General features: G+C 35.2%; 97 protein-coding genes and 1 pseudogene. 52 read left to right on the top strand and 46 right to left on the bottom strand.

The window, feature by feature from the left end:
- Positions 1–57: 57 nt before the first annotated feature.
- The 7 genes and pseudogenes from G5B32_RS04025 to G5B32_RS03995 form a co-directional block, all read right to left on the bottom strand.
- A pseudogene (locus G5B32_RS04025) lies at positions 58–1,317 on the bottom strand (sulfatase-like hydrolase/transferase); the annotation flags it as partial.
- Positions 1,318–1,356: 39 nt separating this feature from the next.
- Positions 1,357–2,004, bottom strand: a complete 648-nt coding sequence (locus G5B32_RS04020; RefSeq protein WP_165290271.1) for a hypothetical protein — start codon at positions 2,002–2,004, stop codon at positions 1,357–1,359.
- A 1-nt stretch (position 2,005) separates the two neighbouring features.
- Entirely contained in the window at positions 2,006–3,088 is a 1,083-nt protein-coding gene (locus G5B32_RS04015) for an aminotransferase class V-fold PLP-dependent enzyme (RefSeq protein WP_206366784.1), read from the bottom strand.
- On the bottom strand, positions 3,054–3,734 hold the full coding sequence (gene aat / locus G5B32_RS04010) for a leucyl/phenylalanyl-tRNA--protein transferase (RefSeq protein ID WP_165290270.1): 681 nt from the start codon (positions 3,732–3,734) through the stop codon (positions 3,054–3,056). Before aat ends, G5B32_RS04015 begins: the two co-directional genes overlap by 35 nt.
- Before the next feature lie 21 nt (positions 3,735–3,755).
- Positions 3,756–4,127 (bottom strand): 30S ribosome-binding factor RbfA, encoded by a 372-nt coding sequence (gene rbfA / locus G5B32_RS04005; protein WP_165290269.1) that lies wholly within the window; start codon positions 4,125–4,127, stop codon positions 3,756–3,758.
- A gap of 315 nt (positions 4,128–4,442) precedes the next feature.
- Positions 4,443–5,501, bottom strand: coding sequence for an AI-2E family transporter (locus tag G5B32_RS04000; protein ID WP_165290268.1), 1,059 nt, complete (start codon positions 5,499–5,501; stop codon positions 4,443–4,445).
- A 1-nt stretch (position 5,502) separates the two neighbouring features.
- Positions 5,503–5,901, bottom strand: coding sequence for a hypothetical protein (locus G5B32_RS03995; protein ID WP_165290267.1), 399 nt, complete (start codon positions 5,899–5,901; stop codon positions 5,503–5,505).
- Between the two features lie 315 nt (positions 5,902–6,216).
- Here G5B32_RS03995 and hemA point away from each other — a divergent pair, with 315 nt between their 5' ends.
- The 8 genes from hemA (at position 6,217) to G5B32_RS03955 (ending at position 16,249) form a co-directional block, all read left to right on the top strand.
- Positions 6,217–7,458 (top strand): glutamyl-tRNA reductase, encoded by a 1,242-nt coding sequence (gene hemA, locus G5B32_RS03990; protein ID WP_165290266.1) that lies wholly within the window; start codon positions 6,217–6,219, stop codon positions 7,456–7,458.
- Between the two features lie 113 nt (positions 7,459–7,571).
- Positions 7,572–9,161: a hydroxymethylbilane synthase gene (hemC, locus tag G5B32_RS03985; protein WP_165290265.1), complete on the top strand. Its 1,590-nt coding sequence runs from the start codon at positions 7,572–7,574 to the stop codon at positions 9,159–9,161.
- Between the two features lie 50 nt (positions 9,162–9,211).
- The gene (hemB, locus tag G5B32_RS03980; RefSeq protein ID WP_165290264.1) at positions 9,212–10,183 is read left to right on the top strand and encodes a porphobilinogen synthase; all 972 of its coding nucleotides are present in this window, start codon (positions 9,212–9,214) and stop codon (positions 10,181–10,183) included.
- A gap of 270 nt (positions 10,184–10,453) precedes the next feature.
- Positions 10,454–11,761, top strand: a complete 1,308-nt coding sequence (gene hemL / locus G5B32_RS03975; protein ID WP_165290263.1) for a glutamate-1-semialdehyde 2,1-aminomutase — start codon at positions 10,454–10,456, stop codon at positions 11,759–11,761.
- A 58-nt stretch (positions 11,762–11,819) separates the two neighbouring features.
- Complete coding sequence (locus G5B32_RS03970) at positions 11,820–12,638, top strand: hypothetical protein (RefSeq protein WP_206366783.1); 819 nt, start codon at positions 11,820–11,822, stop codon at positions 12,636–12,638.
- Positions 12,639–12,732: 94 nt separating this feature from the next.
- Positions 12,733–13,152, top strand: coding sequence for a hypothetical protein (locus tag G5B32_RS03965; protein ID WP_165290262.1), 420 nt, complete (start codon positions 12,733–12,735; stop codon positions 13,150–13,152).
- A gap of 387 nt (positions 13,153–13,539) precedes the next feature.
- On the top strand, positions 13,540–15,726 hold the full coding sequence (locus tag G5B32_RS03960; RefSeq protein WP_165290261.1) for an ATP-binding protein: 2,187 nt from the start codon (positions 13,540–13,542) through the stop codon (positions 15,724–15,726).
- A complete protein-coding gene (locus G5B32_RS03955; RefSeq protein ID WP_165290260.1) occupies positions 15,719–16,249 on the top strand; it encodes a biliverdin-producing heme oxygenase in 531 nt (176 codons plus the stop codon). The genes G5B32_RS03960 and G5B32_RS03955 overlap by 8 nt, the downstream gene beginning before the upstream one ends.
- A 359-nt stretch (positions 16,250–16,608) precedes the next feature.
- Here the strand turns inward: G5B32_RS03955 and recN are convergent, their stop codons facing one another.
- Complete coding sequence (gene recN, locus G5B32_RS03950) at positions 16,609–18,273, bottom strand: DNA repair protein RecN (protein ID WP_165290259.1); 1,665 nt, start codon at positions 18,271–18,273, stop codon at positions 16,609–16,611.
- 119 nt (positions 18,274–18,392) lie between these two features.
- Between recN and G5B32_RS03945 the strand changes: the two genes are divergently transcribed.
- From G5B32_RS03945 to G5B32_RS03910, 8 genes are all read left to right on the top strand, one after another.
- The gene (locus G5B32_RS03945; RefSeq protein ID WP_165290258.1) at positions 18,393–19,007 is read left to right on the top strand and encodes a sprT domain-containing protein; all 615 of its coding nucleotides are present in this window, start codon (positions 18,393–18,395) and stop codon (positions 19,005–19,007) included.
- A 58-nt stretch (positions 19,008–19,065) separates the two neighbouring features.
- The gene (locus G5B32_RS03940) at positions 19,066–20,718 is read left to right on the top strand and encodes a M28 family metallopeptidase (protein WP_240898988.1); all 1,653 of its coding nucleotides are present in this window, start codon (positions 19,066–19,068) and stop codon (positions 20,716–20,718) included.
- A 48-nt stretch (positions 20,719–20,766) separates the two neighbouring features.
- Entirely contained in the window at positions 20,767–21,183 is a 417-nt protein-coding gene (locus G5B32_RS03935) for a hypothetical protein (RefSeq protein WP_165290257.1), read from the top strand.
- 178 nt (positions 21,184–21,361) lie between these two features.
- A complete protein-coding gene (locus G5B32_RS03930; protein WP_165290256.1) occupies positions 21,362–22,210 on the top strand; it encodes a transketolase in 849 nt (282 codons plus the stop codon).
- Positions 22,211–22,309: 99 nt separating this feature from the next.
- Positions 22,310–23,266: a transketolase family protein gene (locus tag G5B32_RS03925; protein ID WP_165290255.1), complete on the top strand. Its 957-nt coding sequence runs from the start codon at positions 22,310–22,312 to the stop codon at positions 23,264–23,266.
- 3 nt (positions 23,267–23,269) lie between these two features.
- A complete protein-coding gene (locus G5B32_RS03920; RefSeq protein ID WP_165290254.1) occupies positions 23,270–23,815 on the top strand; it encodes an RNA polymerase sigma factor in 546 nt (181 codons plus the stop codon).
- Positions 23,816–23,850: 35 nt separating this feature from the next.
- The gene (locus G5B32_RS03915) at positions 23,851–24,813 is read left to right on the top strand and encodes a DUF3379 domain-containing protein (RefSeq protein WP_165290253.1); all 963 of its coding nucleotides are present in this window, start codon (positions 23,851–23,853) and stop codon (positions 24,811–24,813) included.
- Positions 24,813–25,229, top strand: coding sequence for a hypothetical protein (locus tag G5B32_RS03910; RefSeq protein WP_206366782.1), 417 nt, complete (start codon positions 24,813–24,815; stop codon positions 25,227–25,229). The genes G5B32_RS03915 and G5B32_RS03910 overlap by 1 nt, the downstream gene beginning before the upstream one ends.
- 64 nt (positions 25,230–25,293) lie before the next feature.
- Here G5B32_RS03910 and G5B32_RS03905 read toward each other — a convergent pair whose 3' ends face one another.
- Positions 25,294–26,925, bottom strand: coding sequence for an APC family permease (locus G5B32_RS03905; RefSeq protein WP_165290252.1), 1,632 nt, complete (start codon positions 26,923–26,925; stop codon positions 25,294–25,296).
- A gap of 262 nt (positions 26,926–27,187) precedes the next feature.
- Between G5B32_RS03905 and G5B32_RS03900 the strand changes: the two genes are divergently transcribed.
- Both G5B32_RS03900 and G5B32_RS03895 read left to right on the top strand, forming a co-directional pair.
- Positions 27,188–29,029: a DEAD/DEAH box helicase gene (locus G5B32_RS03900; RefSeq protein WP_165290251.1), complete on the top strand. Its 1,842-nt coding sequence runs from the start codon at positions 27,188–27,190 to the stop codon at positions 29,027–29,029.
- 75 nt (positions 29,030–29,104) lie between these two features.
- A complete protein-coding gene (locus G5B32_RS03895) occupies positions 29,105–30,874 on the top strand; it encodes an AMP-dependent synthetase/ligase (RefSeq protein ID WP_165290250.1) in 1,770 nt (589 codons plus the stop codon).
- A 33-nt stretch (positions 30,875–30,907) separates the two neighbouring features.
- Here G5B32_RS03895 and G5B32_RS03890 read toward each other — a convergent pair whose 3' ends face one another.
- Positions 30,908–32,431 carry a glutamate racemase gene (locus G5B32_RS03890; protein WP_165290249.1) on the bottom strand — a complete coding sequence of 508 codons (1,524 nt, stop codon included), beginning with the start codon at positions 32,429–32,431 and terminating at the stop codon, positions 30,908–30,910.
- A 511-nt stretch (positions 32,432–32,942) separates the two neighbouring features.
- Between G5B32_RS03890 and G5B32_RS03885 the strand changes: the two genes are divergently transcribed.
- Together G5B32_RS03885 and G5B32_RS03880 are read left to right on the top strand one after the other, a co-directional pair.
- A complete protein-coding gene (locus tag G5B32_RS03885) occupies positions 32,943–33,104 on the top strand; it encodes a hypothetical protein (RefSeq protein ID WP_165290248.1) in 162 nt (53 codons plus the stop codon).
- Positions 33,088–34,494, top strand: coding sequence for a hypothetical protein (locus G5B32_RS03880; RefSeq protein WP_165290247.1), 1,407 nt, complete (start codon positions 33,088–33,090; stop codon positions 34,492–34,494). Before G5B32_RS03885 ends, G5B32_RS03880 begins: the two co-directional genes overlap by 17 nt.
- Before the next feature lie 269 nt (positions 34,495–34,763).
- On the opposite strand, the gene G5B32_RS03875 is transcribed toward G5B32_RS03880, so the two are convergent.
- The 5 genes from G5B32_RS03875 to G5B32_RS03855 all read right to left on the bottom strand — a co-directional run bounded on the left by G5B32_RS03875 (position 34,764) and on the right by G5B32_RS03855 (position 39,473).
- Positions 34,764–35,369 carry an HPP family protein gene (locus G5B32_RS03875; protein WP_165290246.1) on the bottom strand — a complete coding sequence of 202 codons (606 nt, stop codon included), beginning with the start codon at positions 35,367–35,369 and terminating at the stop codon, positions 34,764–34,766.
- A 5-nt stretch (positions 35,370–35,374) separates the two neighbouring features.
- Positions 35,375–36,154, bottom strand: coding sequence for a 23S rRNA (guanosine(2251)-2'-O)-methyltransferase RlmB (rlmB, locus tag G5B32_RS03870; RefSeq protein ID WP_165290245.1), 780 nt, complete (start codon positions 36,152–36,154; stop codon positions 35,375–35,377).
- A 75-nt stretch (positions 36,155–36,229) separates the two neighbouring features.
- Positions 36,230–38,014, bottom strand: a complete 1,785-nt coding sequence (locus G5B32_RS03865) for a DNA polymerase III subunit gamma/tau (protein ID WP_165290278.1) — start codon at positions 38,012–38,014, stop codon at positions 36,230–36,232.
- 61 nt (positions 38,015–38,075) lie between these two features.
- Positions 38,076–38,498, bottom strand: a complete 423-nt coding sequence (locus G5B32_RS03860) for a hypothetical protein (RefSeq protein WP_165290244.1) — start codon at positions 38,496–38,498, stop codon at positions 38,076–38,078.
- A 102-nt stretch (positions 38,499–38,600) separates the two neighbouring features.
- Complete coding sequence (locus G5B32_RS03855) at positions 38,601–39,473, bottom strand: AraC family transcriptional regulator (RefSeq protein ID WP_165290243.1); 873 nt, start codon at positions 39,471–39,473, stop codon at positions 38,601–38,603.
- A gap of 171 nt (positions 39,474–39,644) precedes the next feature.
- Here G5B32_RS03855 and G5B32_RS03850 point away from each other — a divergent pair, with 171 nt between their 5' ends.
- On the top strand, positions 39,645–39,998 hold the full coding sequence (locus G5B32_RS03850) for a hypothetical protein (RefSeq protein WP_165290242.1): 354 nt from the start codon (positions 39,645–39,647) through the stop codon (positions 39,996–39,998).
- Positions 39,999–40,634: 636 nt separating this feature from the next.
- On the opposite strand, the gene G5B32_RS03845 is transcribed toward G5B32_RS03850, so the two are convergent.
- On the bottom strand, positions 40,635–41,810 hold the full coding sequence (locus G5B32_RS03845) for a hypothetical protein (protein ID WP_165290241.1): 1,176 nt from the start codon (positions 41,808–41,810) through the stop codon (positions 40,635–40,637).
- Positions 41,811–41,915: 105 nt separating this feature from the next.
- Positions 41,916–44,720 (bottom strand): TonB-dependent receptor, encoded by a 2,805-nt coding sequence (locus G5B32_RS03840; RefSeq protein WP_165290240.1) that lies wholly within the window; start codon positions 44,718–44,720, stop codon positions 41,916–41,918.
- Between the two features lie 200 nt (positions 44,721–44,920).
- Between G5B32_RS03840 and G5B32_RS03835 the strand changes: the two genes are divergently transcribed.
- The 3 genes from G5B32_RS03835 to G5B32_RS03825 are packed head-to-tail and all read left to right on the top strand — an operon-like array spanning position 44,921 to position 47,415.
- On the top strand, positions 44,921–45,550 hold the full coding sequence (locus G5B32_RS03835) for an ATP-binding cassette domain-containing protein (RefSeq protein WP_165290239.1): 630 nt from the start codon (positions 44,921–44,923) through the stop codon (positions 45,548–45,550).
- A 9-nt stretch (positions 45,551–45,559) separates the two neighbouring features.
- Positions 45,560–46,933: an ABC transporter permease gene (locus G5B32_RS03830; RefSeq protein ID WP_165290238.1), complete on the top strand. Its 1,374-nt coding sequence runs from the start codon at positions 45,560–45,562 to the stop codon at positions 46,931–46,933.
- Complete coding sequence (locus G5B32_RS03825; protein ID WP_165290237.1) at positions 46,933–47,415, top strand: hypothetical protein; 483 nt, start codon at positions 46,933–46,935, stop codon at positions 47,413–47,415. The genes G5B32_RS03830 and G5B32_RS03825 overlap by 1 nt, the downstream gene beginning before the upstream one ends.
- On the opposite strand, the gene G5B32_RS03820 is transcribed toward G5B32_RS03825, so the two are convergent.
- The 9 genes from G5B32_RS03820 to G5B32_RS03780 all read right to left on the bottom strand — a co-directional run bounded on the left by G5B32_RS03820 (position 47,412) and on the right by G5B32_RS03780 (position 56,192).
- Positions 47,412–48,128, bottom strand: coding sequence for a 16S rRNA (uracil(1498)-N(3))-methyltransferase (locus tag G5B32_RS03820; RefSeq protein ID WP_165290236.1), 717 nt, complete (start codon positions 48,126–48,128; stop codon positions 47,412–47,414). The two genes, G5B32_RS03825 and G5B32_RS03820, sit on opposite strands and share 4 nt — an antisense overlap.
- A gap of 1 nt (position 48,129) precedes the next feature.
- Positions 48,130–49,446, bottom strand: coding sequence for a hemolysin family protein (locus G5B32_RS03815; protein ID WP_165290235.1), 1,317 nt, complete (start codon positions 49,444–49,446; stop codon positions 48,130–48,132).
- Positions 49,447–49,451: 5 nt separating this feature from the next.
- Positions 49,452–49,994 (bottom strand): inorganic diphosphatase, encoded by a 543-nt coding sequence (locus G5B32_RS03810; RefSeq protein ID WP_165290234.1) that lies wholly within the window; start codon positions 49,992–49,994, stop codon positions 49,452–49,454.
- 27 nt (positions 49,995–50,021) lie between these two features.
- Positions 50,022–50,660, bottom strand: a complete 639-nt coding sequence (locus G5B32_RS03805; protein WP_165290233.1) for a DedA family protein — start codon at positions 50,658–50,660, stop codon at positions 50,022–50,024.
- 33 nt (positions 50,661–50,693) lie between these two features.
- On the bottom strand, positions 50,694–51,107 hold the full coding sequence (locus G5B32_RS03800; RefSeq protein ID WP_165290232.1) for an HIT family protein: 414 nt from the start codon (positions 51,105–51,107) through the stop codon (positions 50,694–50,696).
- 207 nt (positions 51,108–51,314) lie between these two features.
- Entirely contained in the window at positions 51,315–51,788 is a 474-nt protein-coding gene (greA, locus tag G5B32_RS03795; RefSeq protein ID WP_165290231.1) for a transcription elongation factor GreA, read from the bottom strand.
- Between the two features lie 144 nt (positions 51,789–51,932).
- Positions 51,933–52,643 (bottom strand): response regulator transcription factor, encoded by a 711-nt coding sequence (locus G5B32_RS03790; protein WP_410528457.1) that lies wholly within the window; start codon positions 52,641–52,643, stop codon positions 51,933–51,935.
- Complete coding sequence (locus tag G5B32_RS03785) at positions 52,636–54,312, bottom strand: sensor histidine kinase (protein ID WP_165290230.1); 1,677 nt, start codon at positions 54,310–54,312, stop codon at positions 52,636–52,638. Before G5B32_RS03785 ends, G5B32_RS03790 begins: the two co-directional genes overlap by 8 nt.
- On the bottom strand, positions 54,312–56,192 hold the full coding sequence (locus G5B32_RS03780) for a prolyl oligopeptidase family serine peptidase (protein WP_206366781.1): 1,881 nt from the start codon (positions 56,190–56,192) through the stop codon (positions 54,312–54,314). Before G5B32_RS03780 ends, G5B32_RS03785 begins: the two co-directional genes overlap by 1 nt.
- A gap of 102 nt (positions 56,193–56,294) precedes the next feature.
- On the opposite strand from G5B32_RS03780, the gene G5B32_RS03775 reads away from it, so the two are divergent.
- Entirely contained in the window at positions 56,295–56,579 is a 285-nt protein-coding gene (locus G5B32_RS03775; RefSeq protein ID WP_165290228.1) for a DUF4286 family protein, read from the top strand.
- Positions 56,580–56,609: 30 nt separating this feature from the next.
- Here G5B32_RS03775 and G5B32_RS03770 read toward each other — a convergent pair whose 3' ends face one another.
- The 5 genes from G5B32_RS03770 to G5B32_RS03750 are packed head-to-tail and all read right to left on the bottom strand — an operon-like array spanning position 56,610 to position 60,183.
- Entirely contained in the window at positions 56,610–56,870 is a 261-nt protein-coding gene (locus G5B32_RS03770) for a hypothetical protein (protein ID WP_165290227.1), read from the bottom strand.
- A gap of 43 nt (positions 56,871–56,913) precedes the next feature.
- Positions 56,914–57,609 carry an RluA family pseudouridine synthase gene (locus tag G5B32_RS03765; protein WP_165290226.1) on the bottom strand — a complete coding sequence of 232 codons (696 nt, stop codon included), beginning with the start codon at positions 57,607–57,609 and terminating at the stop codon, positions 56,914–56,916.
- Between the two features lie 23 nt (positions 57,610–57,632).
- Positions 57,633–58,622 (bottom strand): MlaD family protein, encoded by a 990-nt coding sequence (locus G5B32_RS03760; protein WP_165290225.1) that lies wholly within the window; start codon positions 58,620–58,622, stop codon positions 57,633–57,635.
- A 13-nt stretch (positions 58,623–58,635) separates the two neighbouring features.
- Positions 58,636–59,409 (bottom strand): ABC transporter ATP-binding protein, encoded by a 774-nt coding sequence (locus G5B32_RS03755; RefSeq protein WP_165290224.1) that lies wholly within the window; start codon positions 59,407–59,409, stop codon positions 58,636–58,638.
- 3 nt (positions 59,410–59,412) lie between these two features.
- Positions 59,413–60,183, bottom strand: a complete 771-nt coding sequence (locus G5B32_RS03750; RefSeq protein WP_165290223.1) for an MlaE family ABC transporter permease — start codon at positions 60,181–60,183, stop codon at positions 59,413–59,415.
- Between the two features lie 331 nt (positions 60,184–60,514).
- On the opposite strand from G5B32_RS03750, the gene G5B32_RS03745 reads away from it, so the two are divergent.
- From G5B32_RS03745 to G5B32_RS03720, 6 genes are all read left to right on the top strand, one after another.
- Complete coding sequence (locus G5B32_RS03745; protein WP_240898986.1) at positions 60,515–61,924, top strand: DUF6600 domain-containing protein; 1,410 nt, start codon at positions 60,515–60,517, stop codon at positions 61,922–61,924.
- A gap of 136 nt (positions 61,925–62,060) precedes the next feature.
- On the top strand, positions 62,061–63,239 hold the full coding sequence (gene pncB, locus G5B32_RS03740) for a nicotinate phosphoribosyltransferase (RefSeq protein WP_165290222.1): 1,179 nt from the start codon (positions 62,061–62,063) through the stop codon (positions 63,237–63,239).
- Complete coding sequence (locus tag G5B32_RS03735) at positions 63,232–63,933, top strand: class I SAM-dependent methyltransferase (RefSeq protein ID WP_165290221.1); 702 nt, start codon at positions 63,232–63,234, stop codon at positions 63,931–63,933. The genes pncB and G5B32_RS03735 overlap by 8 nt, the downstream gene beginning before the upstream one ends.
- Positions 63,934–64,047: 114 nt before the next feature.
- The gene (locus G5B32_RS03730) at positions 64,048–64,902 is read left to right on the top strand and encodes a methylated-DNA--[protein]-cysteine S-methyltransferase (protein ID WP_165290275.1); all 855 of its coding nucleotides are present in this window, start codon (positions 64,048–64,050) and stop codon (positions 64,900–64,902) included.
- Positions 64,889–65,491 carry an alpha-ketoglutarate-dependent dioxygenase AlkB family protein gene (locus G5B32_RS03725; RefSeq protein WP_165290220.1) on the top strand — a complete coding sequence of 201 codons (603 nt, stop codon included), beginning with the start codon at positions 64,889–64,891 and terminating at the stop codon, positions 65,489–65,491. The genes G5B32_RS03730 and G5B32_RS03725 overlap by 14 nt, the downstream gene beginning before the upstream one ends.
- 84 nt (positions 65,492–65,575) lie before the next feature.
- Positions 65,576–68,200: a M14 metallopeptidase family protein gene (locus G5B32_RS03720; protein WP_165290219.1), complete on the top strand. Its 2,625-nt coding sequence runs from the start codon at positions 65,576–65,578 to the stop codon at positions 68,198–68,200.
- Positions 68,201–68,259: 59 nt separating this feature from the next.
- Here the strand turns inward: G5B32_RS03720 and G5B32_RS03715 are convergent, their stop codons facing one another.
- Complete coding sequence (locus G5B32_RS03715; RefSeq protein WP_165290218.1) at positions 68,260–69,264, bottom strand: D-alanine--D-alanine ligase; 1,005 nt, start codon at positions 69,262–69,264, stop codon at positions 68,260–68,262.
- A 129-nt stretch (positions 69,265–69,393) separates the two neighbouring features.
- Here G5B32_RS03715 and G5B32_RS03710 point away from each other — a divergent pair, with 129 nt between their 5' ends.
- From G5B32_RS03710 to G5B32_RS03665, 10 genes are all read left to right on the top strand, one after another.
- The gene (locus G5B32_RS03710; protein WP_165290217.1) at positions 69,394–70,173 is read left to right on the top strand and encodes a PASTA domain-containing protein; all 780 of its coding nucleotides are present in this window, start codon (positions 69,394–69,396) and stop codon (positions 70,171–70,173) included.
- A gap of 4 nt (positions 70,174–70,177) precedes the next feature.
- Positions 70,178–71,218 carry an endolytic transglycosylase MltG gene (gene mltG, locus G5B32_RS03705; protein ID WP_165290216.1) on the top strand — a complete coding sequence of 347 codons (1,041 nt, stop codon included), beginning with the start codon at positions 70,178–70,180 and terminating at the stop codon, positions 71,216–71,218.
- Between the two features lie 15 nt (positions 71,219–71,233).
- A complete protein-coding gene (locus G5B32_RS03700; RefSeq protein WP_165290215.1) occupies positions 71,234–71,641 on the top strand; it encodes an acyl-CoA thioesterase in 408 nt (135 codons plus the stop codon).
- Between the two features lie 6 nt (positions 71,642–71,647).
- Positions 71,648–72,610, top strand: a complete 963-nt coding sequence (locus G5B32_RS03695) for a YihY/virulence factor BrkB family protein (RefSeq protein ID WP_165290214.1) — start codon at positions 71,648–71,650, stop codon at positions 72,608–72,610.
- A 7-nt stretch (positions 72,611–72,617) separates the two neighbouring features.
- Positions 72,618–74,699 carry an ATP-binding protein gene (locus G5B32_RS03690; RefSeq protein ID WP_165290213.1) on the top strand — a complete coding sequence of 694 codons (2,082 nt, stop codon included), beginning with the start codon at positions 72,618–72,620 and terminating at the stop codon, positions 74,697–74,699.
- Positions 74,700–74,797: 98 nt separating this feature from the next.
- The gene (rpsA, locus tag G5B32_RS03685; RefSeq protein WP_165290212.1) at positions 74,798–76,726 is read left to right on the top strand and encodes a 30S ribosomal protein S1; all 1,929 of its coding nucleotides are present in this window, start codon (positions 74,798–74,800) and stop codon (positions 76,724–76,726) included.
- Positions 76,727–76,813: 87 nt separating this feature from the next.
- A complete protein-coding gene (locus G5B32_RS03680; protein WP_165290211.1) occupies positions 76,814–77,650 on the top strand; it encodes a sulfurtransferase in 837 nt (278 codons plus the stop codon).
- Positions 77,651–77,771: 121 nt separating this feature from the next.
- Positions 77,772–81,524 (top strand): ATP-binding protein, encoded by a 3,753-nt coding sequence (locus G5B32_RS03675; RefSeq protein ID WP_165290210.1) that lies wholly within the window; start codon positions 77,772–77,774, stop codon positions 81,522–81,524.
- A 67-nt stretch (positions 81,525–81,591) separates the two neighbouring features.
- The gene (locus G5B32_RS03670; RefSeq protein ID WP_165290209.1) at positions 81,592–82,776 is read left to right on the top strand and encodes an aminopeptidase C; all 1,185 of its coding nucleotides are present in this window, start codon (positions 81,592–81,594) and stop codon (positions 82,774–82,776) included.
- A gap of 116 nt (positions 82,777–82,892) precedes the next feature.
- Positions 82,893–83,681, top strand: a complete 789-nt coding sequence (locus tag G5B32_RS03665) for an META domain-containing protein (protein ID WP_165290208.1) — start codon at positions 82,893–82,895, stop codon at positions 83,679–83,681.
- Between the two features lie 33 nt (positions 83,682–83,714).
- On the opposite strand, the gene cysM is transcribed toward G5B32_RS03665, so the two are convergent.
- The 4 genes from cysM to G5B32_RS03645 are packed head-to-tail and all read right to left on the bottom strand — an operon-like array spanning position 83,715 to position 86,606.
- A complete protein-coding gene (gene cysM / locus G5B32_RS03660) occupies positions 83,715–84,587 on the bottom strand; it encodes a cysteine synthase CysM (RefSeq protein WP_165290207.1) in 873 nt (290 codons plus the stop codon).
- Complete coding sequence (locus G5B32_RS03655; RefSeq protein WP_165290206.1) at positions 84,587–85,396, bottom strand: serine O-acetyltransferase; 810 nt, start codon at positions 85,394–85,396, stop codon at positions 84,587–84,589. The genes cysM and G5B32_RS03655 overlap by 1 nt, the downstream gene beginning before the upstream one ends.
- A 51-nt stretch (positions 85,397–85,447) precedes the next feature.
- Positions 85,448–85,831: a DUF3037 domain-containing protein gene (locus G5B32_RS03650; RefSeq protein ID WP_165290205.1), complete on the bottom strand. Its 384-nt coding sequence runs from the start codon at positions 85,829–85,831 to the stop codon at positions 85,448–85,450.
- On the bottom strand, positions 85,809–86,606 hold the full coding sequence (locus G5B32_RS03645) for a HipA family kinase (protein ID WP_165290204.1): 798 nt from the start codon (positions 86,604–86,606) through the stop codon (positions 85,809–85,811). The genes G5B32_RS03650 and G5B32_RS03645 overlap by 23 nt, the downstream gene beginning before the upstream one ends.
- Before the next feature lie 141 nt (positions 86,607–86,747).
- On the opposite strand from G5B32_RS03645, the gene G5B32_RS03640 reads away from it, so the two are divergent.
- From G5B32_RS03640 to gldG, 6 genes are all read left to right on the top strand, one after another.
- Complete coding sequence (locus tag G5B32_RS03640; RefSeq protein ID WP_165290203.1) at positions 86,748–87,293, top strand: DUF1599 domain-containing protein; 546 nt, start codon at positions 86,748–86,750, stop codon at positions 87,291–87,293.
- Positions 87,294–87,297: 4 nt separating this feature from the next.
- Positions 87,298–88,500: a BT_3928 family protein gene (locus tag G5B32_RS03635; RefSeq protein WP_165290202.1), complete on the top strand. Its 1,203-nt coding sequence runs from the start codon at positions 87,298–87,300 to the stop codon at positions 88,498–88,500.
- A 3-nt stretch (positions 88,501–88,503) separates the two neighbouring features.
- The gene (locus G5B32_RS03630; protein WP_165290201.1) at positions 88,504–89,022 is read left to right on the top strand and encodes a shikimate kinase; all 519 of its coding nucleotides are present in this window, start codon (positions 88,504–88,506) and stop codon (positions 89,020–89,022) included.
- Positions 89,022–89,999, top strand: a complete 978-nt coding sequence (locus tag G5B32_RS03625; RefSeq protein WP_165290200.1) for a glycerophosphodiester phosphodiesterase family protein — start codon at positions 89,022–89,024, stop codon at positions 89,997–89,999. Before G5B32_RS03630 ends, G5B32_RS03625 begins: the two co-directional genes overlap by 1 nt.
- A gap of 3 nt (positions 90,000–90,002) precedes the next feature.
- Positions 90,003–90,710: an ATP-binding cassette domain-containing protein gene (locus tag G5B32_RS03620; protein WP_165290199.1), complete on the top strand. Its 708-nt coding sequence runs from the start codon at positions 90,003–90,005 to the stop codon at positions 90,708–90,710.
- 79 nt (positions 90,711–90,789) lie between these two features.
- The gene (gene gldG / locus G5B32_RS03615; RefSeq protein ID WP_165290198.1) at positions 90,790–93,198 is read left to right on the top strand and encodes a gliding motility-associated ABC transporter substrate-binding protein GldG; all 2,409 of its coding nucleotides are present in this window, start codon (positions 90,790–90,792) and stop codon (positions 93,196–93,198) included.
- Between the two features lie 41 nt (positions 93,199–93,239).
- Here gldG and G5B32_RS03610 read toward each other — a convergent pair whose 3' ends face one another.
- Positions 93,240–94,733, bottom strand: a complete 1,494-nt coding sequence (locus tag G5B32_RS03610) for an acetyl-CoA hydrolase/transferase family protein (protein WP_165290197.1) — start codon at positions 94,731–94,733, stop codon at positions 93,240–93,242.
- Positions 94,734–95,071: 338 nt separating this feature from the next.
- Here G5B32_RS03610 and G5B32_RS03605 point away from each other — a divergent pair, with 338 nt between their 5' ends.
- Together G5B32_RS03605 and G5B32_RS03600 are read left to right on the top strand one after the other, a co-directional pair.
- Positions 95,072–95,884, top strand: coding sequence for a helix-turn-helix transcriptional regulator (locus tag G5B32_RS03605; RefSeq protein WP_165290196.1), 813 nt, complete (start codon positions 95,072–95,074; stop codon positions 95,882–95,884).
- 26 nt (positions 95,885–95,910) lie between these two features.
- Complete coding sequence (locus G5B32_RS03600; protein WP_165290195.1) at positions 95,911–96,786, top strand: DUF1080 domain-containing protein; 876 nt, start codon at positions 95,911–95,913, stop codon at positions 96,784–96,786.
- 25 nt (positions 96,787–96,811) lie between these two features.
- On the opposite strand, the gene G5B32_RS17600 is transcribed toward G5B32_RS03600, so the two are convergent.
- The 4 genes from G5B32_RS17600 to rpsT all read right to left on the bottom strand — a co-directional run bounded on the left by G5B32_RS17600 (position 96,812) and on the right by rpsT (position 98,188).
- Entirely contained in the window at positions 96,812–97,012 is a 201-nt protein-coding gene (locus G5B32_RS17600; RefSeq protein WP_165290194.1) for an IS3 family transposase, read from the bottom strand.
- Positions 96,993–97,208: an IS3 family transposase gene (locus G5B32_RS03590; protein WP_165290193.1), complete on the bottom strand. Its 216-nt coding sequence runs from the start codon at positions 97,206–97,208 to the stop codon at positions 96,993–96,995. The genes G5B32_RS17600 and G5B32_RS03590 overlap by 20 nt, the downstream gene beginning before the upstream one ends.
- 41 nt (positions 97,209–97,249) lie before the next feature.
- Positions 97,250–97,798, bottom strand: coding sequence for a helix-turn-helix domain-containing protein (locus tag G5B32_RS03585; RefSeq protein WP_165290192.1), 549 nt, complete (start codon positions 97,796–97,798; stop codon positions 97,250–97,252).
- Between the two features lie 135 nt (positions 97,799–97,933).
- Positions 97,934–98,188, bottom strand: a complete 255-nt coding sequence (rpsT, locus tag G5B32_RS03580) for a 30S ribosomal protein S20 (protein ID WP_165290191.1) — start codon at positions 98,186–98,188, stop codon at positions 97,934–97,936.
- 193 nt (positions 98,189–98,381) lie between these two features.
- Here rpsT and G5B32_RS03575 point away from each other — a divergent pair, with 193 nt between their 5' ends.
- A complete protein-coding gene (locus G5B32_RS03575; RefSeq protein ID WP_165290190.1) occupies positions 98,382–98,912 on the top strand; it encodes an RNA methyltransferase in 531 nt (176 codons plus the stop codon).
- Between the two features lie 82 nt (positions 98,913–98,994).
- A complete protein-coding gene (gene sucD, locus G5B32_RS03570; RefSeq protein ID WP_165290189.1) occupies positions 98,995–99,867 on the top strand; it encodes a succinate--CoA ligase subunit alpha in 873 nt (290 codons plus the stop codon).
- 76 nt (positions 99,868–99,943) lie between these two features.
- Here the strand turns inward: sucD and G5B32_RS03565 are convergent, their stop codons facing one another.
- The 4 genes from G5B32_RS03565 to G5B32_RS03550 all read right to left on the bottom strand — a co-directional run bounded on the left by G5B32_RS03565 (position 99,944) and on the right by G5B32_RS03550 (position 102,115).
- The gene (locus tag G5B32_RS03565; RefSeq protein ID WP_206366780.1) at positions 99,944–100,426 is read right to left on the bottom strand and encodes a DUF4252 domain-containing protein; all 483 of its coding nucleotides are present in this window, start codon (positions 100,424–100,426) and stop codon (positions 99,944–99,946) included.
- 68 nt (positions 100,427–100,494) lie between these two features.
- On the bottom strand, positions 100,495–100,977 hold the full coding sequence (locus G5B32_RS03560; RefSeq protein ID WP_223815481.1) for a DUF4252 domain-containing protein: 483 nt from the start codon (positions 100,975–100,977) through the stop codon (positions 100,495–100,497).
- Between the two features lie 3 nt (positions 100,978–100,980).
- Positions 100,981–101,631, bottom strand: a complete 651-nt coding sequence (locus G5B32_RS03555; protein ID WP_165290187.1) for a hypothetical protein — start codon at positions 101,629–101,631, stop codon at positions 100,981–100,983.
- Positions 101,609–102,115 carry an RNA polymerase sigma factor gene (locus G5B32_RS03550; RefSeq protein WP_206366779.1) on the bottom strand — a complete coding sequence of 169 codons (507 nt, stop codon included), beginning with the start codon at positions 102,113–102,115 and terminating at the stop codon, positions 101,609–101,611. The genes G5B32_RS03555 and G5B32_RS03550 overlap by 23 nt, the downstream gene beginning before the upstream one ends.
- Before the next feature lie 226 nt (positions 102,116–102,341).
- Between G5B32_RS03550 and G5B32_RS03545 the strand changes: the two genes are divergently transcribed.
- Positions 102,342–104,204: a CocE/NonD family hydrolase gene (locus tag G5B32_RS03545; RefSeq protein WP_165290186.1), complete on the top strand. Its 1,863-nt coding sequence runs from the start codon at positions 102,342–102,344 to the stop codon at positions 104,202–104,204.
- A gap of 31 nt (positions 104,205–104,235) precedes the next feature.
- Here the strand turns inward: G5B32_RS03545 and G5B32_RS03540 are convergent, their stop codons facing one another.
- Positions 104,236–104,727: a DinB family protein gene (locus G5B32_RS03540; protein WP_165290185.1), complete on the bottom strand. Its 492-nt coding sequence runs from the start codon at positions 104,725–104,727 to the stop codon at positions 104,236–104,238.
- Positions 104,728–104,855: the final 128 nt, after the last annotated feature.

Genomic DNA, 104,855 nt, shown 5'->3' with positions numbered 1-104,855 from the left:
AGGAAGATAGCTTCTCAGCTATCTTCCACACACACTACTAAATCGCTCAAATTAATACTACTTAATTGTTGAGCTTTTATTGTTTAAAAATTCCCATTCTGTTATATGTGAATTCTGATGTTCTTTGAGTTGTATAGCATTAAACTTTTCAATTATTTCAGGATATAATTTTGCTAAATCCCTTGTTTCTCCTCTATCATCTTTTAAATTGAATAACATCCAGGGACTATTTTTATCCTTTCGGACATTTACACGTACTCCTTTCCAATCCCCCATCCGAATAGCGACTTGACCTCCCTTTTCTGGATATTCAAAGTATATATATTCCCGCTGCTTTTGATTTTGTAGTTGATTCAATAAAGTGGGCAAAATCGATATACCATCATTCTTTTGGGTTTCAATTCCTAATATGTCAGTAAATGTTTCCATCATATCAAACTGAACGGAAATAAAATCACTGGTAGATCCTGACTTAATCATTTTGGGCCATCTTACAATAAAAGGTACTCGAATTCCTCCTTCAAACACATCCATCTTCAAGCCTCGCAAATCAGCTGCACTATTGAAATATTTGGCTTGCACACCACCATTGAATGTTGCTCCATTATCACTGGAGAATAGAATAATTGTATTCTCGTCCAATCCAAGCTCTTTCACTTTTTGCATGAGGATGCCAACCTGTTCATCAAGAAAACTAATCATCCCTGCGTAAGTAGACAATGGATATTGAGATGTATTATAGCCTGACTGTCCATAATATGGCTTTTCTCCTGGAAATTTCCCAATATACTGTTGGATGTATTTATCTGGAACCTGCAACCCTACATGAGGAATGGTATATGGTAAATAGAGAAAAAAAGGATCAGCTTGATTTTCCTCTAGAAATTTTAACGCTTTATCGGTGAATTTCGTTCCTGCATATTCATTACCTTTGAATTTTTCGAAATCTGCAACTGTTACTGTTGTAGAATCTAACTTTCTATGTACAGCAAAAGATGTATTGTTTAACGTATGCCATTTTCCATTTTCCCAAAGATGGGTCGGGAAATAATTATGTGCCTGCTTTTGATCTAAATAACCATAAGCATAATCGAAGCCTTGCAGATTTGGATTACCAGAAGTAAAATGCATACCCAAGCCCCATTTACCAATTATTCCTGTTTTGTATCCTGCAGATTTCAACATTTTTGGAATAGAATAAATGCCTTCTGGCAAGGGCATTTGTCCGCCTTCAGTTTCATCGGTAAAACCGCCCATCTCATAATTACCACGAATGTACGAATGTCCTCCATGCTTGCCCGTAAGCAACATACATCGCGCAGGAGCACATAATTATTTTGAGACGGCCTCTTGTGTTTATCTTCCCTTTGGTCGATGTGAAATAAAATGAGATTTCAATTTATCCAAACCAATATCTTCTTCTATTTTGTCAATCTCATATAACCATACTTTATCATTCAGCATCTCTACACGCTCTTTGGAGTTAATCAAATCCAAAGGTTTCACACGAAACTCTTTGCTAATCGGCTGTGTTTGTGTTTGCGCTAAACGTGTATGACGAATAATCTGTAAATGAAAGTTGGGCCACTTACCTACTGCCGAAAAATTCGCGGTATAAATTTGTGCGAAATCATGTTTCGGGACAGAATTAGCAAAAATGCCAGTAGTTTTAGAACCAGAAATTTCAGACACCGAAACTAATAATTCATATGAAGTTTCATTAATAATATAAAACTTCGCCAATCCATCCTTTTGTTCGCCAGCAACCCCAATAAAGATTCCTTTATCCACAAAAGGTAAATTTGCTTGAGCTGGCAAATCATCTAATTCATCTTCGATGGTGCGCATATTTCCATGCACCAATGTCACTTTCGTACGCAATACAGGAATTTCAAAACCAGTATCATCGGTTACACCGATTATATCATTCGCTTGCATAGATGTGATATGCCCTTCTATGGGTTCATCTATAAAACGTACTAAATCTCCTATTTTCAAATTCATCTTATTTCTCTATTTTATCAATCACTGCTATCAACTTATCTACATCCTCTTTCGTATTGTACAAATGTAATCCTATTCGAATTCCAGTTCCGCGAGGAAAACATTTAATTCCTTCTGCCATCAACAAATCATAATATTTCGGATTGATCTGCACATTAAATAACGAAGATTTGACCTTTCTGCTTTTTATTTCGGGCAAAAGTAAACTTCTTTCTTCTAATTTTTCGTAAGCGTAAGTACTAAGCTCGTGCAAATATTTTTGAATATTTTCCAACCCCAGATTTTTCAACAAACGAACTGATTGTCCTAAGGTACCATGACTCAAAGTATCTTGATGTCCAGGCTCAAAAAATGTATCCAAAATACTTTTCGAAGACCACATCCCCTCCTTAGGCCGCTCGCCTTGTTGGGATTCAGCATAGATTTTCGATTTCAAATTCTCCGAAATCATCATATAACCATTGCCAAACCCAGCCATCAACCATTTATATCCCGAACCTCCTACAGCATCAAACCCAGAATTCAAAAAATCAAAAGGTTCTGTTCCGAGATATTGAGTAGCATCTGCAATAACTAGCAAATTAGGATTTTCTTTCTTCAATTTTTGGACGAAACTCAAATCAATTTTCACCCCATTTATATATTGCACAATACTCAACAGCAATACATCTACTGCTTTCTCACGAATTGTATGTTCTATATTTTCTTCGAGATTTTCGTCCACCTTTACTTTTACATAATCCAATCCTCTGCTGATAATGGGATAATTCAATGATGGATAATCTTCATCCAAAATAGCATATCGCAAGCCCTCTGGTAAGCCATTCACCAAAGTATGCAATCCAAAGGAAAAGTTAGGTAATGCAAATAAATTAGCTAATGGACAATTGAAAAGAGTTGCAAATTCAGCTTTCGCTTCCGCAATAAATGCACCTTGCTGATCACGTAAATTACCTCGTACATCAAAGAAATCCTTTTCCCTATTTGCTCGCCAGCTATAATGAGTACGCGGCATTAATCCATTTCCTGGTGTATTAAGATAAGTAATATCAGTCGGAATATCGAAGTAGATTTTGTAATCCATGGGTATTATATTGTTGGTTTTGAAGCAAATTATAAAATATTTTGGAATCAATTAGCTTAGCCCCCATAGATTCTAAATGATCCGAATGAATTTGACAATCGACAAGATCCAAATCAAAATTCTTGCACAAATAAATCAGTGCCGCCTTAGATGCATTAGAAACTTTTGAAAACATACTTTCCCCACAAAATACTTTCCCAATTAATACGCCATATAATCCCCCCACCAATTTTCCATCTTGCCAAACTTCTATGCTATGTGCAAAACCTTTTTGATGTAGATTAATATAAGCTTTTTGCATCTCATCGACGATCCATGTCCCATCTTGGTCTTTTCTATCCGCAGAAGCACAATTATGAATAACATGTTCAAAAGCGATATCAAAAGTAATTTCAAAACTGCCTTTGTCCATTATCTTAGACATAGATTTACTTACTTTAATCTCTTGAGGATATAATACAAATCTTTCGTGTGGAGCATACCACAATATGAGCGTTTCTTCTGAATACCATGGAAAAATTCCATTTGCATAAGCATTCCGCAAACGGTCTAAGCTTAAATCACCGCCTACAGCAAGTAAGCCATCTTCTTCGGCCAAAGAGGGATCAGGAAATATTATTTGTTGCTCGTCTAGTCGAAATATCATAAGCCAAAAAAGCCAGATTGATTAATCTGGCTGTCTAGTTTCTTTACTTATCTCTTCGAATATCTTATCCATATGCTCTACATATTCGTTAGTATCATCTAAGAAGAATTCCAATTGCGGAACTATTCTCGCTTGATTCTTAATACGAGCGCCTAATTTATATCGAATTTCATTCGTTTTCGTTTTGATGGATGCTATATCATCCTTTGCAGTTTTTGTATTCAAAAAGCTTAAAAATACACGCGCTATAGCTAAATCTGGAGTCACACGAACTTTTGTTACCGTGATAAAAGCTCCTGGTGCCCAAGCTCCACCTTCACGCTGAAATAGCTCTGCTAAATCTTGCTGAATAACACCTGCAAATCGTTGTTGTCTCTTACTCTCCGTTCCCATATGAATGTCCTCATGGTTTATTTTGACAAATGTCAATACAAATATACGGATTTGTAGCTTTTAATTGCACGACAAAAAAAAAGACTTGTCGCGGGTTTGGACAAGTCTATAATTAGTCTAAAATAGTTTTATAATTGGATAGAAAATTTCTTGGTGAAGTTTTAAGACATTGCGGTCTATCATGAATTGTGTTTTTTTGGTTATTCACTCGTGAGTAAATACTCACAAAGTTTCATTCTTTCATCTCCCTTTGTGGTTACAAACATAATGAGTTAAAACGGATTACAAAAGAAAAATTTAAAAAAAAGTAAGTGCTTACTTATTTGTTTCTGATTCTAGTAAATCGATTGCATTACCTTTTCCGAATTCATTGGAATAAACTTTTATTAAAACACCTACAGAGGATAGGATTAATGGACCAAAAATCAATCCAAGCATACCAAACATATTTAACCCTAATAATACACCGAAAACAGTAATTAAAGGCGGAACATTACCTAAAGTCTTAAGTATCGTAAAACGTAGAATATTATCAATCCCTCCAACCAATAAAAAACAATACAACGTAAGTCCAATACCACTTCCAACTGTCCCCGTAGCAAATACAGTTATACATACTGGAATATAAATAGTCATAGTTCCCAACACTGGAATTATAGAAGAGACTCCTGTTAAAGTTCCCAATAGGATATAATTCTCCACACCAAAAATCCAATACCCAAACATCGCTACCAAGCCTTGGCACAACCCCAAAATTGGAATACCTATCGCATTCGATCGAACCATTAGATCTACTTCTGCCCAAATTTCATTCTTACTCGTATCAGAAAACGGTATAGCTCGTCTTATATAATTTTCCATTTGGCGGCCGTGAACTTGCATAAAATACAGGACAAATAGCGCTACCAAAATATTAACCCCTACTTCCATTACCGAATTAAGAATACTTGGAATATATTTTGTCAATCGTTGCAAAAAATTCATTAAGGACTGATCCGACATATCGATATCTTTCAAGATAGGCTTATCCTCCATAAATACTTTTACTTGATTAAATTTCGCTATGATATCAGCTGGATTGCTTAATATATTACTGACCTGTGGAACTAGGTAATCCACTATAGCCCAAATCGGTAGAACAATAAATACAATAGAAATTAGGATATAGAGAATGCTCGCTAAAGATTTATTCCAACGACGTTTTTCAGTCAATTTGAAATAGGAATTTCGAAACAAAATATACAAAGTAACAGCACCTAAAAAGCCAGGTAAATAATACAGCAAGTTCTTAAATATCAAAATACATATAAGAAGAATAATCAAAATCAGCATAATCTGATTTATAGGTGTATTATTTATCTGTTTGTGTCTCATACTATTTTACTTCTTTTACTTTGCCAACACTCAAAACCATAATCACAGCACTTAGAATCAATACTGCCCATCCCCATTTGATATGCAAGGTCTTAGCCAAAAGACCATCTACTAATTTCATTCCGAAATAATTGTTGATCTTAAAATAAACAGCTACTAGTCCCAAAATAGTCCAAATAAAGAAGGCTATAGAAACAAAACGAAAAGCAGCAATTTTTCGCGACACGAAAAATAAAACAGCTAAGCCTAGAATACCTAAGGTAATTAAAAATAGACTTGTATCTGTCTCATACAGATTCCAATTTCCTTTGATTGGAACTTTCAAAAATGGACAAAAAATAGTCGATAAAGCTGCAGCAGCAACACCTAGTAGTGCGATTGGTTTTCTTAATATATACATAATAGTAAAGGTAAATTTCAAAATTTACTTGCCCAAATAATTAATCCTTATATTTGAACATTGTTTTCCGCTGGAAAATTATGCACCAATCTCAACCCCAAATTATGATTGTAATTACAAAATAGATTTTGATTATATGATATAGATCATTATTCAAAAAAATATATTTGTAAATATTTAATTATCAACAGTTTAAAAATTCAAAACTCATTATTTAGAGTCTTTCTAAATTAAACGGTTTGACAGATTTTTGACAGAATAACCAAGGTTTTAGCATACATTTGCATCAGTTATTTGAGCTAGAAAGTTAAAGCGTTGAAGAATTTAAAAGTAATAGCATTCACCCACAAACACGTTGACCTTAAAGATTTGGGGAATTTGGTTATCTGTAACGAAGAGTTGGATGCCAGATTGATCAATCTTAAAAATGCATTAGATATTCCTGAAATATTCTACATCGCGACGTGTAACCGTGTGGAGTTTGTATTTTATGGTGCGCACGAATTGACAGACGAATTTATCGCTGACTTCATGCAAAAAATGAATTTTTGTGTACCTGCCGAAAGACTTCAATGTTATTTAGGTCAAGTAACTCGCTATGCAGGAATGGACGCGCTTAATCATTTGTTCCGTATGTCTTGCTCTCTGGAGAGTCTAGTTGTCGGAGAAAAAGAAATTTTAGCGCAAGTGCGTCGTGCTTACGAAAAATGTCGTGAAGCTGGATTTACTGGCGACTTCCTTCGTCTGATGATGGATAGACTAGTTAAGACAGCAAAAGAAGTTTACACATACACTAACATTTCTCGCAATCCTATCTCTGTAGTTTCTTTAGCTTACCGCAAACTAAAAGAAATCAAATTAGCAGAAAACCCTAGAATTTTAGTTATCGGTTCGGGCGAAACGAATCAAAACTTTGCTAAATACCTAGAAAAGCATAAACACTCAAATTTCGTAATTTTCAATCGTACCCTTGAAAATGCTAAAAAATTAGCCGAAGAATTAAACTGTGAAGCTTATCCTTTGACTGAGTTAGCAAATTACAAACAAGGTTTCGACGTGATGATTACATGTACTGGTGCTGCTGGTTCTATCATTGATAATGAATTATACCAAAGCTTGTTGAATGGCGAGACAGATAAAAAAGTGATCGTAGACTTAGCAATCCCGAATGATATCGACGCTGAAGTATTAGCAAACAATCCTATTCACTACATTGAAGTAAGTGGTTTGCAAGCTATCGCAGAGAAAAACATCCAAGAAAGATACAACGAATTAGAAAGTGCTGAAACCATCATTGATGCAAATATCAAAGAGTTTCTTCCCATCATCAAACAACGTCGTGTAGAAGTAGCTATGCGTCAGGTTCCGGATAAGATTAAAGAAATTCGTGAGATAGCAATGAATGAAGTTTTTGCGCAAGACCTTAACAATCTTGACCCACAAGCCCGTGAGGTATTAGAGAAAGTTATCAACTATATGGAAAAAAAATACATTAAAGTTCCTATGGTGATGGCTAAAGAAATTCTTGTAAAAAACACGGAATTCGAAAAGAATTAATCTCCTTCTTCTTTCCTAGACAAAAGATACTTTATTCTGACACTAAAACAGTCGGAAAGTGGTTCAATTTGGCTAAATTTGCATCGTTAATTACATAACGTAAATTAGTCTCAGTGAACAGAAAATTAATTATCGGAACTAGAGGTAGCCAACTTGCACTTTGGCAAGCCAACTTCGTAAAAGATAGATTAGCAAAAATCGGCGTAGAAGCTGATTTAAAAATTATCAAAACTCAAGGCGACATTATCCAGCACCTGCGTTTGGATAAATTGGAAGGCAAAGGTTTCTTTACCAAAGAATTGGAAGAAGAATTATTGTCTGCAAAGATTGACCTTGCTGTTCATTCCCACAAAGACTTACCGACGGTAAACCCTCCAGGACTTATCATTGCTGCAGTTTCAGAACGCGAAGATCCTTCGGAAGTAATCATCATTCACAAAGATTGTGTAGATGTAACTAAACCATTCTCTTTGAAGCACAATGCTAGCGTAGGTACATCTTCAAACAGACGTAAAGCGCAATTGCTTTCTGTACGTCCTGATTTAGAATTTTCTGATCTCCGCGGTAATTTGCAAACACGTATTCAAAAATTACGTGATGAGCAATACGACGCCATCGTATTAGCAAAAGCTGGTGTTACGCGTATTGAGATGGATTTATCAGATTTTCATCTTCAAGAAATAGCTCCTGTAGAAATCATTCCTGCTCCTGCCCAAGGTGTATTGGCGATTCAGATCCGTGAAACAGACACAGAATTATTTGATGTGTTACAACAAATAAACTGTGAATCTGTTGCAAAAACTATCGCTGTAGAACGTAAAGTTTTAAATATGTTTGATGCAGGCTGTCATGCACCACTAGGTTCTTATTGCCGAGAGCGCAATGGAAAATACGAAGCTTGGACTTCTATTGCAGAAGATAACGAAGATTTTCCAGATAGATTTTATATCCAATCGGATACGACTGAGAGCATGGCAGAAAAAATATTTGAAAAATATAAGAAAGACCGTAAACTCCCTTCTTCGGTTTTCATCTCAAGAGATTTGGATGATAATTCATACTTAGGAAAATGGTTAGCAAAACATAACATCGCTATAGATGGCCGCTCTTTGATTAAAATCTACCCTACTATCAATAAATTGGATTCTTTTATCCTAAAAAGAGCAGATTGGATTTTCTTCAATAGCAAAAATGCGATTGAACATTTCTTCAAATTGGAACCTTTGATTTTGAAGAAAACTAAAATCGGGGTTTTAGGTAGAGGTTCAGAATCAACTTTACGTAAATTTGGTCGCGTAGCAGATTTTTCGGGTGATGATTTAGGTATCAGCACAGAAGAAATCGCGAAAGAATTTGCAAAAGTGGTGGATGGACAAACTGTATTTATACCACGTGCTAAGGACTCTTTAATGAGCATCCAAAAAGCATTGACTCCAGAAACACAAGTTATCGACATGCCTATTTATGAAACGGTATTGGAAGAAAATGTGGATAAATCAAATGCTGAAGTTTTGATCTTTACTAGCCCAAGCAACGTACAGGCTTATTTTGCTGAAAATCTTGCTGAACCTGATCAACAAATTATCTGTATCGGAACTTCAACAGCTAAAGCGATCGAAGAAATGGGACTAAAATATACTCTTCCATTCTCTCCTGACGAAATGGGCTTAGCAGAAGCTATTTTTGGATTAGATTATAAATAAAAAACATTAAGCCATTTCTTACGAAGTGGCTTTTATATAAAACAAATACCATGTTACAACGTCCTAGAAGAAACAGAAAATCAGCAGTCATTCGTGACATGATTCAAGAGACGCACTTGTCGCCTTCTAACTTAATATTCCCATTATTTATCATCGATGGTGAAAACCAAAAAGAGGAAGTAAAATCAATGCCGGGCATCTTTCGCTATTCTATTGACAACTTGCTACGCGAAGTAGAAAGCTGTATGAATTTAGGATTGAAAGCATTCGATTTGTTCCCTGCTGTGGAAGAATCGTTGAAAGATAAATTCGCGACAGAAAGTTACCGTGAAGAAACTTTGTATTTACGCGCTATCGATGCCGTAAAGAAAAATTTCCCAGAAGCCTGTGTTATTACAGACGTAGCAATGGACCCATACAGTTCGGATGGTCACGATGGAATCGTTGAAAATGGTGAAATCCTAAATGATGAAACCTTAGTCGTATTGGGTAAAATGGCATTAGCACATGCGCAAAATGGTGCTGATATCATTGCTCCTTCGGATATGATGGACGGTCGTATTGGCTATTTACGTCAAGTTTTGGACGAAAACGGCTTTACGAATGTATCCTTGATGTCTTATACGGCTAAATATGCTTCTGCATACTACGGACCTTTCCGTGATGCCTTAGGTTCTGCACCTAAAAAAGGAGATAAAAAGACCTATCAAATGAATCCTGCAAATAGCAGAGAGGCTTTAATTGAAGCGCAATTGGATATGGAAGAAGGTGCAGACTTCTTAATGGTAAAACCAGGTCTTCCTTATTTGGATGTAATCAAATTATTGCACGATAACTTTGATTTGCCAATCGCCGCGTACAATGTTTCGGGAGAATACGCTATGTTAAAAGCTGCTATCGCCAATGGTTGGTTATCAGAAGCAGCTATTATGGAAACATTACTAAGTTTCAAACGTGCAGGTGCTACTTCTATCCTAACCTACCACGCGAAAGAAGTCTTGGAAAAAGGTTGGTTGAAATAAAATATTACGCTTTGTCGTCATATCGACTTTAGGAGATATCTCATCAGATTCCTCATTGCATTCTAAATGACGATTTATAACACAGGCTCAAGAAATTGTTGAGCCTGTGTTTATTTAACTGCTTAATGTCATTTCGACGAAAGGAGAAATCCAAACTAATAGATTACTCACTCCGTTTGCAAAGACAAAATGCTTTATTAAAATCCTGACCTGAGAATGAATATAATTTACGTTTAAATCTCTAACTTCGCAAGACTATTGAATTAGCACATGAAAGCACAAGATATATCTAGAGAAAAGTCAGCTGAACTTTTCGAAAAAGCAAAAAAATATTTTCCAGGAGGTGTAAATTCTCCTGTTCGCGCATTCAAATCGGTTTATGGTACACCATTATTTATCGAAAGAGGTGATAAAGCACATCTTTGGGATGCGGATGGAAATGAGTTTATAGATTTTTGTTGTTCTTGGGGGCCACTTATTTTAGGTCACAACAATCCTGAAATCCGTGAAGCTGTGCAAGCGCAATTGGGCAAGGGATTGAGTTTCGGTGCGCCTACTGCTTTGGAAAACGAATTAGCAGAATTGATTATTTCAAACAATAAATATGTGGAGAAAATCCGTTTTGTAAGTTCAGGTACAGAAGCGGTGATGTCGGCTATTCGTTTGGCTAGAGGTTATACTAAGCGTGATAAAATCGTCAAATTCGAAGGTTGTTACCACGGCCACTCGGATTCTTTATTAGTAAAAGCTGGTTCAGGATTAGTAACATTTGGTGAGACTTCTTCAGCTGGTGTCCCTAAAGCTTTTGCAGATGAAACTATCGTCATTGGTTTAAATGACAAGGCGGCTTTAGAACAAGTTTTTGTTGATTTCAAAGATCAAATTGCGGCAGTCATCATCGAGGGAGTTCCTGCAAATAACGGTTTATTAATTCAAGATAAAGAATACATTCAATTCTTACGTGATATTACCACAGCTAATGGTTCATTGTTGATTTTTGATGAAGTAATCACTGGTTTCCGTTTAGGATTCGAAGGTGCTGCTAAATATTATGATATTCAACCTGATATCTTGACGTATGGAAAAATCATCGGCGGTGGTATGCCGGTAGGTGCATATGGTGCTTCATCTGAAATTATGGGGCATATTTCTCCTGATGGTGGGGTTTATCAAGCAGGTACTCTTTCAGGAAATCCAGTGGCTATGGCTGCGGGTATTGCGGCTTTAAGTATTCTAGCGCAACCAGGATTCTACGAAAAACAAGAGCAAACCACTTTAGCTTTCGTTGAAGAAATTCGTGCTTTCATCACAGAAAAAAATCTAGAAGTAAAGATTTTTACGATTGGCTCTATATTCTGGTTTGCATTCACTTCATTAGAAAAAATTCAATCTGCAGATCAAATCGATCCAGCTTCGATGGAAAAATATAAAATCATGCACCGTGAATTGTTGAATAGAGGCATTTACTTCGGACCTTCAGGTTATGAAGTAGGTTTTATTTCGTCCGCACATACTGATGAAGACTTACAAACAGCTATTGCTGCTATTAAAGAAGCACTTTTAGTTGCTTTCTCATAAAACTTTTTAGTGTAGTGGTTTGTTGTAATGAGTATTGATTACAATAAACCACTTCATTATGAAAAATATCGTACGTAAAAATTTATTTTTAACCGCAGCCTGCGGCTTATTTATTACTTTTTCTTGTAATTCATCCAACAATTCTAATACAACTTCTTCTCAAGACTCTCTAACATCGGTAGATTCTACTGAATCCATAGAAGTTACTCCTTTACCACATGCTAAAGAATTTCCAGGTGCAACGCTTACAATTTCTTCTCTAGCTTCCGAGAAGTTGGGTAATGATTCAGCCAAAGTAACTATTAAATACAGTGTCCAAAATTTCAATTTAACGGATCAAACCGATCACGATCACCATATGGCCAATTCTGCGGATGGCCAACATATACATTTCATTTTAGACAATAAGCCCTATGTAGCTTTATATAAGCCCGAACATATATTTAATGTTTCGATAAATTCAGAACATTATCTATTATCATTTTTGTCTCGCTCATTTCACGAATCTATCAAAACTTCAGATGCCTCAAAATTAGTGAAATTCAAAGTAAACGCAGATGGCAAAGTAGAAGAACAAGGCGTACCTTCTGAACCATCTTTATTTTATAGCAGACCAAAAGGTGAATATAAAGGTGACGATACAAAAACGGTATTGTTAGACTTCTTCTTGGTAAATACCGACCTTGCTCCAGATGCGAACAAGGTAAAAGCTACGATAAATGGTGTCGAATTTATGTTAGATAGATGGGTACCTTACCAAATCACTAATCTACCAAAAGGCGATGCTATCATAAAATTAAGTTTAGTAGATAAGGATGGGAATGCACTAACTGGTGACAATGTAACAGTAGAAAGAACAAGTAGCATATTGGAATAAATCCCGTTATAATAAAATTACAAATGCATTAAACTTTTATTGAATATCATTGTCACAATATATAACTAAGTATTAATATATAACTACTATACACATGAAACGAGTATTACTTGCCTTAGCAATTGCTAGCGCCTCATTAGTGACATTGAGCTCTTGCACAAAAGAGTATATTACCAATTATTTGCCAGGTGTGACTTATACTACTACTGTAAAGCCAAATGATTGGGTACGGGATGGAAATACAAATATTTATTATACAGATTTAGAGTTTCCTGAACTTGATAATGCGTATTATAACTATGGTACTGTGCAGGTTCATCTGGAATTTACAGATAGCAAAGGATATTACAATGCAATTCCTGCTACGATTAAAGGTATTCACTATTCTTATGAATATAAAGTCGGTACAGTTTCTTTGTATGCAGAAGATAGATTAGGTTCAAACCTGAACGCCCTTGATAAAGATATTAAAGTAAAAGTAACACTTACAGACGCCGACAACGGCGGAAACTAAAAAATAAAAAGGGATGTTTGGGACTGCCCCCAAAAAGTTAGACAAATTTATGCAATGTTCTTGATATAATGAGCTCTGTATTCTACAGGGCTCATTCCGTTTAAATTGGGAGTGTAAAATAATAACAACATACGATTAGAATACCTGTTAGCCTCGTTGCTTACAGGTATTCATCTTTTATATCTACCAGTAGCTATCCAATAGAGAATAAAAGAAAATTAAAATACTATTATTATAATTTGTTCTTGTCTATTGATTTCTTTCATTACTCCTAATAAACTATACGTTCATTAAATATATTTTCGTCCAACCCACTATTTTGTCTATGCCTATAGACTATATCCTCCAGAAAAGCTATATTTATAAAACATCTACTACTATTACCGAATGATTAAAGAGCTTAAAACGCTAAACTGTGAGGAAGAGCCAATTCATTTGTGCGGGAAAATTCAAAATTTTGGTTACCTCATTGTTTTTAATTTATCGGGCAAATGTGTGGCCGTTAGTGAGAATTGCTCGGAATGGCTTCCTTTTGATTTATCCAGTGCGTTGCATCTGGAATTGAATGATTTTCTTAAAAACATTCCATCGGATTCTCCTCTTGATTTGAATATCAAGGATTTTCAAATATTAAAACAGCAACCATTATCGACAAAGACCAAATTAAATGGTAGAAATTACCAGCTGACGCTTTACGTTCACAATGAGAAATTGTTTCTGGAGTTCGAAATGAATGAAAACATGATCATTGAACTAAATCAGTTGAATGAATTTCAGCAAAATTTCGAACGTAGCGAAAATGTATGGCAAACCTTGTGCGAAAATATCTTTAAGATTATTGATTTTGATCGCATTATGGTATATCAATTTTTGGAAGACAGCAGTGGTATTGTTATTGCCGAAAACAAAAAACTGAAAGAAGAATCTATTCTAGGCTACAGATATCCAGAGTTTGATATTCCTAAACAAGCAAGACAGTTGTATCTTAAAAATCTTTCGCGTCAAACCCCCGATATTCATGAAAAGACTATAGATATTTATGGTTTATCACCAGAACAAATAGATCTTTCTAAATCTCAAATTCGGGCTTTATCTCCTATACACTTACAATATTTAGATAATTTTGGTGTGCGAGCTAGTGCAAGTTTTTCCATTGTCATTGACAATAAACTTTGGGGATTAGTAGCTTGCCAGAATATTGAACCAAAATATATCCCTTTTGACAAAAGAAGTCTTTGTCTTTTTGTTACTCAATATGCTGCAAATAAATATTTGGTAAAACAACAGCGTATTAAAATTCAGCAAGATCATACTATCAAAGAAATCGAATTGGAACTCAAAGAAAAATTATTCTTTAGCCAATCTTTTGAAAAAACTTTGAGTGAATTTGCGAATCGTTTTATGCAAACTATCTCTGCAACTGGTCTAATCATTAAATCTCCAGATTATACTTTACGATTTGGAGACACACCTAACGAATATTTGCTTCAAGACATACACACTGAAATAAACAAAATAGTGGGTAATGAGAATATCTTTACCAGTCATTCGTTTTCCTTATCGGCAAATAAAAATGTAGATAACAAAAACTGGACAGGCATCGCTCGCTTATGCTTTGATGAAGATAATGAATTTGCTATTTATTGGTTCAGAAAGGAAATTATAGCCGAAGAAAAATGGGCAGGGGTCCCTGAAAAACATCAAATTTTTTCGGAAGAAAAACAAGCTTATATTTACTCTCCTCGTACTTCTTTCCAATTGTGGAAAAAAGAGGTAAGTGGTCAGTCAGAAAAATGGTCAGTATTTGATAATGACTTTTTAGTAAGGATTCAAAAACTTATTCAAGAGTCTATGCTAAGAAAATTGAATGAAGTTCGACGACTAAATCAGAAGTTGATTGAGGCTAATAATGCCTTGGATACATATACACATCAGTTGGCGCACGATCTTAAAAATCCGCTGTCGACAATCAAAACTTCTGCACAATTCATGCAAACCCGACAGGATATCTCTCAAGAATTTGTAGCTAGATTTTCTAAAAATATTGCAGATGCCGCTAGTCTGATTAATGATATTATTGATAAGACCATTGAATCTACAAAAAGCTCTTTCAATATTCTGAAATATGAACTGGTGGCAACTGAAACATTTATTAATCAGCTTATTCAGCAGGCTATTCAGAGGTACAAAGTCCAGAATTTTGAAATCATCCTTGGAGATTTGCATCCAGTTTTTGGTGAAAAAACTTTACTGTATCAGCTGTTTATGAATCTAATTAACAATGCGGTTAAGTTTAGTAGTAAAAACAGCATGACAGTTTTGGAAATATATAGTATAATAGAAGATAATAAGACTGTTTATTTCATAAAAGACAACGGCATAGGCATAGAAGAGACAGAAAAAGAAAAGGTATTTAGTATTTTCAAACGCTTATCCAATGCTACTCAATTCGAAGGAAGTGGAGTGGGTATGTCGATTGTAAAAAGAATTGTCGATCGATTAAATGCCGAAATCAGCTTTGAAAGTATAATTGGATCCGGAACCGTATTTAAAATAAAATTCCCGAATGAATAATAAATTATTAAAAACAGAAACGCAGGATTTACACGATAGAATTGAGCAGGTGATGAATGCACACTTGTTATTTAGTAATCAATTCACTATCGCTCATTATAAAAATTTTATATTAAAATCATATTGCTATATCACGGGCATTATTTCTAAAGTAAGTTTGGAATGGCCTGAATTAAGCGATATTTTGTCTCAAAAGCAAGATTCATTATTGGTTGATCTTAAGCATATGAATATTGATTATACTCAATATTCACCCGTTGTAGTGAATGCTTCTGATAAACATTATAAGCTCGGATTAATTTACATTGTTTTAGGAGCGATGCTAGGTAATAAAATGATTTTGAAGAAACTACAGGAATATCCTTCATTTGATGGATTTCCTTTTGCATACCTCTCCCAACATCAAGATCAATTATCTATTATTTGGAAAAATTTTCAAGTTTTAAATAATCAATTGAGTCCTGCGCAATTACAGCAAGTGATTCAGGGAGCAAGAGATGGCTATTTGCTGTTTGGAGAATGATTAACTAGACGCCTACGTATAAATACGCATGCAACAGTTTAAAATTCCATCTTAAAAAAATTAGTACCTAACTTCTTTGTTTAATTATCACATTGTGCCAATAATTTATTTTTGGCATACCAATTGAATAATACTTGATATAGGATTAAATATTAATATAAATATCAAGATTATGAAAACTATTGAACAAAAAGCAGCAGAATTGGGTTTAGAAAAAGGATATTATTTACTTTTATTAGCTATCATAGGACAAAATGAAGAATAAGTCTATGAAAGTATATATAAAACCAATCAAAACATAAAAGCCTGCAAAACTTATTCGCAGGCTTTCTTATTTTTTCTAGCTTTTAAAAAATTTTCTAGTTATTAACTAATAGATTTTTAGCATGTGCCAATGCTGCTTCTCCTGGATTCGCTCCACTTAACATCTGCGCTATCTCCATTACTCGCTCATCTTCATTCATCAATACAATATTCGATCTCGTCTTATTTTCTTTATCTTCTTTATACACTTTGAAGTGTGAAGTTCCTTTGGAAGCAATCTGAGGTAAGTGCGTTATCGCCAACACTTGCATATTTTTCGCTAAACCTTGCATCACCTCTCCCACTCTTAAAGCAACTTCCCCAGAAATACCCGTATCGATTTCATCGAAAATAATTGTAGGTAAAGCCGATTTACTAGCAACTAAAGACTTAATAGCCAACATCACACGAGATAACTCACCACCTGATGCTACTTTATGAATAGGTTGTAAAGCTTGCCCTTTATTTGCGGAGAATAAAAACTGAACAGTATCCAATCCTTTAGAAGAGACTTTCTCCAACGGTTGAAGAGTTAAGGAAATATCCAATCGCGCATTAACCATTCCAACATGCGCCAAAGTATTTTGAACAGCGTGTTCCACCTCAGATTTTACCTTAGATCTATTCTTGTGGATATTTTTACCCACTTGCAATACTTTAGTTTCTTGCTTTTGCTTCTCAGCTTCTAATTTCGCTAAGATTTCATCATGATTCAATGCGACCTGAAGCTTCTCTTCTAATTGATTTTTAAGTTCAATTAATTCCGATTCAGAATCTACATGATGCTTTTTCAGTAAACTATAGATATCACTCAAGCGTGTATTAACTTCATCTAAACGCTGTTCGTCCAAATGCACTGCACTTTCTTGATTCGCAATTTCAGATGATACATCCTTAATTTCTATGTATGCACTGTTAAGACGATTGGCCAGTTCTTCAGCATCTGAAAAATAGCGAGAAGCTTGCTGAATTTGCTGAATACTTTCTTTTAATAAAGCTAAAGCAGTGTGTTCGCCGTCCGAAAGCAAATAATTTGAAGCCAATAAAGCTCTCTTTATTTCTTCAGCATTTTCCAATTGGCTTTGCTCTTCTTCTAACTCCTTCACTTCACCTTCACGCACATTTACTTTTTCCAATTCATCAAACAAAAACTGGTTATAATCCAATTCAGCATTCGCTGTACGAGATTCTTCTTTTAAGGATTTAAGTTTTTTATCGATTTGCCTTAGTTGCTGTAGTTCCTTACGAAACTCTTCAAGTAAAGATTCGTTTCCTGCAATAGCATCCAACACAAACAATTGAAATTCTTCGGTATTGATTTGCAAGGTTGCATGTTGCGAGTGAATGTCGATTAATCGTTCACCCAAAGTTTTTAATATCGAAAGATTGACAGGTGAATCATTCACAAAAGCTCTAGACTTGCCATCGACTGATATTTCACGGCGGATAATTGTTTCATCATCATATTCCAAATCATTTTCTTCAAAAAATCCTTTCAGATCATACGATGAAATAGAAAAATAACCTTCTATCACACATTTTTTATCTTCATTAAAAAACTGTTTGCCATCCGCTCTATTACCCAAAACCAAACCCAATGCACCCATCAGAATAGATTTACCCGCACCAGTTTCACCCGTGATAATATTCAATCCCTTATCAAAAGCGATATCCAAATTGTCAATTAAAGCGTAGTTTTTTATTAATAATCGTGATAGCATAAAGTATATGTTGATGTTATTTCTACCGAAAAACTAATTTCAAATATAGGGATAAGATTTAGGTTTGAAAACCATAAAAAATTCACTTTCTGCTATTAAAATAATATGTTTGTAACGATATGCCCGATTTCAGCAAACAATTGAGTAAGTATATTCCTGCAGAGGCTGCTCCAATTATTTCGCAATGGATTAATGATACCGCTTGCCGATTTAAAGTCACCAAGAGCCGTGCCTCTAAATTGGGTGATTACCGTGCGCCTTTTCGAGGAAGTCCACACCAAATTACGGTGAATCACGACTTAAATCCGTATGCTTTTTTAATGACTACAGTTCACGAGTTTGCCCATCTTAAAACATATCAGGATTTCAAAAATCTGGTAAAACCGCACGGCGAAGAATGGAAAAACAACTTTAAAAGCTTAATCCAGCCATTTTTGAAATTAAACATCTTCCCTTCCGATATCGTGATTGCTATTAACAATTACATGAATAATCCTGCCGCATCCTCCTGCACGGATTTGAATTTATATCGTGTTTTGAAAAAATACGACACCAAAATCTCGGAAGTAACACATGTAGAAGAATTGCCAGAACAGGCAGTTTTTCAACTAAAAAACGGAAGAACTTTTCAAAAAATGGAAAAACTTCGCAAAAGATATAAGTGTTTGGAGATTTCAACGCAAAAAATCTATTTATTTCATCCTGTAGCAGAAGTTATTCCTGTCAAAGATTAGATACAACATACTTTCTTACACTTTTAATTGTAATTTTATCCGTACAATAATTATTTAGATGATGAATAAATCTTTTGTAGCTGCCTTGCTTATCTGTACAGCTTTGACTTCGTGCAAACAAACTTCCTCGATGTACGATGCGAGCAAATTGGATAGCACCGCACTCGATGCAATTACAGAATCTGCTTATCGTACTTACGTGGAGAAGTTATCTTCTGATGAGTTTTTGGGTAGAAAACCTTTTACTAAAGGCGACACCTTAACGGTAAATTACATTCAAGAGCAGTTTAAGACGCTTGGGCTAGAACCCGGAAATCGAGATTCGTACTTCCAAGAAGTCCCTATGGTAGAAATAGCTTCCAAACCTTCAACTCCTCAACTTACTTTCGAAGGAAAAAACGGCACATTAGCTAAAAAAAATCTAGACGATTTCGTGATTGTTTCACGTAAATCATCTCCCAAAGTTGCTATTCAAAAAACAGATTTAGTATTTGCAGGGTTTGGTATAGTTGCTCCAGAATACAATTGGAATGATTACGAAGGCTTGGATGTCAAAGGGAAAACTGTTGTAGTCATGGTTTCTGATCCAGGGCGTTATGACAAAAATCTTTTCAAAGCCGATACGATGACGTATTATGGTCGTTGGGATTACAAATACGAAGAAGCTGCAAGACAGGGAGCAACTGGTGTGTTGATTATTCATGAAACTGGCGCCGCTAGTTATGGTTGGGATGTGGTTCGTTCAGGTTGGTCTGGCCCTCAACTTTTGTTGGCCGATGATAATATCAAAACAACAGATTTTGAAGGGTGGATTACTACAGAAACGGCTAACGCTTTATTTAAGTTCGCAGGAATTGATCCTATAATAATGGAAGATGCCAAGAAACCAAATTTTAAAGCTGTTCCATTAAATATTTCTACCAAAGTAGAATTAAACAATACTATTCGTAATTCGAAGTCCAGCAATGTCATTGCTAAAATTAAAGGAACGAAACGTCCGGATGAAACTATTATTTACACTGCACATTGGGATCATTTAGGTGTTGGCGAACCAGTAAATGGAGATTCGATTTACAATGGTGCGATTGATAATGCAGCAGGTGTTTCCGCATTATTCGAAATTGCTAATGCTTTCAAAGCAGCCAAACATCAACCAGAAAGAAGCATTGTTTTCATCGCCTTGACAGGTGAAGAAGATGGCTTATTAGGCTCTGGTTATTACACGAACAATCCTATTTATCCATTGAACAAAACCGTTGCTAACTTAAATATGGATGCATTCAGCGCAGCCGGTGCGACTAAAGATGTTTCGATTGTAGGCTATGGACAAACAGAAATTGAAGATTATGTAGCTAAATCTGCAGCTAAATTTGGTAGAACCGTAGCTGGCGAAAAAAATCCAGGTTCTGGTGGCTTTTACCGTTCGGATCATTTCAACTTTGTCAAAAAAGGTGTTCCTGGATTGTTTATGGGCTCTGGTTCGAAATTAATTTCTACAGACTCATTGGCTAATGACACACGTAGAAAAGGATTAGGAAAATACCACTCTCCACAAGATGAAGTGAATGAACATTGGGATTTTAATGGTATAATAGCAGATGTTCGTTTATTTTTCGATATTGGATATATGATGAGCTACGAGACAACATTCCCACAATTCAAGGCAAAATCCGAATTTAGGGAATTAGGTGAAAAACGACTTTCAAAATAGTACTTTTGTAAAAACTGAAATTTAAAAACAAAACATATGTTAACAGGTATGAAACATTTACATTCAACTTTAGCGGTAATCTTATTACTAGCTTTGGTTATTTCTATTGTAATTACTGCAGTAAATTATTTTAAAGCAAATCCATATAACCGCAAAATTGCTTTAATCGGATTTATATCTGCGCACTTACAATTATTGATTGGTTTGATTATTTATTTTATTTCTCCACTAGGATTCAAAAGCTTTTCTGGTGAAAACATGGGAAATAGCTTATCGAGATTATATTTCTTAGAGCACCCACTTACAATGATTATTGCTATTGTATTAATTACTATAGGTTATTCAAAAGCTAAAAAGGCAACAGAAGATTACGCAGCAAACAGAACTGTATTTATCACATACACGATTGCATTGATCTTGATTCTATCCAGAATTCCTTGGTCAACTTGGTCATTGATTAACTAAAGAACATAAAGGGCTCATTCATAATGAGCCTTTTATGTTTTAAAGCCCTCATTGATAAATCCTTTCTAACTCAGAGAAGTAACATTTTTTATCAATATTCTCCCCTTCGCCCTTCCTAAAACATTTAATTTCATTAACTTTACGCACATAAATTTGTATTTTGTATAAAACAATCAAAATGAGTGTAGATATCAACAAACTTGAACAAACTGCAACACAAGTAAGACGTGACATCGTACGTATGGTACATGGATGTCAATCCGGACACCCAGGTGGATCATTGGGCTGTACAGACTATTTCGTAGCTTTATATTTCTATGCTATGAAACACGATCCAGCTTTTAACATGAACGGCGTTGGTGAAGATTTATTCTTTTTATCTAATGGTCACATTTCACCCGTATTTTATAGCACATTAGCTCGTGCTGGATATTTCCCAGTAAGTGAGTTGGCTACCTTTCGTAAATTAGATTCACGTTTACAAGGTCACCCTACTACTCATGAAGGATTACCAGGTATTCGCATCGCTTCAGGTTCTTTGGGTCAAGGTCTTTCAGCAGCTATTGGTGCGGCACAAGCTAAAAAATTAAACAAAGACAACAGCTTAGTGTATGTATTAATGGGTGATGGTGAATTGCAAGAAGGTCAAGTTTGGGAAGCTGCAATGTATGCGCCACACAATAAAGTGGATAACTTAATCGCGGCAGTTGACTACAACGGAGCTCAAATTGATGGTTCTACAGATCAAGTATTATCTTTAGGCAACTTAAGAGCTAAATGGGAAGCTTTTGGTTGGGATGTATTAGAAGTAGAAAAGGGTAATGATATGGCTTCAGTAGTAGCTGGTATTGATGAAGCTAAATCTCGCTCAGGAAAAAGAAAACCTGTAATTATCTTATTGCACACGGCAATGGGTTCAGGTGTTGATTTCATGATGGGTACGCACAAATGGCACGGTGTAGCTCCTAACGACGAGCAACTAGAAAGTGCATTGAATCAATTATCATCAACTCTAGGCGATTATTAATATAGATAATAGAAGATAGATAGTAGACATTAGATAATAGAATTATTCGAGATAAGCTATCTCACATCTAAAGTCTCAAATCCACATCTAAATACAAACATGAAAAAATATACATTCACAGAATCTAAAGATACACGTTCGGGCTTCGGTGCTGGTTTATTAGAAGCAGGTAAGCAGAACGAAAATGTAGTAGCATTATGTGCTGACTTGGTGGGCTCCTTAAAAATGGATGCTTTTATCAAAGAATTTCCAGAACGCTTCTTCCAAATTGGTATTGCTGAAGCAAATATGATGGGTATTGCTGCTGGTTTGACTATCGGTGGTAAAATTCCTTTCACAGGAACTTTCGCTGAATTTTCCACAGCACGCGTTTACGATCAAATCCGTCAATCTATCGCTTATTCACACAAAAACGTAAAAATCGCTGCATCACATGCAGGTCTTACATTGGGTGAAGATGGTGCTACACACCAAACTTTAGAAGATATCGGTTTGATGAAAATGTTACCTGGAATGGTGGTTATCAATCCTTGTGACTTTAACCAAACTAAAGCAGCTACTATTGCGGTAGCAAAATACGAAGGTCCAGTTTACTTACGTTTCGGACGCCCAGTAGTTCCTAACTTCACTCCTGCTGACCAAACTTTTGAGATTGGTAAAGCGGTCATGTTGAACGAAGGTAAAGATGTGACTATTATTGCTACTGGTCACTTGGTATGGGAAGCAATCAAAGCTGGAGAAGAACTTGAAAAATTAGGTATCGATGCAGAAATCATCAATATCCACACCATCAAACCTTTGGACGAAGAAGCAGTCTTAGCATCAGTAGCAAAAACCGGCTGTGTAGTTACAGCGGAAGAACACAACCGTCTTGGTGGTTTAGGAGATAGTGTAGCGCAAGTATTGGCTAAAAACTTACCTTCACCACAAGAGTATGTAGCAGTAGATGATAGCTTCGGTGAATCAGGTACTCCTGCACAATTGATGGAAAAATACGGCTTAAACGCAGCAAGCATTGTAGCAGCTGCACAAAAAGTTATTAGCAGAAAAAAATAATAAATGGAAGACGCGCAAATCATATCCATGTTTGCCGATGAAAGCACACGTGAGGCGGCTTTCAAACAATTGTTGAAGAAATATCAACAAAAAATATATTGGCATGTCAGACGCATGGTCATCGATCATGACGATGCGGATGACGTGACCCAAGATATCTTTGTGAAGGTATGGCGTAATTTAGATAAATTCAGAGAGGATTCGCAATTATACACTTGGCTGTATCGTATTGCTACCAATGAATGTATCACATTTCTGAACAAGAAAAAGCAAAAAAATAATGTTTCGTTAGACGATGACAGTTCATCTTACCTATCTGAAACATTAACAGACGGCTCATATTTTAATGGGGATCAAGCCCAAATGAAATTACAGCAGGCTTTGCTAACCTTGCCAGAAAAACAACGCCTAGTATTCAACATGAAATACTTTGAAGATTTGAAGTATGATGAGATATCCGAAATTTTAGGAACTAGTGTAGGGGCCTTAAAAGCTTCATACCATTTAGCAGTGAAAAAAATAGAGCATTTTTTCAATAGCCACGATTAAACCTTTGGTTATTAAATTCATCTATATATACACTCATGAAGGAACACAACACATATAACGAAGAATTAGGAGGCAAAAATCTACCAGATTCATTGCGTGTAAATCCTTTTTTTATTCCTAAAAATTTCTTTGAGGATCAAGAAGAACATATCCTCGGTCAAATTCATTTCGAACGTACTGTCGGAAATATAAACGAAAGTTTAGATACAAAAGCTACAGCAAATGTTCCTAATGGATATTTTGACACACTCGAAACTTCTATTTTTGCAAAAATCGCAGAACAGGGTTTGAAAGATAAAGTGAGTGAAGATGGATTTACTATTCCTACAAACTATTTTGATGATTTAAGTCAAAGTATAGAGGCTTCTATTGCAGAAGAAAATCTTAAATCTATTGTACCTGCTTTAGACTTCCAAGTCTCAGGGGACTATTTTGAGGCTGCGGAAAATCAAATTTTTGCAAAAATTGCTGAGAGTAACATTCATGATCAAGTAGGCAAAGAATCAGGGTTTAGTGTACCAACTTCTTATTTTGAGGAAGCATCAAATGAAATTGAAGCTAAAATCATTGTAGAGAAATGGTCTGAAGAATTAAACCAAGAACACTTTACTGTTCCTACAGGATATTTTAATCAATTGAATGAAAAAATTTTAGCAAGAACGACTAAACAAGAAACTACTATACTTACTCTTCCAAAGCGTACAAATTGGAGAAAATATTCTGCAGCAGCAGCAATTGCGCTTATTGTAGGTGTAGGCTCCTATTTTGGTTTTCAAAATACGATTTCTAATCAAAATGGAAATCAACTTTCAACTACAGAGGTAAATCTTGATCATGTGAGTGATGAAGAAATATTAAATTATTTAGCTCAAGTTTCTGAAGGTGAAGATTTAATCCATTTAGCAGAATACACGTCTGATACTAAAAATGAAAATGTTCAATTGGATTTGGAAATTGGAAAAGAGGAAATAGAAGAGTATTTAAATTACATGCTATAATGTTACGATTGAGATATATTATATTAACCATCTGCTTTATTTTCACTTTACATCTATCTTCACAGGCACAACAAAACTTTGAGGCAATAGAAAGTGAGAAAATTGCTTATATCACTAAGGAATTGAAATTAAGTCCTAGTGAAGCTGAACGATTTTTCCCTATATACAATCAGTATAATAAGGAAATGTGGGATTTGAAACGTGCTAAAAGAGGCTTCAACGTTCGCGGTAATTCTCTTAATGCGGAAAAACGTGATGTAATTGCTTTTGATGCTAAAGAAGTAGAACTTAAAAAGTCGTATCGTGCAGAATTTGCAAAAATTGTAGGACAAACTCGAGCTTCACAATTTTTTCAAGTCGAAGAAGATTTCTTCAATTTACTCCGAAGTAAGATACAGAATAGTAGAAAGAAATAGATAAAAATAAAGTCCTACAAAGTAAATTTGCAGGACTTTATTTTTAAGACTTTCTTTGGCGCAATTATTTTCCTTCCATTTCTTTTCTAATCTTACTATTCTTTCTTCCGTATCCGAAATAAATAACAAGACCAATCAAAATCCATACTATTAATCGAATCCAGTTTTCTTTACCTAATCCAGCGATCATAATTCCACAGGTCAATATACCTAAAATAGGAATTAAAGGAACTAAAGGTGTTTTAAATTCTCTATGTAAATTAGGCTCTTTTTTGCGTAAAATTATTACAGCTAAACATACCAAACTAAATGCGAATAACGTACCAATACTAGTCATATGCCCCACTACATTTCCTGGAACAAAGGCTGCAAATAAAGCCACCAATAACAAGATTAATAAGTTTCCTTTCCATGGTGTTCCATACTTTGGATGTACATCTGAAAATACTTTTGGCAATAATCCATCTTTACTCATGGAATAGAATACTCGACTTTGTCCCAAAAGCATCACCAAAATAACCGAACTAAAACCAGCTAAAATTGCTATTGTAATGGATTTGCTTAACCAAGAAAAACCAGGCATGGATTCTTGAATTGCCATTACCACCGAAGCTTCACCACCACGCGTAGGATCTCTGAAAAATTCTGTATCCACTAGTCCTGTCAATACATGACCAAATAAAACATATAATAAAGTACAGACAGCCAAAGAACCTAAAATACCAATTGGCATAGTACGCTTAGGATTTTTCGCCTCTTGTGCAGCGGTACTAACCGCATCAAAACCAATAAAAGCAAAAAATACGGTTCCAGCTGCGCCTAATATTCCCCAAATTCCACCAAAACGATGTGAAATACCTTCATGGTCTACATACACAGTGGACTGTGGAATATATGGAGTGTGATTTGCAGGATCAATAAAATGCCAACCTAAGATAATTACCAAAACAACAATTGTTACTTTAACAAACACAATAATATTATTAACAACAACAGATTCACTAGTTCCTCTAACCAATAGTAAACTCATTAGCGTTACAATAAGTAAAGCAGGTAAATTCATAATACCTTTAGAAGTAGTGACAAGGTTTTGATATGGTGTGGGCACTTTACTTAGCAATTCTGGTTCTAAAGCCAATTGAGTTCCAATTTGCATTTTTTGCGCTATTGCTGGTTCAAAAGCACTCTGTAAGGCGGTTAATTGTTCCTGACTATTTATCTGCAAAAGATTTAAGCTTTGAAATGGTGAATGACACCATTCATATGGTATGGGTTTGATACCTATGATATCGACTAGAAAATGATTTAAATATTCACTCCAGGCAATACCCACTGTCGCTGCAGAAACTGAATATTCTAAAACCAGATCCCAGCCAATAATCCATGCCATTAATTCTCCCATAGTCGCATAGGTAAAGGTATAAGCAGAACCAGATACAGGTATAGAAGATGAAAGCTCCGCATAACATAGACCTGCAAATACACAACCTAAAGCCGCCAGGATAAAGCCGATTGTTACGGATGGACCAGCATTTTGTGCAGCTGCTGCTGCTGTACGAACAAAAAGTCCAGCGCCAACAATTGCTCCAATACCCAAAGCAATTAGCGCCCCACTAGTAAGTGTTCTTTTTAATGTTCCCTGGCCCCTTTGCTCAGCCTCGGCTATTAAATTTGCAATCGATTTTTTATACCACATAATTCGGATGTTAATTTTTGTTTATCAAATGTAAAAAAATGAAATTATTATTTTCGAATATTTCAAATTAAATCATGATGCGATGCAAAAGTGACAGGATAACGTTTAAATAATTAACTTAGTTTTAATTACAACTAATTTAAAACAATAAAATTCATAAGTGGCCTACCTCATATCAATCTATTAGAAATTAGGTTTTTAGAATAATTATGCATACCTTTGCAACGCCTTAGGCAATAGTGCCTATTGTATAATTTATTTCATGAACCCATTTTTAGAACTGGGAATCCGTGAGGAAGTTGTTAAAGCCATCTCAGAAATAGGTTTCGAAAAACCTTCTGAAATACAGGAAAAAGCCATTCCTGTTTTATTGACTGGCAGCGACGATTTTGTCGGATTAGCCCAAACCGGCACAGGTAAGACAGCGGCATTTGGTCTACCATTATTAGAGCAGTTAGACTTTTCTCAAAAACACCCACAAGCATTAGTATTATGCCCAACTCGTGAGTTGTGTTTACAAATCGCTAAAGATTTAGAAAAATTTGCTAAGTACATCGACAACGTACACGTTGTAGCTGTATACGGAGGTGCAAACATCAGTGATCAATTACGTCAAATCAGACGTGGTGTACAGATTGTTGTCGCTACTCCAGGACGTATGTTAGATATCATTGGCAGAAATGCTATTGACTTCTCAAATGTAAAATATGTTGTATTAGATGAAGCGGACGAAATGTTGAACATGGGCTTCCAAGAAGACATCAACAACATTTTATCAGAAACTCCAGAAGATAAAAAAACTTGGTTGTTCTCAGCTACTATGCCTAGAGAAGTACGTCGTATCGCTCAAAAGTATATGACTGATCCATTTGAATTAACTGTAGGTACAAAAAATACAGGTAATGCAAATATTGAGCACCAATACTTCTTGGTAAAAGCAAGAGATAAATACGCAGCATTCAAACGTATCGTGGATTCTAATCCAGAAATCTTTGGTATTGTATTCTGTCGTACTAAAATCGAAACTCAAGAAATCGCAGAAGCATTAATCAAAGATGGTTACAATGCAGATGCATTACACGGTGACTTGTCACAACAACAACGTGATAAAGTAATGAAACGTTACCGTGACCGTAGCTTACAAATGTTGATCGCAACAGACGTAGCTGCTCGTGGTATCGACGTAAATGATGTAACACACGTTATCAACTTCTCATTACCTGATGAAATTGAAAACTATACACACCGTTCAGGTCGTACGGCTCGTGCGGGTAAAACTGGTATTTCAATCTCATTAATCAACATTAAAGAGCAAAGCAAAATCCGTCAACTTGAAAAAGTTATCGGTAAACCTTTCGTTAAAATGCAAGTACCTCAAGGGGAAGAAGTTGTTGCAAAACAATTGATGACCATCATTGATAAGGTAAAAAATGTAGAAGTTAACGAAGAGCAAATCAACACTTTCTTACCAGCTATTATGGAAGGTTTCGAAGATTTATCGAAAGAAGAAATTGTAAAAAGATTTGCATCTCTTGAATTCAATCGTTTCTTAGATTACTACAAAAACGCACCTGATTTAAATATCGATGCACGTGAAGTAAGCGGCGATAGACGTGAAAGAGGAGAACGTGGTGAACGCCAAAGTTCAAAAGGATACACTCGTTTATTCATGAACTTAGGTTCTGTAGATGAATTTAGCCGTGGAGATATGTTAGGATTTATTTGTAATACTGCAAATATTTCGGGCAAGTCTATTGGTAAAATTGATTTGAAAGGTGTATTCACATTCTTCGAAGTTCAAGATGAAGAGGTTAATAAAGTATTCGATGGCTTCAAAGGTGTAGACTTCAACGGACGTCAAGTTCGTATCGAAGTATCTGGGGAAGGTCGTTCAGATCGTGGAGACCGTGGTGGTCGCTCTAGAGGCGGTGACCGTGGTGGAAGAGGTCGTGGTGAGCGTAGCGGAGGCTTCGGTGGCGAAAGAAGAGATCGTGGCGGTGACCGTCGTGGTGGATTCTCTGGCGAAAGAAGAGAACGTGGTGGAGATAATGGCGGATTCCGTGATTTCTCTGGCAAACGCCGTGAATCGAAAAGCAAATATTAATCTTAAGAATATTGCGTAAATTTGTTAGGCTACCTATTTGTTTAGGTAGCCTTTATATTTTATGTGATATTGCTTATGAAAAACGAGCCTACACGTATATTTGATCTAGTCAAGTATAGACAGGACACTTACCCTACTTCTTCTATTTTCTCTTATAAAGAAGAAAAAAAATGGAAGAAACTCTCTAATGAAGAATTCCAACAACAAATCGACGAACTTTCTAAAGGACTCATTGCCCTTGGTGTAAAACCACAAGACAAAGTCGGAATAGTAAGTGAAAATAGAATAGAATGGTCCTTACTAGACTTTGCTATTCAACAGATTGGAGCTATCGTCGTGGCATTATATCCCAACATTTCAGACAACGACTATAAATATATTTTAAATCATGCTGAGGTTAATATCATCTTCATTAGCAATAAAGATTTATACCAACGTATCTTTAATCTCAAAGCCGATCTTCTAACACTAAATAATCTTTTTATTTTAGAACAAGGTACAGTCTATCCTCATTGGAGTATTGTTAATCAAACTGGAAAGGTTATTTCCGATTCAGAGTTTCATACGCGAAGAAATGCTGTACAACATGAAGATATTGCCACAATAATTTATACCAGTGGCACCACTGGCAATCCTAAAGGTGTCATGCTTACGCATAAAAATTTGTTAGCAGATATGATGAGCAGTGAATATTCTTTTCCAGTGACTTCATATATGCGTGCTTTGTCTTTTCTTCCTGTCTGTCATGCTTATGAACGCTTGTTTCATTATGTATATATGTACAAAGGCTTAACAATTTATTATGCCAATTCAATGGAAACCATTGGCGCAGATATGAAAGAAGTCAAACCTCATATTTTCTCAGCTGTACCACGTGTCTTAGAAAAAGTGTATGAGAAAATAATGAAAACCGGAGAATCGTTGACTGGCATTAAACGTAAATTATTCTTTTGGGCTATCGCTTTGGGTGAGAAATACGAATTAGAAAAAGACAAACGCAGTGCTTTGTATAATTTTCAATTATCAATAGCCCGAAAATTGATTTTTTCCAAATGGAAAGAAGCTCTAGGTGGAGAAATTGTAGGTATTTCTTCGGGTTCTGCTGCTTTGCAAGAGCGTTTAATTCGATTATATATGGCAGCAGGAATTAATATTTATGAGGGGTATGGCTTGACAGAAGCCGGACCATGCTTAGCTGTTAATGATTTTCAACGCGGAATGAAACTAGGGACTGTTGGTTTGCCATTGATAAATATTGACATCAAATTAGCTGAAGACGGAGAAATATTAGCCAAAGGCGATAATATCATGCTTGGTTATTTTAAAGATCCAAAAGGTACAGAAGAGATTATTAAAGACGGTTGGCTATATACGGGAGATATTGGCCAATGGATTGACGGAAAATATTTGAAAATTATCGATCGTAAAAAAGAAATGTTCAAAACCTCTGGAGGAAAATATATTGTACCACAACCTATTGAATCAAAAATGGTCGAATCACTATTTATCGAACAGTTTATGGTTATAGGGGAAGGCGAAAAATTTCCTGCAGCATTCATAGTCCCATCTTATAATAACCTTTTGGATTGGGCTAAGGAAAGTGCAATGCAACTTACTTCATTATCAAAAGAAGATTTTTTAGCACAAAAGGAGATCAAAGAAAAAATTACCCACGAAATTAATCGAATAAATACATCCTTTGGACAATGGGAACAAATCAAAAAGTTTTCCATTATTCCAGAGGAATTCACTATTGAAGGTGGTGAACTCACTCCTACCCTCAAAATGAAACGTAAAAAGATTATTGAAAAATATAGTAAGAATTACAAAGAAATTTATAATTAACAAGAAAGACCTCTTAATTCGAGGTCTTTCTTGTTATATTTTTTCTTCTGCTTTGAGATATTTTGTCTTTGGATTCTCTTTGGAGAAATTTTGGATCAATTTATAGGTATTTGGAATAAGTGATTCAAAACGTTTCAATGTCTCCTCAGATATATTTTTCCTATCGAAAGGAACGACTTTAACATATTCTTGAATCTCTCCAGCATTACGTCCATACTTATAGTCGTAAGTAAATCTGCCTTCAGCATCCAATTTTACGTTCTTATTCGTAACATTAGGCACCGAAATATAAAATTCTGACTTTGTCATCAATGGATTTTTACTGTCATTGAAAAGACTTTTCGAATTCAAAGCTGTGTATAACTCTTGAGCTACATAAACCGAAGGATCAATGATATGTAGATTTTCGGAAATCAGATTTCTATACACATAATTTCCGTCCTTGCCTTTATAATTTCTCAACTCATCAAAAACCTGTTTAATTTCCTTTATCAAAAAAGGATAATGCGTACATCCCAAAATAATAGCTTTCAAAGGCTGCGCCTTATCTGCCTTACGCATCTGTTCCATTAGTGAAACCAAATGATAACGTACATAATTCTCAGCATCATTTAATTGAATAATCGAACAATCGTCAACATTTTGATTATCACAAAGGAGGCTACTATTATCCTTTTTAAAGTTGTAAACCTCTAATAGGGCTTGATCTATTCTATAATTTGGATTATCTAGCGAAGGGCCGCGATATTCTTTTCTCGGTTCTTTTACATTCTTGCGAATAAAATCAGGTTCTTCGTCTACAGCTTCAGCAAGACCGTATCCACCTTGATTAAATATCTCAATATCACCAGTAAAATTTCCTTCGACTATTTGCTGTCTCAGTGTCCGTTCATAACCTTTTGAAGCAATAGTACCGACTGTCGCAAAAACCGCTATAGAACCATTTTCCTTTTTATCAAAAAACGAAAGCGTCCCTCTTGCTGCAGCGTTTATCACACCGATTACAGGAATATTCAAACCCGTTGTATTCAAAAAAGCTACCGCATCTTCATAGCCATATGCTGTAGCAGTATTACATGCAATGACAATCGCTTTTACCTGTTCTTTATCCTTTTGAAATGAAGTTTGATTCGAATTCTGATAATATTTATTACTTAATAGAAATTGAAAATCTTTGATAATATGCTCTTTCAACAAATCATCCTTACCCGTAGCATTATAATTACCATAAGGCATATTAGCCTGATCTGCTAAATAGATAAATTTTTCGCTTTCAAAATCTAATATTCCATCCTTACCTTGATGCTTTGTATGGTTATTAAATTGATCAAAATTAACTAGTGCATCAAGTACAGTCAATCCACCTGTTCCCGAGTCGAATACGCCAATAGGGAGTTTATTCAAAGGCGTAGCATAATTCTGGAAATTAATATAATAATAGTTGTTAGGTTCCTTTAAAATATTTTCCTCTATTTTCAATGGAGTTTGTGCAACAGAAAATTTTAATGAAAAGCATAACCCAGCAAGGAAAGCTATTTTAAAAAGACTTTTATTCATATTTCATAGGTTGAAAATGCTAAAATAAAAATTTCAATAACCAATCACGAATAAACATGCAAATATAAATATAGCAGAACGCAAAAATCAAAAATGATGCGGTAATAGACGACAACAATCAATTTACTAAAATCAGAATATTATTCTGTTACACACAATATAAACATAACTTTATTTCAATTTAACAAAACAATAAAAAACATAATATACCATAAAAAACCATATTTTACCATTTAATCTTAGTGAAAATCATTTACCTTTGTGCGCGATTCTTATAATAAAAGCTATATAACGCACACTAATTTTACTATAGCTAGCAAAATCTAACAGATAAACTATTGAATACATACGGTCAAAAAAATGATCTTTTTTGGCATGAATGCTATTTTAATTTTTTATCCACAGGCTAAATATTACTACAAGGCTATTCTATAAGAAGAATCATTTAATGTCACCATATACTATTAGTCATATGGCTGAATAAAAAACTACAAAGAAAAACGTGATGAAAATGAAGAAATACACTCCTCCTAAAATGGAAGTTTATAGCGTATTTGTGGAAGAATCCATAGCTAATACCTCAAACATTACCATACAACAATCAGCCAATCAAGGCTGGCTAGAAGTATGGCAAGAAGAAGAAATTGACTTACAATATGAATTTCAAAAATAATTTTAATCAAATGAATTCTGTTAAAAATTTATTAATTCTGCTTATTATAACAGTAACACTCTCCTGTCAAAAAAAATTTGACGACAAGGTTGGTGAAGGGATTAGTAATGTTACGCTGAACATAAGTGCCGATAATTTATCAGAAGGTAATTCAAGCACATTACAGGCTTCATTGAAAAGCAATGTATCTAATGTTCAAAAGATATATACTTCTTTAGGTCCAGAACTAGCTATACAAGCTACAGTAGAACCAGAGTCGATAATAAACTCATCCAAAAAAATCGCAGCAACTACGCAGACTTCTTCCTCAAAGGAATTAGAAAATGGAACTAAAATCAAGATTTTTGTTTTTGACTCCAAGGGTAATTATTTCAAATCACTTACCCATACCTATAAAAAAGGAGATAATAGTATAAAAATTGAGAAGTTAAACATTGGCTCGACTTACCAATTTATTGCGTATTCTACCAATAGCACCTCAACAGTACCAGTTCCCAAAGACACAACTAATGTATCAAAACTTGTACTTGAAAATCTAACAACTGAATTCATTTATCACCACGAAAATATTACTGTACGAGTTGCTGGAAATACCATTGAGATGAAGCTTAAACACCAATTTAGTGAGGTGTACACAACCATTGAGGCGGATCAAACAGACAAGAGGTTGGGAAGTAAAATCACAGAACTTACCAATCCAACTATTACAGGAGGTTTCGAAAAAGCGAGTTTTGATCTCGCAACAGGCAGTCCTTCATTCCAAAATAAATTGACATCTGCAAAAGAACTGAAAATTATCGCAAACACAATAGGCAGTGATGTCATACGTTCTGAATCTTTATTTATATTGGCAGATGGAGCAGAAAGCACCTATGATATATCCTCTCTAAAGATAAATGGATTATTTCAGCATATAAATATACCGGACATAAAAATACAACCAGGGGTAAGATATAATTTAAAATTAAAAGTAGTTTGTCCATGTGTAGTAGACGCAACGCCAACTGGGAATTTTAAAGTAGATATTTTCGGTTCAAATGTAGCGTCTGCGACTCCAAAACCGTTGACATTTACGTTTCCTGATTCGGACTTTGGAGCTATTATCGATATATACCAGATCGACAACTCATTCAACATGACCATTAACGACTCTACGTTATATTATGGAACACAAAACAACGCCAACACTCCAAAGCAAAAAACTGAAACCAATGAAATTCAATTTCAAGGATTTAATCAGTATGAGCGTTCTTTAAAACCAAATATTCAATTTGCAGATGGCACGCGATGGGGTAAGAGCTATGTGGACAAAAATAATAATACGGTAACGATGCCTGAGATTTTTAAAATGAATGGACGTAGTGACGTAGTGGTTCAAAACCAATTATAAAAATACAAATTGATCCACAAGGACATATTACCATGTTTGGTTCTAAAAATGACACAGGTGGAGAACCATACTATCCCCTTTCTTTGATAGTAGTTTCTGTTCGTCGGACCGAGGTTTTGCCTCAGACTTCCTTCAGATTCCACCTCGCGGTGGACACCCTTGTCATAAGCTAACACTTCCCACTGTAAAGGCGTGTTCGAGACTTACACCCTAGAGTTATTGCCCATGCTGGGCACACAACAATAAAGGGAAGATAATACATCTTCCCTTTATTGTTTATTAAATCTTTTCCTTAAAATCATTCGTCTCGATTTCCTTAATCTGGAATGCCTTACTGGATAATGCCGATCTTTCGTAATATTATTAAAAATCAATGCCACTGTGAATAAAATCAATGCCCCCGTTAATACTGGAGATAACACGTACATATAACCCAGTGAAGTTATTTTTGTTCCACCGCTCACAGCTATTAAAGCCGTAGCTCCGCCAGGAGGATGAAGTGAACGTGTAATCTGCATTGCGACAATAGATAAGGCAACTGCCATAGGTGCCGTTAACCAAACCACGTCTGGAAAGAACTTCCCTACTGTTACACCAACTATAGCTGATACGACATGACCACCAATCAGATTTCGAGGTTGCGCTAGTGGACTATAAACAGCACCATAAATAAGTACTGATGATGCGCCAAAAGAACCAATAAGGAAAATGTTTTCTAATTGAGGAAGTTGTATGGATTGTAAATAAGCTATTATTCCAATCCCAATAAATGCGCCGATAAAAGACCAAAAGTGATCTTTAAAATCGACTAAAGTTTCTTTATAAACTACGTATTTGTAAACTCTTAATTGTCTGCGTAGTTTCTGCTTAAGCATTTTTTTTATTGAATATTACGTTGACGGATAGCCTCGTAAATCACTACACCTGCCGATACGGATACGTTCAATGAACCAATTCCTCCGAACATAGGAATTTTGGCTAATTTGTCTGAAATACGAATCAAATCATCCGAAACACCTACATCTTCAGCTCCCATAATTACACAAGTAGGAACGGTATAATCTACATCATAAACAGAATCCTTTGTTTTCTCTGTACTAACAACTAATTGTACGCCTGAATCAATAAGAAATTTACCTGTTTTGCCTAAAGAATCTTGACGACAAACCGGGATTTTGTACAATGCTCCAGCAGAAGTTTTAATTGCATCTGGATTAATTTCTGCAGAACCTTTTTTAGGAACAATAATCGCGTGCACCCCAGCACATTCAGCAGTACGCGCAATAGCTCCCATATTACGAACGTCTGTTACTCCATCTAACATCAACAACAAGGGCGTCTCTCCTTTTTCGTAAATCTCTGGAAGAATATCCTCAATATTTTGATAGGTAATTGGCGAAATTACAGCAATTACACCTTGGTGATTTTTGCGCGTAATTCTATTCAGTTTTTCAACAGGAACTTGTTGATAACCGATATTATGCTCTTTGATCAACGCCTTCAATTCCAACAGTAAGCTTCCGCTTAAACCACGTTGTATAAAAAGAGATTCAATCTCTTTACCACTGTCAATGGCTTCGATTACGGCACGAATACCAAATACCATTTGATTACTTTCTCTTTTTTCGCCGCGATCACGACGTTGGAAATTGTTTTGCATTATTCTAAATTATATGTAATGAGATAAGCCATTTCATAAGAGCTTATCAAAATTTTGTACAAAGATACGAGAAATTTAGCTTAGACCTAAATTGAAAGTTTTACGTAATGTTTCCAAGGCAGGATTCTTTTCCACCATCACTTGGTACTTTTCTTGAGAGGTATACGCCTTACGAATAACCGTCTGCTCTAATTGATGTGTAGTGAGATCCAACGCAAAGTTCTTAAGCTCAACGCGCAAATAGTTTAGAATATCTATTTTCCCTTCTTTTAGCTGATCACTTTGCACCATATTTTCCACATCGACCTCAATGATGTTACCATTCAGTCGAGGTTCGTTGGCAGTCATGATCGTATATAAAGTAATACGATTCTCAGCTTTTAATTTTTCAGCTAAAGTATTCCATTTACTGATAAATGAATTGAAGGTGATTTCTCTAAACTCATTTCCTTGCACCAAATCTGACTCTTCCTCTTCATCAACAGATTTTTCTTCAAAAACAGTAGCTAAACTTGGTACTGCGACCGAAGGTTTGAAACTTCCCCAGCCCTTACCTGATGAAAAAGATTTTTTCTCTGGCTCTGGAGCCTTTACGGGACTAGGAATTGCTGATTTTAAAGGTGCTGAAGCTTCATTTTTTACTGAAGGAGCTGGTGTAGATAAAATTGTTTTAGGAGCTGCTGCTGGAGCAGGTTTTACGGATTCAGGAAGTTTTTTTTTTACGTCCACTTGCGTAGCTGATACTCCATTCAATCCTAGCTTAATCGCGGAGGACAAATGACACATTTTCAACAGCGCCAATTCAATTTGCAAACGTTGGTTTTTACTTGAACGATAGGAGATTTCACATTGATTCGCAATATTCAATGCAGATAATAATAATCCAGAACTTAATTCTGCAGATTGCTCGTAGTATTTTTTCTTAATATTCTCACTAACATCCAAAAGCTTTAATGTACGAGGCTCTTTCGTCACCAAAAGATTGCGAATATGATTCGACAAACCAGCAATAAAGTGTCCCCCATCAAAACCTTTGTTCAACACATTATTAAAAATCAATAAGGCTTCTGCCGCTTCTTCTTGGGCAATAGCTTGCATTAATTTGAAATAATAATCATAATCCAGAATATTGAGATTGTCAATGACAGCTTGATACGTCAAATTGCGGTTGGAGAAACTCACAATCTGATCAAACATAGATAACGCGTCACGAAGACCACCATCCGCTTTTTGAGCGATGACATGTAAGCCATCAGCTTCAAAAGTCACATTTTCTTTCGTTGCGATATTGGCCAAATGATTAGCCATATCTTCTACTTTAATACGATTGAAATCAAAGATTTGACAACGTGAAAGAATAGTTGGGAGAATCTTGTGCTTCTCTGTAGTAGCGAGGATAAAAATAGCATAAGCAGGTGGTTCTTCTAAAGTTTTCAAGAAAGCATTAAAAGCCGCTTGCGAAAGCATATGCACCTCATCTATGATATAGATTTTGTATTTGCCCGTCTGAGGCGGGATACGTACCTGTTCGATCAGGCTTCGGATATCATCTACCGAGTTGTTGGATGCTGCATCCAATTCATGAATACTGAAAGATGCACCATTTTGAAACGACTTACAGCTATCACATTCTCCACAGGCTTCTGTATTTTCTGAGATATGCTCACAGTTGATGGTTTTTGCTAAAATACGTGCACAAGTCGTCTTACCAACACCTCTAGGCCCACAAAAAAGGAAAGCTTGCGCTAGCTGATTGTTGTGAATAGCGTTTTTGAGAGTGTTCGTAATATGCAATTGACCAACGACAGAATCGAAGGTAACGGGACGATATTTACGCGCGGAGACAATGAAATTATCCATCATCACAAAGATAGCTAATTTCGTACGCTAAGACAACACATGTTTACATAATTACCGCCCATTAATTGCCAACACGTACAAATCTTTCACCACACCCCTCAATACAAGGATAATATATTGTTAATTGATTTCCTTTCAATTCATAATTAAGTTCATATCCACACTTATCAATTATTAACTTATTCCTATTTCCAGAACTTTCAGATATAATATAAGACGATTCTTCATGTAATAAACCATTTGAAATCATGGAGCATAATGAAGAATTTGATGAAACTTCACCTTCAGATGTAAACTCCAAAATTTTACCACCATTAACTTTTGTAAATTTCCCACTACCATCACCTGGATCAGAATAAACTTCCGACAATTTCCATTTGCCAACAATCGATCTTACAGCATCTTCACTTGAATTATTCTTTTTACAGGAGCAGTACATTAGTTGCAATCCAACAATGCAAAACATGATTATTAAATTTCTCATAATTATAATTATAATTGATTTACTTACAGTAACGACTAAATCAAATAACTCGCTACATAAAGTTCGTTCAATATATTACAGAATCTAGAAATACAAAATATACTATTTAATCATCGTATGCAATTCTTTACGATATTGCAAAGCACTCTTACCTGTAAATTCTTTAAAAAGCTTATTAAAGTGACTAAAGTTATGAAATCCACTTTCATAACTTATATTCGCGATACTCATTGGTTTTTCTGCTAATAACTTACAAGCATGTACAATTCTATATTCGTTGACGAATCGAGTAAATGTCTTATTGGTTACTTTTTTGAAAAAACGACAAAAAGAAGGTACAGTCATACTAGACATTTCGGCAACTTGTTCCAGACTTATTTCTTCCAAAAAATGATCCTTCACATGATTAAAGATCATATTAATTCGATCGTTGTCTTGCACTTGCAGCTCTACAGTAAAGCCAGCAGCATTTAATACCTTATGATCTGCAGCACTTTCCAATTCTTTTAACACCTCTAATAAACTTAACAAACGTTCGAATGGATTTAAGTCTATCATCCCTTCTATTTTAGCGCCGACAGCATTTTTAGTCGCATCATTAAATGCAATTCCCGCTTTTGCCACTTCAAAAAAATCTATTAAAAATTTATTTTCGGGTAGATTCATAAATTCTCTACCAAATAGTTCTGGCTTAAATTGTATAACTGTTTCTTTTTTGTTACCTGTATTCGTATCTGTAAAACCACAATGCGGAAGATTACTGCCAATTAAAATAAGGTCACCTTTCGTATAATAAGAAATATGACTTCCAATTTGCCGTTTTCCTGTGCCTCCATTTACATATACAATCTCAATTTCTGGATGATAATGCCACACATGAGCTTTATTATTTTCATTTTCCACGTATTTGGCGTATGCAAACGAACTTCCAAAAGATGGCTCTATAATTTCAAAGCTTGGGTTGATCTTTTTCATATCTAAGAGAAAGTTAGGCAAAAAATGATCATAAAAGTTAATTTAAAAAAAATTATTCGACAAATAATCAATATAGCATAGAAATTAGAAAATTTACCATAAAAATTACCCAAAATCCACGAATACCTTTGTTATGTAAGATATTTAATAATCATTTAAAAATTATTTGTTATGAAAAATTTATTAAAAACAACTTTATTACTTGCTTTATTAGCAGTTTCTTCAGCATCTTACAGCGATGATATCAAAATATTATTAAAACCATACTCATACAAACAAAAATCATTGGTATTTTCGACAAATGAAGCTGAAAAAGTAGATTTATCAATTTACAATGTGTACGATGGTGTACTTTACAAAGAAAGCATCAAAAGTGAAAAACCCGTAACAAAGGTTTACAACTTGGATAGTTTCCCCGAAGGTCATTACATAGTGAAATTGGTAAGAAAAGACAAAACAATAGAGTACGAAGTAAAAATTACTAGAGACAAGGCGCTAGTTTCAGCTCCTTATGTAAGTAAATAAACTTACTTCAGCACTTTACAATCTATGTTTATATTTAAGTGTAGGATTATTTGAAAATTAAATTTAAATAATGAAAGATAAGGTCTGTTAGATTAGTGTATTCCTCTAACATCACACGAACTAAATTTCAAATAATAACACTATAGTATAAACATAGATTTTTTTAAGGAATATGACAAACCAACCTGTTAACCATAATCTATATTGAATATTTACAAGAATGAGCTTTGGTCGTTAAGCTAAATAGACTTGACTGAAGCTTATTCTTTTAAATCCATTATCCAAAAATTGAACTTTCTCTCCCCTATATATATTGTCAACTCCTTATTCATAAAATAAGGGGTTTTCTTTTAAATTGTATGCAAGAGTTTTAGAATCCTCTGATGATCTCGATTTTGCATCCTACCCAAATAATCCTAGCCTTTCAACTCGACAAAAAAAATTGTAAGACCATCAAATCTAAAGATTAATATGATGGCATTTGTGAATGCTTCATCACAAACCAGAGTCTTAATATAGGTGAAATAGCAGATATTTACTTGGACACAGAATACAAAGTCGTATATCACTATTCCCCAAAAATAAAACTCCTCATTACATGAATGAGGAGTCAATGACTAAGTTTAAAATTATATATTAGAATGTATATTTAGTCCAGGCAAATACCGATGTATTAGCGCCTGTAGAAGTATTATTTTTTGTTGCTTTAGCAGCACCTTCCAATTTAATTTTGGATGATGAGAATAAGCTTTCTGGCTCAAATGTATATGTAATATTTGTTGCAGCGTTTCCTGCACCATTACCATCTTTCATGTCTATAATATCTGAAAAAGTAGAATTCGCCGCATTTTTAATCAAAAGATTAGTAATTATAGCTGTGGCACCTCTTCTAATTTTCACGAAATCATTCATCAAAGGTATTTCATTACCATCTTTATCTTTAGTGGCTAATTGTGATGAATGATTAATGATGGTAATATCTTGCATTTTGAAATTAGATTGGTTAATGTGATCAGGTCCCTTTCCATCATGATTTCCATCCGCTTCAATACCTCTTGGATCTACTTCGTCCGTTTTAAAACCAGCTGTCCATATACCGTATGCATTTTTAACAGTACCCGAATACCCTTGGGTAAAATCAAACATATCATCTTCCGAATTAACAACTAATAGATTGGTCACATCTACAGAACCACCGAAAAATTCGATACCATCATCTGCTCCATCCTTAATATATATGTTAGAAATTTTAGTTCCATTGCCAACACCGTTTAATGTTAAACCATTATGCTCCTTGTCATCAGAAATATTTGCACCTGTATATTCTAATATGATGTAATCCAACTCACCAGAATTGTCTGCTATATCAGAACCACCATATTGAATTTGGTCGTTTATCTCTGTACCGAAAGTACTAGGATCCGAAGCATTAGCACGAGAAAGTGGTGCTTTACCATTAATAACCAAACCACCCCAGGAGCCCGACTTCGCTGTAGAAGAGGTGAAAATGATAGGCTGAGCAGCTGTACCTTTAGCCAGAATTTTTGCGCCTTTTTCTATTAAAATATAGGCTGACTGAGTCGTCGCAATAATTTTTGTTCCCGCAGGGATTGTCAATGTGGCACCTTCACGCACTATTGTTGGATCTGTCAAACGTATTTCACCAGCTTTAAGAGTTACATTGGATGTGATACTACCTTTTAATTCTGTTGTTTCTGGTTGTGGCGTTACTTTTGTATTATCGTCATTGCTATCACACGCCATAAAACTTAAAGTAACAATAGCTAAAGCTGTGAATAATTTAGTTTTCATTTTTATTTTTTATTTAGTTATAATTCTTGTTTATAATTTTTATTTTATTTACTCAAATGTAAAAACCCAATAAAAACACGTAGTTAAGACTTGATTAAGAAATTATTAAAATTTATAAGAGACACCCGCACTAAGGTCCACTCCTCTTCTGAATGATTGTAAAGTAATGCCTTGACCTGCATCTGTATCTCTTATTAATTCGAAACTAGGATTGATAATATTACGCGCCTTTACATTCACTCCCCATTTTTTGTTGATCGCTACATTCGAAATAAAATCCAAAGTAGAAACACTTTTCTCAATTACATCTTTGAATCCCTGTGTACCAATTGCAAATATTCTATCGCTGAAATAATTTAGTACAATACTCGAAGTCCAAACAAATTCTTTACCATTAAAAACATAGTTTACATCGGCATTCACTAACCAAGGAGACGCACCTTGCAAAGCACTCGTTCCATTAAACTTTGTGAATACTGCATTAGGATTTTCGAGATCTTGTTTTGTATACAAGTAGGAAACATTCGCTCCGGCTGCTAAAACATTCACACCATGCTCGTTTGTAGTTTTGAATAAATTTTTCTTCAACTCTACTTCTACTCCAGCAACAGTTGCTGAAGAACCAACATTAAAGTAAGTCATTACATTATTGCCTGTTTCTGATCTTGCAATAGGGTTTTTCAAGTTTTTATAAAAGGCACCTACGGAGATTAATTCACCCGATGAAGGAAACATTTCCCACTTAAGGTCAAAATTGGTATTCTCAACGGGTACTAGATCTTTATTACCAATGGTACTATAAGTTGAGAAAGTATTTCTGAAATAAGCTGTTTCTAAGAATTGTGGTAAAGTATAACTCATACTTGCCGAGGCTCTCAAATTACTATTTTCGGATAAAGCATATTTTAAGTTCAAACTAGGTAAAATGTAGTTTTTCTTAATTTGTGATAGGCCATCCAATTCTGTACTCGATAAGTTTGTACTATAAACGATATCCTGAAAAACATTATCAAAACGAACCCCTAAAACCGAGGTAAATTTTTCTGTAAATTGGTACGTTCCAGACACTAATCCTGAATGAACACGCTTTTTGCCTGAGTACCAATAAGGTCTAAAATCATCTGAACCCCTACCGGTTGAAAACTCAAAATTTCCATTTTGAAAAGCATCGTACCCGTAAATTCCATCAATATCTTCTTCATCCTCTGTATTCAACACCAGTGACCCATTCTTTTTGTGACCAAATATCATCGCGTTGAAATCACGATCTACAATATTTCCATTGTATCCAATTTCAATTTTGCGGTCTAAGTTTTTGTCGTTTTCGATTTTGTATGAAGCAATGGCTTTTGCTGACCAACCAGTTTCTTTTATATCCGAATAATAACGCTCATTAAAATTCTGAGTATCGTACAAACGGTAAGTACCTGTTTGACCAATATCAATCAATTCTAATGTACGACGATCTGGCTCATTACTCTTCACTACATTATATCCTAAACCTAGATCTAACTCTATCAATTCAGTCACCTCTAACTTAGAAAGCAATTGATTCACAAACAAATGATTATCCACAACATGACTACGTCTGAAATAGGCATTATCAGCAATGTCAAATGCTTTAAAGCCGAAATTTCTTTCGTACTCTTGTCCTTGATCGTTAATATATAGCGAGTTGAAAGCCAAATGATTATTACCAAATGTGTATTTCAAATTAGTCATTCCTGTTTTCGATATGTTATAAATAGAACGATTTGAAGACTGATCCAACGTTATCACACCCGCCGTATTTGTTTGACGAATCACACCGTCATAATACTTGTAATCAGAATTCATTCCTGCAGTCAACAAAACATTCAAACAATTCTGACCAATCATGAATTTTTTACCTCCCATAATGGAAAAACTTGAGTTAATTGGATTTTCCATTTCTTTTGAATTCCATTTGTTGTGAAAATCATAACTAGTCAAGCTCGTAATTGGTGATTTAGTTTCCTTTAGCGTACCTAACCAATTCGTACCATCTATACGACGGAAATTATTTGCCCGAATTGCTTCCGTATTAATACCTGCAGATGCTCCAACTTCTAAAAATGCATCTTCAGTCAATTCTTTTGAGATAATATCAATATTTGCTCCTGCTACATCAGCAGTAATACTTGCATTAAATGTTTTATTAACACCAATACTTTGAATGATACCCGTGTCAAAAAAATCTAAGGATATATTTTTATTCAATGGATCCTCAGATGGAAGTGCTAATCCATTTAAAGTTGTATTATTATATCTATCGCCAAGACCACGAACAAAAACATTTGCTCCACTGGCAGACTTGGTCACCCCAGACATTTTGGTTAATGCGCCCTCAGCATCACTCACCCCTTTACGGGATAGCTCTTGTGCGCCAATTTTTTCCACCATTAGATTAGATACTTTACGTTCTTCTAATAAGGATATTTCGCTAAGTTGCGCTCTCCTTCGGGTTACGACGACCTCATCCAATTTCGACGACTCACTTATCAGCGCGACATTTACATTAGCCCAACTATCATTATCCAACACGACATGAACAGCTTCTTTTGCATAACCTATATAGCTGGTCTCAAGCGTATACTCTCCAATTTTAGAAATTTGAAGAATAAATTCGCCTTTATCGTTTGTGGATGTCCTCATTCCATTTTCTAACACCAATATTGTTGCTCCAGCAATGGGCTGCATCGATTCTAAGTCCAATACCCTTCCCTTAATACCTAATTCATTTTTGTTAATTGATGCGTTTAAATCCTGCTTTACTTGACTATGCATTGCTGTATCTAGGACATTGGCAAAAGTCTCACCAAAATGGAATAGTCCTATCAAGACCATCACCACTACCTTCATGTAAATCTTAGTTTTCAATTTGATTTTCATTTTTTCTTAACACAAAGTAAATGAGCGGGTATTAAGGAAGTATTACCTATAGATTATCGTTCTTTAAAACTATTGTTAAGAAATCTGTTCACTTGAATGATGGAATAGTATTGACGATGTAATATTTTGAATAGAATTTTTGATTCTAAGGTATTGTCAATACCTTTAAACTTATCTAAAAGCTTTTTGGAAAATATTCTATGATACGTTCAGAAAATCTCAAATTCCAATATTCTTCTGCGAAAAATGAATTAACATTCCCTACAATTCATGTTGATAAAAACAAGCACACGTTACTGCTAGGAGAATCAGGAAGTGGAAAAACTACTTTATTACATCTTTTAGGCGGGTTATCTGCTCCTACTGCTGGACAGGTCTTCATAGACAGCCATGATATTTATGCACTTAGCGAGGAGAAAAGGGATTTATTCCGAGCGAAAAATATGGGATTTATTTTTCAAGACGCACATCTCTTGAAAAATCTTACCATCGAAGAGAATATCATCCTAGCCCAATATTTAGCAAAAGTAAAACAAGATCGCAACGCAGTGATAACAGTATTGGATAAGCTTCAAATTAAAGATAAAGCTAACAGTTATCCCAATCAATTGAGTCGTGGTCAGTTACAACGTGCAGCTATTGCTCGTGCAGTCATCAATCATCCAAAAGTTCTAATTGCCGATGAGCCAACAGCAGCATTGGACGACACCAACACCAAATATGTAATGGATTTGTTGATGGAAACGGCTGCGACTTTTGAAGTAACACTACTTATTGCAACGCACGATACAAGAATTAAATCTTATTTTGCTAATACCTATCAATTATAAGACGGACGTATGAATACTTTATCACTTGTTTGGAAAAATATAACACAACAATGGGGCTCCACGCTATTGAGTATATTACTTACCGCTTTTGGTGTATCCATATTAATTGTTATTTACATCAGTTCTGTAACCTTAGAAAAACAATTAGAGAACAACACCAAGAATATTGATTTAGTCGTTGGTGCCAAAGGAAGCCCAATGCAACTTATTTTGAGTTCTTTGTACCATGTAGACAATCCTACTGGAAATATTCCTTTGTCAGAAGCTAGCAAAATCGCAGAAAATCCGCTAGTACAACTTGCTACTCCTATTTCTCTTGGTGATAATTATAAAGGTCATCGAATTATTGGTACAGATGAGACCTTTTTAGAAATGTATGATTTGAAATTGAGTACAGGAAAATTATGGTCTAAATCTTTTGAGGTGGTTTTAGGCGCCGAAGTCGCCAAAAAAAACAATTTAAAAATCGGAGACAAAATATTTAGTGCGCATGGTTTATCAGCAGAGGCACATCAGCATGATGAACATCCATTTACGGTGGTTGGTATTTTATCACCATCTTATTCTGTCGTAGACAATCTTATTTTGAGTAATCTTGCTAGTGTTTGGGACGTTCATGGGATTGCGCACAACGACGAGCATATTCATGAAGAAGAACATGACCACGATCATGATCATCAACACGATCATGCACATGATGGACACGACCATTCCACACACGAAAACGATCACGATCATAGCCACGAACATACAGTGCCTCATGAAGAAGAGTTAGTTGCAGAAAAACCACAAAATAATGCATTCATCAAAAGTATTGGAGAAGATATGATTGAAGATCACGGTGTTGAAATCACAGCATTATTGGTCAAATACAGTTCTCCAACTGCTATATCAGTTCTTCCAAGAATGATTAATCAAAGCACACAAATGCAGGCAGCCTCTCCTGCTATTGAAAGCTCTAGAATATTTTCTTTATTAGGCGTGGGATTTGATTCTTTAGGAATTTTAGCTTATGTGATTATGGTGATTGCTGGTTTTAGCGTATTCATCAGTTTATACAATGCAATGAAAGATCGCAAATATGATTTAGCGGTTATGCGAACATTGGGAGCTACTAAAGCTAAACTTTTTACACTTACCATAGTCGAAGGATTGATTATTACATTAATAGGAGGAATAATAGGTTTAGTTTTGGGTCATGGAATTTTATATTATATCAGTCTGCAAACAAGTCAAAGCGCAGATTTCATTCAAGCTTTCGCCATTCAAGCAAATGAATTTATTATTTTAATTATGGCAGTAATAATCGGAATTTTGGCGAGTATTATTCCCGCTATTAAAGCTTATCAAACAACAATATCAAACACACTATCTTCAAAATAATGAAAAATTATATATTCATATTTACACTTTTACTGTTATCAATTGGTGCTAAAGCACAAATTGGCGGTAACAACTTAGGCTTGGACGTACCAGATCATACACCTATGATGAATAAAACATGGGAGGCTATAGATAAAATGATGTATAAGGTTACAACCAGTGGAAACAAAAAAGTATATACTCCACATTATCCTGCTGAATTAAAAAAGCTGGAAAACAAAATAGTGGATTTGCCCGGATATTTGGTTCCTTTGACAAGTGGAAGAAATCATAGCACCTTTATGCTTTCTGTATTACCAATTGCTCAGTGCCAATTCTGTGGAACGAATGGTATTCCTCCTATGGTAGAAATATTCATAAAAAAAGGCACTGTAAAATTCACGGAAGAGCCTATAAAAGTTAGAGGTAAAATGGTGTTCAATCCTGAACCATTAAAAGGTAATGCCGAAATTCAGATCATCGATGCAGAATTAATTCACTAACGATTCAGCAACGACACTTCAATAACAGAAGTTAGGGCTGCAGTCTCTGTACGCAATCTAGCTTCTCCAAGCGATAGAGGAACAAAGCCAGCTTCAATAGCCTGGCTTATTTCTTTTTCGGAGAAATCCCCTTCAGGACCAATCAGAATAAGATATTTTCCTTTTGGAGAAAAGGAAGTAGAAATATATTTTTTCTCCGAATCCACACAATGTGCTATACCCTTTGAAATTACTTTGTCTTTTACTGCTTCTTGAATGAATTTATTAAAAGTAATGGCTGGTTTAACTGTTGGCAAATAAGCTTTCAACGACTGCTTCATCGCTGCAATAGCTACTTTTTCCAAACGTTCTACTTTTACTTCTTTACGTTCAGAATGTTCGCAAATGATGGGTGTATAAGATGTCAAACCTACTTCAGTAGCTTTCTCCAAAAACCATTCTATACGATCTATATTTTTAGTTGGCGCTACAGCTAAATGAATTTCATACGATAGCTTTCCAAAATCCTCCTGTACCGAAAGCACTCGTAAGGTCGTACGTTTCGGATGCGCATCAATAATTTCGGTTTCATAAAGTCCACCGCGACCATCCACTAAGTGAATTTTCTCACCTTGTGTCAACCGTAAAACACGAATAGCATGTTTGCTCTCCTCTTCACTCAACATAAATGTTGGATGATGAGGTTGAATTTCTGGAGTAAAAAAAAGTTGCATATTAAGAATCTGATCCTTCGTCGTCCGATTGTTCCACAACATCCAATTTCACGTACTCGATATTCTGTTGTGTTTTCTTCATGATAGTAAAGCGATATCCTAATTCTTCTAAAGATTCACCGACATCAGGAATCTTTTCGAAGATATGACTTACTAAGCCAGCAATAGTATCATAATCCGAGCTTTCAGGTAATTCGAAAGGCAAATATTCATTCACATCATGCACGCTTGCACCAGCATCAATCATAAATTCTGTCTCCGAAATCTGCTCTACTAAAGGAGTTTCCTCATCGTATTCATCTTGAATATCACCAACCAATTCCTCAACGATATCCTCCAAAGTAACCATACCCGAAGTTCCTCCGAATTCATCCAACACAAAAGCAATTTGAATACGCTTTTGTTGAAACTCCGCCATCAAATCATTGATTTTCTTAGTTTCTGGAATGAAATATGGCTTACGCATAATAGCCTTAAGCTCTACCTCTTTCCCTTTAACCAAAATCGGCAAAATATCTTTTGTATGAACCACACCTACGATTTTATCGATATTATCATCGTAGATCGGAATACGAGAATAGCCTTCATCAGTCACCGTTTTTATAAAATCTTCAGCGGTATCATTTTGTTCTACAGCGACAATTTTGGTTCTAGGAACCATGATATTCTTCACAATACGCTCATTAAAATCAAATACATTTTTAATCAGCTCATGCTCCGAAATATTTAACGCTCCAGATTCTTTACCCTTATCAAGAAGATATTGCAATTCTTCAGAAGAGTGGTTTGCCTCACTAGGATGAGGTTCAATACCAATCAATTTTAATAGAAGATTAGCCAGCCCATTGAATACGAAAATCAAAGGCATCAAAATCCAATAGAATAATCGCAACGGAACAGCTACTTTCATGGTAGTTGCTACAGGTTTTTGGATAGCGATTGATTTGGGAGCCAATTCACCTAAAACCACGTGTAGCAAGGTGATCGAACCGAAAGCTAAGACTACTCCTAGACCTTTGGCCCAACCTTGAGAGACATCAATATGGAAATAAGAGAACATGTGACTCACAACCTCTGTCATGACTTCCTCACCTATCCATCCTAATCCCAACGATGCTAAAGTAATACCTAGCTGTGTGGCAGCTAGGTATTTATCCAAATGCTCTGTAATATTCTTTGCTATCTTAGCTACATTGCTGCCGGATTTAGCTTGTAGCTCAATCTGCGATGCCCTTACTTTGACAATCGCAAATTCAGCGGCGACGAAAAAGCCATTTGCAAAGACTAACAATAAAGTCCAAAAAATATCGAGAGCCATGTTGATTATTTATTTCTTATTTCAGTATTATAAAGCTCAATACTCTCTTTGATAATATTTTGAGCATAAGCACGTCCATAAAGATTCTGAACCTCTACACTTTTACCTTCTAAAGCTTTGTAATCTTGGAAGAAACGCACGATTTCTTTCATAGTATGCGGAGGCAACTCAGACAAATCGTTGATATAATTTACCGATACGTCATTTTTAGCTACCGCAATGATTTTATCATCTTGCTCGCCACCATCAATCATATGCATTACACCAATAACTTTAGCTTCGATTAAGCTCATTGGATATACGTCTACAGAACTGATTACTAAGATATCTAATGGATCTTTATCGTCACAATATGTTTGTGGAATAAAACCATAATTAGCCGGATACATTACTGAAGAAAATAAAACACGATCTAATTTGATCAAACCACTTTCTTTATCGATTTCGTATTTAGCTTTTGAACCTTTAGGAATTTCAATTATAGCATTTACTGAATTTGGCACGTCATCTCCAGGAGACACTTGATGCCAAGGATGTTGTGTACTCATTAATATTCTTTACTGTTTATTTGTTGTTTACTTCTTGTTTCTGTTTTTAATCCATCTCTTGAGCAGAGCAATACCCAATGGTAAGAATGCAATGACAATCATACCAATGATTATATATTCAACATAATTGATTATTTGTGGGAACATTTCCCCTAAAAAATAACCGGATAATGTTAATAAACTCACCCAAATTAGTGCACCTAAGACATTGTATAGTACAAACTTTTTAAAGTCAAGCTTGACCACCCCTGCAAAGATTGGTGCAAATGTACGAATTATTGGAACAAACCTTCCAATAACTAAAGCTGTTCCACCATATTTTTGATAGAACTCTTCAGCCATTACAATATATTTTTTCTTGAAAATCAATGAATCTTGCCGCTTGAACAGCATAGGACCAGCTCGGTAACCAAACCAATATCCAGCAAAATTACCTGCTATACCAGCAGCCAAAATACCTAAAAACATGGTCGTAATATTGACGTCAATTTTGTTTAAAGCACAAAAAAGACCTGCTAAAAACAATAAATAATCTCCCGGCAAGAAAAAACCAAAGAAAAGACCTGTCTCAGCAAAAACAATCAAGCAAACAATGTAGAATCCGCCATGACTAAGTAAGTACTCCGGATCCATCATTTGCTGGAAAGAAATCAAAAAATCTTGCATAGTTGTTAGTTAAAAGACTCTAGCTGTATTTTTTTATTCAGCATTTGTCACTTCTGAAATTGCTTGACGAATATCATCAGCAATTTTTTGCATTTCATCAGCAGGCAATGATAATTTTGGTTTATCAAAGCTCATATCACTAACTTTATTTAATGGAATCAAATGGATATGTGCATGGGCAACTTCTAATCCGACTACCGCTACACCTATTTTTTTACATGGAAATACTTTTTTGATACCTTGGGATACAATCTTAGCAAATACCCATAACCCCATATATTCGTCATTATTAATATCGAATATATAATCCGTTTCCTTCTTTGGGATCACCAAGACGTGTCCTGGTGTCAAAGGTGATACATCTAAAAATGCTAAAAAATCATTACTCTCAGCTACTTTATAAGCAGGAATCTCACCAGCAACAATTTTTGAAAATATTGTAGACATAAATTATATCAAATCTGTGTATTCGCAAATATAATAAAATATAGATGACTATATCATATATATTATAGTCGAATTGCTATTCTTATTACACTAAATCCACATATATAAACAAAGGAAAGGATTCTATGTGATAGAATCCTTTCCTTTGTTTATATAGATAGTATTATAAGCGGTTATGGCAATACCGCTCATAACCCTTAAAATAAATTATCTTGAAATTTCTAAAATTTCAAATTCAATCTCACCTGCTGGTACTTGTACCGTTGCTGTTTCGCCCACAGATTTCCCCAATAAACCTTGAGCAATTGGCGACTTAACAGAGATTTTACCAGACTTCAAATCTGCCTCTGTCTCCGATACCAATTGGTAGGTCATTTCAGCGCCATTCTTTTTGTTTTTGATACGAACAATTGATAAGGCTAATACTTTTGATAAATCTAATTTTGATTCATCGATCAAGCGTGCACTTGACAAAACTTCTTCTAGTTTAGCTATTTTAGCTTCATGCAACCCTTGAGCTTCTTTTGCAGCATCATATTCTGCATTTTCGGACAAATCACCCTTGTCTCTTGCCTCCGCAATAGCGTTAGCAATCTTAGCTCTTCCTTCAGTTTTCAAGTACTGCAATTCTTCCTTAAGCTTAGCTAACCCTTCTGCTGTGTAATAAGTTACTTCTGCCATAATTATATATTTTAACTTAATTTTTTAACACTAAAATTTTAACAAAAAAATAAACAAGACCATTCGCTCATTGAGAGAATGGTCTTGTTCATCGTTCTACACGAAGATATATTAAATAAATTAAACTTCCAAATAATTCAATATCTATTCCTCATCCACAAATTTGTACCCTAGACCGCGTACAGTTTGTAAATAAGATGGCTTATCTGGGTTACTTTCGATCTTTTTACGCAAACGAACTACGTGCATATCTAATGTACGGGTATTGACGTTTGAGCTGTATCCCCATACGACCTCCATTAATTCCTCACGTGTAATTTCTTTGCCCATATTTTGCAAGAAATGCAACAAAATACGATTTTCTAAGATTGTCAACTCAATTTTTTTCCCATCGCGGATTAAAGAATGGATTTGTGGGTGATGCTCAGTATTTCCAAAGAAATAAACGTCTTTGTTCGCACTCTTTGGCACAAAGAAACGCACCTTATTATCAATCATAGCTACCAGCACATCCATATTGAATGGCTTAGTGATGTAATCAGTAATACCATGACTATAAGCATCTATTTTGTCCACATCTTGGGACTTTGCTGTCATCATGATAATAATGTTTTCAAAGCCTTGCTTGCGAACGGATTGACACACATCAATTCCTTCCTTTCCGGGCAACATCCAGTCCAAAAGAACAATATCTGGCTGTACAGACAGTATCAACTCTTCGGCTTCCACACCATTACCTGACTGAACTACTTTATATCGCTCTGTCTGTAAACGATGACTAATCAAAAAACGTAAATTTTCATCATCCTCTATGACAGCAATTGTTATATCTCTATCCATATATAATTTATACATTTTTTACTTCTATAGGAAAGATCAATGTAAATGATGTACCTATATTTATTTCGCTTTCTACCTTAATTTCACCACCCATAAATTCGGTGATTTCCTTACAAAATGCTAAACCTAAACCTATACTACCTTGTTGGTTAAATTGGTTTTTGACGCGATAGAATTTCTTAAAAATACTATTAAATTCTTTCTTATCTATACCTATGCCGCGATCTTTGAATAAAATAACAAAATTTTTCTTAGTTTGTTCGACTTTTATTTCCAAAAACCTCTTTGATGGGCTCGAATATTTATATGCATTATCAATTAGATTTTGAAAAACACTGTTCAGCAACACTGGATCGGCATATATTTCGTCTTTTACGTCTACATGATCTACAAGCTCCAAATCTGGATATTTAATACGAGTAGACTCGAATATATGCTGACAAAACTCTTTTAAATCTATAAACTCTCCGTTGAATTTTATAGATTTATTTTCAATTTGTGCAAAAGAAAGCAATTTATTCATTAAGCTATTTAGCTTGTCCGCTTCTTGATCTAATATACGGCCGTACATCGCTCTTTCGGCATCACTAATCTGCTCTGCACTTTTGATATTATTTCCGGCAATTTTTATTACGCTTACCGGTGTTTTGAATTCGTGTGTCAAGTTATTTATAAAATCATATTGCAATTGAAACATACGATTATTTATCAACACATTACGATAAATCAAATAACCAATCAATAATAAAATCAAATATATCAAAACCAAAATTCCCACCACAGGGAAAAACCACTTGTTTATTTCTTTGGTGATGTGACTTTGCGAAGTTTCAAGCTGCAATTTATAATCCGACAAAGCTCCTGGCAATGCTATTTCAGTGCGTAGATAAGCCTGTTCATTTATCGAATATTGATCTACGACGGGCAAAATACTGATCTTTTCGTAGAGATTTGGATATTTATTTTTAATCTGAATTTTAGTAGGAGTAATGTAGAAAACATAGAAGTCTTGTTCATAACTCGATTTCTGATAATTTGCATCTACCATCATTTTTCGAAATGACAATATATCTGACATCCGCGGAATATTCATATACGAAATTTTCCCCGGTTGAATATTATAAAAAAGTTTATATACTTCAGTATTCGAGATTCGACTCGTATCGATATTTTCACGCCCCAAAAAGGTGCACAGCTTTAAGAATACACTGTACAACTCTTCGTTCGAAGATAAATCCCCTTCACTAGATTGACGTGAACTTTGAAGTTTGAAATCTTTAGTTAGTTTGTATTCAAAACTTGATTTTGCCGAAGCACCAAAGTTTCCAATACGCATCTGGCGTTCGATAGAATCAATATTCGTAAATAAAATATCCGAAAAATCAATTTTCTGAACGAAAGGATACTTACGAAGAATAGCATTAGAAAAATCTTTTGCTTGCACAGAATCCATAAAACCTTGATAATACGCCACCTCTGGAATTTTTTCTTGAAAAAATTCATTAAAGTCACTTATCGTCTCATCAAAAACTTCCGCCTTGCGATTATTGAAATCTGTTTGTACAAAATTGGTGGTAATCGTACGAGCAAAGAATACTGAAATAACAAACAACAACGTTACGAAAAGCAAAAAGACTATAAGTAAGCCGAAGTTTTTTCTATATCTCGAATCTATTCTAGCCATTATCTCATTTGTTCTTTCAGGAAGTTTTCAATAGTTTGATAAAACTCCACAATATGCTCTTCTTTTTTGAATCGTCGTCCCTCATCTTCTTTCCAAACAAACTGAAGGTTCACATCGTTGCTCTTTACTTTTTGCACAAACAAATTTACATCTGTCATACTATTATAACGATCCCTTCCTCCTTGGAACATCAGAATAGGCATTCGAATTTTATCCACATGAAATAATGGTGATATTGCCTTGAATAGTTCATATTCTTTCTGCGGATCCCCGATAATTTTATAATAAAGTTGTTTATACGAGTTGTAATATGGAGGAAACTCTTTAAAATAAGTAAATAGATTAATATATCCCGATGCCGAGATCGCACACTTATACAAAGTAGGATTGAAACAAGCTGCGTATAAAGCAGAATATCCACCAAACCCCGTCCCCATAATAGCGATTCTGTCTTTGTCAGCAATTCCTGTATGAATCAACCACGCGACACCATCATTGATGTCATTTTGAATCTCGCCACCCCATTGCTTAAATCCAGAAACGTAAAATTCTTTACCCAAACCAGTAGAGCCGCGATAATTTACCTGAAAGACAGCATAACCTCGATTTGCCAAGAATTGAACTTCTGGATTAAACCCCCAAACATCTCGACGATTAGGGCCATCGTGAACCAACACAACAACTGGATACCTGTCTTTTTTCTCTAGCGGATAGGTAATATAGCCTTTTATACTTTTTCCATCACGTGAATTGAAGGATACTTCCTCCATATGCGAAAGCGTTTTGTCTCTCAAAGAAGGATTTAAAGGAGTCAATTCTTTGATTTCACCTTTATGATAATAATATATTCCTCCCGGATTTCTATCTGTATAAGTTCTGAATAAAACAGTATTAAATGAACTATCTAAATCTATCATATCTACACTATATCCCTCAAATTTAGATGCGATGGACTTATAAATATTTTTTAAGGCTTCATTATGTACCGTGGTTTCTTTTTTCTTTCGGTAGGTGGTAGAAAACAGTATTTCCTGTCGGGTGAAAGAATATCCTTCCCCATTCAGATCTACTTCCTTATTACTTACCAGAATTTTTTCTTGCCCATTTTTCAAATCCAAATTCACTACTGCAACTTTGTCTCTGCCTCTATTTGACAAAGCATAAATTGTGTTTTTTGAATCTTTAACCGGTCCTAGTGGATACACCATAGAAGAAAAGTCTGTCTCCAAAACATTTTGATAAGGCATACCTTCTTCTTCTCTATACCATAATTTATCCTCTACACTATCGCTTGAAATAGCCAGTCGCACTTTGCCGTCCGAAGAAACAAACCATTCATTAAAATTATGGATGTTTTTATCCACCAAAATAGGCTCATCACCATTCAATGGAATACGATACAAGTCAATGGCTGTGGAATCTCTTCTATTCATTTGAGCCAACAGATAACCATTAAAAGCACGTGTAGGAGCTAACCATTTTACTGTATGTTTTGCAGGCTTTAGAAGTTTATTGATTTTTTCAGTATGAATATCAACAGTAAATAGTCGCAAACTATCTTGATAAGATTCAGCATTGGAAAAGACAATTGTATCCTTTGTTGCCCAAAAATAATATTGGACATTCATGCTGTTTTGATAAGTCAATTGTTTGGAGGAATCAGGATGATCCAAATTTAAAATAAAGATGTTTTTGCAATGATCTTCCAGTCCGAGATAAGCTACCCATTTGCCGTCCGGAGAAATTTTGAAACTGGTATGATCTGGCTTATCAAAAAAATCTTCTATCGGAATGACTTCTTGACGAACATCCCTGCCACAAGCTATTATCAATCCACAGATTGCTAACAACATTACCCTAAAAACCATCTTGATGTTCATAAGCCCTTTACTTCTACTCAAATAAAGTAATTTTCTAACATATTTTAATAATTGCAACCTTAATTTTACAGCAGTTTTTGATGGTTTTCCTAACTTTGCTCCATGTATCTATATAACATATCTATAATTATCGAAAATGATCACCATGAAAGCTTAATGGATTGGTTAAAAAATAATTGGTTCAAAACATTACCAACATCCGCAAAATTGTTAAAAATGTTGGATTCTCCACATGAAGGACATACCTATAGTGTACAGCTGGTTTTTGAACATGCATCTGATATTCCTACTTTCCAAAAAGAGAAGGTAAGCGTGCTACAAACCTATATCGCTCAACATCATCAGGAAAAAGCTTTCATTTTTGATAGCACGATGAAATACATATAAAGTTAAAATCCTCTATAAAAACAAAGTCTCCTACAGAATAGGAGACTTTGTTTCTTTATGTCTAAACTTCTTGTACCAGACTATTGCTACCGTTCCGCCTACGAGAAAGGGCATAGCTAACAGGAATAAGATACCATTATTAAGACCTTTGCCCTGCGTATTTCCGTGTTGCGTACTGTTTTCGGCATTCAAAGAACACATAGCACACTGTGCTTGGACTTGATTTGAAGAAAGTGTACTCAAACCTAGACTCAAACTAAAACAGACAAGGAGTATACGCAATATTTTCATATTTCAAAGGTAACTATATAAATATCAAAACTAAGTAAGATTGTTATTTCAGCAACACATTAAACTTATCCCAAAAACCATCAACAGGAACGGGAGCTTCGATCAACATATCCTCTTCTTTCACGGGATGCTTAAACGCCAATGATCTGGAATGCAAACATATGGTGCGACGCAATGATCCACGTGGATAACCATATTTATTATCTCCCACGATAGGGCACCCCATATAAGCCAGCTGACAACGGATTTGATGCGTACGACCAGTCAATGGATTGATTTGAAGTAAATAATAACCATTCAATTGTCCTACCACCTCGTAATCTAATTCCGCATAACTCCCATTCTTGACCTCACGATCATAAGCTTTGGTTATCATTTTTTTGCGATCGCGCAACAACCAGTTAGTCAATTTTCCCGATTTGTGAGGAGGTCTTTCCTTCACTACCGCGAGGTAAGTTTTCTTAACTTTTCTATCGTGAAAGGCTTTGTTCATGCGATCAAGACCTTTACTCGTTTTTGCGAATAAAATCATACCACTAACGGGTCTATCCAAACGATGGATTACCCCCGCAAAAGCACCATTCGGCTTATCGTATTTTTTAGCCAAAAAATCTTTGACCATATCTTCTAAAGACTTATCGCCAGAATCATCGACCTGTACAATATCGCCTCCACGTTTATTTATAGCAATTAAATGGTTGTCTTCATATAAGACATCCTTTTCTGTGATTACAGACATGATTTATTTTAGTGAAATACAAATTATTGAACTTCCGCAGCTTCTTTTTGCGCTTCTTTTTCTTTTTTCTTGAAGAAACCTCTTAACAAAAAGTTACTTTGTAAAGCTTCCATATTTTGATCTAATTTCTCTGTACTTGTATTTAAGTTTCTCAGAATTTGCTTGATTTCATTCGCCGCAGCAGGATCATTTGTCAATACACCAATAGCGTTATCTTTATCGTTGAGACGAGCTGAGGTTTGATTTAAATTTTCTACTAAAGCATTAGCTGTTTGTGTAACGCCTTGAAGTTGAGCTGCCGCATCGCGTAATGACGCAAAAACCTTTGTATCAGTAGTCAAATCATGAATAAGACCTTGGTTGCTGTTCAATTTTTGAGTTAAAGACACCAAATTATTTACAGCAAGATTGGCATCCGACATTACTTTATTCATGGATGCAACGGAAGTTTTCAAATTATTAGCTATTTCATCATCCGTCATTAATGCTCCTACAGTACCTTTACCATCTACCATTTGTTGAGAAAGTTTCGCAAAATTGGAAGTGATTATTGATAGGTTAGCACCATTTTCTTGTAATAATCCCATCATTTGCTCCATACCACCACTTGCACCACTTTTAAGCACATCGCCATCCTGTATTTGTGGAACTGAAGCATTACCACCAACTAAGCTGATAATAGAGTTACCAATCAAACCATCGGAGCCTAATGTAGCCACTACGTCTTTACGAATAAATTGACTATTTTTCTCTTCTATATTCATGGTTACACGCACGTTCTCCACACTTTCGAAAGCAATTTCCTTTACAATCCCCACTTTCACTCCGGAGAACCAAACATTGTTTCCTACTTTAAGGCCTTTAACATCTTTGAAATACGAAGTAACTTTAATGTTTTTGCTAAATTTATTTTGTTGCGTACCCATGTACAAAATCCCTGCAACTAATATTACTAAGCCTATAAAGACGAAAAGTCCTACTATTAATGATCTTTTATTTTCTGAAGCACTCATTATTAATTGAATATTATACTATAAAATTATAATCATAAAACGGTTTGACACGCTCATCATCCGTATCAAAAATTTCGGCAAAATTACCTTGTCGTTCAAATCTTCCATCCAACAACATCACCATACGATCTCCTACCATCTTTGCACACGCTAAATCGTGCGTAATAATAATCGAAGAGGTTTGATAACGCTCTTGCACTTCATTAATCAAGGTATTGATGTCCAAACATGTAATCGGGTCAAGACCTGCTGTGGGCTCATCATATAACATAATGTCTGGTCTTAAAATCAATGTACGCGCGATACCAATTCTTTTTTTCTGACCGCCTGACAACTCCGAGGGCATTTGGTTAATTGCTTGAGATAATCCTACACCTTCCAACACATCTTCTACCTCGCGATTGATTTCAGCGCGTGTCAGATTACGTTTGTTACGTACCAAAGGAAATTCCAAATTCTCACGCACGGTCATACTATCATACAAAGCACTGTTTTGAAATGAAAATCCTATTTTAAGACGCAACTTCATCAAATCACGCTCCTTCAAATCATTCACCGTTTCACCAAGCACATTGATGATACCTGAATCTGGTTTTAATAAACCCGAAATCAATTTTATCAAAACAGATTTACCAGTACCCGAACGGCCTAAAACAACCAAGTTTTCGCCTTCGAATAATTTCAAATCCACATTGCGTAATATTTGTCTATCGCCAAATGATTTGCTCACATCGTCCACATGAATGACTGCGTTATCGTAGTTTACCTTTACTTTGCTCTTTTCCATATATTAGGAGATTAAAGGTGTGATAAAACCTAAAAGTTGTACAATTAACAACTCTTCAATAAACACTATAAACATAGATGCAACCACCGCAGAATTGGCAGCTTTCCCCACACCTTCTGTTCCTTTTGAAGAATAATAACCTACATAACAACTTGCAAAACCGATGGTGAATCCAAATACAACAGCGCGTAATACCATTGCAAACAAATCAATCATTTGAATGGATTCGAATACCTGTGTAAAGAAACTTAATAAACTTAAATCATCTTTAGCCGTAATACTTAGATAACCACCGAAAAGCCCAATACCCGCCACATAAAAACAAAGAACAGGAATCATAATGGTAGTTGCTAAGATTCTACTTGCAATCAAAAACTTGAAAGGGTTTGTTCCCGACACTTCCATCGCATCGATTTGTTCAGTTACATTCATCGAACTTAATTCGGCACCAATTTGAGAACCTACTTTACCTGAAGCAATCAAAGCTGTTACCAATGGTGCTAAAGCACGAACGATAGCAATGGATATTAACGCTGGCAACCACGAAGTGGCGCCAAATTCTTCCAAAGATGGTCTAGATTGTTTGGTGAATACAAAACCTACAATAAATCCAGTCAACGAAATCAATGGAAAAGACTTCCATCCTACTTCATAACACTGTCTTATTATCTCTTTAAACTCAAATGGTGGACTCACAACTTCGCGAAAAAATCGCATCAAAAAACGATGCAATCTTGCAAATTCGAGGAGTAAATTATTGATTTTCCTTCCCATTTATATTTCTTAAACGTATGTATAAATTAAAAAGTACGGTGTGCGAAGCACAGCGCAAATGTACAAATTTTTAGGTGACCACTCTTACTCATTACTAAAATTACAAATACTACAAATCAATAAATTGTTTTAATCTGCACTCTAAATATTTTTTTCGCCATCATAAAATAGCCATAATGGCTTTGTAGCGAACATAATTCTAAGCATAAATACCTGTTCTCACAGAAAGGTAAAATTTTAAGACTATCTCAATTAAACCCTCGTAAGTTTTTCGTTGTCATACCAACAAACACAGAGAAACAACGATTATTTACATTTTAATTCATATAACATGAAAAACTGGAAATTCACCCTTTATATGTCAGCGATAATGATCGCTTTTTCCAGCATTTTGACCATAAATACAGCGAAAGCCCAAGTTTACGGACAAGTTTCATTGGATTTATTTTACGACGAATTATCGCCTTATGGAAATTGGGATATGGATCCTAATTATGGTGATATTTGGTATCCCAATGAAGGAAGAAATTTTAGACCATATAGCTCAAATGGGTATTGGACAATGACAGAATACGGAAACACTTGGGTTTCCAACTATGATTGGGGATGGGCACCTTTCCACTATGGTCGCTGGGTGTATAACTCATACCGCGGCTGGGGATGGATACCAGGTTATGAATGGGGACCAGCTTGGGTGGAATGGCGTTCTGGAAATGGGTATTATGGTTGGGCGCCGATGATGCCACGTGTAGGTATTAGTATTGGCATTAATATTCCAGTATCAGCTTGGTGTTTCGCACCAGTGAGATACATTTACTCGCCAACTTTCCATAGACATGCATATTATGGTAGATCCAACATTTACAATAGAACCACCATTATCCATAATACGTATGTTGTAAACAATCACCATTATTACGGTGGCCCAGCGCGTAGAGATATTGAGCGTGCGATAGGTAGAAGAGTCGAAGTAAGAAGTATTAGACAATCTGATCGTCCAGGAAGATCACAAGTAGATAGCAGAAATGTATCTATTTATAGACCAGATCGAGACAATAATAGAACAACGAGTCGTTCTGTAACTTCAGATAGAAGACCTACTAATACAAATAGAGAAGCAACGAGAAACGATAACCGTGTGGACAACAATAGAAGTGCTGCAAGAAATGCACAACGTGAAATACATATAGGTGATAATGGAAAAACAACTATTCGTAATAGAGAAACTAAAACTGAAGAAAGAGCAGTCACAAACAGAAATAATTCTACGGTAAGATCTGAACGTAATTCTACTTCTAGAAATACAGAAAGTGTTAATCGTAATACGGAAAGAAATAATAGAACCATTGAACGTAGTACAGTAGATAGAAGCAATGAAAACGCAAGAAATCGAAGTATTGAAAATTCTAGAGGTAACAATGCTCAACCGCAACGTGTAGAAAGAAGCGTACCTCAAAGAGTAGAAAGAGCACAACCACAAAGAGTGGAGCAAGCTCAACCACAACGTCAAGAAAGAGCACAACCACAAAGGGAACAAAGAACACAAGAGCGTAGTGTTCGAAATACTAACCCAGTATTCCAAACATCAAACTCACGTGGGGCACAATCGTCGAATTCGAATGTGACACGTTCATCTTCTTCACCTCGGGTTGAACGTTCTGCTCCTGCATCAAGCAATAGATCAACAGGAAACGCTCAACGAGGAGGCGGCAACAGCGGTTCGGAAAGAAGTAGAAGATAATAAGAATAAATAAATCATAATTCATCATTTTGGCGAGTTAAGGTATCTTGGCTCGCTTTTTTTGTGTACTTTCGATTAAATTTTAGTCGCCCACAAAACATCTAAGTGGGTTTTTCGTTAAAAAACAACATTCTTTATGGCAAAACTCGAATCCATATTAGATAATGATTTCTATAAATTCACGATGCAATACGCCGTGATAAAACTGTTTCCTAGGGCGAAAGCTAAGTATCAATTTATCAATAGAGGAAAACATCAATTTCCAGATGGTTTTGCGGCAAAGCTAAGAGAGGCTATTCAAGAATTAGGAAAGCTTAAGTTGACGAAAGAGGAAAAGAAATTCTTTGCAGAAACTTGCCCTTACATTGATCCTACATATTTTGATTTTTTGCAAGGATATCGTTATGACCCAGATGAGGTTACAATTACTCAAAATGGTTCAGAACTATCTGTAAAAATCGAAGGTTATTGGTACCGCACTATTTTGTGGGAAGTTCCCATTATGTCTTTAATCTGTGAGTTGTATTACGAGATGACCGGACTTCAACGTGTATCTGATGCGCAAGTGGCCGCTATCGTAGAAGACAAAATGCAAAAATACGACAAGTTGGATATTACCATTGCCGATTTTGGAACAAGACGTCGTCATTCTTTTGCGGTACATGATTTGGTCATTAAAACGTTGAAAAACCATAATTCCAAAACTTTCATTGGTACAAGCAATGTTTATTTGGCTATGAAATATCAAACCAAACCCATCGGTACACATGCGCACGAATGGTTTATGTTTCATGCCGCGAAGTTTGGGTACAAAATGGCTAATTTATTAGGTTTAGAAAATTGGGCGAATGTATATCGTGGCGATTTGGGTATAGCTTTATCTGACACCTATACTACAGAAGCTTTCTTCAAGCAATTTGATAAAAAACTGACCAAACTATTTGATGGTGTACGTCATGATTCCGGTGATGCTATTGAATTCGCCCAGAAAACAATCAACCATTATATCAGTAAAGGAATAGATCCAAATTCCAAAACCATTATATTTTCGGATGGATTGGACTACAATAAAGTTGAACGAATAGTAAACTTTTGCAAAGGTAAGATTGGAATTTCTTTCGGGATAGGAACTGATTTCACGAATGATGTGGGTTTAGAACGCATGAATATTGTATTGAAAATGACAGAAACCCTATCCGAAGAAGGGGAATGGACACCGGTAATTAAGCTTTCGGATGAGGCGATGAAAAATACCGGAGATCCAGAAGAGATTGAAATGGCCATAAGATATTTACAGATTGATGAGCATGCATAGAGATGTTTACGGAGAGGCGTTAGCCGAATATTTTGAGAAAGAAGAATTAACTGCTCCTCTATTGTTACATAGTACATACGGTGATATTGAGGAAATGCCTGTGGAGGTATTCTTCCGTGATGCAGAAGATTTTCCAGAATTGGAATTCATTGCTTTATCGCTTTGCGATGGTAAAGTATTGGATGTTGGTGCGGGAGTTGGTGCACATGCTTTATACCTTCAAGAGAGAAATTTTGATGTAACAGCCTTAGAAATTTCGCAATCTGCTTGTAATATTATGCATCAACGTGGGGTTCAGAAAATTCTACAGGAGGATTTCTTCTCATTAAGCAATCAACAATTTGATTCACTTTTATTTTTAATGAATGGGATTGGGCTAGCGGGCACGGTGGAAGGATTCAGAAAGTTATTAGCGCACAGTAAATCATTATTAAGTGAAAAAGGGCAATTATTGTTTGATAGTTCTGACATTTCATATTTATACGATGAATACCGCATCAAAAGACCAGACTACTATTTTGGAGAAATAGGTTATCAATATGAATTCAAAAGCATAAAAGGCGAACCTTTCAAATGGCTTTATTTGGACCAAGAAACATTAATCAAGGTAGCACACGAAGAAGGTTGGGTTGTTCAAATTCTTTTTGAAGATGAGAATGATCAATTTTTGGTAAGAATGGAACCAAGGAAATAATAAAACTGTCATTCCGAGATTGCTTCTTTCGTCGGAATGACAATAAGTAAAATATTATTTCAGCAATATTCGGATTGTATAGACAAAAAAGAAGTAGGACATTTGTGTATGGAGATGTCAGAAAATAATTTGAATTACAATCGGATAGCAAAAGCATTAGCTTACATTCAAGCTAATTTCAAAAGACAACCTAGTTTGGAAGAAATTGCAGCACACGTACATCTCAGTCCTTTTCATTTTCAACGTTTATTCCAAGAATGGGCAGGCACCACGCCAAAAAAGTTTTTGCAATACATTAGTCTACAATACGCAAAACAAATTCTTCAGGATTCCAAATCTACAGAAATAGCAACTTTCGAAACGGGATTGAGCAGTACAAGTCGCTTACACGAGCTTTTTGTCCATATAGAAGCGATGACACCTGCTGAATATAAGAATGGAGGTGCATCACTAGAAATCAACTATAGTATTCAAAGCTCTTTATTTGGAGAAGTTTGTGTAGCTTCCACGAGCAAGGGAATTTGTCATGTTTCTTTTATTGACAGGGATGAAAATGCCTTAAAAACTATTCAGTCTTTATTTCCGAATGCACAAATTATATACTCAGAGCAAGCCCTTCATCAGGAAATAGAAGATTTTATTAATAATACTTCAAAAATAAACTCGCCAATCCATTTACACCTGAAGGGCACATCCTTTCAGCTCAAAGTATGGGAAGCCTTATTGAAAATCCCCCAGGGAAAGTTGAAAACGTATGGTCAAATAGCACACGAGATTGGCAATCCTAAATCATCCCGAGCAGTGGGAACTGCGATAGGAAGCAATCCAATAGCTTATCTGATACCTTGTCATCGGGTGATTCAAACTTCTGGACTCTTCGGCGGTTATATGTGGGGACCAATTCGCAAAACAGCGATCATTGGGTGGGAACATGCAACTATAAACTCTATTACAGATGAAATTATTTAATACAGCCGACCCAACAAAAAACTTGCTACCTTATGATGGCTCTGTGATTTATTATGGTCCAATTCTGGATAATCCCTCCTATTTCTACGAACAATTGCTAAAAGAAATAAATTGGCAGCACGATCAAGCCATTATTTTTGGCAAACTAGTTACTACCAAAAGAAAAGTAGCTTGGTATGGTGATCATGCGTATTCTTACAAATATTCGGGCATCGAAAAAGTCGCTTCCCCGTGGAACAACACTTTATTGGAACTAAAAACTATAGTGGAAAAATCAAGTGGCGAAACCTTCAACTCATGCTTACTGAATCTATACCATGATGGAGATGAAGGAATGGCTTGGCATAGCGATGGCGAAAAAGATTTGAAGAAAAATGGCGCGATAGCCTCCGTTAGTCTTGGCGCAGAACGAAAATTCTCTTTCAAACATAAAACTTCCAAAGAAAAGATTGATATTAATTTAGAGAATGGATCATTGCTTATTATGAAAGATGAAACGCAGACCCACTGGTTGCACAGACTTCCTCCAACGAAAACAATCCATACACCTCGCGTCAATTTGACTTTCCGAACTATTACGAACATGTAACATTTCTAATTCTAAATCAATTCAGTTCTTCATTCCCATCTTTCTTCATTATCTTTATTTAGACACTACCAATTTTCTAAATCAATGAAGAAAATATACTTTCTAGCACTTCTATTTGTGCATTTTCATATTTTATCCGCACAGATAACCACTCCAAAAGAACATTTTAGTTTCGCAATTGGCGAGGATTACCATTTAGCAAATTTTACACAGACAGAAGCCTATTTCAAAAAGCTAGCTCAACAATCGGACAGGGTCATTTATCAAGTCATTGGTAAGACGGAAGAAGGCAGAGATCAGCCCATGCTAATTGTTTCTTCACCTCAAAATCTGGCAAAATTATCCGAATATAAATCCATTTCGCAAAGTCTTGCACGTGCCGAACTTTCAGAGCAAAAAGCAAAAGAATTAGCCAAGCAAGGCAAATCTGTAGTATGGATTGACGGTGGATTGCACGCCAGCGAAACCGTAGGCATGCACCAATTAATTGAGATAGCTTACCTTTTGGCAAGTAAAAATGATGATGAGACTAAAAATATTCTTGAAAATTGTATTATTCTATTAACACATGCTAATCCAGATGGACAAGAGTTGGTCAGCAATTGGTATATGAGAGAATCACAGCCAGAGAAACGTTCACTGAGTAATTTACCTTCTCTTTATCAAAAATACGCAGGTCATGACAATAACCGAGATTTCTTTATGTTGAATCTAAAAGAATCTCAAAATATAGCCCGACAATTGTTTATTGAATGGAATCCACAGATCATGTACAACCACCATCAAACAGCACCAGCAGGAGCTGTAGTTGCGGGTGCACCTTATCGTGATCCATTTAATTATGTATTCGATCCTTTGGTCATTACAGGAATCGAATCATTGGGTGCTGCAATGTCATCACGATTGTATGCAGAAAATAAGCCAGGTTACACTCAGCGCGGTGGCTCGGTCTTCTCCACATGGTATAATGGCGGATTGCGTACAACCACCTATTTTCACAACACAATTGGCTTATTGACTGAAATTATTGGTGGACCCAATCCATTTGAAATCCCTTTGGTGCCATCACGTTTGATTCCCAATAGTAATACGCACTATCCCGTTCTTCCACAGATTTGGCATTTCAAACAATCTATCGATTATTCGACATCGCTAAATTACGCGGTATTGAATTATGCAGCCAAGTTTAGAGAAGAGCTTTTGTTTAACATATATCGAATGGGAAGAAATTCCATTGAAAAAGGTAGTCAAGACAGTTGGTCTTTATCCCCAAGCAAAGTCGCTGTTGTGGAAAAAGCTATTGAAAATTTAAAAGTACAAGACGAAAAGTTAAAAAATCAACGTAGTAATCCAATACAGGCCCTAGATTCATTGTTGAAGGATTCAAAATATCGTGACCCAAGAGCATATATTATTTCTGCACAGCAAGATAATCCAGCTACAACAATCAAATTCCTAAATGCCTTATCAGCGAATGGAATTCGTATCGAACAAGCAAAAGAAAGTTTCGCTTTTGATGGTAAAAAATATCCAGCTCAAAGCTATCTGATACGAACGAATCAGGCTTTTCGTCCGCATATTCTGGATATGTTTGAAGCACAAGATCATCCTAATGATTTCGAATATGCAGGTGGCCCTCCTATCCCACCATACGATGCAGCTGGCTGGACTTTGGCTTATATGATGCATATCAATTTTGACCGTGCTTTTGATGACGTAAAAGGAAATTTCACTATGCTACCTTATGGTGAGCCTTTAAAAATTAATACAGCAGCACTAGGTACAGAAAAATATGTAGTGTTAGCGAATAAAGACAACGAAAGCTTTCGCGTAGTCAACGCATTACTAAAGCAAAAAGTCAAAGTTTACCGCAATGAAGCTGGAGGTTTTATTTTTCCCAATAATATTCAAGTAAAAGAATTGTTAGCCAAATCAGGTTTGTCCACAACTGGTGTTAATAATTTACCAAATGATAGTAAACTCATTAAATCCCTTCGCATAGGACTTTGGGACACCTACGGCGGTAGTATGCCTTCGGGCTGGACTCGTTTTATTCTTGAGCAATATGGCTATGATTTTACATTAGTTTTTGCACCAGAACTCGACAAAGGTGATTTAAATAAAAAATATGACGTCATTATTCTACCAAGTAATGCTTTGATTAGAACGTTCTCAAGTTCTCTTCCAGCGAATCTCCCAGCTAATTACATATCACAATGGGGAAATATGACAATGAATACTACACTTCCACAACTGGAAAAATTCATTAAAAATGGTGGGCATTTGATTGCAATTGGTAACAGCTCAAAAATAGCAGAAGATCTAAAATTAAACGTGGTGAATCACTTGGTAGACACAGATAATAAACCTTTAAAACGCGAAGTGTACTATACACCTGGTTCGGTCTTAAAGGCTTCATTGGACAACAACTCCAAATCAGGAAAAGGCTATCCATCAGAAATTGATTTTTATTTCTCTAATAATAATGTTTACAAAATTCAGGATTCTACCCTCAAGCCTCTAATGTGGTTTTCTTCCGAAAAAGTCTTGAAAAGTGGTTGGTCATGGGGAGAAAAATACCTTAAAGATGGCGTTATAGGATTCGAGAAAAGCATAGAAAAAGGTAAGCTGACCGTATTTACTTCAGATATTACCTTTAGAGGCCAAACACATGGCACATTTAAGCTGTTATTCAATAATTTATATTAATACAGAAAGGGCAAGTTGTGGTTAACTTGCCCTTTCCTTTTATTAAAAAATAAAAAGTATTATTTTACTAAAGCAGCTTCAATTAACTCTCCGTAAAAATCAGTTTCTTTCATTCCAAAAGCGCGAACTTGTTGCGGAATAAAACTTTGCGCAGTTTGTCCAGGAATAGTATTGATTTCTATAAAATAGAATTTGTCGGTTCCATTTTCTAAGAAGAAATCCACACGTACCATACCTTTACAATTCAATCGAATATAAATCTTTTTGATAATTCGCGCAGCTCGATCTTGCTGCTCTTGAGTCAAATCAGCTGGAGTAATTTCTTCTGTTAATCCTGGCGTGTACTTCGCTTCGAAGTCAAAAAATTCACGTGTAGTTTTGACCTCTGTCGCTGGCAAAACCACCAACTCCCCCTTTGAATTTCTGAAAATACCTTGTGAAAACTCTCTACCTGTAACAAATTCTTCTACCAATACCTGAGCACCTGTATTTTCTGCATCATACGCCTTATCCAAGGCTTCCTTTAATTCCGAAGCTTCTTTTACTTTGGACATACCAATACTAGAACCGCCCGCATTTGGTTTTACGAAGTAAGGCAACTGCAACTTTGACTCCACCAAGTGAACAGCTTCTGCTCTATGATTTTCAAAAAGCAATACAGAATTAGCGACATTCAACTCTGGAATATCCGCGATAATTGCTTTTGTGTAGCCTTTGTTCATCGTCAACGAAGATGTTAATGCATTACAAGAAGTGTACGGTAAACCTACCATATCAAAATAACCTTGCAATCGACCATCTTCACCTGGTGTGCCGTGAAGGATGATAAACGCGACGTCAAATGTGATTTTAACATTATTTAACAACAAGGAGAAATCATCTTTTATGATATTGTGTTTCGTTCCGTTTTCATCTTCGTAATACCAACCTTCTGGTGTGATATCGATTAAATATATATCGTATTTATCTTTGTCTAATTGACTGTAAACGAATTTTGAACTTTTGTAAGATACTTCAGCTTCACCTGTATATCCACCTGTGACTAATGCTACTTTTGTTTTCATATTAAGGGATTCTGTTCGCAAATATAATTTGTGATACACGGAAAAACGAATATTTTTGCTGAATATTCGTTAGGTTTATCCACTACAGATAGCGTAACTTTACATTAAAGAAAAATAAAACACTTAGGGATGTCCAAATTATTACTTTATCTAAAAACAGATGAGTTTAGAAAAAACCTCATTTATGCATTAATAGCCATCGCAGGAATTTTCTTAACGGTATATATCGGACTAAGAATTTATACCAAACATGGTGATGCGCAGGAAGTACCTTTATTAAAAGGATTAACCATCACTGAAGCTAAAGAAATATTGGACAAAGCTGGCTTGGAATACAAAATCGATTCGATTTATCAAATGGATGCTAAACCAGGGTTGGTCATCGAACAAAATCCTTCAGCGAGTGCTCTTGTTAAAAGTGGCCGTACAATCTATTTAACAATTATTACGGAAGTAGCTCCGGATGTAGAATTCCCAAATATTATCGAAAAAAACCTAATCGAAGCACAAGCTATTCTTAACAATGCTTCGCTAAAAATTGCAGATACCATTTACATCAATGACATTGCTCGAGATGTGGTTTTAGATGCAAAATTTGCAGGACAAACCATTAAAACAGGACGTTTAATAGCTAAAGGTTCTAAAATAACATTAGTGCTTGGCAATGGTCGAGGGGCTAATGAAGTAGAAATCCCTACATTGACAAACTATACATTGGTAGAAGCGAAATTTGCTTTAGCAGGTCTTGGTCTTACTGTAGGAAAAATTACTGGTAATATAGTAGATACGGCTACAGCTCGTGTTATCAGTCAATCTCCTGATTCGACATCACGTTTTATCAGTATTGGTTCCCCAATTAATTTAGAGTTAGCAAACGACATTACCCCGACAGAAAAACTTCCAAATTAAAAACATGACTACAACAAAGAAATTTCCTAAATTGTTAGGAATCACCATTGCAATAATCCTTGCGGTAGGACTTATTGTGGGGTATAAAATTTATCAAATCTTCTTAGGTGCTTCGGTAACCGATGCGCAGAAATATTTATTCGTATATACGAATGACACTTACGAAAATGTATTGAGCAGAATCCGTACGGACAATGTGGTAAAAGATGCAGATGAATTTGATTATGTATCCAAAGCGATGAAATATCCAACTTCTGTAAAAGCTGGTCGCTACAAATTAGAAAAAGGGATGAGCAACAGAAGACTCATTGGAAATCTTCGCGGCGGATACCAAGAACCTGTATCATTACGTTTTTCGAATATCCGATTGAAAGAAGATTTTGCTGGTTTTCTGGGTCGCAATTTCGAACAAGATTCTTTGCAATTTCTTTCTCTATTGACCAATGAAGCAGTAGCTGAAAAATATGGCTTCACCAAGGACAACTTTTACACGATGTTTATTCCAAATACCTATCAAATCTATTGGAATACATCCGCAGATAAAGTGATTGATCGTCTAAATGAAGAATACAAAAAATTCTGGACAGCTGAACGTATAGAAAAAGCAAAACAACAAAATCTTACGCCTGTTGAAGTTTCTATTTTAGCTTCCATCGTACGTGGAGAGGCTCTTCACAACGACGAAATGCCAATGATAGCAGGTCTATATTTGAATAGATTGAAAAGAGGAATGTTGCTTCAAGCAGATCCTACGGTGATTTTTGCCAATAATGATTTTAGTATTCGCCGTGTGTTGAATAGACATTTAACGATTGATAATCCATACAATACATATCGATACAAAGGTCTGCCTCCAGGACCAATCAATATGCCTCCAATTGTGGCTATTGATGCCGTATTAAATCCGTCAAATCACAACTATATATATATGTGTGCAAAAGAAGATTTTTCGGGCTATCACGCCTTTGCTGAAACAGTAGCAGAACATCAAATTAATGCGCGCAAATTCCAAAAAGCACTAGACGAAAGAAATATTAAAAGATAAAAAATAAAAATATCCATGTTTGTACACGAAGAAAAAGTTAGGGTGAGATATGCAGAGACGGATCAAATGGGATACGTTTATTATGGAAATTATGCAGCCTATTACGAGGTAGCTCGTACCGAAATGTTGCGAAAAAGAGGATTTTCTTACAAAGAATTGGAAGAAATGGGTGTCATGATGCCCGTGCTGGAAATGAATATTAAGTATATTCAACCGGCTAAATATGATGAATTATTAACGATTAAAGTAATAATTCGAGAAAAACCAGCCGTTCGAATCAAGTTTGAATATGAAGTGTACAATGAGGCTGGCACATTATTAAATACAGGAACCACTCAACTAGTCTTTGTTGATATGGCTAAAAACAGACCTTGCAAAGCCCCAGATGTTTTCATGAAGCAAATGGAGCCTTATTTCGACTAATGTGAAATGAACAAGCTCCATAATCGATTATTATTGTTAAAACCGTACGACAATTTGGTCGAATGGAGCAAAACAGCCTATATACCTGGTTTTGGAAAACTTCCTATTTATACTGTTGCTACGTTCTTCTTCCAAGAAATAACACGCGAGTCTATTCTCAATAAAGCATCTAGCTTAGCCTACAATTTTATACTGGCTATTTTTCCAGGTATTATCTTCCTATTTACCTTGATTCCTTATATTCCTGTCGAAAATTTTCAAGAGAAATTATTGGGATTTTTGGAAATTGTTATTCCAACGGATGCGTACAATGCCATTAAAAACACATTAGAGGATATTGTCAAAAACCAAAATGGTGGTTTGCTTTCTTTTGGTTTTCTATTGGCAACATTTTTTGCAACCAATGGCATGACCAATCTGATGATGGCTTTTAATAAAGCTTCTCTAACGCGCGAAAACAGAAAATGGATTGTTAGAAGAACCATTGCTTTGGCTCTTTCTATTGCGATTATCACCGCATTAGCATTAGGTATAGGGGTCTTTACAGCGGTTGGGGTCATCATTAACTACCTAAAGGAAAGTATAGATTATGATTTAGCTTGGCTTTGGACCTTCCTTCTTAAAATTTCTCGCTGGAGTATTCTTTTCTTAATCTATTTCCTTACTGTTGGACTAGTATATAAGTACGGTCCCTCCAGTTCTAAGCATTGGAAGATTTTTAGTCCAGGTGCTTTATTAGCAACAATATTGGCAATTCTAACCTTTTCTGGATTTGCCTTTTACATCAATAATTTTAACGCATACAATAAATTATACGGATCGATAGGTACTATTATTGTAATAATGATTTGGATGTATTTAAATTCCTTAATAATTTTGATAGGTTTTGAACTTAATACAAGTATTATTTTATCAAAACAAAGTATAAAAACTCCAATTAAAAAGATAGTTAATCAATTCAAAACATAGTTGCTTAATGATAGAAAAACAGATTCATTCAAGAAACAGAATAAGAACGGCCTTACTTGTTGCGACGATTGCTCTCTTTCTCTTTATTACTACTATTTTCTTTATTAGTATTAACTATTTTGAAGGAATTCAAAAACGTATTTCTAACCTAATAGAGCTTACAAATTACAAAGACTCAAGATACGAAAACGCGGTCAATTACTTCTTAGAAGCAGAAAACCACTTTAGACAATTCTCTATTGATCTCCAGATAAATAATTATAAAGAATATGAAAAAGATCTTCTCAGTCTAAGCCAGATAACTAACGAAATAATAGAGTCACATCAACGCGATAGCGTACAATTTGCATATGATTTAAACTCATTAGTTCGCTTAGATAAGTATAAAGTTTTACAAACTAAAATCAAACAACTCACAGCCTTATCCACACAGACAGATACGTTACAATCAAGACTTCAAAACACAGTACTTTCGTCTCCTCCATCTACTAAAAATCTCACAATAGACATCAACAAAGTAAAGAAATCTCCACAAAATAAAGAAAAATCAATAATTTATAATATTGTAAAAATACAACAAGACCCTGTCATAGATGAAGAGGTGATCCACACCTATAATGAAGAGATTAAAAATTTCTCTAAATCCAATTATAGTCATTTCTTTCAATTTAGAAACACTTACGAATCGATAAGAAAATCCGAAAGGAAATTATTAGCCAATCATTTCACTTTATTATACAGCATTTACCAGACCTTATTAGAAATTAATGATTTGCAATTGTTGAAACAGAAACAAATGCTCCAAAATGAACACCAGGATTTGTTGAGACAATCTGGTAAATTGACATGGCAAACAATATTATGTCTTGTTTTTATCTTTATTCTAATATTTATTATGATTTACTATCAATTCAGAAATAAATATTACGAAGAACAATTAATTCAAGAGCAGCAATATGCGGCCAAGTTAGCTTCCGAAAAATCAGATATCTTAGCAGAAATAAGTCATGAGATTAGGACGCCTATCAATTCTTTAATTGGTATAATAGATTTACTGCGTAGGAGATCTAATATCTATTCGGAAAAGGAAAAACTATTCCTCGATTCAGCATATTCTAATATATCCAATACTTCCCGTACCATTAATGATATTCTTAATCTTAGTAAAATGGATTATACATCCTCCATAGAATTAAAAGATTTTGATATAGAAGAATTGGCCCATGATATTTATTTGATACACAAAAGTCAGGCTGAAATTAAAAATATAGCACTCGAAGTCATCATTGAAGAAGATACCCCAACTATAATTCATTGTGATGAACTCAAAATCCGTCAAATATTGACCAACCTAATATCTAATGGTATTAAATACACCATGCATGGCAAGGTAAGTTGTTACATCATGATCAATGAACTCAACAATTTATACATTCGCATTTCGGACACCGGATTAGGTATTTCGGAAAGCATGCAACCCAATATTTTCAAAAAATACTTTACTAAAAGCGACGAAAACAAATTGAGTAATGGAATCGGTTTAGGTTTGTATATTACGAAAAGATTGGTAAAACAGTTACAAGGTTCAATCACCTTTACGAGTAAAGAAAACTATGGAAGTACATTTACCATAGAAATTCCTATTCCAAAGGCCAAAAAGAAAAATAAACCATCTGTTACTTATAACACCTTAGCTGATTTACCTGGCACTATTTCATGGCTTTTGGTAGATGACAATATTCTCAACATCTTATACCTCAAGCAGTATTTCCAAAGTTTTACGCAGGTCAAAACAGCTTCTAATGGTCTAGAAGCGCTCGAAATCTTAAAGAACTATACACCAGATATTATCATTACAGATATCAATATGCCAATTATGACTGGCGATGAGCTATTAGTATATATCAGAAAGCTACCTGAGCTTGCCAAAACCAAAGTCATAGCTACATCTTCTGATTATGAACAAATCAAAGAATTAGAGAAAAAAAGGATGCTAACCTTTGATAATATCATCATCAAGCCATTTAATGAAAAAGACCTTGTAAAAATAATAATACAGACCTCTGCCATCGACTCTTCGAGCGAATAAAAAACTGTTGAAACTTTTTTTTACATAAATAATTGGAAATAAAACTTTTTCGTATCTTTGCACTTCCTACAATGTAGGAAAAAGGAGAAAATTAATTAATGGCAAAAAAACAAGAAGCAGAAAAAGAGTTAGCGGCGAAAAACGCAGAGCTACAAGGTGCTGACACTAAAGTAGTGAAAGACACTGAGACAATTGAGTCTGAAGCAGATTCAACTTTGATCGACCAAATCAAATCAACTACTTGGTCTACACCAGAAGGTGATTTCGATTGGGATGCTGACGAGAAAGCTTTCGGTAACTACAGCGAGGCTGAGCGTGCTAAATTAGAAGAGCAATACGCTGGTACTTTCAACCAAATCAATCAAGGTGAAATTATCGAAGGTGTTGTTGTTTCTATCAACAACAAAGACGTTGTATTAAACGTAGGTTTCAAATCAGACGGTCTTGTAGCAAAAACTGAGTTTCGTGATCTACCTGATTTAAAAATCGGGGATACTGTTGATGTATTTGTAGAGTCTCAAGAAGATGCAAATGGTCAATTAGTATTGTCACGTAAGCGTGCAAAAACTCAAAAATCATGGGAAGCTATCAATGAAGCATTAGAAAATGATGCTATCATCGACGGTTTCGTTAAATCTCGTACTAAAGGTGGTTTGATCGTAGACATCAAAGGTGTAGAAGCTTTCTTACCTGGATCTCAAATCGACATCAAACCTATCCGTGATTACGATGTTTACGTAGGTAAAACTATGGAATTCAAAGTGGTAAAAATCAACCACGAATTCAAAAACGTAGTAGTATCTCACAAAGTATTAATTGAAGACGATTTAGAAAACCAAAAATCAGAAATCGTTGCTAAATTAGAAAAAGGTCAAGTATTAGAAGGTACTGTTAAAAATATCACTGACTTCGGTGTGTTCATCGACTTAGGTGGTGTTGACGGTTTACTTCACATTACAGATATCTCTTGGGGCCGTATCGAGCATCCAAAAGAAGTTTTAGCTCTTGATCAAACTATCAACGTTGTTGTATTAGACTTTGATGATGAGAAAAAACGTATCGCATTAGGTTTAAAACAATTATCAGCTCATCCATGGGAATCTTTAGACACTGCATTAGAAGTAGGTTCTAAAGTAAAAGGTAAAATCGTAACAGTTGCTGATTACGGTGCTTTCTTAGAAATCATCCCAGGTGTTGAAGGTTTAATCCACGTATCTGAAATGTCATGGTCACAAAACTTACGTTCTCCTCAAGAGTTCTTAAAAGTAGGTGATGAAATTGAAGCTCAAATCTTAACATTGGATCGCGAAGAGCGCAAAATGAGCTTAGGTATCAAACAATTGACTCCAGATCCTTGGAAAAACATCACTGAGCGTTACCCAGTTGGATCTAAACAAAAAGCTGTAGTTAAAAACATGACTAACTTCGGTGTATTTGTTGAATTAGAAGACGGTATCGACGGATTAATCCACATCTCTGACTTATCATGGTCTAAAAAAATCAACCACCCTAACGAATTCACTAAAGTTGGTGAAACATTAGATGTAGTTGTATTAGAATTAGACGAAGAAAACCGTAAATTATCTTTAGGTCACAAACAATTAGAAGAAAACCCTTGGGATACATTCGAAACTATCTTCACCGAAGGTTCGATCCACGAAGGTACAGTAATCAAAGTTGGTGACAAAGGTGATATCGTAGCTTTACAATACGGTGTTGAAGGTTTCTGTCCTTCTAAACACTCTGTAAAAGAAGACGGTTCAGCATTGAAAGTAGATGACACTGCTGAATTCAAAATCATCGAGTTCAACAAAGAGAACAAACGTTTAGTTATCTCTCACTCTCGTATCTGGGAAGAAGCTAAAGAAGAAGCTCGCAAAGAAGAATCTAACGCACGCAAAAAAGACGCTAAATCAGCATCAAACGCAGTGAAAAAAGTAAAAGATTCAGTTGAGAAATCTACTTTAGGTGATTTAGACGTTTTAGCTCAATTGAAAGAGCAAATGGAAGGTGGCGACAAAAAATAATTTTTAGTCACTGATCACATATAAGAAAAGCTCCAATCGCAAGATTGGAGCTTTTTGTTTTTGTAGCTTAATTCGTAAATTTAGGTTATGATATTCGATTCTTCTCTCATTACGGTCACACAATTAGCTGAAGCACTAAAAGATAATACGATTATTCTTTTAGACTGCACTATTGATAAAGTTGGAAAATCACTGAAAGGAAAAAAGTTGGAACTTATTCCTAACTCTTTATTTTTTGATATTGAAGGAAAATTATCTGATAAAAGATCAAAATTACCCCACAATTTAATTGCACCTGAAGTTTTTGAGGAAGAAATGCAAATGTTGGGAATTAACCAAGAGAGTACTGTTGTAGTGTATGACTGCTGGGGAATTTATTCTGCTCCACGAGCCTGGTGGATGTTTAAAGTAATGGGATTTGATAAAGTATATGTACTTAATGGTGGTTTGCCTATATGGAAGAAAAACAAGTATCCAATAACTACGGCATATGCTGACGCTCCCGCGAGAGGAAATTTCAAGGCAAATTTCAGAGGAGATTGGTATGCAGACAAAGAGTTCATTCTTGAACATTATAAAGGTACGGAGATTGATATTTTCGACGCACGAAGTAAAGGAAGATTTACGGGTCTAGTACCCGAACCTCGAAAAGGATTGCACGGTGGGCATATTCCGCACTCCAAAAATATTCCTTATGAAGTAGTACTCGCAGGAGAAGTATTCGCAAATAAGGAGGACATCCAATCCTTATTTGAACATCATAATACTAAAAGCAGTGAACATGTATTTACATGCGGATCAGGAATTACCGCATCAATTATAGCTTTTGCCAGTCATCTTATTGGTACACAAAAAATTAGAGTGTATGATGGATCATGGGCCGAATGGGGAATTGAGGAATTAAATCTTCCGATAGAAAAATAAACCGATTTACTCAACTGATTCACTTAAAGTGTGTTCTTTAGTGTGGATTATTTATGCTATTTTTAACTATAATAAACCATACGTGGTCAAGCCCTATAAACAATTGATAGAGTCGTAAAACATGAAAAACAAAATCCGAATACTTTTATTCGTACTTACACTTTTATTTTTTGCGACAGCCGTCACCGTAAAAAATGCCATTACGGACAATGATATATTAGATTTAGAAGCAAAGAAATTCACAAATACTATTCAAAATAAGGAGCAAATTATAGATAAGATTTTCTCCGATTCTATTTTGAACAAAACTTTTGTCAATAGCGAACGCTATCCACTTCAAGTAAGAGAAATCTCCAAAGAATATCAACAGCATCAAATATATCTATACATATACAAAAATGGCAAACCCATTTTCTGGTCATCCAATATTTATGTTCCAGAAACTGATGCCGGATTGAATGAAGGAATTTCGTATATCTATGCCGATAATTTTTCATTCTTAGTAAAGAAGAAAAAATTGGCTTCGGAACTTCATATAGTAGCATTAATTCCCATTGAGCGACAATTTAATGCAAACTATAAGCCACAAGGTTCTGTAAAATATATTGGAGCGACAACCAACACACAACTGCAAGTAGCAAAATTTGGTGATACAGATGAAATCCGTAACATCTATTCTGTCAATAAAAATTACCTCTTTTCTGTTAAGCTAAAAAGTAACAAGTACAACAATATCTATTTAAATATTCAATTGCTTTGTTGGGTATTAGGTACCATTTGTTGTGTCATATTAATCAGTAGTATTTGTGTTAGTATGGCAAAAAGAGGAAGACCGTTTTTATCAATTGTGTTATTATCAACTACATTTTTGATTATACGTGTCATAGATTTAAATACGAATTGGCTTTCACAAATATCGGATTACAAATTATTCTCACCTCGCACCTACGCATATAGTGATATAGCGCCGAATCTTTGGTCCTTTTTGGTAAACTCTATTGTAATCTTATGGGTTGTCTGTTTCTGTATTTATATTAGGAAATATGTCGTAGTGCCAAAATTTCTGGTAAAACGTTCTATCCGGAATTGGGTATTTCTACTCGTCCTTTTATCCATTTATTATTTATACAACCAACTCTTTAGTCAGTTAGCTACATTAATAACACATTCTTCTTTTTCGACAGAAGATCTTATCACGTTATTTTTCACCTATGACTTTACCTTCTATCATGTTCTCATTTATACGATTATAATCTTCTCGGTAATATTAATTACTGACATTGTCATTTATATTGGTAAGATTCTTACGCCCAAAACTACCACTAATCTTAATATACAATTGATTGCCTTAGTTATGGCATTAATAATTGGTGGTTTTTATGAAGACTTTTCGTTGATTAATGTGCTGATTGGGATTCTCATTATGATGCAATCATTTGACAAATCTATGTTGCGACACAACAACATATATACGCAAGTGATTACAATATTGACAATTGCATGTATCACGACTATAAAATATGCGGACGCAATCAACCAAAATAATAGAGAGCATATGAAGTTGATGCTCTTGAATTTGGAATCTGATGATGATGTGGAAGCTATCTCCTTATTCTCGGGGATTGAAAATAAACTGGACAACGATACTCAATTAAAAAAACTAATTGAATTAGCTTCTACAAACCCAAATTCTCAATTAATTGACGATTATATTCAAAAAAACTATTTAACAGGCTATCTATCTAATTATAATTATTCAGGATACTATTATTTCAATGGGAAACCTTTAGATACTTATTTCTCTAACCCTCTAACCGATTATCGAGAAAAAGTAATTACTAATGCTACTAAAGTAAATTATACTCGATCTTTCTATAAATCTAAAACCGAAATTGGTTATTACGACTATTTCACGTTGATGAGTACACAAGATGATGCAGGTAATAGTTATTCTATTATTATCAATCTAAAAAAGAACATCAATAATATTACTACCTATCTACCTTTTTTCACGGATAGACCAGTTGATAATGATGTAAATGCCAAAACGAAAGATTATAATTTTGCTATCTATAAAGATGGTATATTAATAAGCCAAAATGGAAAATTCACCTATCCGAATAAAGACTTATATCAGGATAAAGGAACAGACGAGTTCTTTATTAATGATGATGATAATAATTTTGAACATATCATTTTTCGTCCAGACACGAGAACAACCCTTATTGTAAGTAAGCCAATACAATCTTATTGGCAATTTATTACAGTAATATCCATTACGTTTTTATTTCTTTATCTAGTAACCACGATTGTACGATTTTCGGCTCAAATCATTCCTATTTATATTCGTCAAGATGTATCTTTTGTCAATTTATATTTGAGATTTAGGTATACTCTAGCGCAGATTCGATATAGTTCTCGCATTCAAACTTTAGTAATTAGTTCCGTTTTAATTGCTATTGTTATTTCAGGTATCATCAGTTTTTATAGTATCAAGCTTCAAACAGAACAAAGTCGCAAAGATCAGAAATTCGATTATATCGCAGAGATTGTACAGAATCTGGAAGACATTGCATCCAAAGATTCTTCTTATACACACTTATCATCCTTATATAAAACGATGTCCACACTAACTAATGTGATGGTAACAGATTTTAATCTTTATGATAAGAATGGAAAATTATTTTTCACCACGCAACCAAGCATTTACAATCATAATCTGATTTCTTCATACATCAATCCTAACGCCTACTTGGAAATGAACGTATTGAAGAAAAATGAAACTTTAATGCTTGAGCAAATTATAGACTTCGAATACGAAACTGCTTACGCAACCATTAAAGATTCAAATTACAAGACCATAGCTTATCTGGGTATTCCGTATTTCAATTACCAAAAGGTAGAAAACGAAAGTACGAATATACTCTTGAAAACGATTTTAAATATTTACACTATTATTCTGATCATTTTCGCTTTTCTGGCATTGTATATTTCTAACAAGATAACGGAGCCGTTGCAAATTATTCGTAAGAAGCTTTCGCAAACTAATATGTCTGGTAAGCCAAATGAATCATTGTATTGGGAAAAAGATGATGAAATTGGGCTTTTAGTAAAAGAATACAACTATATGTTGGTAAAATTGGAGGAACATGCGAACCAGTTGAGACATGCCGAGCGAGAAATTGTATGGCGTGAAATGGCACAGCAGGTTGCCCATGAGATTAAAAATCCATTGACCCCAATGAAACTGGGGATTCAACAGTTAAATAAATCTTTCAAAGATAATGATCCAAGATTTTCTGAACGTTTCGAAAAAATTTCCAATTCATTTATAGAACAAATAGAAGCTTTGGCACGCATTGCTTCGGAGTTTTCGGCTTTTGCCAAATTGCCAGAATCTCAGTTTGTCGTCCTCAATTTGATTGAAAAGATTAATAAGTCTATTCATGTGTACGACAACATTCCAGATGTACAAATTGAATTGATAAATGAGTCAGGACTCGGTGACCGAATTGAGATTTTTGGAGACCGCGATCAGGTTATTCGCATGTTTAATAATCTTATAAAAAATGCGATAGAAGCTACATTGGGGAGACGCAGACCTAAAATTAAAATTACACTTAAATCGCACGACGAACATAACGTCTTGGTAGAAATTAGAGATAATGGGTTCGGGATTCCGAATGAAGTATTGCCCAAGATATTCAAGCCTAACTTCACGACCAAAAGTTCAGGAACTGGTCTTGGATTAGCATTCGTAAAACAAACCATTACAGGTATGGGTGGTACAATTGATTATGAAACTAAACTGAATCATGGTACTACGTTTTATATTATCGTTCCATTATACGATCCTAAAGAAGAATTGCGATAGGATTTTTACAAAATTTAGTTAGCAAAACACGTATATTAGTATCGTAAAATTTAAAACTGTTTCACAAATGAACTGGAGAAAATCCTTTTATATTGCGGCATTCTTATTAGCCTCATCCACCCAATCATTTGCTCAAGACAACTTGATTAATGCACTAAAAAACAATGTTAGTGACAAAAGCAAAGATGGTTTTGTATTCACAGAAGTAATCAATTTAGGTAATACTTCTATCAAAGATCAAGGTTCTTCAGGTACTTGTTGGTCTTACTCAGGAAACTCATTTTTAGAATCAGAAATGATTCGTATGGGTAAACAACCTGTTGAGATTTCTCAAATTTTTACAGCGTACTATACGTATTTAGAAAAAGCTAAAACTTTCGTTCAACTTCATGGCGACCAAGCTCAAGGTGAAGGTGGTCAATTACACGACGTATTGACTATTTATCGTAAATATGGTGCTGTACCAAAAGAAGTATATACAGGACTTCGTGAAGGCCAAACACGCAACAATTTCTCTGAAATGAGCAACATTTTGCAAAACATGAATGAGAACATTGTGAAAAACAAGAAATTAACTCCAAACTGGCAAAAAGCCGTGACTGGCGTAATGGATGCTTATTTGGGCGTTCCTCCTCAAACTTTCCAATATAATGGAAAAACTTATACGCCACGTACTTGGGCGGATCAAGTAGTAGGAATTAATCCAGATGATTATATCGGAATCAGTTCTTTCAAAGCACATGACTATTACAAACCATTTGTATTGTTGATTCCTGATAACTGGTCTTATGAGAGATTTTATAATGTAAAGATGAATGATTTAACTGACATTATAGATAATGCATTACAAAACGGATATACTGTTGCATGGGCAACTGATGTTTCGGAAAAATTCTTTAGCTGGAAAAATGGTGTTGCTTTCGTTCCTGAAAAAGAAATGGAGAAAATGACACAAGCAGAAGTTGCAGATTTATTTAACGGTCCAAAACAAGAAGCAAAAATTACAGAAGAAATCCGTCAAGCGGCTTATGACGATTATTCTACTACAGATGACCATGGTATGCACATCGTAGGTTTGGTAAAAGATCAAAACGGTAAAGAGTACTATATCGTAAAAAATTCTTGGGGCGAATCCAATGATTACAAAGGATATATGTATGCCACTAAAGAATATGTGAAATACAAAACTATTTCTATCCTTTTACACAAAAATGCTATTCAAAAAGGTATTAAATCAAAATTAGGAATCTAATACGATTAAAAAATCATAAAAAAGCTCAACGTATGTTGAGCTTTTTTATGCAATCAATTATTGGAATATTAATATTTATTATTGTTATACTTGTAATAAAAACATACATTTATCACATGAAATTAAATTATCTACTCGCTTTAGCAGTCGTAAGTATGCTATCCAGTTGCAGTTTATTTCAGAATAAACAAAATTCTCTAGGATCGAATGCTAGCGAATTGAATGCAAAATGGCATATATTATCGATTGAAAATAAAGCTATAGACAAAAAAGTCAATGGAAAAGAACCTGTATTTAGTTTTGATTTAGCTAAAAACGAGTATGCAGCTATTACGGGATGTAATAATTTGATGGGAGGTTTTGAACTCAAATCATCCAATAAAATCAAATTTTCTAGAGGAGTATCTACCATGATGGCTTGTGATAATATGGAGGTAGAGCAAGGCCTTTCTAAAATTTTACCTTTGGTAACATCTTATAAAATAAGCAATGATACTTTGTCATTTTTAGATGCTAAGAAAGCCTTAAAAGCGCAATTCAAATTAAAAAAAGAAGATAAATCAGCACAATTGAAAGGTAAATGGGAATTAGATTATATCGGATTAACTGAAAAATCGATAAATGAATTATTCTCAACCAAAAAGCCTACTTTAGAATTCAATATCAAAGAAGAGACTTTAGTGGGTAATGGTGGCTGTAATAATTATTCTGGCACTTATAAAGTCGATGCACATCGATTAAAATTTGGTGCTATAGCTTCGACTAAAATGGCTTGTTCATCTTTAGAGGGTGAAAGTGCATATTTCAAGAATTTAGAAAGAATTTCATCCTTTAGTGTAGATGAGAATCATTTGACACTCATTACGGATGATATTGCGATTTTGAGATTTAAAAAAGTAAAATAAAAAGGAGGATTTAAAATCCTCCTTTTTTCGTTGTTATCCGAATAAATCCGAACTTAAATATCGATCTCCTCGATCACAAGCAATAAAGACAATAACGCCTTCTTCAATTTCGTTAGCCACTTGCAAAGTAGCGTGAAAAGCGCCTCCAGTACTCATTCCTGCAAATACACCTTCTTTCTTGGCCAATAATCGCGCTTTATCAATAGCATCTTGCTGATCTACATCGATTACACGATCCACCTTGCTAGCATCAAATATCTTAGGCAGATATTCTTTTGGCCAACGTCGGATACCAGGAATAGATGATTCTTCCGTAGGTTGACAACCAACAATTTGAATATTCGGATTTTGTCCTTTCAAGAAAATAGAATTACCCATAATCGTACCTGTAGTACCCATTGCGCTCACAAAATGTGTAATCTTACCCGCTGTATCACGCCAGATTTCTGGACCTGTGGTCTTTACATGCGCCTCGTAGTTGTCAGGATTAGCAAATTGATTCAGAATAAAAACACCTTCTTTCGCTGCTTTTTCTTCTGCATAATCGCGACACACTTCCATGTTTTCCAACAAAGTTACTTTGGCGCCAAAAGCTTCCATAGTCAACGTACGTTCGCGTGTAGAACTAGATGGCATGACCAATTCCAGCTCCATTTCGTAGATGCTGGCAATCATAGCCAATGCAATACCTGTATTGCCACTAGTGGCTTCGATAAGCTTATCCCCTTTTTTAATATCACCACGTTCAATAGCTGAACGAATCATATTCAAAGCTGGTCTATCTTTTACCGAACCAGCAGGATTATTACCTTCTAATTTGGCGTAAATTTTCACCTTAGGATTGTTGTGAAAGCTCGTGATCTCTACCAAAGGTGTATTGCCTATAGCATCTATTATATTTCCCATTATAAAGCGGGTTTAGTATCTATAAATTTTGAATTCGATTGATGATAAACTGTAGTGTATGGATCAATGCTTGAAGTCAACCACACATTACCGCCAATTACAGAATGATGTCCTATTCGAGTTTCACCCCCTAATATAGTAGCTCCTGCGTAGATAACCACATAATCCTCAATAATCGGATGACGCTGCTTACCTGCTAGATTTTTCTCTACACTCAGTGCGCCCAACGTAACACCTTGGTACAATTTTACATGCTCGCCTATGATACAGGTTTCTCCAATTACTAATCCTGTACCGTGGTCTATATGCAAGTATCTACCAATAGTAGCTCCCGGATGAATATCGATTCCTGTACGTTCGTGCGCCCATTCTGTTAAAATTCGTGGGATTAATGGCACTTCTAATAACCACAATTTATTAGCCATTCGATAAACACATGTAGCCAAAAAACCTGGATAAGTACGTATAACTTCGCGCAAATCCTGCGCTGCAGGGTCTCCATCCAAGATGGCTTGGGCATCGGTCAGCATCACTTCATATAATTCGGGTAAAGAATCGTAGAATTTGCGGACCACAATATCGTGATGACAATTGCTGCATTTTCTGCTCTTACGTAATATGCTGAGAAGTTCGACTTCCGAACGATAGAAAATATCTTTGACATCTTCTACTGAAGACAACTGCTGTGGATTTCTTTCGGGAAAAAGTGCTCTAAATAAGTCTCTTGCCCACGTCCAGATACGCGTATTGCTGGGCATATCTTGCGCCTCTAATTGTTTTTTATAAAGATGGTTATAAAAATCTTCCATGACTGCAAATCTACACTTTTGAATTATAAAAATCTACTTTTAAGATAGATATTATAGAACTAATTTATTCATTAATTCTGCGTGCGTTTCCTCTGCCGAAATACATAATCCCGTATGCACTGCTGAAGATTGGATAATCGTACTTCTATTCGCGGTAAGCCACCTAAATCTTTCTGCTTGTTCGAGATTGGCTATTTTGCCATAAGATTTCTCGCCAGCACATATTTTTTGAAATGATTCCAAATGTTTTCTTATTTCTTCGATATCCACATTAGCATATAAAGCCTTTAACTTTAGTTCATCCAAATGAAAAAGAAACTCAGCATACCGAAACTTCTTGCAATATAGAGCTACGCCCACATTCACAAATTCCTCACGTTCTACTCGAGGAACTACACGCACTACTGCATACTCATATAATGTTCTTACGCTCATTCTCTATCTGATTTAAAAACAAGGATGAATTTGCTAATCTGCGCAACAAAAATTGCAAGTAAACTTCCCTTACTGCATCTGGAGTTAAGTCTCTCCCCTCTTCTATCAACCATTCGTCTGGAATAACTTTCAATACACCGCGAATATTTTCTTCCGTAAAATAAGAACTGTATTTATCATGTACTTCCTGCACTTTGGAAGCTTGTTTCAGTAATACATGATCTTTGATTTGTACAAAAGGTTTTGCTACATAATCTTCCCAATTGTCCCACGAATGATGAAAATACAAAGAAGCACCATGATCAATCAACCACAATTCCTTATGCCAAACGAGCATATTGGTATTGCGTGCTGTACGATCCACATTCATCAATAAAGCATCTAGCCACACAATTTTTGAAGCTTCCTCTTCATTGAATTGGTCTACGTTGGCATCGTATGTAATCGCGCCATTCAGAAAATGAACACCTAGATTTTTGCCTATAGAAAACTTAAGCAAATCCTGAATTTCTTCATCTGCTTCCAAACGCCAAAACGATTCATCCAAATTCGCAAATACCATTTCTGGCATACGCAAACCCAATAGACGAGCCAACTCCCCTCCAATCAATTCCGCAACCAATGCTTTCTTGCCTTGACCTGCCCCACGAAATTTAATGACATAGCTAAATCCATCGTCAGCATCCACCAATCCAGGCAAAGATCCTCCCTCGCGAAAAGGTTGTATATAGCGAATGATTTCGACTTCTCGAATTTCTGGTTTCTTAATTCCCATTTGTTGTTTCAAAGTATATTCGAAGTTACTCGAAAATATATTAGAAATTGTCATAAAATCCTAAAATCAAACAGGAATATGACTATACGCTAAATACTTTTCTGACTATATTTGTAACACAACATTTGTTTTATACTTAATATGAATACTACGGAAGAATATAATGCGGTCATTGATTTTTGTAAAAATCTATTTGTCAATAAAACTAAAGATTACGGTACTTCTTGGCGCATTATGCGTCTAAGTTCAATTACTGACCAACTTTATATCAAAGCCAAACGTATTCGTACTTTAGAAATTAAGCAAGTTTCTAAAGTGGGCGAAGATATCGCTGGCGAATTTGTGGCTATCGTGAATTATTGTGTAATTGCGTTGCTGCAATTGGAGATGGGCGAAGAAGGGGAAGAAAATTTGGATGCAGCATTTGTTGAACAGAAATACACTGAAAAAGTAAACCAAACTCGTGATTTGATGTTCGCTAAGAACCATGATTATGGTGAAGCATGGCGCGATATGCGTATTTCATCAATGACAGATATGATTTTGATGAAATTGCATCGTGTAAAACAAATTGAAAACAACGACGGAAAAACAATAGTGTCAGAAGGTCTTGCTGCTAATTACCAAGATATGTTGAATTATGCTGTTTTTGCGTTGATAAAAATGGGCTTTACGGATAAAAAATAATATTATGTCGAATACTTCCTATTATACTCCTTTACAAAAAACCTCTAACAAACCAGATATTCTACTTTGGATATCACGTGTGTTCGTAGGTTTATTATTTATATTCTCAGGTTTGATCAAAGCCAATGACCCAATGGGCTTTGGTTACAAATTGCAGGAATATTTTCATGTCTTTAATCTTACCTTTTTGAACGATTACAGTGCATGGATAGCCATTGTGATTTGTGCTTTGGAGATTATCTTAGGAATTCTTTTACTGTTAGGCATTGCACGTAAATCCGTTGCTGGGGGATTATTATTACTCATCATTTTCTTTACGTTTCTGACATTTTACTCTGCATTCTTCAATGTCGTGACATCTTGTGGCTGTTTTGGTGATGCTATTCCGTTGACCCCTTGGCAATCTTTTATCAAAGATTTGATTTTATTGGTGTTCATCGGAATTATTTTTGTCAAAAGGAACAAGATTACGCCGTTATTCAAAAGCTCTTTCGCAAATAATGTGTTGACTTTGTTTACGTTCATTTTTGCTTTTGGCGCAGGAATTTATACATACAAATATTTACCTATTTTAGATTTCTTGCCTTATAAAGTTGGTAATAATTTACCTTCTTTAATGAAAGTACCAGAAGGAGCTCCACAGGATGAATTTGAGCATATTTATAACCTAAAAAATAAGCAAACTGGGGAAACCAAAAAAGTAACCGATAAGGAATATATGAGCCAAAAAATCTGGGAAGATGAAAATTGGGAAATTGTCGGTGAACCTCTCACAAAGCTTATCAGAAAAGGTTATCAAGTAGCTATTCCTGATTTGATGATTACGGATAATGAAGGACAAGATTTTACACAAGAAATTGTGGAGAATCCGCATTATAATTTTGTGGTAACAAGCGTAGATGTTACTAAATTTTCGCCAACAGACTTTTTGGCTTTAGATAAAATCAACCAAACTATTAAATCATTGAGCGAAGAATATAATATCCGTGCAGTATTGTTAACAGCAAGTGCGAGTTCGGACGTCGATTACTTGAATGATCAATTAGATTTGGTTTTAGAAACTTTCTATGCCGATGCTGTACCATTGAAAAGTATGGTGCGTTCAAATCCGGGCGTAATGCTATTGCAAAATGGTATAGTTATCGAAAAGTGGTCAAAAGATATTTTTCCTTCGAAAGAAGAATTAATCAATACATATCTAAAATAACGAATGGACAAACCTATTTTCTTAGTCGGCTTCATGGGTAGCGGTAAAACAACATGGGGCAAAAAAATCGCTAACGCTTTGGAAATGCCATTTGTGGATTTGGATCATGAAATCGTAGCAAATATCGGGATGACGATTCCTGAATATTTTAAAGCTTATGGCGAGGAAAGTTTTAGAAAATTAGAAAATGAATATCTCAAAAAACAAGCTGCTAGAATAGCGATTATTTCTACTGGTGGAGGTACGCCATGCTACTATGATAATATAGATTGGATTAATGAAAATGGTTTATCTCTTTATCTGTATCATACGAGTAAATCGCTCTGGTCACGATTAAGCCAATCGGATGTAAACAAAAGGCCAGTTTTGAAAGGGTTAACTGGCGAGGAATTATTTGAATTTATTGATTCAAAACTAAAAGAACGTGAGCCTTTCTATGAACGAGCTCATATCAAATTCGAACAAATACATACGCCATTAGAGCAAATCATCGAACTGATCAAAAATTACGAAGCTAAATAATGAAGAGATTAAGTCCCCTATTTGTTGTTTTCCTGAGTGTTATACTCCTATCGTCCTGCTTTCGGAACACACCTTCCGAGACGAAGCAAAAACATGATAGTAGTAACTCGATTGAAACCTCAGACTTTTCATCGGATAACTTTAATATTAATAGCCTCGAGGATCTTTATCAGTTCCTAACGTTTAATGATGACCGCTATCCATTAATTAGTGCACACCGAGGTGGAGACACCGATGGATATCCGGAGAATGCTATTGAGTCTTTTCAATATTGGGCTAAACAATTTCCGCTTATCATTGAATGTGATGTTCGTTTATCAAAAGATTCTGCTTTGGTATTGATGCATGATGAAACACTGGATCGTACATCCAATGGAACTGGTAGAATTGGGAAATATACCTTGGCAGAATTAAAAGAATTACGTCTAAAGGACAGTAATGGGGAATTAACGAATTTCCAAATTCCTACATTGGAAGAAGCCTTGACTTGGGGTAAGGGGAATGTTTTATTTACTTTAGATGTCAAACAAGATGTACCTTACGGTTTGCTTTCCCAAATTATTCAACAAACTAATGCCCAAGCTTCTGTAATTGTCATTACATACAATGCAAATCAAGCTCGAGCTATCTACCGTATCAATCCTGATTTGATGATTTCTGCGAGTGTAAAATCGGAAAAAGATTTAGTAAAACTTGCAGAAGCAGGTATTCCGGACAACAGATTGGTGGCATTTGTAGGCACTTCACAGCCAAAAAAACCGTTGGTGGAATTGCTTCACTCACATGGTATCAAAACGATTTTAGGTACAATCGGCAACTTAGACAAACAAGCGAAAAGCAGAGGCTATCAAGTTTATGCCGAATATGTGGAAAAAGGTGCGGATATTTTGAGTACGGACAATCCTGGTGAAGCACAGAAAGCTTTAGATTTCTACATTAACAAAAGAAATATCAAATCACCCTTTATCAATCGTTAGGTCATGTCCATTCGTGTTCAAAATCTGAGTAAACAATACGGAAAACAAAAAGCGTTGGATAACATCTCCTTCCAAACGCAAAGCAACCGTATCATTGGATTTCTAGGACCAAATGGCGCAGGTAAATCTACCACGATGAAGATTTTGACTGGGATCCTTCCAATAGAAGATGGTCAATGTTGGATAAATGATATTGATTTAAAATTTAATTCTCTGGAGGCAAAACGAACAATTGGTTATCTTCCTGAGAACAATCCGCTTTATTTAGAAATGTATGTTCAGGAGATGTTACATTTCCAAGCATCGCTATATCAAGTCAAGAATATCGAAAAACGTATTTCAAAAGTTATTGAACGGACTGGATTGCAGCAAGAACAACACAAAAAAATAAAGGAGCTTTCTAAAGGGTACAAACAGCGTGTTGGCCTGGCATGTGCCATCATTCACGATCCAAAAGTGTTGATTCTCGATGAACCAACCACAGGATTGGATCCCAACCAAATTATAGAAATCCGCCAGCTTATACACGAACTCGCCCAAGACAAAACGGTTTTACTTTCTACGCATCTAATGCAGGAAGTCGAAGCTATTTGCGACGAAATTATCGTCATTCATCAAGGACAGATTAAAGACCAATTTCTATTAAAAGACAAACAAGAACGCTATCCTAATCTCTCGATGGAGGAAATTTTTGTTAAACTGACCAAATAATTTCCTGTTCAACTCATTCTGAGTTTCTTTTGCATTATGAAGCAATATTTCCTATTTTCGGACTTAAAACCTGAAGAAATTGCTTAGTATTTATAAAAAAGAAGTTATATCCTACTTTAATTCTTTTATTGGCTATTTAGCTATAGGCTTATTTCTTATAGTAGCGGGTCTACTAGTTTGGGTATTCCCCGAGACTTCCATTTTGGACAATGGCTATGCTAATTTAGATTCTTTTTTTCAACTTGCACCTTACTTGCTCTTGTTGCTAATTCCGGCCGTCACTATGCAGAGTATCGCTGGAGAAAAGGCGAATGGAACTTTTGATTTATTACTAAGCAGACCTATCTCATTTCATCAAATTGTATTAGGTAAGTATTTAGGAAGTTTGACCGTGTCTCTATTTGCATTAGTGCCTACGTTAATCTATCCAAATGGACTTTATTTATTAGCTTCTCCTATCGGAAATATAGATATTGGCGGGATAACAGGTTCTTATGTTGGATTATTTCTGTTGACAGCTGCATTTACAGCGTTATCCATTTTTGGTTCAGCATTGTCTAACAATCCTATTATTTCCCTTTTGCTTTCGGTAATATTGTGCTTTTTTAGTTATTATGGTTTTGATGCGATAAGTAAGTTTTCGGTTGGCAATGAAAATTGGATAGCAGCATTTGGTATTCAATACCACTATGAAGCGTTGAGTCGTGGCGTCATGCTGGCTTCGGATTTGATTTACTTCATTAGTTTTATTGTTCTTTTTCTGATTCTTTCAGTTGGTCATCTAGGTCGAAAATTTAGAAAAAGAAAGAAAACATTTTCTGTTTATGCCTTCACATTGTTAGTAATATTTCTCTTAAACCAATCTTTTGTCTCCAATCTTTTCGGAAGAATTGATTTTACAGAAGATAAAAGATATACGCTGAGCTCAACTTCTAAAGACATTCTGCAAAAAGCTGATAATGATATTTACATAACGATTTTTCTAGACGGAAAATTGCCTAGTGGATTCAAAAGATTACGACAATCAGCCATTGATATGGCACGTGATATGAATCGCTTGTCCAATGGAGCTATAAAAGTAAACATTATAAATCCACAGGAAGGTTCGGAAGAAGAGAAACGACAAATTTATGAAGCACTCATTAGCAGAGGATTGCAACCGACAAATCTGAGTGTAAAAAATAGCAGCGGTTATTCACAAAATCTGATTTTCCCTTACGCTATTGTGAATAAAGGTGAACAAGAAGTAAATGTAAATCTATTACAAAATAAAATTGGCCTAAATCCAGAACAGATATTAAATAATTCCATTCAAAACCTGGAATATGGATTTATCTCTGCTATCAAAAAGCTTTCTAATCCAATAAAACCCTTTATTGGATTTACTGAAGGTCACAATGAGCCTTCAGACTTAGAATTGTATGATGCAATGCAAACTTTTGCGCAAACCCATCAAGTAGGACGTGTAAACCTGGATTCGATTCAACTGGAAGATTTACAAAAATTTTCAACGATAATTATTGCAAAGCCTAAAACTAAGTTTTCAGAAAGCGACAAATACAAATTGGATTATTACGTGCGCAATGGGGGTTCGCTTGTTTGGGCAATCGACCAGGTGGATGCAGAATTGGATCATTTAAGGCAACCGGGGAAACAAGTGCTAATCGGTAGAGAATTAAATTTGGATGATCAACTGTTTCTTTATGGCGCCCGATTGAACTATGATGTCCTAGCTGATATGAATTGTGCACAAATCCCGATGTCTGTGGGAAATATCAACGGACAAGCACAAATCGAATTGACCCCATGGTTCTTTTTCCCTATTTTGATGCCGAATCGTCCTCATCCAATTATTAAAAATTTAGACGGAATTCGCACTGAATTTATTGGGACAATCGATACTATAGCGAATCCTAAAATCAAAAAGGAAATTATTCTAGAGTCATCACCTTTTGCCAAAATTTACCAAACAGGTTCTATCATATCCTTGCAAATGGTAGAAGAACAGCCCGATCCTACTAGTTTCCGAAGCGAGCAAAAACCCGTAGCAGTACTGCTTTCAGGCCATTTTCCCTATATTTTCGAAAATAGACCAGCTCCTTCCGGAATTAAAGATCCCGTTAATCTTACTAATATTTCGAAACCAGCCAAGATGTTTGTTATCGCAGATGGTGATTGGTTAATCAATCAAGTGAATACCAAAGATGAATCACCTTATCCATTAGGCTGGGACAGATATACCGAAAAACAATTTGCAAATAAAACTTTACTACAGAATGTAGTAGATTATTTAACGAATGACGAGCAGCTAATAACCTTGCGTAATCGCGAAGTAAAACTTCGCCTATTGGATCAAACTCAAGTTAAGCAGGACAAATTGAAATGGCAACTAATCAATGTAGCCTCTCCTATTATAGTTTTAATTTTGATTGGATTTATACAGCAAACTATTCGTAAAAGAAAATACACTAAAAAAGTCGCAATATAAATTGCGACTTTAGTTGAATAAAAACCAAGAAAGTATTAAAATTAATTCTTTTTCATGCTGCCTGTTTCTGCTAAGCGCAAATGCCAGCTAAATGCTTCTTCTAATAAATGAGGGGTATGTCCACCGCGCTCACATGCTCTATCAAAATAAGACTGTAATTCTTCACGATAGTCTGGATGCACACAGTTATCAATGATTTTTTGTGCGCGTTCACGAGGTGCTAAACCACGTAAATCTGCTAAACCAATATCTGTTACCAAGATATCTACATCATGCTCTGTATGATCCACGTGCGAAACCATTGGTAATACGTGTGAAATTTTATTTTCTTTGGAAGCGGCTTGTGTTACGAAAATACTTAAGTATGCATTCCGTGCAAAGTCGCCCGAGCCACCGATACCGTTCATAATTTTTGTTCCCGAAATATGTGTAGAGTTCACATTTCCGTACAAGTCAAATTCAATAGCTGTATTGATGGCAATAACTCCTAAACGACGGATTAAACCTGGTGTATTGGAAATATTTTGTGGTCTCAATACAAATTTATCTCTGTATTTGCTCAAATTACCAAAGACACGATCATAACAATCTTGCGAAACTGTAACTGAAGATGCAGAAGCGAAACTCAATTTTCCGGAATCGATCAAATCAAAAGTACTGTCTTGCAACACTTCGGAAAACATAGTCAAATCGTAGAAATTACTGTCTTTGAAACCTGTCAACACGGCATTTGCTACTTTACCAATACCTGCTTGCAAAGGAAGCAAACGCTCCGTCAAGTGACCTAACTTTACTTCGTTTTCAAAGAAATTCAAGATATGTTTCGCGATGTTGGTTGTTTTTTCATCTGGAGCAGCGATATCTGCAGGACTATCCTTTTTATCTGTAAATACGATAGCTACAACTTTATTTGGATCCAAAGGAATAGTCTTACGACCAATTTTATTCCAAGGCGCTACAATAGGAATTACATTACGATGTGGATAATCTTCAGCTTGATAAATATCGTGCAACCCATAAAATTCCTCCGGAATAGCTGTATTGACTTCCAAAATTACTTGTTTCGCAAGATTCGCAAATGTCAACGAGTTACCTACAGAAGTTGTAGGCACAAAACTTCCGTCTCTATCAATATAGGTTACTTCCAACACAGCGATATCGACTGGAGGAAGGTTTTTATTGTGTAATAATTCTGCCGCTTCACTTAAGTGTTGATCAATAAACAATACTTCACCAGCATTGATTTTATTACGTAATGTACGATCTACTTGGAAAGGCATACGTTTTTTCAAAGCACCTGCTTCAGCCAATTTACCATCTGTATCATGACCCAATGAAGCACCTGTCATCAACGTAATCTTTACATTTTCTGTCTTTGCACGTTCTGCTAAAGCCGGAAGTACGACCTTACTATCTCCCGCCTTCGTAAAGCCGCTCGAACCCACAACCATACCGTCTTTAATTAGTTGAGCTGCTTCCCCTGCAGTCATTACTTTACTATGCAAAGATTCTAAACGTATTCTACTTAAACTCATTTTCTATGTATATTACTAGGCGTTATCTCTCTTATAATCAAATAACATTACAATATTAATGATTAATAGAACGTCATTTTTATTATTTTCAGTCACTTAATTATCTATATAGTAGAAAAACCATTTAATAAACTGACTATCAGTAATTTAATTATATTTTTGATATTAAAATTTATTAAGTGTTATATTCAATGTATTAATAAACATGCATTTACATTCTAAAAAGACCGATTATTATTTAACACAAATCAATAAAAACTAGAATCATCAAGTGACCAAACACTCACTTTTTGGTTATTTAACTTAAAAACGAGAAATTTGTTTACAAATTATGTTATATGGAAAAGGAATATGTAAATAAGTATTACATGACCGAGGTTGATGCATTCGAAGACAGTATATATTGTCATCATGCATTAATGGGAGATAGTTATATTGGTGAGCACGTCCACAAAAAAGGACAATTTTTATACACAGAAGGAGGTGTTGTCTTTTTGAAAACGGCTACAAAATCTTACTTTCTTCCTGCGAGACATTACATTTGGATTCCAGCTGGTATGAAACACAGTATTCATCCGAGTTCTTCGCACGTGGTAATGCGAAACCTTTATTTTCCTAAATATGAAACAGATACTGACTTTTTTGAAAAAATAAACATTTATCCGGTAAATGATTTATTGATCGAACTTATAATGTTTACCAACCGTTGGAATGGTAATATTTTCCCTGTGGAAGAGCCGAAATACTCAATTGCTAAAGCTTTCAAGCTGATTTTGCCAGAACTTTCGCAATCCGAATTACCTCTGGCTCTACCTTATCCCCAAAATCAAAAGCTAAAAGACATTATTAAGTATTTAGAATCCAACATTTCGGAAAATGTAAGCTTCAAAGTACTTGCACAAAATTTTGATATAAGTGAGCGGACACTTGCTCGATTATTTCAAAAAGAATTAAACATGTCTTTTATTCAATATTACACAATTTTGCGTATGTTAACGGCGCTTAAGCTTTTATTAGACGAAAAGTTAAGTGTAAACGAAGTTGCTTTGAAAGTAGGATACAGCAGTCTTCCAACATTTAGTAATACATTTAACAAAGTAATCGGGGTTCGCCCAAGCGATTACGTTAAGCATCAGCACACTTTATTATAATACTTCTAATCTAAACCTTTAAAATTATGACGTTTAAAACACTCGTATGGTCGGCATTAGCGACTGTATCAATTTTATCTTGCTCTACACAGATTAGCACTGTCAAGTCTACTGAGGATGAACCAAAAGCTATCCAGCTTTTTAATGGTAAAGACCTTAAAAACTGGACACCTAAAATCAGAAATTATGCGGTAGGTGAAAATTTTGGAAATACTTTCCGTGTAGAAGATGGTATGATGAAGGTAAGGTACGACCAATACGACAATTTTAATTTCCGTTATGGTCATATTGCTTACAATACACCATACTCTTATTATGTACTACGCGTGGAATATCGTTTTGTAGGTGAACAACCTAAAGGCGGCGAAGGCTGGGCATGGCGCAACAGCGGGGCTATGCTGCATGGACAAGACCCAAAAACTATGGGTATAGACCAGAACTTCCCTATTTCCATTGAAGCACAATTTTTAGGGGGAGATAATGATCCTAAATCCGTACGTACGACTTCCAATCTTTGTACACCAGGTACACATGTCGTAATGAATGATAAATTATTCAGTCCGCATTGTATTAATGCTAAATCTAAAACCTATCATGGTGATCAATGGGTAACAGCAGAATTCGTAGTATTGGGTGATTCGGTAATTCGTCACGTCTTGGAGGGTGAAACTGTAATCGAGTATTCTAAACCACAAATTGGTGGAGATATGGTAGATGGGTACGATCCTGCCGTTAAGAAAGATGGGCAACCATTGACTGGTGGATATATATATTTACAATCAGAAAGTCATCCAATAGATTTTCGTAAAGTGGAATTATACGATTTAGAAAAGTATAAAAAGCAACCTCAGCAATTAGACAATATCATTAACAAGATATTAACGAAAAAAGGCTCGAATTAGACTGCACCCCAAAGTTTAGACAAATTTAGTTTAAAGATTTATAATAATGAGTTCGGTATTCGACCGGGCTCATTTTGTTTAGATTGGATTTGATTCTCTCATTATTGTAATATTTGATATACTCCTTAATTTCTCTTTTTAATTGTGCTATGCTGTTGAATTTTTGGATGTAAAATAGCTCTGATTTTAATGTTCCAAAGAGGTTTTCAATAACTGCATTGTCCAAGACCTAGCATTTTCATGATTTTAAGTACTGTTTTGTGGTTGACAGCATCACCTTTCTTGCGTAATTCGTCGGTGATACGTCTATAACCATATCGACCTTTATGCTTGTTATAAATACTCTTTATCAGTATTTTAAGTAATTGGTATTTGTCCTTTCGCTCACTTTTCTCATGATAATAATAGGTACTTCGTGCCACCTTGCCATAACTTAGCAATAATGCTAAATCAAATTCGTGCCTTAATTTTTGGATGGCTTGGATTTTTGTTTTGATTCCGCTTCCTCTTGCGCTTGAATTAAGGCATTGTACTTTTTTAAGAATGCTACCTCACAACGCAATTTTTCGTTCTCTATTAATAGTTCCTCTTCACGAGTCAATGGCTTATTAGATTTGCGGGCTTTGCGTTTATAAGTACTCATATCTTGCACAGGACGGCCTTTTCGTTTGGGTTGTAAACCGTCCAGTCCAAAGGTAGCAAAACTTTTTTGCCATTGACAAATAGTGCTCCCATTGGGAATGTTAAACTTAAATTTGGCTTCGCTTAAACTTAAACCATAGCGTTCAATTGCTCGAATAACTCGCAACTTAAAGGCAGCAGTATAAGTTTTATTCTTACTAGAAATTAAACCCTTTAATCCTAGTCGTCGGTAGTCCTGTAGCCACCGATCAAGTTGGCTAATATTAATGCCATATAGCCCAGATACCGATGTGACTGAATGATGTTTTTCCTCAACTAATTTAACACACTTAAGTTTAAATGTTAAATCATATTTGACTTTTCGTTCCATAAAAATACCCCCAGAAAGTGTCTAACTTTTTGGGGGCAGTGCAAATTAATCGAGCCTTTTTTTATCAACCAAAAATAAGATGCAAATAAAAAAAGGACACATTGCTGTATCCTTCTATATCTTAATATCCGAAGATTAACCTAACTTGTTAACTAATTTAGTTAATTTAGATTTGTTGTTAGAAGCTTTTTTCTTGTGGATAACGTTTTTCTTAGCCAAACGATCAAGCATAGAAACAACACGTGGTAATAATGCTTTCGCTTCAGTAGCGTCAGTTGTATTACGTAATTTTTTGATTGCGTTACGAGTTGTTTTTGCTTGGTAACGGTTTCTTAAACGCTTCGCAGCGTTAGCTCTAATTCTTTTAATCGCTGATTTATGATTTGCCATTTCTATTAGCTATATATTTTATAATACTTTTTATATTAAATTCGGATTGCAAAAATAACGAGTATTATTCAATATTCAAAATCTATTTTCAAGTTTCTATCCGAATCCTTTAATTACTCTGCAAAGATAAACAAAATATAGCAGTTATTTATCTAACATCTTTATTAAAGCTAAAATTAAGTATTTTTGCATCATGCAAAAATTGTCTATGGACCAACTCAATAGAGTTGATATTGAATCCTTCAAAGAATTAGAAAAAACACCTATTACTATAGTATTGGATAATGTGCGCAGTATGCACAATGTAGGATCTGCCTTTCGTACGGCTGATGGATTCGCTATCGAGCAAATCATTCTATGTGGTATCACAGCCACGCCTCCACACCGCGAAATCGAAAAAACGGCTTTAGGCGCTACGCAATCCGTAGAATGGACACATTATAAAGAAACGACAGATGCCGTTCAAGCATTAAAAGAGCAAGGTTATAAAATCCTGGCTATCGAACAAGCAGAAGGTTCTGTTTCTTTAGAGCAATTTGAAATATCGGAAAACGACAAATACGCATTCGTTTTCGGCAATGAGGTCCATGGTGTGGATGAAGAAGTCATGGAACAGGTAGACGGCTGCATCGAAATTCCGCAATTCGGTACTAAACACTCATTTAACGTATCCGTAACTATCGGGATCGTACTTTGGGATATCCTGAAGAAAATAAAGTTTTAATAAAAAAAAGACCGAATAGAGTAAGCATTATTTCCAGAAGTCGTTACAAAATAGTAGATTTGCTCTGCTAAAAATTAGAACAATGAGTGTATTAGTAAATAAAGATTCAAAAGTTATCGTTCAAGGTTTCACTGGAACAGAAGGTACTTATCACGCGTCTCAAATGATTGAATACGGAACGCAAGTTGTAGGTGGTGTTACACCTGGTAAAGGTGGTCAAACTCACTTAGACCGTCCAGTATTCAATACAGTACAAGATGCTGTAGATGCTACAGGTGCTAATGTTTCTATTATTTTCGTTCCACCAGCATTTGCTGCAGATGCTATTATGGAAGCTGCTGCTGCTGGAATCGCATTAATCGTTTGTATTACAGAGGGTATCCCTACTAAAGATATGATTCAAGTAAAATCTTACTTGAGTGACAAAAATTCTCGTTTGATCGGTCCTAACTGTCCTGGTATCATTACTGCTGAAGAAGCTAAAATTGGTATCATGCCAGGTTTTATCTTCAAAAAAGGTAAAGTAGGTGTTGTTTCAAAATCAGGTACATTGACTTACGAAGCAGTAGATCAAACTGTGAAAGCTGGTTTAGGTATCACTACAGCTATCGGTATTGGTGGTGACCCTATCATAGGAACTACAACTAAAGAAGCTGTAGAATTATTAATGAACGATCCAGAAACTGAAGGTATCATCATGATTGGTGAAATCGGTGGTGGTATGGAAGCTGAAGCTGCTCGTTGGATCAAAGAAAACGGTACAAAACCAGTAGTTGGTTTCATCGCTGGTCAAACTGCGCCTCCGGGACGCCGTATGGGTCACGCTGGTGCGATCGTAGGTGGTGCTGATGATACTGCTGCTGCTAAAATGGCTATCATGCGTGAGTGTGGTATCCGCGTAGTGGAATCTCCTGCTGAGATCGGTAAAGCTATCGCTGAAGAATTAGCTAAATAATATTTTCAATATATACAATGTATTAAAAAGGAGACTTCGAAAGAGTCTCCTTTTTTGTTTTGAAAAGATTTCTGATCTATTGTACAATCGAAGCGTTTTGTTCTTTCTTATCTTCATATTCTTCTATCAAACGATTCAGTTCATTGATATCCAAATCTGATTTAATATCCACGAAAACATGATCTTCACTATCTTTGATACCCAACATGATATTCTTAACTTTGTCACCTTTCATTTTCGTATTGATAGTAATTCTTGCACCCTCGCTGTATAAACTCATTAATTCCTCAAAATTGTTTTTAGCTAAGTAGCTGTTGAATTTATCGGATAGATTAGTGGTAGTAGCACCCGACACAGCCATAAATTTGATTTTCTTAATCTTTTTGATGGCCATGGCTAATGCTGGATCATCTTCTTTAAGTTCTTTCATCTTGCCAATGATAAAAGATTTCATGAGTATGCGTGGTACATTGATTGATACAATTTCTGCATCATTGGAGAAGTCTGATTTCTTAGCAAACTCCATATTTGATCCTCTTTTGATCATGCAACTTTGCATGCTCCACACTAAGAGTAAAAGAAGTATAATTCGTAGGCTTTTCATAATATAGTAATTAAATGTTAGTATTAATTTTTGCTCACAAGTGCATTAAGATCATCATATTTCAAAGCACCATCCAATATCATAAAGATCGTTTCGCCATCTCCAGAATTTATACTTAATAACAAATTACTCAAGAAATCACCATCCACATTCTCTGCTAAAAACTTGATATTATTTCCTTCTGAATTTATGGCAATCAATTCCTCGTATTTTAAATTTCGAATCGCTGAGCTTACATCATTTTGAATGGAAGATCCTGCATTTTCAAAAATCAACATCTTAATGGAATTCACTTTACTCAACAAAGGCTTGATGGTTTCCAAATCCGAATCGCTCATCTTCATCTTATTCAACATTTTGAACATTGGTTTGCCGATTTTTATAGAAGTCACACCTTTGTGCTCTTTATACTGCTCGAATATTTGATCCAATTTGGAGATCTGAGCCTGTGTCATACTGCATACGAACAGACTGATAAGTACTAATATGGTTTTCATTGCTTTCATAATCTATATTTCTATTTTAAGGTATTTAATATTTTCTACTCCTTCCATTCCTTTTTTGAGATTTGATGTCGCGAGGTGAAGTGCCGCTTCTGTTATTTCTAAAGCTTTTTCTTCATCATAAATTCGAACACCGTTAATCTCTACATACATCTCATCTTCTGGCTCTACTGTTTCAACTACTTGAGCTTTTCTTTCTACTTTTTTGACTGAAGCCAATTGTGCAGGTGCATAAACTTTTTTTATTGGATCAGCTATTGTTTCTTCTTTTGGCGTTTCATCTTTGACTGAGTTATAATTATCAACAGTTTCTTTTGTTTCGGTTTGCTGATAAGCTATATGTGATTCAATCTTAACTGTATTTCTAATTATCAATTGTTGCACAAAAAAGAAACCCAACAATAAAGAAGCTGCAATACTTGTAAACAGCATAATTCTACGTTTTAATGGAATTACTTTTGCTTGCTTCACATCCTCCTCTACTTCGTTTGTCTTTTCTAAGAAAGATTCAAAATCCCAGTCCATTTTTTCAGCTGGTTCTTTTAAGGAATTAAAGAATTCCTCATTTTCCAATTCTTTCAATCGACGCTCCTCTTCTAGCGAAGTATTTCCTGCAAAATACTTTTCTATCAGCTTATCCAATTCTTCTCTTTTCATACTCAAACACTTTAGTTAAGTTTTCTCTAACAGTTGTTCTAGCTCTTGATAAGTTGACGCGAACTGCATTTTCTTCCAATTGTGCCATTTCTGCTATATCAATAATTTCATACTCTTCGATATCTCGCAGATACATGACCAATCTTTGCTTTTCGGGCAGTGCATCTATCATTTTCAGCACCAATTCTTTTGTTAGCGAAGGATATTGTTCGGGTTGAATATCGGCTGGCAATTGGTTTAAATATTTAGCTTGTCTACCTAATTTATCTACTTTGTTATACGCTAAATTTCTGACCATCTGCATCGAAAAAGCTTCCACATTCTGTATACGCTCCAATTGACTGCGCTGCTCCCAAAGTTTCAACATCACTTCTTGAACTAAATCGTAAGCATCTTCTTGATGTTCTAAAAACCTATTCGCAAATCGGTACAACTTGTCCTTCAGAACAAACACCGTATTTTTAAAGGTTTCTTGATTCATCATAGATTAATAACGCTTATTTAATAACAAGACAGATTGTGTTAAGCTTTTATTACATGGAAATTGAAAAAAAATAGAATTAAATATTAACACATTGATTATTAACCATTTAAAAATATTATTATTTATTTGTAGTGAGAATAGGCTTTGGTAGTATTATGTATTTTATTACCATCTTTTATCAAAAAAGAATAACTTTAGTTATCTAATCTAAAATAGAAATAATCCGATGAAAAAACAGTTCTTATTTTGCATTCTCTTTGTGTTTATACTACTCAAAGGCTATGCGCAAGAAGTAGATGAAGAATATATTAAAGCGAATTATGACAAGACCGAAGAGTATATCACCATGCGGGACGGAGTGAAGTTATTTACATCCATTTATACTCCAAAAGATAAATCTCAGAAATATCCTATCCTACTCAATCGTACTCCTTATACCTTAGCTCCTTATGGCGAAGACAAATACAAAAGTTCATTGGGAAATTTTCCGCAGATGGCGAAAGAGAAATACATTTTCGTGTATCAGGATGTACGCGGTAAATGGATGAGTGAAGGTGTTTTTGAGAATATTAGACCTACACGTTCTAAAGATAACAAAGCAAAAATCGATGAGAGTACGGATACTTACGATACTATTGATTGGTTGGTGAAAAAAGTAAAAAACAACAATGGCAAAGTGGGTATGTATGGTATTTCCTATCCTGGATTTTATTCTACTGTAGCTTTAGTAGATTCACATCCAGCATTAAAAGCTGTTTCTCCACAGGCTCCTGTAACGGATTGGTTTATTGGTGACGATTTTCGTCATGGAGGTGCTTTATTTTTAATGGATGCTTTCCGCTTCATGTATACCTTCGATGCTCCAAGACCAAAACCGATGACCAATGCTGATGCGCCTAAAGGATTTAACCTAATCTCAAAAGACTACTACAAATTCTTCTTGCAAAATCCATCTATAGGCAAATTAAAAGATGAGTATTTAGGACATACCGTAAAATTTTGGGATGATCTCGCCAAGCACCAGACTTTAGATACCTTTTGGAGCAGCAGAACAATCACGAACTATGTGAATAATGTAAAACCAGCTGTAATGATCGTAGGTGGAACTTTTGATGCAGAGGATACCTATGGTGCGTTTGAAACATACAGACAAATAGAGCAAAGAAATAAAGTCAATAACAATATTTTGGTTATCGGTCCTTGGTTTCACGGTGGATGGGTTCGTTCAGCTGGAGATTCATTTGGAGATATTCGCTTCGGAGAGAAAACAAGTCTTACTTATCAAGAAAAGTTTGAACTTCCATTTTTTGATTATTATTTGAAAGGTAAGGGAGATTTTAAAGCTGCTGAAGCTAATATTTATTTTTCTGGTTCCAACGAATGGAAAACCTTTGCACAATGGCCTCCTAAGGAAACTTCAACAAAAACTTATTATTTGAAACAAAATCAAAAGTTAAGTACAGCTCAACCTCAAAATAATAATGCTTATACAGAATATATTTCAGATCCTAACAAACCTGTACCTTTTCAAGAAGGAATTATTACAGAGCGTACACGTGAATACATGATTGCCGATCAACGTTTTGTAGCCAATAGACCGGATGTTTTGGTTTTTGAAACAGATATTTTGGAAGAAGATTTAACTTTGGCTGGGCCTATTACTGCTGATCTGAAGGTTTCGATGACCGGCACTGATGCAGATTTTATTGTGAAAGTAATAGATGTCTACCCAGATGCTACAAAATCGACATCTCCTCTTTCGGAGAAAGTCGTAATGAAAGGCTATCAAATGTTGATTCGTGGTGAAGTATTGAGAGGAAGATTCCGTGAGGGGTTTGATAAAGAAAAAGCTTTTAAACCTAATGAAATTACTACAGTGAAATTTACCTTACCTGATGTAGCTCATACCATCAAAAAAGGACATAAATTGATGATTCAAATTCAACATACGTGGTTCCCACTAGTAGATAGAAATCCCAATCAAATGATTGATGTTTTTAAAGCTAAAGAGGAGGATTTCATTAAGAATACGCATCGACTTTATTTTGATAAAAACAATTCGAGTAGTATTTCATTCAGTACATTATAAACAAAAGGGATTCAATTGAATCCTTTTTGATTTATTTTTCATCTGCCGAAGGACCATACAAGCCCGGCAAAGGAATATCCAATAAACGCATATATACCGTCAATTGCCCACGGTGGTGAATCAAGTGATTCTGAATAATAAATCGATATGTTCCAAGTCGAGGTAATTGTGCAATAATATGACTTCCTACTTGAAAAGTCCAGATTTTCTGCCATGCTTCATCAGACATTCCTTCAATAGTTGCCACATTATCTGTATATCCAGCATTCAACACATCCAATAGTTCTTGGGCAGATTCTACTTTCCAAGGTGTATACATAGTTTGCATATCAAACACGTCTACCGATAAAGCTTTCTTTACCCAATTGTGCAACCCCACAATATGGGCGGCCAAGTCGCCTAAAGTCATCGATTTAGGATGTGGCTTATAAGATAAATGCTCGTCTTTAATCCTTTCTACTAACAAACGTGTACTTGCTGTTTCTCTTTCTACTTCTATTAAGAATCCCTTATTAATACCCATAATAATAAATGTTTTACTTCAAAAATAGGGAAAAAGACTATACCTAGGATAATACAGTAAACTAAATTAGCTAGAAAAGAAAGTTTACAAATCGGATAGGAGGAACGGGATTAATTCCCGTTCCGACC

The sequence above is a fragment of the Sphingobacterium sp. SGL-16 genome, assembly GCF_011043515.1.
In the GTDB taxonomy this organism is placed as follows: domain Bacteria; phylum Bacteroidota; class Bacteroidia; order Sphingobacteriales; family Sphingobacteriaceae; genus Sphingobacterium; species Sphingobacterium litopenaei.
This window is presented reverse-complemented; position numbering and strand designations above follow the sequence as displayed.

What these genes read in the sequence shown, in the direction of transcription:
- rpsT (WP_165290191.1), bottom strand. Translation starts at nt 98,188, where the DNA reads ATGGCAAATCATAAATCAGCGATTAAAAGAATTAGAGCTAACGCTGCG.
- G5B32_RS03810 (WP_165290234.1), bottom strand. Translation starts at nt 49,994, where the DNA reads ATGAGTACACAACATCCTTGGCATCAAGTGTCTCCTGGAGATGACGTG.
- G5B32_RS03610 (WP_165290197.1), bottom strand. Translation starts at nt 94,733, where the DNA reads ATGAGTTTAAGTAGAATACGTTTAGAATCTTTGCATAGTAAAGTAATG.
- cysM (WP_165290207.1), bottom strand. Translation starts at nt 84,587, where the DNA reads ATGGGAAATATAATAGATGCTATAGGCAATACACCTTTGGTAGAGATC.
- G5B32_RS03605 (WP_165290196.1), top strand. Translation starts at nt 95,072, where the DNA reads ATGGAAAAGGAATATGTAAATAAGTATTACATGACCGAGGTTGATGCA.
- G5B32_RS03555 (WP_165290187.1), bottom strand. Translation starts at nt 101,631, where the DNA reads ATGAAAAGAGAAGAATTGGATAAGCTGATAGAAAAGTATTTTGCAGGA.
- G5B32_RS03920 (WP_165290254.1), top strand. Translation starts at nt 23,270, where the DNA reads ATGGAAGACGCGCAAATCATATCCATGTTTGCCGATGAAAGCACACGT.
- G5B32_RS03840 (WP_165290240.1), bottom strand. Translation starts at nt 44,720, where the DNA reads ATGAAAATCAAATTGAAAACTAAGATTTACATGAAGGTAGTGGTGATG.
- G5B32_RS03965 (WP_165290262.1), top strand. Translation starts at nt 12,733, where the DNA reads ATGAAACGAGTATTACTTGCCTTAGCAATTGCTAGCGCCTCATTAGTG.
- G5B32_RS03775 (WP_165290228.1), top strand. Translation starts at nt 56,295, where the DNA reads ATGTATCTATATAACATATCTATAATTATCGAAAATGATCACCATGAA.
- G5B32_RS03625 (WP_165290200.1), top strand. Translation starts at nt 89,022, where the DNA reads ATGAAGAGATTAAGTCCCCTATTTGTTGTTTTCCTGAGTGTTATACTC.
- G5B32_RS03725 (WP_165290220.1), top strand. Translation starts at nt 64,889, where the DNA reads ATGAAATTATTTAATACAGCCGACCCAACAAAAAACTTGCTACCTTAT.
- G5B32_RS03820 (WP_165290236.1), bottom strand. Translation starts at nt 48,128, where the DNA reads ATGCAACTTTTTTTTACTCCAGAAATTCAACCTCATCATCCAACATTT.
- G5B32_RS03670 (WP_165290209.1), top strand. Translation starts at nt 81,592, where the DNA reads ATGAACTGGAGAAAATCCTTTTATATTGCGGCATTCTTATTAGCCTCA.
- G5B32_RS03915 (WP_165290253.1), top strand. Translation starts at nt 23,851, where the DNA reads ATGAAGGAACACAACACATATAACGAAGAATTAGGAGGCAAAAATCTA.
- G5B32_RS03760 (WP_165290225.1), bottom strand. Translation starts at nt 58,622, where the DNA reads ATGAGTGCTTCAGAAAATAAAAGATCATTAATAGTAGGACTTTTCGTC.
- pncB (WP_165290222.1), top strand. Translation starts at nt 62,061, where the DNA reads ATGGCAAAACTCGAATCCATATTAGATAATGATTTCTATAAATTCACG.
- G5B32_RS03930 (WP_165290256.1), top strand. Translation starts at nt 21,362, where the DNA reads ATGAGTGTAGATATCAACAAACTTGAACAAACTGCAACACAAGTAAGA.
- G5B32_RS03695 (WP_165290214.1), top strand. Translation starts at nt 71,648, where the DNA reads ATGAACAAGCTCCATAATCGATTATTATTGTTAAAACCGTACGACAAT.
- G5B32_RS03645 (WP_165290204.1), bottom strand. Translation starts at nt 86,606, where the DNA reads ATGGGAATTAAGAAACCAGAAATTCGAGAAGTCGAAATCATTCGCTAT.
- G5B32_RS03800 (WP_165290232.1), bottom strand. Translation starts at nt 51,107, where the DNA reads ATGTCTACAATATTTTCAAAAATTGTTGCTGGTGAGATTCCTGCTTAT.
- G5B32_RS03835 (WP_165290239.1), top strand. Translation starts at nt 44,921, where the DNA reads ATGATACGTTCAGAAAATCTCAAATTCCAATATTCTTCTGCGAAAAAT.
- hemL (WP_165290263.1), top strand. Translation starts at nt 10,454, where the DNA reads ATGAAAGCACAAGATATATCTAGAGAAAAGTCAGCTGAACTTTTCGAA.
- G5B32_RS03805 (WP_165290233.1), bottom strand. Translation starts at nt 50,660, where the DNA reads ATGCAAGATTTTTTGATTTCTTTCCAGCAAATGATGGATCCGGAGTAC.
- G5B32_RS03600 (WP_165290195.1), top strand. Translation starts at nt 95,911, where the DNA reads ATGACGTTTAAAACACTCGTATGGTCGGCATTAGCGACTGTATCAATT.
- G5B32_RS03860 (WP_165290244.1), bottom strand. Translation starts at nt 38,498, where the DNA reads ATGAGAAATTTAATAATCATGTTTTGCATTGTTGGATTGCAACTAATG.
- G5B32_RS03850 (WP_165290242.1), top strand. Translation starts at nt 39,645, where the DNA reads ATGAAAAATTTATTAAAAACAACTTTATTACTTGCTTTATTAGCAGTT.
- G5B32_RS04015 (WP_206366784.1), bottom strand. Translation starts at nt 3,088, where the DNA reads ATGGATTACAAAATCTACTTCGATATTCCGACTGATATTACTTATCTT.
- G5B32_RS03620 (WP_165290199.1), top strand. Translation starts at nt 90,003, where the DNA reads ATGTCCATTCGTGTTCAAAATCTGAGTAAACAATACGGAAAACAAAAA.
- G5B32_RS03655 (WP_165290206.1), bottom strand. Translation starts at nt 85,396, where the DNA reads ATGGAAGATTTTTATAACCATCTTTATAAAAAACAATTAGAGGCGCAA.
- G5B32_RS03720 (WP_165290219.1), top strand. Translation starts at nt 65,576, where the DNA reads ATGAAGAAAATATACTTTCTAGCACTTCTATTTGTGCATTTTCATATT.
- G5B32_RS03585 (WP_165290192.1), bottom strand. Translation starts at nt 97,798, where the DNA reads ATGGAACGAAAAGTCAAATATGATTTAACATTTAAACTTAAGTGTGTT.
- G5B32_RS03925 (WP_165290255.1), top strand. Translation starts at nt 22,310, where the DNA reads ATGAAAAAATATACATTCACAGAATCTAAAGATACACGTTCGGGCTTC.
- G5B32_RS03890 (WP_165290249.1), bottom strand. Translation starts at nt 32,431, where the DNA reads ATGAATAAAAGTCTTTTTAAAATAGCTTTCCTTGCTGGGTTATGCTTT.
- G5B32_RS03995 (WP_165290267.1), bottom strand. Translation starts at nt 5,901, where the DNA reads ATGTATATATTAAGAAAACCAATCGCACTACTAGGTGTTGCTGCTGCA.
- G5B32_RS03700 (WP_165290215.1), top strand. Translation starts at nt 71,234, where the DNA reads ATGTTTGTACACGAAGAAAAAGTTAGGGTGAGATATGCAGAGACGGAT.
- G5B32_RS03575 (WP_165290190.1), top strand. Translation starts at nt 98,382, where the DNA reads ATGCAAAAATTGTCTATGGACCAACTCAATAGAGTTGATATTGAATCC.
- hemB (WP_165290264.1), top strand. Translation starts at nt 9,212, where the DNA reads ATGTTACAACGTCCTAGAAGAAACAGAAAATCAGCAGTCATTCGTGAC.
- G5B32_RS03565 (WP_206366780.1), bottom strand. Translation starts at nt 100,426, where the DNA reads ATGCAAAGTTGCATGATCAAAAGAGGATCAAATATGGAGTTTGCTAAG.
- G5B32_RS03780 (WP_206366781.1), bottom strand. Translation starts at nt 56,192, where the DNA reads ATGAACATCAAGATGGTTTTTAGGGTAATGTTGTTAGCAATCTGTGGA.
- recN (WP_165290259.1), bottom strand. Translation starts at nt 18,273, where the DNA reads ATGCTATCACGATTATTAATAAAAAACTACGCTTTAATTGACAATTTG.
- G5B32_RS03765 (WP_165290226.1), bottom strand. Translation starts at nt 57,609, where the DNA reads ATGTCTGTAATCACAGAAAAGGATGTCTTATATGAAGACAACCATTTA.
- rlmB (WP_165290245.1), bottom strand. Translation starts at nt 36,154, where the DNA reads ATGCAAAACAATTTCCAACGTCGTGATCGCGGCGAAAAAAGAGAAAGT.
- G5B32_RS03545 (WP_165290186.1), top strand. Translation starts at nt 102,342, where the DNA reads ATGAAAAAACAGTTCTTATTTTGCATTCTCTTTGTGTTTATACTACTC.
- G5B32_RS03640 (WP_165290203.1), top strand. Translation starts at nt 86,748, where the DNA reads ATGAATACTACGGAAGAATATAATGCGGTCATTGATTTTTGTAAAAAT.
- rbfA (WP_165290269.1), bottom strand. Translation starts at nt 4,127, where the DNA reads ATGGGAACGGAGAGTAAGAGACAACAACGATTTGCAGGTGTTATTCAG.
- G5B32_RS03940 (WP_240898988.1), top strand. Translation starts at nt 19,066, where the DNA reads ATGATGAATAAATCTTTTGTAGCTGCCTTGCTTATCTGTACAGCTTTG.
- G5B32_RS03895 (WP_165290250.1), top strand. Translation starts at nt 29,105, where the DNA reads ATGAAAAACGAGCCTACACGTATATTTGATCTAGTCAAGTATAGACAG.
- G5B32_RS03550 (WP_206366779.1), bottom strand. Translation starts at nt 102,115, where the DNA reads ATGATGAATCAAGAAACCTTTAAAAATACGGTGTTTGTTCTGAAGGAC.
- G5B32_RS03680 (WP_165290211.1), top strand. Translation starts at nt 76,814, where the DNA reads ATGATATTCGATTCTTCTCTCATTACGGTCACACAATTAGCTGAAGCA.
- greA (WP_165290231.1), bottom strand. Translation starts at nt 51,788, where the DNA reads ATGGCAGAAGTAACTTATTACACAGCAGAAGGGTTAGCTAAGCTTAAG.
- G5B32_RS03755 (WP_165290224.1), bottom strand. Translation starts at nt 59,409, where the DNA reads ATGGAAAAGAGCAAAGTAAAGGTAAACTACGATAACGCAGTCATTCAT.
- G5B32_RS03945 (WP_165290258.1), top strand. Translation starts at nt 18,393, where the DNA reads ATGCCCGATTTCAGCAAACAATTGAGTAAGTATATTCCTGCAGAGGCT.
- G5B32_RS03935 (WP_165290257.1), top strand. Translation starts at nt 20,767, where the DNA reads ATGAAACATTTACATTCAACTTTAGCGGTAATCTTATTACTAGCTTTG.
- G5B32_RS04000 (WP_165290268.1), bottom strand. Translation starts at nt 5,501, where the DNA reads ATGAGACACAAACAGATAAATAATACACCTATAAATCAGATTATGCTG.
- G5B32_RS03880 (WP_165290247.1), top strand. Translation starts at nt 33,088, where the DNA reads ATGAATTTCAAAAATAATTTTAATCAAATGAATTCTGTTAAAAATTTA.
- G5B32_RS03825 (WP_165290237.1), top strand. Translation starts at nt 46,933, where the DNA reads ATGAAAAATTATATATTCATATTTACACTTTTACTGTTATCAATTGGT.
- G5B32_RS03630 (WP_165290201.1), top strand. Translation starts at nt 88,504, where the DNA reads ATGGACAAACCTATTTTCTTAGTCGGCTTCATGGGTAGCGGTAAAACA.
- rpsA (WP_165290212.1), top strand. Translation starts at nt 74,798, where the DNA reads ATGGCAAAAAAACAAGAAGCAGAAAAAGAGTTAGCGGCGAAAAACGCA.
- G5B32_RS03960 (WP_165290261.1), top strand. Translation starts at nt 13,540, where the DNA reads ATGATTAAAGAGCTTAAAACGCTAAACTGTGAGGAAGAGCCAATTCAT.
- G5B32_RS03785 (WP_165290230.1), bottom strand. Translation starts at nt 54,312, where the DNA reads ATGGCTAGAATAGATTCGAGATATAGAAAAAACTTCGGCTTACTTATA.
- G5B32_RS03650 (WP_165290205.1), bottom strand. Translation starts at nt 85,831, where the DNA reads ATGAGCGTAAGAACATTATATGAGTATGCAGTAGTGCGTGTAGTTCCT.
- G5B32_RS03560 (WP_223815481.1), bottom strand. Translation starts at nt 100,977, where the DNA reads ATGAAAGCAATGAAAACCATATTAGTACTTATCAGTCTGTTCGTATGC.
- G5B32_RS03540 (WP_165290185.1), bottom strand. Translation starts at nt 104,727, where the DNA reads ATGGGTATTAATAAGGGATTCTTAATAGAAGTAGAAAGAGAAACAGCA.
- aat (WP_165290270.1), bottom strand. Translation starts at nt 3,734, where the DNA reads ATGATATTTCGACTAGACGAGCAACAAATAATATTTCCTGATCCCTCT.
- G5B32_RS03830 (WP_165290238.1), top strand. Translation starts at nt 45,560, where the DNA reads ATGAATACTTTATCACTTGTTTGGAAAAATATAACACAACAATGGGGC.
- G5B32_RS03690 (WP_165290213.1), top strand. Translation starts at nt 72,618, where the DNA reads ATGATAGAAAAACAGATTCATTCAAGAAACAGAATAAGAACGGCCTTA.
- G5B32_RS03735 (WP_165290221.1), top strand. Translation starts at nt 63,232, where the DNA reads ATGCATAGAGATGTTTACGGAGAGGCGTTAGCCGAATATTTTGAGAAA.
- G5B32_RS03905 (WP_165290252.1), bottom strand. Translation starts at nt 26,925, where the DNA reads ATGTGGTATAAAAAATCGATTGCAAATTTAATAGCCGAGGCTGAGCAA.
- G5B32_RS03635 (WP_165290202.1), top strand. Translation starts at nt 87,298, where the DNA reads ATGTCGAATACTTCCTATTATACTCCTTTACAAAAAACCTCTAACAAA.
- G5B32_RS03710 (WP_165290217.1), top strand. Translation starts at nt 69,394, where the DNA reads ATGTCCAAATTATTACTTTATCTAAAAACAGATGAGTTTAGAAAAAAC.
- G5B32_RS03745 (WP_240898986.1), top strand. Translation starts at nt 60,515, where the DNA reads ATGAAAAACTGGAAATTCACCCTTTATATGTCAGCGATAATGATCGCT.
- G5B32_RS03885 (WP_165290248.1), top strand. Translation starts at nt 32,943, where the DNA reads ATGAAGAAATACACTCCTCCTAAAATGGAAGTTTATAGCGTATTTGTG.
- G5B32_RS03900 (WP_165290251.1), top strand. Translation starts at nt 27,188, where the DNA reads ATGAACCCATTTTTAGAACTGGGAATCCGTGAGGAAGTTGTTAAAGCC.
- G5B32_RS03865 (WP_165290278.1), bottom strand. Translation starts at nt 38,014, where the DNA reads ATGGATAATTTCATTGTCTCCGCGCGTAAATATCGTCCCGTTACCTTC.
- G5B32_RS03910 (WP_206366782.1), top strand. Translation starts at nt 24,813, where the DNA reads ATGTTACGATTGAGATATATTATATTAACCATCTGCTTTATTTTCACT.
- G5B32_RS03845 (WP_165290241.1), bottom strand. Translation starts at nt 41,810, where the DNA reads ATGAAAACTAAATTATTCACAGCTTTAGCTATTGTTACTTTAAGTTTT.
- mltG (WP_165290216.1), top strand. Translation starts at nt 70,178, where the DNA reads ATGACTACAACAAAGAAATTTCCTAAATTGTTAGGAATCACCATTGCA.
- G5B32_RS03790 (WP_410528457.1), bottom strand. Translation starts at nt 52,643, where the DNA reads ATGTATAAATTATATATGGATAGAGATATAACAATTGCTGTCATAGAG.
- G5B32_RS03750 (WP_165290223.1), bottom strand. Translation starts at nt 60,183, where the DNA reads ATGGGAAGGAAAATCAATAATTTACTCCTCGAATTTGCAAGATTGCAT.
- G5B32_RS03665 (WP_165290208.1), top strand. Translation starts at nt 82,893, where the DNA reads ATGAAATTAAATTATCTACTCGCTTTAGCAGTCGTAAGTATGCTATCC.
- sucD (WP_165290189.1), top strand. Translation starts at nt 98,995, where the DNA reads ATGAGTGTATTAGTAAATAAAGATTCAAAAGTTATCGTTCAAGGTTTC.
- G5B32_RS03815 (WP_165290235.1), bottom strand. Translation starts at nt 49,446, where the DNA reads ATGGCTCTCGATATTTTTTGGACTTTATTGTTAGTCTTTGCAAATGGC.
- G5B32_RS03675 (WP_165290210.1), top strand. Translation starts at nt 77,772, where the DNA reads ATGAAAAACAAAATCCGAATACTTTTATTCGTACTTACACTTTTATTT.
- G5B32_RS03715 (WP_165290218.1), bottom strand. Translation starts at nt 69,264, where the DNA reads ATGAAAACAAAAGTAGCATTAGTCACAGGTGGATATACAGGTGAAGCT.
- G5B32_RS03970 (WP_206366783.1), top strand. Translation starts at nt 11,820, where the DNA reads ATGAAAAATATCGTACGTAAAAATTTATTTTTAACCGCAGCCTGCGGC.
- G5B32_RS03730 (WP_165290275.1), top strand. Translation starts at nt 64,048, where the DNA reads ATGTCAGAAAATAATTTGAATTACAATCGGATAGCAAAAGCATTAGCT.
- G5B32_RS03955 (WP_165290260.1), top strand. Translation starts at nt 15,719, where the DNA reads ATGAATAATAAATTATTAAAAACAGAAACGCAGGATTTACACGATAGA.
- G5B32_RS04020 (WP_165290271.1), bottom strand. Translation starts at nt 2,004, where the DNA reads ATGAATTTGAAAATAGGAGATTTAGTACGTTTTATAGATGAACCCATA.
- G5B32_RS03875 (WP_165290246.1), bottom strand. Translation starts at nt 35,369, where the DNA reads ATGCTTAAGCAGAAACTACGCAGACAATTAAGAGTTTACAAATACGTA.
- G5B32_RS03855 (WP_165290243.1), bottom strand. Translation starts at nt 39,473, where the DNA reads ATGAAAAAGATCAACCCAAGCTTTGAAATTATAGAGCCATCTTTTGGA.
- G5B32_RS03770 (WP_165290227.1), bottom strand. Translation starts at nt 56,870, where the DNA reads ATGAAAATATTGCGTATACTCCTTGTCTGTTTTAGTTTGAGTCTAGGT.